The following is a 115,343-nucleotide window of genomic DNA, read 5'->3' as shown; positions in this document are numbered from 1 at the left end:
CGTGGCTCGCGGAACCTCATGTTCGCCGGCGCCGGGCTCGTGGTCCTCGGTGTCATCGGGACGATCGTGACCGTTGCCCGCTCCGCCGGAAAACGACGAAGAGCAGCCGCAATCCCACCAGCGCACTGACCACCAGCAGGTTGTAGCCGAACATCTGGTGCAGCGTGACCCCGTCCAGAACCTCCGGGCCGGTCGCGCTGCCCAGCAGCAGCACGGCCATCAGCCCGGTGGCCACCCCGACGAACGCCAGCAGGATTTCGTGCACCAGGCCGGTGACCACGTCGCGGTCGCGTTCGTCGGAGAACAGCCGGACGTTGACCGAAAGCCTGCCTTGCTCCAGCGCGTTGCCGATCCGGTCGACGCGGCGCGGCAGCCGTCGCAGCACGGGCAGGAGCGCCATCAATTCGTTGGTGGCCGTGGACCGTAGCGACTCCGGCCGCAACCCGGCACCCACCTGCTCGGCGGCGTAGGCGCGGGATTCGACGACGATGTTGAAGCCCGGCGCCAGCGCGGCCAGCGTTCCCTCCAAAGTGGCCAGTGCACGGAACACCGCCGCGATCGGCGGGGGCACGCTGAGCCGGAAGTCGGCGATCACCCGGAACAGGTCGGTGAACATGTCGAGATCGGGTGCCTGCCCGTGGTTGAAATGCTTGGCCACCAGGGAACCCAGTGCCCGCTCGAGGCGACGCTCGTCGATCTCGTCCGGCTGGTCGACGATCTCCAGCAGGCCGTCGCGCAACGCGGCCGGGTCGCCGCGGTCGAGGGCGAGGATGAGGTTCTGCAGCCCGCCGCGCAGGCCGGAGTCGAGCCGTCCGACGGAGCCGAAGTCGAGCAGGCCGAGCCTGCCGTCGGTGAGCAGCAGGACGTTGCCGGGATGCGGGTCGGCGTGGAAGACGCCGCTGCCCATCACCTGGCCGAGCACGCATCGCAGCATGGAGCGAGCGAGGCCGGCCCGTTCCTCGGCCGGGACCTGCTCCCGCGCGGCGGCGAGCGGTTTGCCCTCGAGGCGTCGCATCACCAGTACCCGCTCGGTGGACAGTTCTTTGTGGACGGTCGGCAGGGCGACCTCGGTGCCGGAGTAGGCCGCCGCGACCGCTTCGATGTTCCTGGCTTCGGTCCGGAAATCGAGTTCCTCGACGAGTGCGCCGGCGAATCCTTCGGCGAGGTCGACGACGCCGAGCGACCGCGCCCATTCCGCGCGCTGGTCCAGCGCGGCCGCGACGCGGCGGACGATGTCGAGGTCCCGGTCGACCAGTGCCTGCACGCCGGGGCGCTGCACCTTGACGACCACTTCCTGCCCGTCACGCAGCTTCGCCCGGTAGACCTGCGCGATCGACGCGGCCGCGATCGGTTCCGGGTCGAATTCGGCGAAGATCTCGTCGGGGTTTCCACCCAGCTCCTCGCGCAGCACCGTCGCGACCTCGTCGGCGTCGGCGAAGGCGACCTGGTCCTGGAGTTTGCTGAGCTCGTCGACGAACACCGGCGGGAGTAGATCGGACCGCGTCGAGAGCAGCTGGCCGAGTTTCACGAACGTCACGCCGCCCTCCTCCAGGGCGCGGCGCAGCGATCGCGCCAGTTTGGCGTGCCGGACCTGGGCGAGGCCGGGTTCGCGACGGCCGGTGAGGTACCGGCCGAGACCGTGCTTGATCGCGATCCGGGTGATCTGCGAGTAGCGCCGCGTCCGGGCCACGCGGCGCCGCACCGAGCGGATCCTGCCGATCAGGCCGAGCCCCGAACCGGACGGCAGCGCGAGTTCCGCCACGAACAGGAAGATCAGCGTGGCCAGGAAAGCGCCGCCCGCCACCGGGATGACCAGTCCGGCGAACGCGCCTCCCGCGTACATCGCCTGTGGGAACGCGCTGAGGATGCCGCCCGCGACGAGCCAGCCGAAACCGGCGGCGCAGAACGCGCGGATCACGCCGATCCGCACACCCAGCACGCGGCGGGCCGCGACCACGAGCGGCCACAGCATCAGCGCGTAGACGGGCAGGGTGAGCAGGCCGAGCAGCAGGTTCATGCCGAAGAGCACATCACGCGCGGTCCGCGCTGGATTCCCGCTCCGGCGGGACGGTGCTCACCCTTGCGAGGGAGCGGACCCCGAAGTTGTAGGTGGTGGTCGCCTCCCGGGGCGCGAACAGGACGCCGAGAACGGCGATCGCCGCCGCCGCGAGGAAACCGGCGCGAAGGTCGAGGAGATCACCGAGGAGACCGATGAGCGGCGCCCCGGCGGCCTGGCCGAGTGCCAGCGCCAGGAAGGCCACGCCGACCCCGAACGCGGGCGCCGTCGGGTAGGCCCTGGTGCCCCAGAGGATCAGGACGCCGGTCAGTCCGATGTAGACGGCTCCGAAGACCGCGGCCGCGATGACGAGCGCGGGTAGCGAACGGGTGGCGAGGGCGAAGAGCGCGGTGGCGGCCGCGAACAGGAGCATCCCCGCGGACCAGGCACGCCGCAGTCCCGCTCGCGAGGTCAGTTCGGCGGTGAACGCGCCAGCCAGGCCGACCGCGCCGAGCACGATCCACACCACCGTCGACGCGGTCTCGTCGAGCCCGCCGGCGCTCACGGCGATGTCTCGACCGAACGTCCAGATCGCGGCGCTGGCCAGGCCGAGCGTCGCTGCGGCGGGCAGCAGCCGCCCGGTGGCGGGCGGGAACAGGGGCACCGGCAGCCCGCGTGCGCGGTCCTCCTTCACCGGCGGCACGACCCGGGCGATCCACAAGGTCACCAGCGCCGAGGCCGCGGCGAAGGCCCACCAGGCCATCCGCCAGTCACCGATGGCGAGCAGGGAGACCGGGCCGGAGATCAGGACGCCGAGCCCGGTCCCGGCGTTCACCACGGACTGGGCGCGGTCACGGCGGGTGGCCCGTACGACGCGGGAGACCGCGTCGGCGAGGGAAGGGGAGGCCAGGCCGGTGCTGGCGCCGGCGAGGACGACACCGAGGGCGAGCACGCCGGCGTTCGGCGCGGACGCGATCAAGGCGGTTCCCGCGGTGGCCGCCGTCCCGGCGGCGAGCGCGCCCGCCCGCGCGCCCCAGCGGGTGGTGATGGCGGTCGAGGCGACGACGGCGAGGCAGTACGCGACGTAACTTCCCGCCGCGATGGCGCCGAGAGCGCCGCCGCCGAGGTCGAACTCCGTCCGGAGGGTCGGCGCGAAGAGGCCGTACGCGTACCTCGCGAGTCCGTAGGAGACCGCGATCAGCGACAAGCCGGCCGCGGTGAGGGTCAGCTCGCGTTTGTACGAAGAAACCATCAGCTCTCCTTCAGGTGTATACCGATCGGTATAGTTCACGAGTGTTCCCGCTTTTCGTGCTCAGGTCAACCGATCGGTATACTCGGAGCCATGCTGACCCCAGCCGGCGAGCGTGTCCTGAGTGCCGCGAGTGAGCTCTTCTACCGAGAGGGCCTCAACGCGGTGGGTGTCGCGGCGGTGGCCGAAGCCGCCGGCGTCACGAAGAAGACCCTGTACGCGTGCTTCGGGTCGAAGACCGAGCTCACCGTCGCGTACTTGCGGCGTCGTCACGACGTCTGGTGGGCGTACCTCGAAGAGCGGCTGGCCGAAGCCGATCGTCCTCGGGCGCTGGTGGTCTTCGACGCCTACATCGAGCACCCGCGGCTCGGGAGTGACCGGGGTTGCGCGTTCCTCAACGCGGCCGCCGAACTGGCCGCGGGGCATCCCGGTCTCGACGTGATCCGGCGGCACAAGGCGGCGGTCCGGGCCAAATTCGCCGAACTCCTCCGCGAGGACGCCCCCGGCGCGGCCGATCCGGAACGGCTCGCGGAACAGCTCTTCCTCCTGCTCGAAGGCGCCGTCGCGCACACCGGCATCGACGGGGACGCGCACCGCGTCACGCTCGCGAGGGAGATCGCGGAGATACTCGTGAGGGATACGCACGAAGCCGGCACGCGCTAGAAAGAGCGCATGCGACTTTTCGGCCCGCTCGTCGACCGGGCGACCTACCGCCGATGGGTGTACTTCATCCTCGGCGGCGCGCTGAGCGTGCCGTACATCCTCTTCGCCGCCATCGTGGTGCCGTCGCTGCTTCCCCTCGTCGTGACGGTGGAACGCGGCCTCGTCATCGCGATGATCACCGTCGTCCTGGTGATGGTCGCGTCGTCGTTCATCCCCGCGGTCCGGGTGCTGGAAGGCGCGGCCGTGCGGGAACTCCTGGACGATCCCGTCCCCGGCGTGACGTTCGGGCCCGCGTCGAGCTGGCCCGTCCGGCTGCGGTCGACCGCGATGTTCCTGCTGCACGTGAGCACCGGCTGCGTCGTCAGCCTGGTGAGCCTGGTCGTCCCGGTCGCGTTCGGATTCACGATCGCGGCCCCGTTCACCGGCCGGATCGCACTGTCCACCGAGGACCCGATCGAGGTGCCGAGGGGCTGGGCGAGCGCGTGGATCCCCCTGGCGTTCCTGCTCGGCGTCGTCGTGCTCGCCTACGTCGTGTGGGGAGCGGGCGCGGTGCTGACCCGCTGCGCCAAGAGCCTGCTGGGGATCTCGGCCGCGGAGCGGATCGCCCAGCTGGAGAAGCGCACCGAACAACTCGCCGAACGCAACCGGCTCGCGCGCGAACTGCACGACTCGGTCGGGCACGCGCTGAGTGTCGTGACCATCCAGGCCGGGGCCGCGCGCCGGACACTGCGGTCGGATCCCGATTTCACCGAGCAGGCGCTCACCGCCATCGAGGACTCAGCCCGCGCCGCGCTGGACGACCTCGACCACGTGCTCGGGCTGCTGCGTGACGAGGCGTCGTCGCGGACGCCGCAGTCGGGGCTGGCGGAGCTGCCGGCGCTGGTCGAAGCGACCCGGCTGGCGGGCGCCGAGGTGGCGGCGGAGGTGCGGGGTGAACCGGCCTCGGTGCCGCCGGTCGTCTCCCGTGAGGCGTACCGGATCCTGCAGGAATGCCTGACGAACGCGCTGCGGCACGCCGGTAAGGTTCCGGTGACGGTCCTCGTCGACGCCGGAACGGAGCTGTTGCGCTTGCGGGTGTCGAACCCGCTCGGCGCCGCGGAGCCGTCGCGCGACGGGGGCGGCCGGGGGCTGCGGGGAATGACGGAACGGGTGGAAGTGCTCGGGGGCACGATCACCGCGGGCCGGGCGGACGGATTCTGGAAGGTCGAGGTGGCGGTGCCATGGGGGAAACGGCGATGAGCATCAGGGTGCTGCTGGTCGACGACGAACAGCTCATCCGGGCGGGGCTGCGGGCGATCGTCGCCTCCGAACCCGACCTGGAGGTCGTTGGCGAAGCGTCCGACGGCGCCGAGGTGCCGGGGCTGGTCTCGCGGTTCCGGCCCGACGTCGTGCTGATGGACGTCCGGATGCCCTCGGTCGACGGGATCCGCGCGACCACGCATCTGATGTCCACTATGGACAATCCGCCGAAGGTGATCGTGGTGACCACCTTCGAGAACGACGACTACGTGTACGACGCCCTGCTCGCCGGAGCGAGCGGCTTCCTGCTGAAGCGCGCCCGGCCCGAGGAGATCGTCGCGGCGATCCGGACGGTGGCGGCGGGGGAGTCGCTGCTGTTCCCGGCCGCGATCCGGCGGCTGGCCGCGCAGCAGGCGAACCGGGGCCCGCAGGACGGTCTCGCCGGCGCCGGGCTCACCGAACGCGAAAGCGAGGTGCTGCGGCTGATGGCGGGCGGGCTGTCCAATGTGGAGATCGCGGGCGAGCTGTACCTCGGTGTGCAGACGGTCAAGACGCACGTCGGGAACGTGCTCGCGAAGCTCGGCGCGCGGGACCGGACGCAAGCCGTGATCAAGGCCTACGACACCGGATTCGTCACGCCGGCGGGCTGAACGCGATAGGGTTCCGGAGTGGACACCAACGTCAATCGCCGTCGCCTGCTGGGGCTGGGCACGGTCGCCGCCGCGGGCGCGGTGCTCGGGTCGGCGCAAATCGCTCAGGCCGCCGAAGAGTCCGAATCAGACACTCCCGCCGCCGACGCTTCGGCTGCCGCGCGCCGGATTTCCGCGGTGTACGCCAGGGAAACCGCGAAGGCGGGCGGCACCTGGTCGTCCTACGTCAGCGTCGCGGATTCCGCCGGAAACCTGGTGCCCGCCGTGTCCGAGCGGGCGGACGAGGTCGTCGAGGCGTACAGCGTCAACAAGATCGCCGTCGCCACCGCGGTGCTCGACAAGATCGACCGCGGGCTGCTCACCCTGGACCAGCGCGTCGACGTCACGGCCGACATCGTCATCAAGGACACCGACGGCATCTTCGCCCTCGACGGCGCGTACCCGAGTTCGGTGACGCTCGGGCACGCGATGGCCGCGCTGCTGACGCTGTCCGACAACACGGCCGTCCGCCTGTGCGGGCTGGTCTGCCCCGCCGCCGAGCTCAACGAGATCCTGCGCGGCAAGGGATTCGTGCACACCCAGGTCGTTCCCGTGGCGAACCCGAACCGCTTCTTCCTCGGCAGGACGACGCCGGCCGAAACGCATACGCTGCTGCGGAAACTGGTCGGCGGGACGCTGCTTTCGGCGAAGTCCACCGAGTACCTGCTGAACATCCTGCGTTCGCTGAGCGCGTTCACCGACGGCGTGCGGCTCGGGCTGACCTCGGCCGAGCGGCTGCGGGTCGCCACGAAGGCGGGCTGGTTCAACGACGGCCGCAACGAGGCCGGGGTGATGTTCAGCGCGGACGGCAAGCCGGTCCTGACCTATTCGCTGTTCGCCTCCGGCGAGTTCGCGGGCGATCCGGCGGTGAACAAGGACGACTACGCCGCGACGCATCCGGCGTTGAAGGCGCGGGCGAAGCTCGGGAAGACGATGTTCCGTTCGGTCGAGAAGCTGACGGCGGCCACCGCCCGCACCTACGCGACCGCTCCGTATCGGGCGACCAACGGCGGCTGAAGGGGGCGGGGTCGGTGCTCATGTCGCGAAAGCCACTTTCGGGACATCAGACGTCGCGAAAGTGGCTTTCGCGACGTGCTGTGCCGGCACCGAGGCGACGTCGCATCACGATCGACCTCTGGAGCCACCCGCCGACGTTGCGAAAGCCACTTTCACAACGTTGAAGGTTGCGAAAGTGGCTTTCGCAACACGCCTTATCCCTCAACAGGCCACCATGAGTTCAGTTACTCCAGGGCGGCGAGGATCAGCGCGGCCATCGCGGCCGGATCCCCGTTTTCCGGGCGCAGCACCAGATCCGGGCTCTCCGGCTGCTCGTAGGGAGCGTCGACCCCGGTGAACCCGCTGATCTCGCCCGCCCTCGCCTTCGCGTACATCCCCTTGGGGTCGCGGTCTTCGCAGACTTCGAGCGGGGTGTCGACGAAGACTTCGAGGAACGGCAGCCCGGCCGCCTCGTGCGCGGCGCGGGCGAGTTCGCGGTCGGCCCGGTACGGGCTGATCAGGGAGACCACCGACACCACCCCGGCGTCGGCGAACAGCTTCGCGACCTCGGCGACGCGTCGGACGTTCTCGGCCCGGTCGGCGGGGCTGAAGCCGAGGTTCCCGTTCAGCCCGTGCCGGAGGTTGTCGCCGTCCAGCAGGTACGCGGGCCTGCCGGACGCGACCAGCCGCCGCTCCAGTTCCACGGCCACGCTCGACTTGCCCGACGCGGAAAGCCCGGTGAGCCAGACGGTGAGCCCGCGGGTCGCCCGTTCCGCCCTGCTGACCGCCGCGGTGTGCCAGACGACGTTCGACGCGGTCACGCTCGGGCCGGTGATCATCCCCGCCGCGACCGTCGCCCCGGAATGCTCGTCGATGAGGAGGAAGCCGCCGGTGGAGCGGTTGCGGCGGTAGGAATCGAACAGCAGCGGTTGCCGGGCGCGCAGCCGGATCCGGCCGATTTCGTTGAGGGACAACGACTTCGCGGTCTCGTCACGGTGCAGGGTGGTGACGTCGAGCCGGTAGTCCAGCTCGCGGATCTCGGCCTTGGTCTCCCTGGTGGTGTGCCGCACGAGGAAGGTGTTGCCCGCTTTCAAAGCGCCTTGTTCGGAGAACCAGCACACCATCGCGTCGACGTCCCGGCTGGTGTGGGGCCGGTTGCCCGGGCGGCAGATCAGGTCACCGCGGCCGAGGTCGAGGTCGTCTTCGAGTTCGATCGTGACGGCCTGCGAGGCGAAGGCTTCGCTGACCGTGGTGCCACCCGGGCCCCAGATCGCGCGCACCGTCGTGGTGAAGCCGGACGGCAGTACGGCGACCTCGTCGCCGGGTTTGAACACCCCACCCGCGACGGTGCCCGCATAGCCGCGGAAGTCGCGGCTGTGCTCGCGGATCACGTACTGCACGGGGAATCGCGCGTCGATGAGGTTGCGATCCGAGGCGACGTGCACCTGTTCGAGGTGGTGCAGCAGGGAAGTCCCTTCGTACCAAGGCATACTGGCACCGCGGTGCACGACGTTGTCACCGTGCAGCGCCGACATGGGCACGAAGGTGAGGTCGTGCACCTGGAGTTTCATGGCGAAGCGGCGGAACTCCTCGCGGATCTCCTCGAAGCGCTCCCGCGACCAGCCGACCAGGTCCATCTTGTTAACGCACAGCACCAGATGCGGGATCCCCAGCAGGCTGGCCAGGAACGCGTGCCGGCGCGACTGTTCGAGCACGCCTTTGCGGGCGTCGATCAGGATCAGCGCCAGATCCGCGGTGGACGCCCCGGTGACCATGTTCCGGGTGTACTGCACGTGTCCCGGTGTGTCGGCGATGATGAACTTCCGCCGGGGCGTGGCGAAGTAGCGGTGGGCGACGTCGATGGTGATGCCTTGTTCGCGTTCCGCGCGGAGACCGTCGGTCAGCAGCGCGAGGTTCGGGTACGCCTCGCCGCGGTCGCGGCCGGCACGTTCGATGGCTTCGAGCTGGTCGGTGAACACCGTCTTCGAGTCGAACAGCAGACGGCCGATCAGGGTCGACTTCCCGTCGTCGACACTGCCCGCGGTCGCGAGGCGGACCAGCGAAGCGCTCATCAGAAGTAGCCTTCCTTCTTCCGGTCTTCCATACCCGCCTCGGAGATCCGGTCGTCGGCGCGGGTGGCGCCGCGTTCGGTGAGCCTGCTGACCGCCACCTCGGCGACCACCTCACCCGGCGACGTCGCCGTCGACTCGACACAGCCGGTGCAGGTCGCGTCGCCGACGGTCCGGAAGCGAACCGTTGCCTCGTAAGGACTTTCGCCTTCGTTCAGGGCGAGGAACCGGGTGCGCGCGAGCAGCATGCCGTCCCGCTGGACGACCGCACGCCGGTGCGAGTAGTAGATCGACGGCAGGTCGACGTCCTCGGCTTCGATGTACTTCCAGATGTCGAGTTCGGTCCAGTTCGACAGCGGGAAGACGCGGATGTGCTCGCCCTTGCGGTGCCTGCCGTTGTAGAGGTCCCAGAGCTCCGGCCGCTGATTGCGCGGGTCCCATTGGCCGAACTCGTCGCGGAAGCTGAACACGCGCTCCTTCGCGCGGGCCTTCTCCTCGTCGCGCCGCGCTCCGCCGAACACGGCGTCGAAGGAATGCTCGCGGATGCCGCGGAGCAGGGCGGCGGTCTGGAGACGGTTGCGGCCGGCCTTCGGGTCTTCGACGACCCGGCCCGCGTCGATGTCGTCCTGGACGCTGGAGACGACGAGCCGGAGCCCGTACGCGTCGACGGTGCGATCACGGAACTCGATGACCTCGTCGAAATTGTGCCCGGTGTCGACGTGCATCACCGGGAACGGCGGCGGCGACGGCCAGAACGCCTTGGCCGCCACGTGGAGCATCACCATCGAGTCCTTGCCGCCGGAGAACAGCAGGACCGGCCGTTCGAAGGTCGCCGCGACCTCGCGGAAGATGTGCACGGCTTCGGCTTCCAATGCTTCGAGGTGGGTGAGCTCGTATGCCGGGGACGCCATCGTGACCTCCGTGGTTCGAGATCAGAAAAGTAGAACAAGTTCTTGTGCTTGGTCAAGGGCTGGGGGACGCTGTCGGCATGGACCTGGTCGCACTCGAAGAGATCCGTCGCCTCAAAGCCCGCTACCTCCGCTGCCTCGACCTCAAGCTGTGGGACGAGATAGCCGAGACCCTGACCGCCGACGCGCACGCGCGTTATGGCACGCCGTCGTACGGCAAACCGCTGACCTTCGAAAGCCGTGAAGCGATCGTCGAGTTCTTTCGGAACGCGGTCGGCCCCGGCGTCACGACGGTGCACTTCGCCGGGCAGCCGGAGATCGACGTCGACGGCGACACCGCGACGGGCAGCTGGCTGATGCGGGACAAGGTGATCGTGCCCGAGCACCGGGTGGTGATCGAGGGCGCGGCGTACTACGAGGACACCTACCGGCGGGTGGACGGCGTGTGGCTGACCGCCTCGACCCAGTACGACCGGCTGTACGAAACGATGATGTCGATGGACGACGTGCCGAGCCTGAAGCTCACCGCGAACCGGTGGGCTTCCTGACGTGCAAACCCGGAACATGCGTGATTGAAGCCGTAACTCGCGTGTCTGAAGCCGTAACTCGCGTGTCTGGGGCCGGAAGACAGTGCCGATCCCGGCTCGGGTGTGTTACGCCTCCAAGCACGCGTGTTACGCCTCCGATCACGCGTGTCTCGTGCCTGAACACGTGGTCTGCGCATTTGGTCCTCTGGATGCGGTAGTTGCACGCGCAAGGACCGCATTCAGAGGACTAAACGCGGGGGTGGCGGCCGCCGGATTCGGCGGTGACGGCGTCGGCGGTGGCGACCAGCGCCGCGCCCCGCCGCGCGATCTCCGCGCCGGTGATCGGTTCGCCGACCGAAAGCGTGAGCACGAGCTCTTGCCGACCCGAAGCGTCGAACGTCGGCGCGGCGAGCAGGCTCACCGCGTGCTTGCGACGCGGCTCCAGATCGGCCCCGAGGTAGACGCGCTCGCCGAGGCTCGACACGAGCTCTCCCACCAGGCCCCGCACCTCCGGCGGGAGTTCCTCCGCGCCGACGCCCGCCATGAGCGCGTAGAGCCGACGGCCCGCGGAAGTCAGGCTCTCGACCAGGTAACCGTGCTCCCGGCATTCGGCGACGACGCGGCGAAGGTGTGCTTCGTCCAGTCGCACCGGAACCGCCGGCGGTTTGGCGAGCCACGCGTCGAACGCCGCGTCGGAATCCCACAGCACGTACATCAGGCCCACCGGCGGCGCGAACGGGTAGGTCTCGCCCAGTTTGATCCGGCCGGGGCCGGCGCTCTGCAGCATCAGGATCCGGTCGCCGACCACGGCCGACGCCGTGCACGTGGCGCCGTATCGCCTGCTCAGCTCCTCCAGATGACGGCGCGCGACCTCGCTCGCGCCGAAGCCTTCGCTGGCGACGCGGCCGGCGGCGACCATCGCCGGGCCGAGCCGGTACGTGACCGGCTGAGGGTCCCGGACCAGGTAGCCGCCCGCCGTCAGTTCGGTGACGATGCCGAGACAGGTCGGTTTGGCCAGGTCCAGCTCGCGGGCGAGTTCCGAGAGGCCGAAGCGACGGCCTGGGTGCGCGGCGAAGAAGTCGAGCAGCCGCACGACTCGCTCGGTGGGCGGTGAGCGCCGGGTCATTGACCCATCCTTAGAACGCGTTCTAGTCTGATGGCACGAAGAACGTACCAAGCCGGTACGTATTTGTACCAGTATGGGGAGTCGCCGGTGCTCACTCAACCGTTCGCGGACGCGATCGTCGAAGCCGAGAAGATCATCGCGGAGGCGCCGCACATCCGGACCGAACAGGATCTGGTCGAGGGATACGACTACCTCGCCGGCAGCATCCGCGCGTCCCTGCAGATGGCGTGGGCCTACGAACGGGACTATCCGTTCTTCACCCAGTCCACCGGGCCGTACACGAAGATGGGCCTCGACAACCCGGACACGCTGTACTTCAACGCGAACATCCGCGAGGACCGCGAATACGTCGTCACCGGGACGCGGGGGAGCACGGCCGACGTCAGTTTCCAGGTCCTCAACGGCGACTACTCGCCCGTCGAGGTGCCGGACAGCCTCGCCGCCTTCGACGACCGCGAGATCGAGATCGCCGAGGACGGCTCGTTCGAACTCCGCTTCGGACCGGCGAAACCCGACCCCGGACCCAACTATTTCGTGCTCGGCCCTGGTTCGTCGATGCTCGTGGTGCGTGAGGTCTACAGCGACTGGGCCACCGAACGCCGCGGCACGATCCAGATCCAGTGCGCCGACACCGCGGGTGGCGCGCCCGCGCCACTCACCCGTGACGGGCTGGCCAAACGCTACGGCGTGACCGGCAAGATCCTGCTGAGCAGGCTCCGCACCTTCCTCGCCTTCCCGAAGTGGTTCTACCTGAACCTGCCGGTGAACACGATGACCGAGCCGCGGCCAACGCCGGGCGGCCTGACCACGCAGTACTCGTCGGCCGGGCACTACGAACTCGGCGACGAAGAGGTCATGATCGTGACGGTGCCGCGTTCGGACGCGCCGTATCAGGGCATCCAGCTCGGCAGCGTCTGGTATCTCTCGCTGGACTACATCAACCATCAGACGAGCCTCACCGCCGACCAGGCGCGGGTCGACCCGGACGGCAAGATCCGCTTCGTGATCAGCGAACGCGACCCGGGCCTGGCGAACTGGCTCGAACGTACCGGACACGACCGCGGCTACGTCCAGATCCGGTGGCAGCGCCTGTCCCGCGCGTTGGAGAAGGCCGACGGGCCCGAGGTCGAGGTGGTGAAGTTCGGCGAACTCGCCGACCGGTTGCCCTTCTACGACGACGCGCGCGTGACCCCACAAGAGTGGGCGGACCGGATCTCGGCCCGTCAGCAGGCCGTCGCGGCGAGGATGCTGGGATGACGGATCTCTTGCGGGACAAGGTGATCGTGGTCTCCGGCGTCGGGCCGGGGCTCGGCCGGTCGATCGCCGTCCGCTGTGCCGCCGCGGGCGCGGACGTCGTCCTCGCCGCCCGTACCGAATCCCGGCTCGCCGAAGTCGCCAAGGAGGTCGACGCGCTCGGCCGCCGCGCGGTCACCGTGCCCACCGACATCACCGACGACGTTTCGGCGGCGAACCTCGCCGAGGCCGCGGTGAAGGCGTTCGGCCGGGTGGACGCCTTGGTGAACAACGCTTTCGCCATCCCGCCGATCATGGATCTCGCCGACGTCGACCTCGCCGACGTGCGGGCCGGCTTCGAGACCAACGTGCTCGCCGCACTGCGGCTCACGCGCCTGTTCACGCCCGCGCTCGCCGAGAGCGGCGGTTCGGTGGTGATGATCAATTCGGCCGTACTGCGGCATTCCCGGCGGACGTTCGGCGCGTACAAGATGGCGAAGGCGAGCCTGCTCGCGCTCGCACAGAGCCTCGCGTCGGAACTCGGGCCGCGCGGTATCCGGGTCAATTCCGTGGCGCCGGGTTACATCTGGGCGGATTCGCTGAAGTGGTACTTCGCTTATCTGGCCAAGGAACGCGGGGTGCCGCCGGAGCAGGTGTACGCCGAGACGGCGGAGACGATCGACCTGCGCCGCCTGCCGGAACCGGACGAGATCGCCGACACCGTCGTGTTCCTGGCCTCCTCGCTCGCCCGGTGTGTCACCGGTCAGTGTCTCGACGTCAACGCCGGCGAATACCACCACTGAGAGGGAGAACATGCTGCCAGGGCGGGAAAACGTCGGCACCGTGGAGGATCTGCACGCGTCGGCGGCGAAACTCACCGGGTTGGACGACTTCGGCGGCGAGGATCATCTCGAAGGTCTCCGCGTGCTGCTGGATTCGTACGCCGGCGAGGCGGGGCTGACCCCGTACGGCAACAAGATCCATCGCGCGTTCCTGCGCGGCGCCCTGGTGGCGAGGTCGTTGAGCGAGGCCTCGTGGAAGCAGAATCCGGAATACGCCCAGGTTCCCATCGAGCGGCCGATCTTCGTCACCGGCCTGCCGCGCACGGGGACCACGGCACTACACCGGCTGCTCACCGAGGACCCGGCGCACCAGGGGCTGGAAGTCTGGCTGACCGAAGTGCCGCAACCGCGTCCGCCACGCGAGACCTGGGCGCAGAACCCGGTCTTCCAAGGGATCCAGGCGGGTTACGAGAAACACCACGTCGAACATCCCGAGTTCATGGGCCTGCACCACATGTCCGCCGACCAGGTCGAGGAATGCTGGCAGCTCCTGCGGCAGTCGCTGAAATCGGTGTCCTACGAATGCCTCGCGCACGTGCCCTCCTACTCGCGCTGGCTGGACGGCCAGAGCTGGACCGACGCCTATCACCGGCACCGGCGCAACCTGCAGCTCATCGGCCTGCCGGACGCCGGGCGCCGCTGGGTGCTGAAGAACCCGAGCCATCTCTTCGCGCTCGACGCGCTGCTGGAGGTCTATCCGGACGCGCTGATCGTCCAGACCCATCGCGCGCCGAGCACGATCGTCGCGTCGGTGTGCAGCCTGAACGAGCAGGCTTCGGCGGGCTGGTCCGACGTCTTCCGCGGCGACGTGATCGGCCGCAGCCAGCTGGACCTCTGGGCGCGCGGTGCGGAAAAGTCTTTGGAGGCAAGGAAACGTCACGATCCGGCGCAGTTCTGCGATGTCCGGTACGAGGATTTCGTCGCCGACCCGATCGGCACGGTCGAAGGCGTCTACCGGCATTTCGGGCTGCCGATGAGCGACGCCGCCCGGGACGCGATGACCGTGGTGCACGCCGAAAGCCGGTCCGGGGAACGGAAACCCGTGCACCGGTATGACCTCGCGGACTTCGGGCTCACCGCCGGCGAGGTCGACGAACGCTTCTCGGCATACCGCGCCGCCTACGACCTCTGACTGCGGTCCTTGCACGCGCGACTACCGCATTCAGAGGACGAAATGCGGGAGGTCAGAAGCCCGCGGCCGCGCGTTGCGAGGGGAGACCGCGCGTCGTGATCCCGCGCAGGACCTCGACGCGGTCCGAGCCCGGCCGCCCGAGTACCCAGCTCGACCCCGGGACCTCCTTGGCGCGTTTCTTCAGTGGAGCCAAGAGCCGCGAAGCGTCCTTGTAGGACCGGATCGCGCCGTGCCCGCACACCAGGGTCGCCAGTGAAACCGTCACCGGCAGCCCGTCGGCCGACCACGCCGTGTCCAGCAGCGCGGCGGCGACCGTGCCGATCTCGTCGACGTCGCAGGCGATCAGGAAGTCGTCCCCGCCGACGTGGCTGACGCGCATCCGGCGCAGCCGGGCCTCCAGATCGGTGAGGGTCCGGCCGAGCGCGCGGATCAGGTCGTCGCCCGCGGCGAACCCGGCGGTGTCGTTCACCGTCTTGAACGAGTCGACGTCGAGCCAGGCCGCGACGAACGGCTCCCGCGCGTTGATCCGGCGGTCGACATCCCTGGCGACGGCGTCGCTGCCGGGCAGGCGGGTCAGCGGGCTCAGCGAGACCGCCTCCTCGACCTTCGCCTCCGCGACCCCGCGGACGACCTCGTTCACCAGCACCACGCCGACACACCGGCCGCGGTCGTCGACCACCACGACGTCGTCGCCGGTCCGGCCCCAGTCCGCGTCGGTGACCAGTTCGAGGAATTCGAGCGCGCTCGCGTCGGCGTGGATCGTGTGCGGCCGGTCGGCGAGCCGCGACGCCGGCCGCTTGGCGTGCAGGGCGTGTCCGTACAACCCGGTGACCGCGACCAGGAACCGCGTCCGGTCGATCGACCACTGTGGACGGTGCCGGTCGTCGATGCCGACGATGCCGCTCGGCCCGTCGGCGGCGGCCAGCACCTCGCGTACGTCGTCGCAGGTCGCGTCCTCCGGCAGCGTGGTCGCGGGCCGGAGGAAGTCGCCGACACGGCGGGCACGGGCGGTGCCGGGGATGAACGGTCCTGGCGCGTCCGGCGCGGGCAGCGGCGCGTGGTCGCCGTCCGGCGGGGCGAGCAGGTTGCCCTGCGCGATCCGCACGCCGAGCCGCCGCGCGGACTCCAGCTGCTCGGTGGTTTCGAGCCCGGTCGCGACCAGGCGGTTGTCCGTGCGGGACGCGAAGTGCAGTACCGCCTCGACCACCGCGACGGCGGCCGGGTCGTGCGGCAGGCCGCGCAGCACACTGCGGTCCAGTTTCACCAGGTCGACGGGCGCCGAAGCGAGCAGCGTGAGCGGGAGGTCGCCGCGGCCGAGGCCGTCGAGCGCGAGCCGGAACCCGACTTCGGTCAGCCGTCGCATGCCGGTGAGCAGCAGGTCGGCGGGGATCTGCGTGAACGGCGGCCCGATCTCCAGCACGACGTCCCTGGTCCGGCGGCCCGCCAGGCTGAGCGCGTCGGTCAGCGGGTCGAACTGCGACGGCGGCGCCGCCACGGTCCGTGCGGACAGGTTCAGGTGCAGGGGGAGGGCGGCCTGCGGTTCGCGCAGCTGCCGGACGGCCTCGGCGGCGAGGCCGACGTCGACCTCGGCCAGCCTGCCGCTGCGCCGGGCGTCGGCGAGCAGTTCGTGGGCGGTGCCGCGGCCTGGCCGTGCCAATGCTTCGAACGCGACGACGCCACCGGTGTGCAGGCTGTACAACGGCTGGTAAGCGAAGCGGACAGCGATCTGCAACGTCACAAGCGAATGTTCGCGGGTGGCGGCACGAAACGAAATACGTGTCAACTGATGTTCATCGTGAAGGCACCTGGGTTACCTAGAACGGCGTAATGCACGCCACCCGATCAGGTGTTTTCTTACTGGCCATGGTGACAACCGGAAAAGCGCCGACATCGCTTCGGCGGTACCCGAAGCATCTTCGCGGCCGCTGGTGAATGCCCGCTGGAGCGCGATGGGCAACGTGAAGAACCGATCGAAGAACACCGGAACCAGTTCGGGCGGCATCCCGCACAACGCGCGCAGGCCATGCCGTCGCAATCCGTGCACGGCGCGTGCCGAAGACGGCCACAGCGCGCGGTGCGCGGCCGACGACGCCGCGGCGGGGCCTCGATCCCAAGCCAGGGCCACGGCGTCGGCCACTGGAACCGCGAGCCGGATCGACGTCGCGACGCTGTACCCGGTCGCCGGATGCACCAGCGCGCCGGCGGCCCCGAACGGCACGGTCCGGCCGCGGTGGGGCGCCGGCACGTCGAGCACGATCCGCACGCGCTCCTCGCGCCCGCGCGACGTCAGCCCGGCCGCCCTCAGACGGGCTCGCAGCCGCGCCGCCAGGACGTCGAGCGGCAGGCCCGGCCTGCGGGCCAGCGAGGTCTCCTCGACCAGGACGGTGCCGTCGCCGAGCGGCAGGACATACAGGAATCCGGACTCGGTCTCCCGCCAGTCCATGAACACGGCGGTATCGGGGCCGTCGACCAGGCGCAGCGCGTCCTCGGCCGGGAGGACGGCGCCGAACGCCGTCTGTTCGTATCGGTCGCGTCGCGGCCGGACACCGGACGCGTCGACGTACAGGCCGGTCGCGAGAGTTCGTCCGTCCTCGAGACGCACCGACGAACCTCGCTCGCCGTGGTCCACGCCGGACACCGTCCCGGCGACGACGTCGTAGCCACCGTCGAGCCACCGGCGCAGGCCGTCGTTGTCCAGCACCAGGTAGCGCCGCTCCAGGACATGCCGCCTGGTCCCGAAGGCGAGCGTGGTCGAAGGCGCGCACGCGACGGCGCTCCCGGGCAGCGCGGGCAGTTCGTCGGCGAACAACCCGTAGGTCGCCCGCCAGCGGCGGCCAGGCGCCGGGTCGACGAGGACCGTCTCCAGGCCACGCCGGGCACAGGCACGCGCGAGCGCACGCCCCGCCGGGCCGCCGCCCGCGATCACCACGTCCGTCACCTGTGTATCTCATCACGCCGCCGCGACGGATACGGTGTCACGCATGGAACAGACGGACCCGAGGACGTGGCGGCGCGATCCGGAGAGCGAAAGCGCCGGGTTCACCGACCTCGCCACGAGCCCGTTCCGGATCGACCGGGACCGGATCGCCGCGTCGCCGTTCTTCGCCCGGCTCGGCGGGGTGACGCAGGTGGTCAGCGCCGGGGGTTCCGGCCTGCTGCACAACCGGCTCACGCACAGCCTCAAGGTCGCGCAGGTCGCGCGCGCCATCGCCGAGCGGATCAACGCGAGCAGCGATTCCGCCGAGCTCGCCGCGAAACTGGGCGGCTGCGATCCGGACGTCGCCGAGGCCGCGTCGCTCGCGCACGATCTGGGGCATCCGCCGTTCGGGCACCTCGGTGAGCAGACCCTGGACCGGATCGCCCGCCACCGCTTCGGCCTCGCCGACGGTTTCGAAGGCAACGCGCAGTCGTTCCGGATCATCACCACGACCGACGTGCGCGGCCCGTCCGCCTCCGGGCTCGACCTCACCACGGCGGTGCGCGCCGCGGTGCTGAAGTACCCGTGGGCGCGGCTGCACGTGCCCGACCCGCATCCGACGTCGATGCCCGTCCAGCCGCGCGGCGCGGCCGAGCCCGCCGACGCCCCGGGCACCGGTGCGAGCAAGTTCTCCGCCTACAGCACCGAACTCGACGACTTCACCCAGGCGCGGGCCCCGTTCGACGGCCGGATCGAACCCTGGCAGCAGACCGTCGAAGCGTCCGTGATGGACACCGCCGACGACATCGCCTACGCCATCCACGATCTCCAGGACTTCCACCGGATCGGGGTCCTGCAGCACGCGCCGGTCGCCGCCGAGTTCTCCGGCTGGGTCGATCACGCGCTGGACCTGGCCGCACTGGACGACGCGACCTTGACCGCGGAACGGCGGCTGCCCGGCCGTTCGCTGGAACGGCTGCGCCGCCGGATGCACGCCAAGGACGGCTGGATCGTCGACGACGACGCCTTCACCAGCGCCGTCGCCCGTGTCCGAGCCGAACTCGTCGACGGCCTGCTCGCCACCGGGTTCGACGGGTCCATCGAGGCCGAACAGGCCACCGCCGCCTTCTCCGCGAAATGGACCGCGCGGCTCGTCGACGGTGTCCAGGTGGTGGCTTCGCCGTCGACCCGGACGGGGCATCTCACGCTGCGTCCCGCCCAGTGGCACGAGGTGCAGGTGCTGAAATTCGTGCACCGGCGGTTCGTGCTGCTGCGCCCGGAACTCGCGCTGCACCAACGCGGACAGGCGAGCCTGGTGACCACACTGGTCGACGCGCTCGACGCGTGGCTGCTCGATCGCGACGAGTTCTACCGGCTCCCGCGACGGTTGCACGACCTGGTGGAATTGGCCCAGTCCGAATTCTCCGCGCTGGCGCGGACGTCGCCGGAACTGCTCATCGGAGCGACCGGGGAACCGGTCACCGGTGCCGACGCCGTCCGCGGTCTGGCGCGCGGGCGGGCGGTCGTCGACTTCGTGGCGTCCCTGACGGACAAGCAGGCGGTGACCCTTATGGACGGCTTGTCGGGCCGTGCGTCGCAGCCTTGGTCGGACTCCTTCGTCCTGTAGCCGCGCGATTACCCTGAACGGCCCACGGCCTGCGGCCGAATCCGGAAAATACCCATCAGACGTCACCCGAACGGCGCCTGCCGCCGGTGCGCGCCCGGTACTTAGCTTGATCGAGCCGGTGATCGCCGGCGTCGGTCAGCGTGAGTCGGGGCACGCGCCTAGGAATCGGAGGCGCACGTGCGTCCAACCCGTTCTAGCAGGAGAAGAAGAACGATCCTGACCGCGGGCACCGCTGCCCTCGTCACCGCGCTCGGCCTGGTGAGCCCGCCCGGCGCGGCGGCGGAAAGCGGATCCCCGGACGCGTTCTCGGCGAACACCGTCCGGCAGATCGAGGCGTTGCAGTCGATCAAGAAGAGCCAGAACGCCGGCGAGTCCAAAGTGGACAGCCGACTGCTGGTCGAACAGAAACTCCGCGCGCAGCGGATGTCGGCTTCCGCGGTTCCCGCACTGGGGTCTGGGGCGAATGTCTCCGCGGCCGGCACCGTACTCGTGGACATTCGGGGCCAGGTCTCGGAAGAACTCCTCAAGGGACTGCGGGAATCCGGTGCGGGGATTCGCGCGGTGTCCGAACGGTACGGCAGCGTGCGCGCCGAGGTTCCGCTGAACGCGGTCCCGGCGATCGCGGCCCGCGCCGACGTCAAGAAGGTCGAGACCGCCAACGAGGCGTTCACCGCCCGCCAGCTCGCCGAACCCGCCGTCGCGGGCAAGCGCGAGAGCAAGGAAGAAAAGGCCGCCCGGATCGCGGACGAGCTGAAGAAGGCCGTCGACGCCAAGGGACAGCCGGGGATCGCCGCCGGACCGGTCAACAGCGAGGGCGACCGCGCGCACAACGCCGACACCGCGCGCCAGCAGTTCGGCGTCACCGGCGTCGGCACGAAGATCTGCGCGCTGTCCGATGGTATCGACTCGCTCGCGACCTCGCAGGCACGCGGCGAACTCCCGGCGGGCGTCGACGTGATCCCCGGCCAGGAAGGCGACGGCGACGAGGGCACCGCGATGCTCGAGATCATCCACGATCTCGCGCCGAACGCGTCGCTCGGTTTCGCCAGCGCGTTCAACTCCGACGCCAGTTTCGCCGACAACATCCGCAAACTGCGGTTCGACGCGGGCTGCGACGTCATCGTCGACGACGTCCTGTACTTCAAGGAATCGCCGTTCCAGGACTGGATCATCGCCCAGGCCGTGAACGACGTGACCGCCGACGGCGCGCTGTACTTCTCCTCGGCCGGTAACGAGGGCAACGTCACCGACGGCACTTCCGGCCACTGGGAAGGCGACTTCGTCGACTCCGGCAAGAGCGTCGGCAAATACGCCGGTACCGCGCACAACTTCGCCGGTGCCGACGGCAACCAGATCTTCCAGCCGCTCTCGAACGCGTCGGGCCGGGTGCCGGTCACATTGTTCTGGTCCGACCCGCTGGGCGCCTCGAACAACGACTACGACCTGTACCTGCTGAACGCGGCGGGCAACGTCGTCGACTTCAGCCAGGACGTCCAGAGCGGCACTCAGGACGCCTACGAGCGGGTGGACACCACCGGCGTCGCCGGGCTGCGCCTGGCCATCGTCAAGTTCTCCGGTGAAGGCCGCTACCTTTCGCTGTCCGCGCTGCGCGGCCGGTTCTCCGACTCGGCCGACGGCCTCAAGGCCTACACCAGCCCCGGCGTGACCGTCGGGCACTCGGCCGCGCGGGACGCGTTCAGCGTCGCGGCGGCACCGGCGGCCAAGGCGTTCCCCCGTGCCCTCGAACCGGGCGACCCGGCCAACCCGGCCGGTCCGTTCCCCGGTGCCTTCGGCGCGGCCACGAAGGTCGAACGGTTCACTTCGGACGGTCCGCGGCGGATGTTCTACCAGGCCGACGGCACGCCGATCACCCCGGGGAACGTGTCCTCGACCGGTGGTGAGGTCCGCGCGAAGCCGGACATCACCGCGGCTGACGGCGTCTCCACCAGCGTCACCGGCTTCACCACGTTCTACGGCACGTCGGCCGCCGCGCCGCACGCCGCCGCGATCGCGGGCCTGGTGCTCTCGGGCAACCCGGGGCTGCCCCCGGCCGACGTGCGCGAGGCGCTGATCAACACCGCCGTCGACATCCTCGCCCCCGGCCGGGACAACTCCAGCGGCGCCGGCGTCATCCTCGCCGACAAGGTGCTCGCCTACACGGGTGCCAGCCCGCAGCCGCTCGCGTCCGCTGGCCAGCCGACGGTCACCCCGGCCGACGGCGGCTCCGCGCTCGACCCGGGCGACACCGCCAAGGTCACCCTTCCGGTCACCAACCGCGGCGACGGCACCGCGACGTCCACCAGCGTCGTGCTCTCCAGCCCGACCCCCGGGGTCACGGTAGCGCCGCGGTCGAAGTCGTACGGCACGATCAGCCCCGGACAGACCGGCGTGAACGACTTCACCATCACCGTTCCCGCCACGCAGGAACTCGGGGTGCCGGTGGTGCTGAACGCGCGCGTGACCTTCGCGGGTTCGTACTCGCCGACGACGTCCACGTTCTCGCTGCCGGTCGGCACCCCGTCGCCGGTTTCGCGGGACTTCGCCTACACCGGTGACGCCGTGGCGATCCCGGACAGCGACCCGACCGGCGTGACCGTGCCGATCACGGTGAGCGGGGTCGGGCGCGCGTCGAAGCTGACGTTCTCGGTGGACGGCGCGACCTGCAACGCGGACCAGACCTCGACGACGGTGGGCATCAACCACTCGTACGTCGGTGACCTGGTCGGCACGCTGACCTCGCCCTCGGGCGCGAAGGCGACCGTGTTCCAGCGCAGCGGCGGCTCGGGCAACAACCTGTGCCAGGTCGTCTTCGCCGACAGCGCGGCCGCCGCGTTCAGTTCGGTGAGCGCGGCGAACGCGCCGTTCACCGGCACCTACAAGCCGGCGCAGGCGCTCGGCGGCCTGGCCGGTGCGGCGGCCGACGGCACGTGGAAGTTCACCGCGGTGGACGTCGCCGGTGGCGACACCGGGTCGATCCGCGCGATCTCCTTGCACATCAACGGTTTCGTTCAGCCCGGCGTGGCGGAGCGGCCCGCGGGTGTCGGGAAATCGGTGGGGCGTGGGCCGGTGAAGCCGGTGTAGTCCTCTTGTTCGTGAAGGTCCCCTTCCCTCGACTGAGCCGGCGGAAGGGGACCTTTTCGCGTGGTGGCTGGTGTCGCGAAAGCCACTTTCGCAACCTTCAACGTTGCGAAAGTGGCTTTCGCAACGCCTGCACGCGTCCGCCGTTGCCGCGAAACGGCGACAGCCGCACGGGCAGGGGCTTCTGGTTTGCCAGGCGGGTCGGGTGGTGTCGCGAAAGCCACTTTCGCGACGTCTGGTGTCCCGAAAGTGGCTTTCGCGACACCGCCGATCGGGAGCGTCGCGCTTACTCGCCCCAGCCGTGGCGCGCGTTGCGAAAGCCACTTTCGCAACCCTCAACGTTGCGAAAGTGGCTTTCGCAACACGGCCGCAGCCGGAGCGTCGCCGCGAAACGGCAACGTCCGACCCCTGCTGATCCGCGCCGAGCCCCGTACGTTGGACCCATGGCGAGGGAGCGGCAGGTGGCAGGCGGGGGGCGGGCGGTCGAGATCGCGCCGGATCGCCTCGAAGGCTGGTACGCCCGTTTCGCCGTCCGCAACGATGGCGTCCGCGAGACCGAGCTGAGCCCCCGCACCGTCACCGTCGTCGCGGGCAACGGCGTGGTGGCCGTCGCGACCGTCCCTTTCGGACCGCTGAACGCCGAAGGAACCGTGCCGGGTCTCGCCGTCGGCCCGCTCATCGACCACGCGCTGATCTCGCGGAGGATCGCGCTCCTGCTGGTGCGCCGCGGCGGGCACAGCGTCGGGATCGCGCGCGGGGGAGTGGTCGTCCAGTCCAGGACGGACCGCCATCTCGTCCAGGGCCGTTCCGCGGCGGGCGGCTGGTCTCAGCAACGGTTCGCGCGGAGGCGGGAAGGGCAGGCGCGCTCGGCGCTTCGTTCCGCCGCGGACGACGCCTTCGAGGTGCTCGTCCCGCAACTGTCCGAAGTGGACGCGGTCGTACTCGGTGGTGACCGCCGCGCCCTGGAATCCCTGCGCGAGGACAAGCGTCTCGCGTCGTTGTTCCAGCGTGCCGAGGCCCGCGTCCTCGACATCGCCGAACCGCGCCGCACGGTGCTCGAAGACGCGGCGGAGCGGGCTGTCGCGGTCGAAATCACCCTCTCCGGGCCGTGACGTCGCGCACGGTCGGATAAAACCGTTCGACACCGGCCCGTACACTGATCGCGTGGACATCCTCTTGGAGTGAGCTCCTCGTCTGCCCGACGGCAGACGAGTCGAAGCTGTCCGCTCATCCACCTTTTACCGGGAGTTCCCGTGATCACGGCCTCTGGCCTGCAGCTGCGCGCCGGCTCGCGCATTCTGCTCGACGACACCAACGTCCGCATCCAGCAGGGCGACCGCATCGGCCTGGTCGGCCGCAACGGCGCCGGCAAGACCACCTCGCTCAAGGTGCTGGCGGGGGAGGGTGAGCCGTACGCGGGCGAGGTCCGCCGCAGCGGCGAGCTCGGCTACCTCCCGCAGGACCCGCGCGAGGGCGATCTGTCCGTCACCGCGAAGGACCGCGTGCTCTCCGCGCGTGGCCTCGACACCTTGCTGCGCAACATGGAAAAGGCGCAGACCGCGATGTCGGAGCTGGCGGACGAGAAGGAACGCGACAAGGCGGTCAACCGCTACAGCCGTCTCGAAGAGCGCTTCGCCTCTCTCGGTGGGTACGCCGCCGAGAGCGAGGCCGCGCGGATCTGCTCCAACCTCGGCCTTGCCGACAGGGTGCTCGAGCAGACGCTGCAGACGCTCTCGGGTGGTCAGCGCCGCCGTGTCGAGCTGGCCCGGATCCTGTTCGCCGCCGCCGAGGCGGGCGCCGGCGGGAAATCCGAGACGATCCTGCTGCTCGACGAGCCCACCAACCACCTCGACGCCGACTCCATCAACTGGCTTCGCGGTTTCCTGAAGCAGCACGACGGCGGTCTCGTGGTCATCAGCCACGACGTCGAACTGCTCGCGGACGTCGTCAACAAGGTGTGGTTCCTCGACGCGACCCGAGGCGAGCTCGACCTCTACAACATGGGCTGGCAGCGCTACCTCGACGCGCGCGCCACCGACGAGAAGCGGCGCCGCCGCGAGCGCGCGAACGCCGAGAAGAAGGCGTCCGCGCTGCAGCAGCAGGCCGCCAAACTGGGCGCCAAGGCGACGAAGGCCGTGGCCGCCAAGAACATGGCCCGCCGTGCCGAGCAGATGCTCTCCGCGCTCGACGAGACCCGGCAGGCCGACAAGGTCGCCCGGATCAAGTTCCCCGAGCCCGCCCCGTGCGGCCGGACACCGCTCACCGCGGAGGGGCTGTCGAAGTCCTACGGCTCGCTCGAGATCTTCACCGGAGTCGACCTCGCCATCGACCGCGGGTCGAAGGTCGTCGTGCTCGGATTGAACGGTGCCGGAAAGACCACATTGCTCCGGCTGCTCGGCGGAATGGAAACTCCGGATACCGGCGAGACCATTCCAGGTCACGGATTGCGTCTGGGCTATTACGCACAGGAACATGAAACTCTCGACCATGACGCGTCCGTGTGGGAAAATATCCGTCACCTCGCGCCGGACACCGGCGCGCAGGAGTTGCGGAACCTTCTCGGCTCGTTCCTGTTCACCGGCGAGCAGCTCGATCAGCCCGCCGGCACGCTCTCCGGCGGCGAGAAGACGCGGCTCGCGCTCGCGGGGCTGGTGTCCAGCGCTGCCAACGTTTTGCTGCTCGACGAGCCGACGAACAACCTGGACCCGGCCAGCCGCGCCCAGGTCCTGGACGCCTTGCGCAGCTTCGCCGGAGCCGTCGTCCTGGTCACGCACGACCCGGGCGCCGTCGAGGCGCTGGAGCCGGAACGCGTGATCCTCCTGCCGGACGGCACCGAGGACCATTGGTCGGCGGATTATCTGGAACTTGTCCAGCTTGCGTGAGGCCTGCGTCCGTTCGGGTGCTTGATCGATGCCATCCGGCCACTGAAATGGCCCAATGTGATCGCGGTTTCAGCAGTTTTGCGCTCGTCGTCTGGCATTCCGGCGCTCAGTGTTCGATCATTGCGGCGACAGGGGCCGTTATGTGGCCCAGAACACTCTCGGCGGGAAGGCGATCGACGTGGCTGATCTCAAGAAAGGCGCGCGGATCACCGGCAACACGCGTGACAAGCTGGCCGCTGACCTGAAGAAGAAATACGAGAAGGGCTCGAGCATCCGCGCTCTCGCGGAGTCCACGGGTCGCTCGTACGGGTTCGTGCACCGGGTCCTCTCGGAGTCCGGCGTCCAGCTGCGCGGCCGTGGCGGTGCCACCAGGGTCAAGAAGAAGTAGTCACGAGGAAGTAGCGGACTGCTGCGCGGGGGGCGCAGTTCCCTTTCCAGGGACCGCTGTTTCACGGGTTTCCGCGGCCAGGAACACCAGCCTGGCACCGAGCAGGACCAGCGGATACACCAGGTAGCCGTACCTCGTCGCCGGAGTGAGCATGATCAGCGCGACGAGCCCGACAGCCATGCGCAGCAGCGCGTCCGAGCCGGTCGAGGGCGGACGGCGCAGCAACCAGACCAGGATCGCGACGGCGGCGATCCCGAGCAGGACGAAGGAAACCGCCGTGCCCACCGGGCCGAGCGAGGCGATGAGGTGGCCGGGCAACGGGCTCGCCGCCGGTGACTTGATCACGCCGATTCCCATCGGGAACCGGAAGACGTGCTCGGCGAACGCCTTGGGGTCGACCAGGTAGACGGGCACGTGCAGGACGAGGGTCGTCACCACGAGTGCCGCGGCGAATCCGCCGAGTGCGCGAGGGCCACGGCGCGTGATCAACAGGACACCCAGCACCACGATCGCGGGCGCGACGATGAGTTTCGCGCTGACCACCAAGGCCAGCACCAGACCCGACAGGATCGCGCGTCCGGTCGCGGCCAGTGCGAAGGACAGCACCAGCAGCCCGACGATGGCCAGATCCGGGCCGGCGACCGCCCAGGTCAGCGCCGTCAGCGGGCAGGCGAGCGCGAGTTGCGCGGCGCTGACCGGGATTTTCGGCCATTTCAGCAGCCGCAGCGTCAGCAGCACGCACGCGACGGCCGCCAGCGCGAACATCCAGCGCGCGTCGGTGAGGGCGTCCGCGACCGGTCCGCCGCCGAAGAGGGCGCGCGGCAGGCCGAAGACGGTCATCACCGGACCGTATGGCGTGTAATCGTTTACTTCCACCGCGCGACCGAGTGCGGTGACGTCGACGTACGGGGTTCCGTTCTCCAGAAGGAGTTTCGCCGACCGCTCGATCACCCAGACCTCGGGCTGCGCGGCCCAGGAGTTCGGCGTGACGAGCCAGTCCACTCCGGTCAGACGGCGAATGACGAGCATTCCCAACGGAAGGATCATGGCGAACAGGCCGATGGCGCCAATACCGATCCACCGCGAACCGAGCGCGCCGGACAGCGGCTTGCCGCGCCGGGCGGCGATCGCCAGCCAGCCGGTGTGGACCACGGCGAGGCCGTAACCCGCTACAGCGAAGTTCGCCCACACGCGATAGCCGTAGAACTCCGCGACGGCCGTGTTCACGACGGCGAAGATCAGGCATCCCGTGTAGAAGACCAGGTCGATGGTCAGTCGTCGCCGGTCTGGGTCGGTGGTCACCGGCTCAGGCTACCGACGCGGCGGCATCCGCCGGAAAGAGGACGCGGAAACCGGGAAGCATCCGGTGTGTTCCGGTGTTGGTCATGCGTATATCCGGGAAAACCCTCGACTATTATCGAGGTTCTGGGGGCAAAGAGAGGGTTCTCATGGACAACACCTGGTCGCTGATGAACTCGGCGATGAAGTCGGCCGACGTTCCGAAGGGGCTGCACAAGGGCACGCTGCGCCGGGTCGCGCGGTTCGCCAGGCCGCACTGGCGGAGGCTGCTGATATTCCTGGCGCTCACCGTCGTCTCGGCGGTGCTGGCGGTCAGCACCCCGGTGCTGGCAGGGAAGGTGGTCGACGCGATCGTCGGCGGGCACGACGTCTCGCTCGTGGTGTGGCTCGCCGTCGTGATCGCCGTGCTGGCGCTGATCGACGCCGGGCTCGGGCTGGCCGAACGGGCGCAGTCGTCGAGGATCGGCGAGGGGATCATCCTCGACCTGCGGCTCGCGGTGTACCGCCACGTGCAGCGGATGCCGGTCGCCTTCTTCACGCGCACCCGCACCGGCGCGCTGGTGAGCAGGCTCAACAACGACGTCATCGGCGCGCAGCGGACGTTCACCGCGACACTGTCCGGTTTGGTCACCAACGTGATCCAGCTCGTACTGTCGCTCGTGGTCATGGTGACGCTGTCGTGGCAGGTCACCCTGCTGGCGCTGGTGCTGCTGCCGGTGTTCATCCTGCCGACGCGGCGCCTCGGGCGGCGGATGGCCGAGCTGCAGCGGGAGGCCGGCGGGCTCAACGCGTCGATGACCACGCAGATGACCGAACGGTTCTCCGCGCCGGGCGCGACGCTGGTCAAGCTGTTCGGCGACCCGGAGCGCGAGACCGGCGAGTTCGGGGCGCGGGCCGGACGCGTGCGCGACATCGGCGTGCGCACGGCGATGCTGACGCGCTGGTTCCTCACCAGCCTGACCACGGTTTCCGCGCTCGCGCAGGCGCTTGTCTACGGTTTGGGCGGCTATCTCGCGCTGACCGGGGCACTCGCACCCGGCACCGTCGTGGCGCTCGCGTTGCTGCTGACGAGGCTGTACTCGCCGCTCACCGCGCTGGCGAACGTCCGGGTGGACGTGATGACCGCGCTGGTGTCGTTCGAGCGGGTCTTCGAGGTGCTCGACCTCAAGCCGATGATCGAAGAGAAGCCGGAGCCGCGCCGCGTTCCCGAAGGCCCGGTCTCGGTGGAGTTCTCCGGCGTCCGGTTCGGCTACCCGGCGGCGGACCGGTACTCGCTGGCGTCGCTGGAGGACGTGTCCACTTTGGATCACCGGGGTGGCGAGGAGGTGCTGCACGGCATCAGCTTCCGCGCGGAACCCGGGCAGATGGTGGCGCTGGTCGGTTCGTCCGGCGCGGGCAAGTCGACGATCGCCTCGCTGCTGCCGCGTCTCTACGACGTCGACGCCGGGTCGGTCAAACTGTCCGATGTGGACGTTCGCGACCTGAGTTTCGCGTCGCTGCGGGAAACCGTCGGTGTGGTGACCCAGGACGGGCACCTCTTCCACGACACGATCCGCGCGAACCTCGAGTACGCGCGGCCCGGCGTCACCGACGCCGAGATCTGGGCGGCGCTGGAGAAGGCACGGCTGGCCGACTTGCTCCGGGAACTACCGGACGGGCTGGAGACCGTGGTGGGGGAGCGGGGTTACCGGCTCTCCGGCGGGGAGCGGCAGCGGCTGACCATCGCCCGGCTGCTGCTGGCGCAGCCAAGGGTCGTCGTCCTCGACGAGGCGACCGCGCATCTGGACTCGCAGTCCGAGGCGGCCGTGGGCGAGGCGCTGACCGACGCGCTCGACGGGCGGACCGCGCTGGTCATCGCGCACCGGTTGTCGACGGTCCGGGCGGCCGACCAGATCCTGGTCATCGAGCACGGGGGGATCGTCGAGCGGGGGACGCACGAAGAGCTTCTCGCGCGCGAAGGGCGCTACGCGGCGCTGTACCTGACGCAGTTCTCGGAGGAACCCGCGGCAGCGTGACCCTCGGGTCGGTCGTGAGTGGCGGTTCGGGTGGGGTGGTGAAGGAGGCCTTCACCACCTTCAGCCACCACAGCAGGTACAGCGTCGCGCGTGAAGGACCCCTTCCCTTGACTCAGCCGAGGAAACTCGACCTTCACACCTTGCCTCCCAGTACATGAAGGCCCCCTTCCTTGCGCCAGGCGCAATGAAGGGGGCCTTCATGTACTTCAGGCGCGCACGGGCGCCGGTGCCGAGCCCATTTAGGACCGCAGGGCGGCGAAGGTCGCGTTCACCAGCGCCATCTTCCGCGGATCGTCCCGCATCAGCGGACCCATCCGGTTCATCGTGTAGCCGAAGGCGATCCCGCTTTCGGGATCCGCGCCACCGGACGAGCCGCCGAACCCGTCGTGCCCGAAGGCGCGCGGGTTCGGTCCGAAACCGCGTTCCTCGCTGCCGAGGTAGAAGCCCAGCGCCCATTCGTTGCCCAGCCCCCCGACGAGGTCGGCCTCGCGGCCCTGTCCTTCGCGGGCGGTCGCGAGCGCTCCGGCCGAAAGCAGCCGGCCCGAGGCGAGTGCTCCGTAGATGGTCGCGATGGCCCTGGCGGTGCCGTGCCCGTTCAGGGCGGGCAGGATCGCGCGCCGCCACTCGGGTTTGTTGGCGTCGCGGCCTTGCACGCGCGGGTTCGCCAGCGCCGCGAGGGCGACCGGGCCGGCGTTGGCGAACGCCTGCGTCAGCGCGGTTGTCATCTCGTCGCTGAGCACGGGTTCGACGAGGGTGGAGCAGCGCGCCAGATCGGCTTCGGAGTCCAGGCCGATCCGGAAATCCGCGTCCAGGGGGCCGGCGATGTGCCGGGCGAAGTACGCGCGGACGTCCTGCCCGCTCACCCGGCGGATCACCTCGCCGACGAGGAACCCGAACGACAACGCGTGATAGCCGCTGGCGGTGCCCGGCTCGAAGAGCGGTGCCTGGGCGGCGAGCAGCCCGGTGATGTGGTCCCAGTCGTACAGTTCCTTCACCGTCACCGGCCGCTCGAGACCGATCCCGGTCACCCCCGAGCGGTGCGAAAGCAGCCAGCGCACCGGGATCTCCCGTTTGCCCGCCGCCGCGAACTCCGGCCAGTACTTCGCGACCGGCGCGTCGAGGTCGAGCAGCCCGGCGTCGGCGAGGTGGTGCGCGCAGAGCGCGGTCATGCCCTTGGTGGTCGACCAGACGTTGGTGAGCGTGTCGGCCCGCCAGGGGGTCGTGCGGTCCGGATCGGCCCAGCCCGCCCAGAGGTCGACCACGGTCTCGCCGTGCCGGGTCACCGAGAACGCGGCGCCGATTTCGTCGCGTCGGGCGAAGTTCTCCTCGAAGGCGGCGCGGACGGGTTCGAAGCCCGCCGCGCACTCGCCGTGGATCTCGGTCATGGCACGGACCTCCTGCGGACACCGACCGGTCGGTATGTGACCGTAGAAGTCCCGCGCGGACGAGTCAAGGAAACTCGTCCGCGCGGTGGAGCTTCATGCGCCAGGTTCGCGGTCTTCGCGCCCAGGCGGTCCCTGACTGCACCTGGATCACGAAGTCCATCGAACAGGCTTGTGAAACACGCGCTAGCGGAGAGCCGGAACCCGGGCGCCGTACTTGGCGAGCAGCGCGGCGTTGGCCTCGTCGCCACCGTCCACGTTGGAACTGCGCCACAGCGGGATGTCGACGCCCTGCGCCGCACCGAGATCGACGACCTCGGCGAGCACGAGGTTCCACAGGAACGCGTTGATCACCGTGGACAGCGGCGCGGTCCGCGGCGCGTCCGCCGGGTAGCTCGCGTCCCCGGGACGGACGTGGGAGTCGAGCACGATGCTCGCCTCTTCGATGAGCGTCGTGGCCGCGCGTTTGGGCGCCGCGGCCACCGACGCGGCCGAACTCACGGCGATGACCGACGCCCCGCGCTTGCGGGCGCCGGCGGCCAGTTCGACCGGATACGGGTTGACCCCCGACGTCGAGAACACCACCAGCAGGTCGTCCGGGCCCGGCGCGCGCTCGGCCAGCACCTCTTCGGCCAGCCCGGAGCGGCGTTCGGTCTTGGTGCTGTGCTGCGCGCCGTGCAGGGGCAGCAGTTCGGGGTGGTAGACCGGGTACACGCAGGCGAGCCCGCCCGCCCGGTAGAAGGTCTCGGCGACCGCGGCCAGTGAATGCCCGGCCCCGGCGGTGAACACCAGGGCGTCCGCCCGGATGACCCCCAGGATCAGCTCCGCCGACTTCCGGATCTGCTCCGCGTTACTCCGTTCGGCCTCCGCGAGCCGTTCGGCGACGCCTGCACAACGTTCGGTGGTGCTCACCACATCCGCCCTTCCGTCTGGAGATCAGCGACGAATGTATCGCGTGGACCAATGGCCGAAGTGGAATACATCGGGTCATGATCGAGGTTGACCCGATCACTGCGGCCGGGGTTTCGGAGACTGGAGGGTCCAGGGTGAGCGAGGCTGATCCCGCGGTGCGGACTTGGCGGGCACGCGGCCGGGTGAACGGCGTGGTGCTGGTCCTGCACGGCGGCGCGGAGCACAGTCATGCCCGCGTGGCGCCGTGGCGGCTGGCGTACCAGCGGATGGTGCCGCTGGCGAAGGACGTCCACCGGGCGGGCCGGACGCACGGGGTCGAGGTGCGCCTCCTGCGCAACCGGATCTACGGCTGGAACGACCACGGCACCGACGCGCTCGCCGACGCGCGCTGGGCGCTGGAACGCGTCCGCGAAGACCATCCGGGCGTTCCGGTGATCCTCGTCGGCCATTCGATGGGCGGACGGGTCGCGCTGCGCGTCGCCGACGATCCGGCCGTCATCGGCGTCTGCGCGCTGGCACCGTGGACACCACCGGGTGAACCCATCGACGCCGTCGGCGGCCGTGCCGTGCTCATCGCGCACGGGACCAAGGACCGGATGACCGATCCCGTGGCGTCACACGCTTTCGCGGAGCGCGCCGAAAAGGTGACATCGCGGTCCGCGCGATTTGAAATAGGCGGCGAAGGGCACGCGATGCTACGAAGGTCTCGCGTCTGGAACCGGCTCGTTCGGGCTTTCACCCTGGAGCTGATCGAAGCAGGGGGAACCGACGAAACGCTGAGCGGCGCCTGGGGGCGGCCGAGCTCGGAACGGCTGCGGATCCCGGTCTAGACCGGGCGGGAGGGAGTTCTCATGTCCACGTCGAGCGTCGATCGGACGGCCGGTTCGTCCGGCCCGCCCACCCCTGACGAAAACCGGTGGCCGGGGCTGGCCACCCCGCCGCATTCCCCTTTCCGGGCGCGGATCGCCGAACAGTTGTTCCGGCACGCGGTGCGCCCGCTGAACGTCCGCGTGCGCATGCCCGACGGTTCGCAGCTCGGCGCGGGCGGGCCGGACGCGCCCGAGATGCGGCTCAACCGCCCCGCCGCCTTCTTCCACCGCCTCGGCGTGGACGCGAAGATCGGCTTCGGCGAGGCCTATATGGTCGGCGACTGGACGAGCGACGCGCTCGCCGAGGTGCTGACCCCGTTCGCGGAACGGATGGCGACGCTCATCCCGCCGCTGCTGCAACGGTTCCGCCGGTTCGTCGACCGCGGCCACCCCGCGGGCGAGGAGAACACCGTCGAGGGCGCGCGGGCGAACATCCATCGCCACTACGACCTGTCCAACGACCTGTTCGGCGCGTTCCTGGACCCGTCGATGATGTACTCGTCGGCGTTGTTCGGCCCGGACGACGACCTCACCGCCGCCCAGCACCGCAAGATCGACAGCGTCCTCGACTACGCCGGGGTCCGCGAAGGCAGCACCGTGCTCGAGATCGGCACCGGCTGGGGCGAACTCTCGATCCGGGCGGCCGCGCGCGGGGCCACGGTCACGTCACTGACCATTTCCGAGGAGCAGGCGAAGCTGGCGACCGAGCGCATCGCGGCGGCGGGCTTCGCCGACCGCGTCGACGTCCGGCTGTGCGACTACCGCGACTCGACCGGCGAGTACGACGCCGTGGTCAGCGTCGAGATGATCGAGGCCGTCGGCGAGTCCTACTGGCCCGCGTTCTTCGAGACCATCGGGAAGCGGCTGAAGCCGGGTGGCAGGTTCGGGCTCCAGGCCATCACCATGGACCACGAACGCATGCTCGCCGCGGCCCGGTCCTACACCTGGGTGCACAAGTACATCTTCCCCGGCGGGCTCATCCCGTCGACCACGTCGATCGAACAGGGTGTGCTGGCGCACACCCGGCTGAAACTGCACGGCGTGCGCGAGTTCGGCCAGGACTACGCCCGGACGTTGCGGGTGTGGCGCGAGAAGTTCACCCAGCGGTGGGACGAAATCACCGAACTGGGCTTCGACGACGTCTTCAAGCGGATGTGGGAGTTCTATCTGGCGTACTCCGAAGCGGGGTTCCGTTCGGGGTACCTCAAGGTCCACCAGTTCGGATTCGCCGAAAACGGACGGTGAGCTCCACCCAACCGATGCGGGGTGCCGGACGTCCTTCACCTAGGGTCTGCGGTTGACTGGGCCCTACACGCGAGATCGGGACGGGTGATTCGGCATGACGTATGGAGGCGACGACCGAGGGCGACGGATGCCGCCGCCGCAGCGGCCGCCGTCCGGCCGCCCCCGGCGGCATCAGCCCGCGCAGATGATGCCGCTGCCGGGCCGGGGGAGCAGCCCGTACGACGAGCGGACCAGGCCCATGGGGCACGGCGGCCAGGAGCGGCCCGCCGGCCCGCCCCCGCGCCGTCCAGGCCCGCCGCAGCCCCCTCCGGGGCGCCCGACGGACGACGCGCGCCCGCCGCGGCGGCGTAAGCGCTGGGGCTTCGGCAAGGTGCTGCTCACCCTGCTGACCGTGTTCGTGGTGTTCCTCGCCGGCGTGTGGGTGTACCTGGAGTTCTCCATCAACCGCGTCGACGCGCTGGCCGACTACTCCGGCCGCCCCGTCGCGGCCGAAGGCACCAACTGGCTGATCGTGGGCTCCGACAGCCGGGACGGGCTGACCCCCGAGGAGCAGGAAAAGCTCGTCACCGGGGACAGCAAGGCCGCCGGTGGCGGCAAGCGGACCGACACCATCATGATCGCGCACATCCCGTCCAACAGCGTCAAACCGACGCTGCTGAGCCTCCCGCGCGACTCGCAGGTGACCATCCCAGGGCACGGGAAGAACAAGATCAACTCGGCGTTCTCGATCGGCGGCCCGACGCTGCTCGCGCAGACCGTCGAAGGCGCCACCGGCCTGCGCATCGACCACTACGCCGAGATCGGTTTCGGCGGCTTCGCGAAGATCGTCGACGCGATCGGCGGGGTCCACATGTGCGTGGACAAGCCGATGGAGGACACCCTCACCAAGATCAAGATCCCCGCGGGCTGCCAGGACCTCCAGGGGCCGCAGGCGCTCGGGTTCGTCCGCATGCGGCACAGCGAGGCCACCCCGCGTTCCGACCTCGACCGCGTGGCCAACCAGCGGAAGTTCATCGGCGCGATGGTCAGCGAGATCGGCAGCCCCGGCACCCTGCTCAACCCGTTCTCGCTGTTCCCGCTGCTGTCGACGGCGCCGGACGCGCTGACGATGGATTCGGGCGACCACGTGCACAACCTGGTGGGGCTGGCGCTGGCGATGCGCGGGATCTCCTCGGGCGGCGTCGTCACCACGACGGTGCCGGTGACCAGCGGTTCGGCGGAGAACTGGGACAAGACGAAGTCGAAGCTGCTGTTCGACGCGCTGAAGAACGACACGGAGATCCCGGACAGCGCGATCCTGACCTGATCCGATGGAGGCCTCCGAAAACCGGAGGCGCCCGGCACGAAGGCGAGTCACCATGGGCGGATGGAAACGCCCGCCGAGACCCTCGCCGACGAAGCCGTCACCCTGCGCCGCTGGCAGCCGGAGCAGCTCGAAACCCTCGCCGCCGTCGCGGGGGATTCGGCCGCGCACCTCGGCGCGTGGATGATCTGGGCCGCCTACGGGTACGGCCGTCGCGAAGCCGCCGACTTCCTGGAGAACACCGCGAAGAACTGGGCCGAGGGCAAGACCTACGACTTCGCGATCCTCGCCGGGGAAGACCTCGTCGGCGGCGCCGGCATGATCACGCATCCGGACCGGATCGAGATCGGCTACTGGCTCGGCAGGCACCACACCGGCCGCGGCTACGCGACCAGGGCCGCGCGGCTCCTGACCGCCGAGGCCTTCCGGCTCGGCGCGCCGGAGGTCGAGATCCGGCACGACGAGAAGAACCTCGCGAGCGGTGCCGTGCCCGCGCGGCTGGGGTTCACGATGACCGGCGACGAGGCCGCCGAACCGCCGCTCGCTCCCGCCTGCGCGGGCGTCAACCGGATCTGGCGGCTTAAGCGCGTTTAGCCTTGCGCTCCCGCAGGGCCGCGAGGGCCTTGTCGGCGTGCACGGTGAACTTCAGCTCGCTCTTGATCACTTCGAGCACCTTGCGGTCGGTGTCGATGACGAAGGTGTGCCGTTTGGCGTGCAGCGGGCTGAACTTGCGCCAGACACCGAACTGTTTCGCCACCACACCGTCCACATCGGACAGCAGGGGATAGTCGAAACCGTGTTTGGCCGAGAACTCCTGCTGTTTGGCGACGGCGTCCGGGCTGATGCCGACGCGGTGCGCGCCCACCTCGGCGAATTCCGCGGCCAGGTCGCGGAAGTGGCAGCTCTCCGCGGTGCAGCCGCTCGTCATCGCGGCGGGGTAGAAGAACAGCACTACCGGGCCGGACGAGAGGAAGTCCGACAGCGTGCGCTGTTCGCCCTTGTCGTCGGGCAGGGTGAAGTCCGGGGCGATGTCACCTTGGTCCATGGACCGATCCTGTCACGTCAGTGGGCGGAGGTGAGGTCTGCCCGGGGAAGTGACCGGGCGCGAGCCCGCCCTGCCGACGTCGATCGCGGTCGCGGGTTCACCGGAGAACACAGCTCAGTGGGCGTGCCGTTCGATGAGCTCGTCGACCTCGTCCCCGGTCGCGGAATCCGCCACGAACGAACCACGCGCCGCGAGCACGCCGTACCGCCGCAGCCGTTCGGCCTGTTCGTGACTGTGGACGCCTTCCGCGCCGATACGCAGCTTCAGCTCCTTGGCCCTGGCGACCAGCTGGCACAGGTGGCGCACGTCGGCCTCGTCCTCGCCGTCGGCCAGCGCGTCGACGACCGCGCCGGACAGGATCACGTGGCGAACCGGCAGGCCGTGCCGCGGGATCAGCTCCAGATCGTCCGAACCGGAGATGGTCAGCACCAGCTGGGCGCCCAGATCGGCCAGTACGGCGAAGGAGTCGAGCACCTCGCCGCCTTCGTCGAGGATGGATTCGCGGTCCGTGCACAGCCGCAGCGCCTGGGCAGGCAGGTTGTGCCGGTCGAGCTGTTCCTTGACCAGCAGCACCAGATCGGGCTCGATGGCCAGCCGGTTCGGCAGCCGCACGCAGACGTCGGGCGCGGCTTCGCCGAACCTGTTCCGCCATCGCGCGGTGGCGGCGAGCGATTCGGCCAGCAGCCACCGGCCGAGCGGGATGGTCATCCCGGTGATCTGCGCGAGCGGATAGAACTCGTCCGAGTCCAGTTCGCCCTTCTCCGGGTGGCTCCAGCGCAATCCGGCGTTGACCGCGGCCAGCTGGTCGGGATTCGCGAGCTTCACCGTCGGCTGGTAGATCAGCGAGAACTCGCCGTTCTCCAGCGCGCCGGCGATGACCGCGCCGAGCTGGTAGCGGCTCCGGTCACGCGCGTCGAGTTCCGGATCGAACAGCATCCACTGCGCCTTGCCCGCCTCCTTGGCGCGGTGCAGGGCGATTTCCGCGGCGCGAAGCAGGTCTTCGGGACCGCCTTCGGCGACCGGGCGCACGACGATGCCCGCACTCGCGCTGACCCCGATCCCGTGCCCGCCGAGGTAGATCGGCTCGACCAGTTCTTCCAAGGCCTGCTCGACCAAGGCGATCACCTGCGGCGAGGTGAAGTCGCCGCGCAGCAGGACGGCGAACCCGTCTCCGGACAGCCGGGCGACCGATCCCTCGTACCGGCCAGAGAAGACCGCCTTGAGCTTCTTCGCGACTCCGCGCAGTACCTGGTCGCCGACGCCGGCCCCGAGACCGTCGTTGATCACCTTGAAGCCGTCGACGTCGAGGTAGACGAGCGCGACCTAATCGCCGCCGGACCCGGCAAGCGCGGTTTCGAGGGCGTTGCCGAAGGCGGTGGCGTTGGGCAGGCCGGTCAGCGGGTCGTGCACGTTCTGGTGCAGCAGCCGTTCCTGCAGCAGGTGGATCTCGTTGGCGTCGGCGACCATCAGCACCGGATAGGCCGAACCGGGCCGGTCACCCGGGAGGTCGGTCAGGGTCACGTCGACCCAGAGCGAGCCCTCCTCGCTGTGCTTCACCAGCAGGCGTTCCTGCTGCGTCGGCTGACCGTGCGTCATGAGCTGTGCGAGCGCGTTCCGCAGGCGGGCGACGTCGTGGTCGGCCGAGCCGAGATCGGGAATCTCCCGGCCGCGCAGCGCCGTGGGACGGCAGCCGAGGAGACGGCCGAGCGCGGCGTTCGCCTCCACGATCACGCCGTTGGCGTCGGCGAGGGCGATCCCGATGGGAGAAGCGGAATAGAGCTTGGAGAAGCGCAGCACGGCGGGCTGATGGTCGGGCTCGACCAGGACGGCGTCCTTGGCGACACCGAGCAGCAGTTGTTCGAGTTGCTCCTTGGGAAGCGATACTCCTTTAGTGTCAGCGAGCGTCTCGGCCCATCTCCGAGCGACGTCCACCAACCCTGGCGCGGAACCAGGTTCGGGCACACTTCACCTCTTAATGCGCGGTCGATGGCCAGCTCAGACCGGGTGTCCGAGCCCATGGGCCCACACTAGGTATGAGCCGGCCGGGTGTAGTGCCACGGCATCATGCGCGATCCGGGGTGTCTACCGGCTGAAAGGGTGATCGCTGCTACACGAGTGGTGACCGGAAGTTACCAAGAGTACTCGATAGTGGTGTGGCCTCATCGAGACCGCAGGCGGATCGGCAGGCCGTCCGCCGGAACCGGCAGGGACACGTAATCCCAGCGTGCGGTGTAGTCCTCCGGCACCGACCAGCGATACGCCCGCAGCATCTCGTGCAGCAGCGCCTTCACCTCGAACGTCCCGAAATGCAGGCCGATGCACTTGTGCGCGCCGCCGCCGAACGGCATCCACGCGTAGCGGTGCGACTTGTCCTCACGGCGTGCCTCGCCGAAGCGGTCCGGGTCGAAACGCATCGGGTCGGTCCAGTGCTCGGGCGAGAAATGGTTGACGGTGGGGGAAACCCCGACGAGTGTCCCTTCGGGAATGAAATGCCCGAGGACCTCGGTGTCCTTCACGGTCTTCCTGGTGAGGGAAGGAACCGGAGCCACCAGCCGCAGGGATTCCTTGATCACCAGGTCCAGCGTCGTCAACGTCTCCAGCACCTCGATGTCCGGCACGTCGTCGCCGAGCGAGAGGGACTCCTGACGCGCGCGTTCCTGCCACTCGGGGTTCTTGGCGAGGTGGTAGACGGCGGCGGCGCTGGTGATCGTCGACGTGTCGTGCGCGGCCATCATCAGGAAGATCATGTGGTTGACGACGTCGGAGTCGGTGAAGCGGTCACCGTCTTCGGTGGTGGCGTGGCACAGCGCGGTGAAGAGGTCGTCGCCGTCGCCCGCCCGTTTCGCGGGCAGGTTCGCCGAGAAGTAGCGTTCGAGGACCTTGCGGCCGTGCAGGCCCGCCGCCCAGCGGCCGCCGGGAACGGGAAAGCGCACGATGGCCGTGCCGGCGCGCACGGAGTTCACGAACGCGCGGTTGATCGAGGCCGCGTCGTCGCCGGACCGCATGCCCATGAACACACGCGTCGCGACGTCGAGCGTGAGTTGCTTGAGGGACCAGTAGATCCGCGGGTTCGGCCGGTCCGCCCACGCGGCGACGCCCTCGCGCAGGGCCGGTCCCATCTGGTCGACGTAGCCGGTGAGCCGCTGCCGGGTGAACGCCGCCTGCATGATCCGGCGGTGCAGGTGGTGCTCGCCGAAGTCGAGCAGCATCAGGCCGCGGTCGAAGAACTGCTCGATGAAGAACTTCCAGCCCTCCTGGGAGAAGGCCTTGTCCTTGTTCACCAACGCGATCTGCGTCGCCTCCGGGCCCGTGAGCGCGACGATGCGGCGGCCGAACGCGCCCATCCACGAGACGGGGCCGTAGGTCTCGTAGCGTTTCAGGCCGAACTCGATGCCGAAACGCATGAAGTCCAGCGCGTGGCCGATGACCGGCGGGCCCTCGTCGCCGAGGACGGGTTTGAGGCCGGGAGGAGCGGGCGCGAGTTCGCGGACCGGCCACGTCGCGCCGAGCCAGCGCTGGTCGACCGAACGTGGCAGGGGGATCGAGGTGAGCGGCGGGACCCGCTCGCGCAGCGCCCCGGTGACCTTTTCGACAGCGTTCGCCATGGGTGACCATCTCCCCGCTGAGATCGGTTACCGCTCCACCATCGCACCCTTGTTGACGTCCTGACAATACCTCGATGGAAGTTCCGTGAAGGCCTCCTTCACTACCTCGAGGGTCGGGAAGGAGGCCTTCACGGACCGGTCAGGCCAGTTCGGCGCGGACCGTGCGGGCGGCCGCGACGAGGTTCCGCAGGGCCGGCTCGACCTCGGCGTAGCCGCGGGTCTTCAGGCCGCAGTCCGGGTTGACCCAGATCCGCTCGGCGGGCACGGCGCCGACCGCGGTCCGCAGCAGCCCGCTGACCTCGTCGACGCCGGGGACTCGCGGCGAGTGGATGTCGTAGACGCCCGGCCCGACGCCGCGGCCGAAGCCCGCCGCGCCGAGGTCGGTGACGACCTCCATCTTCGACCGCGCGGCCTCGATGCTGGTGACGTCGGCGTCGAGCGCGTCGATCGCCTTGACCACGTCGCCGAATTCCGAGTAGCACATATGCGTGTGGATCTGCGTCGCGTCGTCGATCCCGGACGTCGCGAGGCGGAACGACGAAACGGCCCACGCGAAGTACGCCTCATGCGCCGCGGCGCGCAGGGGGAGCAGTTCCCGCAGGGCAGGCTCATCCACCTGGATGACGCGGATGCCCGCTGCCTGGAGGTCGTGCACCTCGTCGCGGATGGCCAGCGCCACCTGGCGGGCGGTCTCGCCCAGCGGCTGGTCGTCGCGGACGAACGACCACGCCAGGATCGTCACCGGACCGGTCAGCATGCCCTTGACGGGTTTGTCGGTCAGGCTCTGCGCGTAGCGCGCCCACTCGACGGTCATCGGCTCGGGACGCGAGACGTCGCCGTACAGGATCGGCGGCCGCACGCAGCGCGAACCGTAGGACTGCACCCAGCCGAAGTCGGTGGCCGCGAAGCCCGCCAGCCGCTCGGCGAAGTACTGCACCATGTCGTTGCGCTCGGGCTCGCCATGCACCAGCACGTCCAGGCCGAGGTCTTCCTGCAGCCGGATGACGCGCCGGATCTCGGCCTTCATCGCGGCCTCGTAGCCCGCGTCGTCCAGCGAACCCGCCTTGTGCGCCGCCCGCGCTTTGCGGACCTCGGTGGTCTGCGGGAACGAGCCGATCGTGGTGCTCGGCAACGGCGGCAGATCCAGCGCGGCCTGCTGCGCCGCCGCGCGCCGGGCGTAGGGGGAGCGGACGGTGTCCTCCGGCCGCAGCGCCTCCAGCCGGGCGCGCACCCCGGAGTCGGCCAGATCGGCCGCCGCCGCGCGATCCGCGGCCGCGGCACGGGCGGTGGAGAGGTCGACCCCCTCTTCCTTCAGTGCGCGCCCGAGCAGGACGACCTCGTCGACCTTCTGCTTGGCGAAGGCGAGCCAGCCCTTGAGACGCGGGTGGAGCCCGTCCTCCCGCTCGACGTCGTAGGGCACGTGCAGCAGTGAGCACGACGTCGACACGCTGACCGACCGCGCGGTGCCCAGCAGGGTCGCCGCCCGGCTGAGAGCGCGGGCCGGATCCGTGCGCCACACGTTGCGTCCGTCCACGACACCGGCGAGAACCTCCTTGTCCCGCAAGGCGGGCTCGGCGGCGACAGCGTCCACAAAGGACTCATCGGTGACGAGGTCGACGGCGATCGCGTCGATCGGGGAACGGGCGAGCACGCCCAAGCCGCGACCGAGACCGCCGAAGTACCCGGCGACCAGGATCTTGGGCCGCGCGGTCTCCTTCGCGAGCCGGTGATAGGCGCGGATGAGCGCGTTGAGCTCCCGCTCGGTGCGGTCGGCCGCGAAGGCGGGCTCGTCGAACTGGACCCACTCGACGCCTTCGTCGTGCAGACGGCGCAGCAGCTCGACGTAGCCGTCGAGGAGGTCGTCGAGCAGGTCCAGCGGGCGGAAGCCCTCCGGAGCGGCCTCCGACGGCTTCGCGAGCAGCAGGAACGTCACCGGACCCACCAGCACCGGCCGGGTCTCGACGCCGACCGCGCGGGCCTCGCGGTATTCGTCGAGCGGTTTGGTGCCGGCGAGCGAGAACGTCGTGTCCGGGCCGAGTTCGGGGACGATGTAGTGGTAGTTCGTGTCGAACCACTTCGTCATCTCCATCGCCGGCGCGTCCTGCACCCCGCGTGCGGCGGCGAAGTAGGTGTCGAGCGGCGAGAGGCCGAGCGTGGTGAAGCGCTTCGGTAGCGCTCCGAACAGCTCGGCGGTGTCGAGCACTTGGTCGTAGTGGGAGAAGGTGTTGCAGGGGAAGGAATCCAGTCCCGCGGCCTTGAGTTCCCGCCAGGTCCGGGTGCGCAGCGCGCGGCCGGTGGCCAGCAGTTCGGCCTCGTCGATCTTGCCCGCCCAGTAGCGTTCGAGTGAACGCTTGAGTTCCCGGTCCGGTCCGATCCGGGGGTAGCCCAGCACTGTCGTGCCGATTTCGGTCACAGCTCTCTCCTCGCGAGCTTGTCGTGAGAGCCCGGAGCGCGCGCAGGAGTGACCGCCGTTCGGTCGCGCCCATCCCACGAGGCCCGGACTCACGCACGCCGTCGGCGCGCGTACCACGGGCAGGTCTTCGGACTCGTGGGCGACTCGCTCGCGCCTACCGGCCGTCGCTTCCCGGGACGCCATGCCCAGTGCTTTACCGTGTCTCGCACGGTGACGGCTTTCGTTCCCACATACCGCTGCGGGGCAGTCCCGGATTCGCACCGGGTTCCCTGTTACCTCGACCGGCCGGGGAGGCCGGGCGAACCAGTAGCACCCTGGAGCGTACCGAGGCGCGCCAGTGGCCCGCTGGACATGTGACGAACCGGACGCCACGCGTGACCAGACGGACGACACGCGTGATTGAACGACGAACTCGCGTGATCGGGGGCGTAACTCGGGTGATTGAGGGCGTAACTCGGGTGATTGAGGGCGTAACTCGCGTGTTTGGAAACGGAACACGCCGGGCGGAGGCCGCCCGGCGTGTCGTCCGTCTGATCACGTGAGTTCGCCGCTCAATCACGTGAGTTACGTGTCTGATCACGCGAGTTACGTGTCTGATCACGTGAGTTACGTGTTCGAGCGCGCGAGTTGCGTGTGGGGGGTCAGTCCCAGTCGAGGGCGCCGCCCGACTGGTACTCGATGACGCGGGTCTCGAAGAAGTTCTTCTCCTTCTTGAGGTCCATCGCCTCCGACATCCACGGGAACGGGTTCTCGGTCTCGCCGAAGATCGGCGCGAGACCGATCTGCTGCGCCCGCCGGTCGGTGATGAAGTGCATGTACTGCTCGATCAGCTCGGCCGAGAGCCCGAGCATGCCGCGCGGCATGGTGTCGCGGGCGTAGGCGACCTCGAGCTCGCACGCCTCGGTCAGCATGGTGCGGACCTCGGCCTGGAACTCCTCGGTCCACAGGTGCGGGTTCTCGATCTTGATCTGGTTGATGCAGTCGATGCCGAAGTTCAGGTGGATCGACTCGTCGCGCAGGATGTACTGGTACTGCTCGGCGATGCCGACCATCTTGTTCCGGCGGCCGAGCGAGAGGATCTGCGCGAAGCCGGTGTAGAACCACATGCCCTCGAAGATCACGTAGAACGCGACGAGGTCGCGCAGGAAGGCCTGGTCGGCTTCCGGCGTGCCGGTCTCGAAGTCCGGGTTCTCCAGGTTCTGCGTGTACTTCAGCGCCCACGCGTCCTTGTCCGAGATGGACGGGACCTCGCGGTACATGTTGAACAGCTCGCCCTCGACCAGGCCGAGGCTTTCGCAGATGTACTGGAAGGTGTGCGTGTGCACGGCCTCCTCGAACGCCTGGCGCAGCAGGTACTGGCGGCATTCGGGGTTGGTGATCTGCCGGTACACCGCGAGCACGATGTTGTTGGCCACCAGCGATTCCGCGGTGGCGAAGAAGCCGAGGTTGCGCTTGAGCATGGTGCGCTCGTCCTCGGTGAGGCCGTCGGGCGACTTCCACAGCGCGATGTCGGCCTGCATGGCGACCTCGGTCGGCATCCAGTGGTTGTTGCAGCCGGCGAGGTACTTCTCCCACGCCCAGGTGTACTTCATCGGCAGCAGCTGGTTGACGTCGGCGCGGGCGTTGATCATCCGCTTGTCGTCGACGTTGATGCGGGCGGCGCCGACTTCGATCTCACCGAGGCCGGTGGCGTCGGCGGAGGCGTCAAAGGTGGTCATAAAGGCTCACTTCACGTGTGGGTCGGGTGGGTCGTGAGTGGCGATTCGGGTTAGAACACGAATCGCCACTCACGACGGGCGGTCACTGGCAGGCTTCGCAGTCGGGGTCGTCGATCCGGCAGGCGGCGCCGTCGGTGGCGACGAAGTCGACGTCCGAGACCTGCGGCATCTCCTTCGGCTCCGGCTTGGCGGCCGGGGCGGTCACCGGGACGGCCGGGACCGCGGCGGCGGGCGACGGCGAGACCGCGGCGGAAGCCGACGGGGCGGGCGAAGCGGCGGGAGCCGGGGCCGGGGCGGCAGGCTTGGGTGCCGAAGGTGCGGCCGGGGCCGGGGTGGCCGAGACCGCGTTCAGCTTGCCGTCGGTGCCGCGCAGGGTGCTCTTCTCCACGTGCGTCGCGGACCGCGCCCGCAGGTAGTACGTGGTCTTGAGGCCCTTGTGCCAGGCGTAGCGGTACAGCTCGTCGAGCTTGCGGCCGCTGGGCGCCGCGATGTACAGGTTCAGCGACTGCGCCTGGTCGATCCACTTCTGGCGCCGCGAACCGGCGTCCACCAGCCACTTGGACTCGATCTCGAACGCGGTCGCGTACAGCGCCTTCAGGTCGTCCGGCACGCGGTCGATCTGGCCGAGGCTGCCGTCGAAGTACTTCAGGTCCGACACCATGACCTCGTCCCACAGCCCGCGCTCCTTGAGCGAGCGGACCAGGTGCGGGTTCACCACGGTGAAGTCACCGGACATGTTCGACTTGACGAACAGGTTCTGGAACAGCGGCTCGATCGACTGCCCGACCCCGCAGATGTTGGAGATCGTCGCGGTCGGCGCGATCGCCATCACGTTGGAGTTGCGCATACCGACGGTCTTGACCCGCTCGCGCAGCGGCGCCCAGTCCAAAGTGGACGAGGTGTCGACGTCGAGCGCGTCGCCCTGTCGCGCGTCGATCAGGAGCTGCATCGAGTCGATCGGCAGGATTCCCTTGCTCCACAAGGAACCCTCGAACGTCTGGTACTGGCCGCGCTCCTCGGCGAGGTCGGTCGAGGCCGAGATCGCGTAGTAGCTGATGTGCTCCATGCTGGTGTCCGCGAACTGGACGGCCTCGTCCGAGGACAGCGGGACACCGATCTCGAACAGCGCGTCCTGGAAGCCCATCAGGCCCAGCCCGATCGGGCGGTGGCGCAGGTTGGAGCGGCGCGCCTCCGGGATCGTGTAGAAGTTGATGTCGATCACGTTGTCGAGCATGCGGACGGCCGTGCGCACGGTCTTCTCGAGGCGCTTCGTGTCGAGGCCCTCGGGGGTGACGTGCTTGAGCAGGTTCACCGAGCCGAGGTTGCAGACCGCGACCTCGTCGGTGGTGGTGTTCAGCGTGATCTCGGTGCACAGGTTGGACGAGTGCACGACACCCACGTGCTGCTGCGGCGAACGCAGGTTGCACGGGTCCTTGAAGGTGATCCACGGGTGGCCGGTCTCGAACAGCATGGTCAGCATGCGGCGCCACAGGTCGACGGCGCGGACCTTGCGGAACACCTTCAGCTCGCCACGTTCGGCGGCGGCCTCGTACTCGCGGTAGCGCTCGGCGAACGCGTTGCCGTAGAGGTCGTGCAGGTCCGGGGTCTCGTTCGGCGAGAACAGCGTCCACTGCGCGTCGGCCTCGACGCGGCGCAGGAACTCGTCCGGCACCCAGTTCGCGGTGTTCATGTCGTGCGTGCGACGACGGTCGTCACCGGTGTTCTTGCGCAGGTCGAGGAATTCCTCGATGTCCACGTGCCAGGTCTCGAGGTACGCGCAGGCCGCGCCCTTGCGCTTGCCGCCCTGGTTCACCGCGACCGCGGTGTCGTTGGCGATCTTGAGGAACGGCACGACACCCTGCGACTGGCCGTTGGTGCCCTTGATGTGCGCGCCGAGGCCGCGGACCGGGGTCCAGTCGTTGCCGAGGCCGCCCGAGTACTTCGCCAGCAGCGCGTTGTTCTTGTACGCCTGGAAGATCGAGTCCAGGTCGTCGTCGACGGTGGTCAGGAAGCAGGACGACAGCTGCGGGCGCGTGGTGCCCGAGTTGAACAGCGTCGGGGTGGACGCCATGAAGTGGAACGTCGAGAGCAGCTCATAAAATTCGATCGCACGAGCTTCCCGGTCATCCTCGCGGATCGCCAGGCCCATCGCGACGCGCATGAAGAACGCCTGCGGCAGCTCGAAACGGACGCCGTCGTGGTGCTGGAAGTACCGGTCGTACAGGGTCTGCAGGCCGAGGAAGCCGAAGTCGAGGTCACGCTCGGCGCGGATGGCCGCGGTGATCTTGTCCAGGTCGAAGGTCTGCAGTTCGGGGTTGACCAGCTCCAGCTCGATGGCGCGCTTGAGGTAGTCGCGGAAGTACTGCGGGTACCGCGCGGTCATCTCGTCCTGGCTGGCCTGCTGCGGCACGCCCGCGAGGTAGCTGAGCGCCTCGCCGCGGAGCTTGTCCGCGAGCAGCCGGGCACTGACGTAGGAGTAGTTCGGCTCCTGCTCGACGAGCACGCGCGCGGCCATGATCTGGGCGAGGGCGAGTTCGTCGGCGCTGATGCCGTCGTAGACGTTGCGCTTGGTCTCGGCCAGCACCGGCTCGGCCGAAACGTCTTCGAGACCGGCGACGGCCTCGCCGACGACGTGCGAGACGCGGGCCCAGTCGAGCGGGCGGAGCGAGCCGTCGGCGGCCTTGACGCTGATGGCGACGTCGGACGAAGCGGGCTTCTCGGCCTCACGGGCCTTCGCACGCTCGTCGCGGTACAGGACGTACGCGCGGGCGACCTTGTGGTGCTCGCCGCGCATCAGCGCGAGCTCGACGATGTCCTGGATCTGCTCGATGTGCAGCGCGGTCTCGGGACCGGCGTGGCGGAGCAAGGTGGTCTCGATCTGCTCGGTCAATTCCTTGACCAGGTGGTGGATCCGCGACGAGGCGGCCGCGTCACCGCCCTCGACGGCGAGGAAGGCCTTGGTCACGGCGACCGAGATCTTGTTCGCGTCGAAGGGGGACACGCTGCCGTCCCGCCGGATGACTCGCACGGTCGCGGGCGTGGTGTCCGGGGACGAGGGCGGCCGCTGACCGGTATCGACTGACATGCGTCACTCCAAAAAGGGCGCGTTGAAGCACCACAAGGCCTCACAAGGCCGTGCGCTGCACGTTCACAAAGCTGTCCGGCAACCGCTCCCGAGCGGTCTCCCCGTCGCTGGGCGGTACCGGTTCCCAGAGACTACATGTAGGGGTCGGAGGCTGCACGTGCCCCAATGGGTGGCGTGTCGTCGGCTCACCCTGGCGGGTTAGACGATCACGCTGAGCGGCTGGTCAGCCGCCGAAGACGATCTTGAAATCGTGCAGGCAGGCGCTCAGCGCGGGCCGCTGACCGGCGAGGAAGCCGAACGGGCCGGACTCGTTGATCCGCCAGTCCGCGGCCGCCGGGCGCGGACGCGCCGTCGCCCGGACGGGGCTCCTTTTGAGACGGCCGTCCAGCATCTGGACGACGTCGAAGGCCGCCGGCATCCGCACCGGGAGACTCGGGCGGGGCGTGAAGGCCGCCGTCGCGATCCAGTCTTCGTGGGTGGCCGCCGAGGCCGTGAAGGTCCGCCCGTGCGTGAAATCGAGCGCGGCGAGATCCTTGGGGATGCCCCACAGCGCCCGCCCGCCGGCGAGCGAGACCTCGCTGTCGACCCAGATGTCGGTGATGGAGCTGGAGAGGCGTTCGCCGCGGACCGCGACGGTCGCCAGCAGCTCGTGATACCGAAGCTGTCCGGGCTCCTGGTAGTCGATCCACGCGGTGAACACCTGGGCGCGGCCGCCCAGCGCGATCGGCTCGACGCCGCCGGGCAGTTCCGGGAGTTCGCTCACCGGGACACGCCAGACCGACAGGTACGCCTGACCCGCCAGGTTCCAGGGCTCGGGGGGATAGGCGGTCACGAGTTCCGCCACGGCAGGTAAGCGGGCTGGTCGGTGTCGACGCGCATGGAGAACTCCGGTGGTCGTTTCTGCAGGAAGGACATGACCCCTTCGACCGCGTCCGGGCTGGAGCCCAGACCGCCGATCAGCCGGGAGTCCAGTTCGTGCACGGGGAACGGCGACTCCGCGCTCGCCATCCGGTACAGCAGCTGCCGGGTCACGGCGACCGACACCGGCGACGTGGTCGTGGCGATCTCGGTGGCGAGTTCGCGGGCCTTGCCGAGCACTTCTTCGGGCTCGTGGACACTGTGGACCAGCCCGGCGGCTTTCGCTTCTTCGGCGCCGAAGACGCGTCCGCTGATCATCCAGTCGAGTGCCGTGCCCATCCCGACGAGCCGCGGCAGGAACCACGCGGACGCGCCTTCGGGGTAGATCCCGCGGCGGACGAACACGAAGCCGAACCGGGAGTCCGTGGACGCGAGCCGGTAGTCGCAGGACAGCGTGATCGTGATGCCGCCGCCGACGGCCGCGCCCCGCAGGGCCGCGATCACCGGCTTGTTCATCGTGAAGATCCGTTTCGAGCAGCGTCCGGCCGGCTCCTGCCACGCCGCGTCCGGGCCGGACTCGGGGTCGAAGTCGAAACCGCCCTGCGAGAGGTCGGCGCCCACCGAGAAATCCTTGCCGTTGCCGGTCAGGATCACCACGCGGACGTCCTCGTCGCGGTCGGCCCGGTCCATCGCGTCGCCGAGTTCGTCGGCCATGCGGATGGTGTAGCCGTTGCGGGCCTCGGGCCGGTTGAGCGTGACCGTCGCGATGCGGTCGGCGACCTCGTAGGTGATTTCGGCGTACGCGCTCATGACGTGAAAGTAAGGCTACGTTGACAAGGTGTCAATAAGACGTCATTCGACGTCGTCCAGATGGTCCGCGTAGTACTCGACCGCCCGCCGGTATCGCCGGACCCCGTCGTCCGCGCTGGTCTCCGCCAGGACCTTCAGCAGGGTTCCCGCCGCCTCGCGCGCCTCGCCGACATTGTAGAGCGCCATCGCGAGGAACGTCCTGAGCGCCGCGTCGTCCGGGAACTCGCCGAGGCCGCGCCGCAACGTCGCGAGCGACTCGTCGTACCGGCCGAGGACGCGATAGGTGCTGCCGAGCCCGACGAACACGCCGTGTCTGTCCTCTGTGGACAGACCCTCGCCGGCGAGCGCCTGTTCGTAGAACGGGGCCGCTTCGGCTTCCAGCCCGGCCGAATCGTGCGCCCACGCGGTTTGATAGGCCATCACGGCGTCCCGTGGATTCTCCCCGGCCAATTCGATCAACCGCCGGCGTGCCTCGTCGGTGCCCTGCTCCCGCAGCCGGATCGCCTCGTTCACGCGGCGGCGCCGTCGAAGGGCGGGTAGGTCTCGCCGCCGACCCGTTCGGCCACGGCGATGTAGTCGGCCAGCGCGTCGCGCGACCGGTTCAGCTTGGCCAGCTGCTCGTCCAGGCGGCCGAGCCGCTCGCGCATCGCGGCCAGCAGCTCGGGGCAGCCGATCAGCTCGGGTTCCTCGCCGATCGCGCAGGGGAGCAGGTACGCGATGTCCTCGGACGACAGGCCGGCGGCGAGCAGATGGCGGATCTGCTTCACCCGCAGCAAAGCCGTCTCGTCGTACTCGCGATAGCCGTTCGGACCGCGGCTCGCCTCCAGGAGGCCTTGGGCTTCGTAGTAGCGCAACTGGTGGGCGTTGACGCCCGTCCGGTGACTCAGTTCACCGATCTTCATCGCTTTCCCCACTTGACCTTCATACCGGTATCAACGTTGACGATCGTGCCATGACAGACAACGAGAACACCCCGATTTCCGTCGTCGGCCTCGGTCTCATGGGCACCGCGCTCGCTCGCGCGTTCCTGAAGGCCGGGCATCCCACGACCGTGTGGAACCGCACCGCCGCCAAGGCGGACTCCCTGGTGGCCGAAGGCGCGCGGCTCGCGCCGACGATCGGCGACGCGCTCGGCCCGGGCGGCGTGACGGTCCTGTGCCTCACCGACTATTCCGCCGTGCGCGAACTGCTCGGCGACGCCGGGCTGGCGGGCACGACACTGGTCAACCTCACCTCGGGTGACTCCGCTCAGGCACGGGAAACCTCCGCCTGGGCCGAAAAACGGGGCGCCCGGTACGTGGACGGCGCGATCATGGCCATTCCGTCGGCGATCGGGACCGCCGAGGCGGTGATCCTGCTGAGCGGGCCGCGGCCGGACTTCGAGATCGGCGCGCTCGGCACGATCAGCTACCTCGGCGAGGACCCCGGGCTGGCTTCCCTGTACGACGTCGCCGGTCTGACGATGATGTGGAGTGTCCTGAACGCGTGGCTCCAGGGCACCGCGATGCTCAAGACGGCCGGTGTCGATGCCGCGACGTACGCACCCTTCGCGCAGCAGATCGCCGCGGGGGTGGCGGACTGGCTGCCCGGCTACGCGGAACAGATCGACAAGGGCTCCTTCCCGGCGGAGGTGTCGGCGCTGGAGACCGACGCGCGGGCGATGGCGCACATGGTCGAGGAGAGCGAGGCGCTGGGCGTGAACGCCGAACTGCCGAAGCTGATCAAGGCGATGGCCGACCGCGCGATCGCCGCGGGGCACGGCGGGGAGCAGTACCCGGTGCTGATCCGGGAATTCGAGCGGGCGGGGGAGTGAGGCGTGCCTTGAGTGCTTCCGGGTCACGCGTGCCGGCTGTCTGATCACGCGTGCCGTCCGGTTCGGTTCCGTGGGGTGGGGCGAAGGCGGTGTGTTGCGAAAGCCACTTTCGCAACGTCAGTGGTCTGCCGAGGTGGTTTGGACGCGTGCCGCGAAAGCCACTTTCGAGACGTGTGATGTCCCGAAAGTGGCTTTCGCGACATGAGCGCCGACGAGACCGCGAGCGGAGTGCCCGCCCGCCGGGCCTCGTTCGCCTTGCCCCCGTGGAAAGAACCGGAAGCTTCACGTGATTGGGCGGACGGCGGGTGTGATCAGGCGGACGACACGCGTGATTGGACGGACGTCACGGCTGTGACGCGGGCAACATACTGACCAGCTGAACATTTTGGTCAGTATGTTCGGAAGTATGACCGAGAGCGAAGCGGGACGGGTACTCGTCGTCGGAATGGGTGTCAGCGGGATCGCGACGGCGGCGCGGTTGCGCAAGGCCGGCTGGCGGCCGGTGCTGATCGAGAAGGCGCCGGAAAGGCGGTCCGGCGGGTACTTCGTCGCGCTGTTCGGCGCCGGGCAGACGGCCGCGCGAAGGCTCGGCATGGTCGGCGCCATCCACGACCGGGCCTCACTGGCGCAGGGCCTCGACCTCGCCCGTGACGGTTCGAGCCGTCCGGGGATGTCGTACGCCGACCTGCCCGGCAAGCCCTGGATGATGCTGCGGAGTGACGTCGAGAAGGCCGCCTTCGCCGTTCTCCCCGACGATGTGGAGATCCGGTACTCGACCGTCCCCACCGCCATCGAGCAGGACGCCGACGGTGTCGACGTCACCTTGCTCGACACCGCTTCGAACACCGCGACGACCGAACGCTTCGACCTCGTCGTCGGCGCGGACGGGCTGCGATCCACGGTGCGGTCGCTGGTGTTCGGGCCGCACGAGAAGTACTTGCGGCGGATGGGCTACATGGTCGCGGCCTTCCAGTACACCGGTACGCCCGACGGTCTCGCCCCCGGACAGGGCGCCACGCTGCTCGAACCGGACCGCTCGATGTGGGTCTTCGCGTTCTCCGACCACGACCCGACGATCATGCTGACCTATCGCACCGACGACGTCGACGCCGAATTCACCCGGCCACCCGCGGAACGCGTGCGCGCGGCGTTCGGCCCGCGGCCGCTCGGAAAGGTGCTCGGTGACGTCGTCGGCGCGCTGGAGTCCGCCGAAGACGTTCTGTTCGACTCCGTCGAGCAGGTGCGCCTGGACCGGTGGCATCAGGGACGCGTCGTCCTGATGGGTGACGCCGCCTGGTGCGTCACGCTCTACGCCGGCATGGGTGTCTCGTCCGGGCTCACCGGAGCCGACCTGCTCGGCGGCATGCTGGAACGGCACCCCGGTGACCTCGGCACCGCCCTCTCCGCATGGGAACGAGCACTGCGGCCGTACGTCGACCACTATCAGGACGGCGCGTTCGCCGACCGGAAGATCTTCGTCGTGGACAACCGGGCGCAGCTTCTGCTCCGGCGCGCGGTGCCGGTGCTGAGCCGCTTCAAGCTCGGCAAACGCCTGACCGACCGGATCATGCGGCTCGACGAGATCGCGCTGTACAAGAATGCGGATATCGTCGGCGCGATACCGGAGAGGACCACTGTTGGCGGAACTGCCTGAACACGGCTCGCCCAAGGCGGCGCGCATTCTGGCGGCGGCGGGCGAACTGCTCCTGAGCCGGGGCAGCAAGGGTGTCACCATCGCGGAGGTCGCCACCAAGGCCCACGTCGGCAAGGGCACCGTCTACCTGTACTGGAAGACCAAGGAAGACCTGCTGCTCGGCCTGATCAGCCGCGATTTCATCGCGCTCGCCGACGAGGTCGTCGCGGCGGTCACCGCGGACCCCGAGCTGGCCCGGCCGTCGCGGCTCGGCCCGAACATGCTGGAGGTCGCGGCCCGGCATCCGTACGTCAACGCGCTGCAGACCGGCGACGACGTCCTGCTCGGTGTCCTCGCCGACGACCCCCGGTCGGCGACCCTGCTCGAAACGCTGGGGGCGGGCGCGTTCCTGCACCACATCCTGCCCATCTGGCGGCGGCACGACCTCGCCAGGGACGACTGGGACGTGGCCGATCAGGCCTTCGCGTTGCAGGCCCTCCTCGCGGGTTTCCTGACGTCGGCCCCTTCTCTCCGGGGCAGGCTGCCGGTCGACGATCCCGCGCGAGTGTTCGCCGCGTCGATCACCGCGCTCCTCGGCCCCGAGCGGGCCACGCCGGAGCAGGTGAAGCTGGCGGCGGAAGAGGGCATCCGCTCGCTGGAGGGCGGACGTTCCGTCGCGCTGGGCATCATTTCCGGCTGACCGCGGGACAGCTTCTGCCGTTAAAACAATCAGGCGTGCTTGATTTTTCCGTCGCCGGGTGCCAGCCTGAGGGGGACGCGAGGAGGCGGGCATGGCTGACCTTGGCGTGATCCTTGGGGATCTCGCGGCGGAATCGCAGGCCATCGACGACGTGGTGGCGGAGCTGCCCGCGTCGGACTGGGCGAGGAAGACCCCGGCCGAAGGCTGGACGATCGCCCATCAGATCGCTCATCTGGCCTGGACGGACAAGAAGGCGCTGATCGCGGCGCGCGGATCCGAGGCCGAGTGGCAGGCCGAGATCGAAGGGCTCCTCGCGACGGGCGAGTCCTACGTCGACGACGGCGCGGCAGAGGGCGCGAAGACGCCGCCCCGCGACCTGCTGGCGGAGTGGCGCGCCGGCCGCGCGGAACTCGCCGACGCGCTCGCGGCGGTGCCCGACGGGCAGAAGATCCCTTGGTACGGCCCGCCGATGAGCGCCGCGTCGATGGTGACGGCGCGCCTGATGGAGACCTGGGCGCACGGTCAGGACATCTACGACGCGCTCGGCATCGAACGGGAGAACACGGCCAGGATCTGGCATATCGCCCGGTTCGGGACCCGCACCCGCGACTTCGCCTACAAACTCAACTCTCTCGCGCCGCCCACCGAAGAGTTCCGCGTCGAGCTGACCGCGCCCGACGGCACCACCTGGGCGTTCGGACCCGAGGACGCCCCGCAGCGGCTCACCGGGAGCGCGGTCGACTTCTGTCTCGTGATCACCCAGCGCCGTCACCCCGCCGACACCGACCTGGTCGCCACGGGCAAGGACGTCGAGGAATGGCTCGGGATCGCGCAGGCCTTCGCCGGGCCTCCCGGCGCCGGACGGAAGCCGGGGCAGTTCGCGTGACCCCGGCCCCGATCAGGATCGGCAACGCGTCCGGGTTCTACGGCGACCGGTTCTCCGCGGTCCACGAGATGCTCACCGGCGGCCCGCTCGACGTGCTGACCGGCGACTACCTGGCCGAGCTGACCATGCTCATCCTCGGCCGGGACCGGATGAAGGACCCGAACCGCGGCTACGCCAAGACCTTCCTGCGCCAGATGGAACAGAATCTCGCGCTGGCCAAGGAAAAGGGTGTCAAGATCGTCGCCAACGCCGGTGGGCTCAACCCCGCCGGGCTCGCGGACGCGCTCCGCGAACTCGCCGCGAAACTCGGCGTCGACATAGCGATCGCGCACGTCGAGGGCGACGACCTCATCCAGCGCGCGGAAGAGCTGGGCTTCGGCAAGACCTTGACCGCGAACGCCTATCTCGGCGCGTGGGGGATCGCGGAATGCCTGAACGCGGGCGCCGACATCGTGGTGACCGGGCGTGTCACCGACGCCTCGGTGATCGTCGGCCCGGCCGCCGCGCACTTCGGCTGGGCCCGCGACGACTACGACGCGCTGGCGGGCGCGGTCGCGGCCGGGCACGTGATCGAATGCGGCACACAGGCCACCGGCGGAAACTACGCCTTCTTCACCGAGCACGAGATCGGCGTCCCGGGGTTCCCGATCGCCGAGATCTCCGCCGATGGCTCCAGCGTGATCACCAAACACCCCGGCACCGGCGGTGTGGTGAACACCGGAACCGTTACGGCGCAACTGCTCTACGAGATCACCGGCGCCCGGTACGCCGGGCCGGACGTCACGGCGCGGTTCGACACGCTGACGCTCGCCGAGGACGGCCCGGACCGCGTCCGGATCAGTGGAGTCACCGGGGAACCGCCGCCTCCGACCCTGAAGGTCTGCCTCAACGGGCTCGGCGGTTTCCGCAACGAGACGACGTTCGTCCTCACCGGACTGGACATCGAGGCGAAAGCCGCACTGGTCAAGGAACAACTCGAAGGCGCGCTCAAGGCCAAGCCGCCGGCGGACGTCCAGTGGACCTTGGCCCGCACCGATCATCCCGACGCCGAGACCGAGCAGCAGGCGAGCGCGCTGCTGCACGTCGCGGTGAAGGACGCCGATCCGGAGGTCGCGGGGCGCGCGTTCAGCGGTGCGGCGATCGAACTGGCGCTGGCGAGCTACCCGGGCTTCCACGTCACCGCGCCGCCCGCGGCCGCCTCGCCCTACGGCGTGTACCGGCCCGCCTTCGTCGGCGCGCACGAGGTGCCGCACGTGGCCGTCCTGCCGGACGGAACACGCCGTGACATCGCGCCCGCCGCCGAAACGCTGCCACTGTCCGATGTGGACGAAGACCGGCTACCCGCGCCGTTCACTCAGGCGAAGGTCCGCCGCGCGCCGCTCGGCAGGGTGGCCGGCGCCCGCAGCGGTGACAAGGGCGGCAACGCGAACGTCGGTGTCTGGGCGCGCTCCGACGAGGCGTGGCGCTGGCTCGCGCACCGGCTCACCGTCACCGAGTTCAAACTGCTGCTCCCGGAGACCGCGGACCTCGAGGTCCGGCGGCACCTCCTGCCGAACCTGCGGGCGATCAACTTCGTCGTCGAGGGAATCCTCGGCGAGGGTGTCGCGTCGCAGGCGCGGTTCGACCCGCAGGCGAAGGCGCTCGGGGAATGGCTGCGCTCCCGCGAGATCGACATCCCGGAGGCCCTCCTGTGACCGACCCCTTCTCCACGCCGGAACGCGCCGAACTGCGCAAGACCGTGCGGCGGTTCGCCGAAACCGAGATCCTTCCCCACCTCGAAGACTGGGAACGTGTGGGCGAACTGCCCCGAGACCTGCACCGCAAGGCCGGGGAGCTCGGGCTGCTCGGTGTCGGCTTCCCCGAAGAGGTCGGCGGCGGAGGCGGCGACTACCTCGACGCGGTGGTCATCGCCGAGGAACTGCACTACGCGGGCGGTTCCGGCGGGCTGTTCGCCTCGCTGTTCACCTGTGGCATCGCCGTCCCGCATATCGCGGCGGCCGGCGATCCGGTGCAGATCGAACGCTGGGTCCGGCCGACGCTGGAAGGCCACAAGATCGGCTCGCTCGCGGTCACCGAACCCGACGGCGGCTCCGACGTCGCCGGGATCCGCACCACCGCGGTGCGCGAGGGCGACGAGTACGTCATCAACGGCGCCAAGACCTTCATCACCTCGGGTTGCCGCGCCGACTTCGTGACCACCGTGGTCCGCACCGGTGAGGCGGGCGCCCACGGGATCTCGCTCATCGTCGTCGAACGCGGCACGCCGGGATTCACCGTCTCCCGCAAGCTGGAGAAGATGGGCTGGCTGTGCTCGGACACCGCCGAGCTGTCCTATGTGGACGTCCGCGTGCCCGCCGAAAACCTGATCGGCGCCGAGAACAGCGGATTCGCTCAGGTCGCCACGCAGTTCGTCACCGAGCGGGTCTCGCTGGCCGTGCAGGGCTACGCGCACGCTCAGCGGGCGCTCGACCTGACGCTGGACTGGTGCCGCCTGCGCGAGACCTTCGGCCGTCCGCTGATCTCCCGCCAGCTGGTGCAGCACAAACTCACCGAGATGGCCCGCAAGATCGACGTGGCCCGCACCTACACCCGGCAGGTCGCCCAGCGGCACGTCGCGGGAGAAGAGGTCATCGCCGAAGCCTGTTTCGCGAAGAACACCGCCGTCGAGACCGCCGAATGGGTGGTCAACGAGGCCGTGCAGCTGCACGGCGGACTCGGCTACATGCGGGAGTCCGAAGTGGAGCGTCACTACCGTGACGTGCGCATCCTCGGCATCGGCGGCGGGACCAACGAGATCCTCACCGGCTTGGCCGCGAAGCGATTGGGATACACCGCATGAGCACGATCAGGTCCACTGTGGACACGCGGAGCGAAGAGTTCGCCGCCAACCGCGAGTCCATGCTCGGCAAACTCGCCGAGATCGACGGCGAGCACGCCAAGGCGATCGCGGGCGGCGGCGAGAAGTACGTCGCCCGCCACCGCAAACGCGGCAAGCTGCTGGCCCGTGAGCGCATCGAGCTCCTCCTCGACGAGGACTCGCCGTTCTTGGAGCTGTCGCCGCTGGCGGCCTGGGGTTCGGACTACCAGGTCGGCGCCAGCGTGATCACCGGCATCGGCGTCGTCGAAGGCGTCGAATGCATGATCTCCGCGAGCGACCCGACGGTCAAAGGCGGGGCGAGCAACCCGTGGACGGCCAAGAAGAGCTACCGCGCCGCGGACATCGCCGCGCAGAACCGCCTGCCGGTGATCAACCTCGTCGAGTCCGGCGGGGCGGATCTGCCGACGCAGAAGGAGATCTTCATCCCCGGCGGCCGGATCTTCCGCGACCTCACGCGGTCTTCGGCGGCGAAGGTGCCCACGATCGCGCTGGTGTTCGGCAACTCGACCGCGGGCGGCGCGTACCTGCCCGGCATGTCGGACTACGTCGTGATGGTCAAAGAGCGGGCGAAGGTGTTCCTCGGCGGCCCGCCGCTGGTCAAGATGGCGACCGGCGAGGAGTCCGACGACGAATCGCTCGGCGGCGCCGAGATGCACGCCCGCACCTCGGGGCTCGCCGACTACCTCGCGGCGGACGAAGAGGACGCGATCCGGCTCGGCCGCAGCATCGTCAAACGGCTCAACTGGACCAAACAAGGCCCGACGCCCAAGCCGGATTACGCGGAACCGTTGTACTCCGCCGAAGACCTGCTCGGCATCGTGCCCACCGATCTCAAGGTGCCGTTCGATCCGCGCGAGGTGATCGCCAGGGTCGCCGACGGTTCGGACTTCGACGAGTTCAAACCCTTGTACGGCAGCAGCCTCGCCACCGGCTGGGCGAGTATCCACGGCTACCCGGTCGGCATCCTCGCCAACGCGCAGGGCGTGCTGTTCGGCGAGGAATCCCAAAAGGCCGCGCAGTTCATCCAGCTGGCCAACCAGATCGACACGCCGCTGGTCTTCCTGCACAACACCACCGGCTACATGGTCGGCAAGGAATACGAGCAGAGCGGCATCATCAAACACGGCGCGATGATGATCAACGCCGTATCGAACTCGAAGGTGCCGCATCTGTCGGTGCTCATGGGCGCCTCGTACGGCGCCGGGCACTACGGAATGTGCGGCCGTGCCTACGATCCCCGGTTCCTCTTCGCCTGGCCCAGCGCGAAATCCGCGGTGATGGGGCCGCAGCAGCTGGCGGGCGTGCTGTCCATCGTGGCCCGTGCCGCCGCCGCGTCGCGCGGGCAGGAGTACAACGAGGAGCACGACGCCGCCATGCGCGCCATGGTGGAGGGCCAGATCGAGGCCGAGTCGATGCCGATGTTCCTCTCCGGGATGCTCTACGACGACGGGATCATCGATCCCCGCGACACCCGCACGGTGCTCGGGCTCAGCCTGTCCGTGATCCACAATGGACCAGTGAAGGGCGCCGAGGGCTTCGGCGTCTTCAGGATGTGAGCGGCATGATCGAGAAACTTCTGGTCGCCAACCGCGGTGAGATCGCCCGCCGCGTGTTCCGCACCTGCCGCGACGCCGGGATCGGCACGGTCGCGGTGTTCTCCGACGCGGACGCCGACGCGCCGCACACCGCCGAGGCGGACGTCGCCGTCCGCCTGCCGGGCAACGCGCCCGCCGACACGTACCTGCGTGCCGAACTGCTGATCAAGGCCGCCGTCGAGACCGGCGCCGACGCGATCCACCCCGGCTACGGTTTCCTGTCCGAGAACGCCGCGTTCGCCCGTGCCGTGATCGACGCCGGGCTGACCTGGGTCGGCCCGCCGCCGGAAGCCATCGAGAGCATGGGCTCCAAGGTCGAGTCCAAGCGGATGATGGCCGAAGCCGGTGTCCCCATCCTGTCCGAACTGGACCCGGCCGAGGTCACCGAGGCCGACCTTCCCTTGCTGGTCAAGGCGTCCGCCGGAGGTGGCGGACGCGGGATGCGCGTGGTGCGCACGCTCGGCGAACTCGCGGAAGCCGTCGAAGGCGCGAGCGCTGAGGCCGCGTCGGCGTTCGGCGACCCGACCGTGTTCTGCGAGCGGTACCTGGAGACCGGCCGTCACATCGAGGTCCAGGTGCTCGCCGACACCCACGGCACGGTGTGGGCGGTGGGGGAGCGCGAATGTTCGATCCAGCGCCGTCACCAGAAGGTCGTCGAGGAAGCGCCGTCGCCGTTCGTCGACGAAGCCATGCGGGAGGCGCTGTTCGACGCCGCGCGCAAGGCCGCGCAGGCGATCGACTACGTCGGCGCCGGGACGGTCGAGTTCCTCGCCGGTCCGGACGGGCGGTTCTACTTCCTGGAGATGAACACCCGGCTCCAGGTGGAACATCCGGTCACCGAGGCCACGACCGGGCTCGACCTCGTTTCGCTGCAGTTGCGGATCGCGGAGGGCGAGCACCTCCCGATCGACGAGCCGGAGACGCGCGGTCACGCGATCGAGGTCCGGCTCTACGCCGAGGACCCGGCCGCGGGCTGGCAGCCGCAGAGTGGGACCTTGCACCGGTTCGAGCTTCCCGCGGCACAGCGGGAATTCGAGGTCGGTCCGGGTGTCCGGCTGGACTCCGGGTTCGTCAGCGGACAGACCGTCGGCGTGCACTACGACCCGATGCTCGCCAAGGTCATCGCCTACGCCCCGGATCGCCGGAGCGCGGCACGGGCACTGGCCGGGGCGTTGGCCGGTGCGGAGATCCACGGCGTGGTGACCAACCGCGACCTGCTGGTGAACGTGTTGCGCCATGAGGCTTTCCTCGCCGGAGAGACCGACACGGCGTTCTTCGACCGGCATGGACTCGAAACCCTGTCCCGTCCACTGGCCACTGTGGACACTGTACGGATTTCCGCGCTGGCCGCCGCTTTGGCGGGCGCGGCCGCGAACCGTTCGGAAGCGCGGGTGCAGAGCCAGCTGCCGAGCGGCTGGCGCAACGTGCGCTCGCAAGGGCAGCGCAAACGTTTTCGTCATGGCGACGACGAGATCGAGGTCGGCTACAGCCTCGGCCGGGACGGTCTGCGCGCCGACGGTTTCGAGGGTGTCGAACTGGTTTCCGCCGAAAGCGGCGCCGTCGTCCTGGAAGTCTCCGGGGTGCGGCGCAAGTTCACCGTCGCCCGATACGGCGACACGGTGTACGTCGATTCGCCGGAAGGCGCCGTCGAACTGGGCGTGGTGCCGAGGTACACCGATCCCGACGCGGCGCTCGCCGCCGGATCGCTGGTGGCGCCGATGCCGGGCACGGTGGTCCGGCTCGCGGTCGAGGCGGGCGACACCGTCAAGACCGGCGATCCGTTGCTGTGGCTCGAAGCGATGAAGATGGAACACCGGATCGCGGCACCGGCCGACGGCGTCGTGACGGAACTCCCGGTGGTGGTCGGACAACAGGTCGAAGTGGGCACGATCCTCGCGGTGGTAGGAGAGAACGAATGAACGCGATGAACTTCACCGAGCCCGAGGAGCGCGTCGCGCTGCGGGCCGCGGTCGCCGAACTCGGCAAGAAGTACGGGCACGAGTACTACGCGAAACAGGCCCGTGCCGGGCTCAAGACCGACGAGCTGTGGGCCGAGGCCGGACGGCTCGGCTACCTCGGCGTGAACCTGCCCGAGGAATACGGCGGCGGGGGAGCGGGGATCGCGGATCTCGCCGCGGTGCTCGAAGAACTGGCCGCGGCGGGCTGCCCGCTGCTGCTCATGGTCGTCTCGCCGGCGATCTGCGGCACGGTCATCTCGCGGTTCGGCACCGAGGAGCAGAAGAAGCGCTGGCTGCCCGGGATCGCCGACGGCAGCGGCCGGATGGTCTTCGCGATCACCGAACCGGACGCCGGGTCGAACTCGCACAAGATCACCACCACCGCGAAACGCGACGCCGACGGCTGGGTCCTCAGCGGACGGAAGGTCTACATCTCCGGTGTCGACGAGGCGGACGCCGTCCTGGTCGTCGGCCGCACCGAGGACGCGAAGACCGGCAAGCTCAAGCCCGCGCTGTTCACCGTCCCGACCGACACGCCCGGCTTCGAGTACAAGCAGATCGACATGGACATCGTCTCGCCGGAGAAGCAGTTCGGCCTGTTCCTCGACGACGTCCACCTGCCCGCCGACGCGCTGGTCGGCGAGGAGGACGCGGCGATCGCGCAGCTGTTCGCCGGGCTCAACCCCGAACGCATCATGGGCGCGTCGTTCTCGCTCGGCATCGCGCGCTACGCGCTGGGCAAGGCCGTCGGCTACGCCAACGAGCGCAAGGTGTGGGGCGCGCCGATCGGCACCCACCAGGGCCTCGCGCATCCACTGGCCGAGATCAAGATCGAACTGGAACTGGCCAAGCTCATGACGCAGAAGGCCGCGTCGCTCTACGACTCCGGCGACGACTTCGGCGCGGGCGAGTCGGCGAACATGGCGAAGTACGCCGCCGCCGAGGTCGCCATCCGCGCGGTCGACCAGGCCGTGCAGACCCACGGCGGCAACGGGCTCGCCAGCGAATACGGGCTGGGCACGCTGGTCACGGCCGTCCGGCTGGGCCGGATCGCGCCGGTGAGCCGTGAGATGGTGCTCAACTTCGTCGGCCAGCACAGCCTCGGCCTGCCCCGCTCCTACTGAGAGGCCAGCCCCATGAGCACTCTCCACGGCAAGACGATCATCGTCTCCGGCGGCAGCCGCGGGATCGGCGAGGCGATCGCGGTCCGCGCCGCCCGCGACGGAGCGAACATCGCCCTGCTCGCGAAGACCGCCGAGCCGCATCCGAAGCTGCCCGGCACGCTCTACACCGCCGCCAAGGCGATCGAGGACGCCGGCGGGCAGGCGTTGCCGATCGTCGGCGACGTCCGGGACGACACGTCGGTCGAGGCCGCGATCGCGCGGACCGCGGAGCAGTTCGGCGGGATCGACATCGTGCTCAACAACGCCAGCGCGATCGACCTGACCCCGACCGAAGCGGTCAGCATGAAGCGTTACGACCTGATGCAGGACGTCAACGCGCGTGGGTCGTTCCTGCTGTCGAAACTCGCCATCCCGTACCTGAAGCTCGCGGAGAACCCGCATATCCTCACACTGTCGCCGCCGATCAGCCTCGACGAGAAGTGGTTCCAGGCCGGGCATCTCGCCTACAGCATCGCGAAGTACTCGATGAGCCTGGTGACCGTCGGGCTCGCCGCGGAACTGCGGCGGTACGGGATCGCGGCGAACTCGCTGTGGCCGCGGACGACGATCGACACCGCGGCGATCCGCAACGTCGTCGGCGCGGAACTGGCGGCCAAGTCGCGGACGCCGGAGATCATGGCGGACGCGGCGCACGCGATCCTCACCAAACCGAGCCGCGAAGCGTCCGGGCATTTCTACATCGACGACGAGGTGCTCGCCGCCGAAGGGGTCACGGACTTCTCGAAGTACCGCATCGGCGAGCGGGAGGAAGACCTGCAGCTCGATTTCTGGGTCGAGAGCCGCACCCCGTGATTCGCGAACCACAGCAGGAGCGCAGCCGCACGACCCGGCGGCGGCTGGTCGAGGCCGCCGTCGAGACGATCGGGGAGCTGGGCTGGAACGGGACCACCGTCGCGCTGATCGCCGAACGCGCCGGGGTCTCGCGCGGTGCCGCCCAGCACCACTTCCCGACCAGGGAGGATCTGGTCGCGGCCGCGGTCGAGCATGTCGGTGAGATCCAGATCGTGGAACTGCGTGCCCGCGCGGCGGAGCTGCCGTCGGGGCGGTCTCGGATCGAGCGGGCCGTCGACATGGTGCTCAACCTCTACAGCGGGCCGCTGTTCCGTGCCGCGCTCCACCTGTGGGTCGCGGCGTCGACCGACGAGTCGCTGCGCGCGACCCTGGTACCGCTGGAGGCGCGGGTCGGGCGGGAAGCGCACCGGGTGACCGTCGAGCTGCTCGGCGTCGACGAGTCCCACAAGGGCGTTCGCGAGCTGGTCCAGGCCACTCTCGATCTTGCCCGCGGCCTGGGGCTGGCGAACCTGCTGACCGACGACACGAAGCGGCGCAAGCAGATCGTTGCCCAGTGGGCACGGGTACTGGAGCCGCCCCTGGCGTCGGCGAAGATCTCACGGAACCAAGAAGTCACCGACAACGTCTGAGATCTTGTTAACACTGATGGAGCAGCGATCGATAACACGGTGTGAGTGCTGCTGATTCAGGTGGCTGATCGAGAGAGGTCCAGTCCGGTGTCCGGTTCAGAGGTCGAACTGTCCCATCGCGCGATGGCGATGCTGCGAGCGGTCGCGGCGCGCCGTGCCCAGATGTCGTGCAGCTGCGAGCCGGATCTCTTCATCGACGGGTTCGCCTGCTGCGATCAGATGACCGCGCACGCGCTGGCCCGCGGCGGGTACATCCGCCCCGGCGAGTCCACCGGTCCCGCCGCGGTCACCGGCCGGGTGCCCGCCGAGCTGACCGAGGCGGGCGAAGCCGCCATCGCGGTCACCGCGGCCGCCTGACCCTTCACCGCATCGTCTGTCCGCAGTGGACGACGACCGTTTACAACCACCTCCCGCCTTCCTAGGATCCTCCCCGGGATGAGGCCGTCGCCGTCGAGCGGCGGACCGGGTAGGGAGGTGCCGATGGCACGCACGGCTCGCCATGACGGCGGCGGGGACGCCCTGAGCGAGTTGATGCGCAAAGCCGGCGCGGCACCCCGCCGCCGGGGTCCGCGCGGGCCGAAGCACCGGGCCCCGGACGCGGCTTCCGGGAGCGGGAGGATCCGGCGGATCTCTGCGCTGTCGGCGGGCGGTGTCTTCGTCGGCGGACTGCTGGCCGTGCTGCTCACTCCCGGCGAACAGGCCGCGGTCGTCCCGGGGATCCCGCTCCCGCCGCCGTCGCTGACCATCGCTCCGCAGGCCGTCGAGGTCCCGGACGACGCGGCGGCTTCGCCCGTCCCGTCGGGACCTTCGGGCGGCAGTGTCGCCCCTCCGCCGCCGATGACCGCGTCGATGCACGGCTCGGAGACACCGTCCCCGACACCCACGCCGCCCGCGCCGCCGGAGGAACGGCCGGATCCGCGCGCCGGTCACCACGAGTGGTACTACGACTGGAATCACGGCGGATATCCCGGTGGTGGCCGGTGGCCGCAGTGGGGCCGATAGCGCCGATCGGGTGATCGGCGGCGTCGCACATCGTCGAACAAGAATCACGATTCACTCCTGATCTCGTCCGTTCGTGTCTGGTGTCCTTTTTCCGGTGTCCCGCCCTCGGCCGCGTACCTACGATGGTCCGCACTTTCCATTCCATCCGGGGCAGGCTAGGGGCTGAACAGGAAAAATGAATGTGGACGGACATTCTCCCGCGGTGCAGCTCGCCCGGAGAATGCTGCTCAACCGCGAGACGGGGAATCCGTCCCGCCCGCAGCCGGTGACGCTGCTGCTCGGGCCCGTCGGTTCGGGCAAGACCACGGCGCTGGAAGCGATCCGCCGTGACCTCGGCTGGGGTGTCGTGCACGCCGGATTCGATTTCGGGCAAGGCGGCCGGGCGGGCACGATCGACGTGCTCACGAAACTGGCCTATACGTTGTCGGGGAAATGGCGAAATCGGCCGAAACCGCAGTTCGTTCGATTCACGATCGCGTTGATCGCAGTCCAGGCCGAGCTTTCCGGTCGAAATCGCGACGAAGACCTCGCGCAACTGAAGTCGCTGCTCGGCAGTCTCGACCGGGTCATCTGGACGTCGGCCATGGACAGCACGCTCGACACGCTGACCGAGACGGCGAAGGCGACCGGACTCGTCGAGCCCCCGTACGCGGATTTGTTCCGGCAGACGTTCCCGCATCTTGTCCGGAACATCCGGCCGAGGCTTGGCAAGGCGCTGCGGTCGCTGGCGGACTTCCCCCACGCCGAGGGGAGATCCCCGTTCGACGCGCTGCTCGAACTCAACCGCCTCGCGCACGGCAGCGCCCGCGACGCCAAGGCGGTCACCGAATGGCTGATGGCGGCGTTCCTCGGCGACGTCCGGGAGAACCATCCGCGGATGGCGAAGCCGGAGGAGAAGAGCCCGTGCACCTGTGACATCTCGCCGCAGCGCAGGCATTGGCACAACTGGGTGGTGGTGCTCGACGACGTCGACCACGCCGGCGGGACCGAGTTCCTCGCCGACCTGATCGCCGCGCGGGAACGGTACGCCGTCCAGCATCCGAACGACCGCGAGGCCCACGACGCGCTGCTGGTCATCGCCACCAGCGGGCGGTGGCACGACGACTGGGGGACCGCCTGGCTGGCGCCGTGGAAACCCGCGTCCGGCGCTCCGCCCGCCGTCCGGCCGATCGTGGACTGCGAGGAGGCTTCGTACGACGACTGGGCGAATCCGGGCAACGGCGCGCTCGACTCGCCCTACTACCCGGTCCGGATCTCCCCGCAGTCGATCGGGCGGATCGCGCGGATCCTCGATTCCGGCGCGCGGACGCCGAAGGTCACGCTCGCGCACCGCGCGACCGGTGGGCTGCCGTCGGCGGTCGAGCAGCTCGCGGGGCGGTTGCGGGCCACCGACGCGCGCGAAGGCGGCCGTGACCTGCTCACCACCGATCCCCGTGGCGAACAGGATCCCTGCTACCGCAGGCTGACCGAGCTCGCCTTGACCGAACACCTCGACGACGTCCACGTCGACGACTTCGTGACCGCGGCCCCGTTCGCGACCGCGCCCTGGCTGATCCCGGACGCCGCGCAGAGCCGGATCGACCAGCCGCACGTCGGGCGGATCCTGACCGAACTGCGCACCTCGTTGTGGGTGACGGCGAAGAACTCGCCCGGTTCGACGACCGACCAAGCGGCGCTGCATCCGTGGATCGCCGCGAACCTGGTGTCCGCGCTGGCCCGGCGGGGTGACGGCGACGGGCCGACCTACACCGACCAGTTCAAGGCCCTGCGCGACGATCCCGACACCGCGCAGGATCCGGTGCGCCTGGCCTACTGCAACCTCGCGCTGGGCGACATCGGCGAGGTGGTCACCTTCTTCGAACGCGAGTTCAACCGGATCCCGCACGCGGAGTGGATCGCCAAACTCGAGCTGGTCCTGAACGCGCCGGACGATCTGCCGCCCGAACGGGATCACGCGGAGCTGTACGAAGAACTCGTCAACCTGGACAACGCCCGCCGCCCGAACGACCGGTCCGAGATCCGGAACAACGTCGCCCGGCTCATCGCGGCGGGCTGGCTGACCGCCAACCCCTTCGCCGTCCGCGGGCAGGACCAGCACCAGGTGATCGCGAACGCCTTCGCCGCGCTGGCCACCACCTCGCATCAGCCCGACGTCGGCGCGCTCGTGTCGGCCAAGGAAGCCGCCCGTCGCGGCGAATTCCCCTGACCCGGAACGGAACCCTGTGATGTCCTGGCTCGATTCGCTGAGAACACGCATGTCCGCGGCCCGTGACGGCGCGGCCTCGGGTCCGCCGGTCCGGCCCCGAGGCTGGGCACGCCGTCATCGGGTGCTGCTGATCGTGGCAGTGGTCGTGCTGCTGGCCGCCGTGCCGGCGCTGACCAGACCGTGGGAGGTCTGCGGCGCCGGACTGCGGGCGGTGGACGCGGACGAGGAGTCGGTCGGCTCGTCGCACGTCTGCGTCGGGCTGAACCTCGACTCCGGCCCGATGCGGGAAGACGACCCGCTCGACCCGCTGGAGAAGCTCATCAAGAGCCGCAACGAGCTGGCGGGGGACAACTTCAAGACCATCGTGGTGCTGGAGAACCTCGCGCCCGATCCGAAGGTCGACAGCCAGCCGTTCCCGTTCGTGCGGCGGGAGGTCCAGGGCGCGATCACCGCCGCGTGGCCGAAGAACGGGCCGCCGGGGATCAAGCTCCTGCTGGCCAACTACGGGAGCAACGCCGACCACTGGCGCGTCGTCGCCGAGGAGATCGTCGCCGCGGCCGCCGCCCAGCGCATCGTGGCGGTCACCGACGTCGGCACCAGCTCGGAGAACAGCCGGGCACTCGTGGCCGAACTGTCCCGGCACGGGATCGCCACGATCGGCGCGACCGTCACCGCGGACAACATGAACACCGACCCGCAGGGCGTGCGGATCGACAACTTCTTCCGCGTCGGCCCGACCAACACCGACGAGGCCCGCGCCGCGGCCGGATACATCGCCGCGCACGGTTTCCGGCGCGTGATGATGATCCAAGGGGTCAGCAAGGAGGACACCTACGCGACCACCCTGGCCGAGGCGTTCCAGAACTCGTCGAAGGTGCCGGTCGTCTTCACGAAGACCTACGACGTCAAACCGCTCGCCGACACTTCGCGCGAGGCGTACCTGCGCGGGCTGTTCAGCAGATGGCACAACGACATCTGCGGCGCGAAACCCGATCTGATCTACTTCGCCGGCCGCGGGCTCGACCTCGGCGCCCTCGTGGCGGCGCTGGCGGGCGACGGTGCCTGCGAGGGGCTCGACACGGTGACCGTGATGACCGGGGACGACGCGAGCACGCTCGCCGGGAAACCCTTGGAACTGAACAAGGACATCAGTGTCCGGCTCCGCTACACGGCGCTCGCGTATCCCGACCAGTGGGACATGTTCACCGCCGATCCGGCGTATCCCACGTACAAGAAGAACTACGACAACTTCGTCGCGGAATTCACCGGTACCCACGGTTTTCCCAAGGCGGAACTGTGGGACGGCGCCGCGATGATCGAACACGACGCGGTCGCGGCGGCCGTCGAAGCGGCCGTGCAGAACGTTTCGGCGGATCCGGTCTCGGTGTCGAACGTGTTGCGCAGCATCGACTGCAACTCCCCGGTGCCCGGTGCGACCGGCTTCATCGCGTTCGACCAGGCGACGGGGAACCAGCTCGACAAGGCGTTGCCGATCCTGTCGATCGATCCGGACGGTTCGGTGCATCCGGTCGATCTGGTGTGGTCGCGCGGGCGGCCGCTGAACACGGCGCCGGACTGCGGGGGCTGAGGGGTGGCCCGGGCCGGGAGGTTGCGAAAGCCACTTTCGCAACCTTCGACGTTGCGAAAGTGGCTTTCGCAACGTTGGCGCGGGTGTGTGCGGCCGGCCGGTCGTGACGGGGGCCCGGGCGTCGTCGAGGCATGTCGCGAAAGCCACTTTCGCGACGTCTGATGTCTCGAAAGTGGCTTTCGCGACATGGTCACCGGGCCCGAGGTGCCGAAGCTGTGAAGGCCTCCTTCCCTACGCTCAAGGTAGGGAAGGAGGCCTTCACGGACTGACACCGGTGGGGAACGGAAGTCAGCCGGTGTAACCCGCCACGATCTTGGTGTAGTCGTACTTGCCTTGGGCGATTCCCGCGCAGTTGTTGCAATCGCGGTTCACCGCCCAGAACGACAGCCGCGCGAGATGTTTGCTCGCCGCGTAGTCGCGGATCGCGCGGAAGTCGGCGACGCTGACGGTTTCGCCCGCCACGTCGGTCTTCCCGTTCATCGACGAAAGCCCGCTGCGCCGGTAGGCCGCGTCGTCGCTCAGGCCGAAAGCGGACTTCACGACGTTCTTCAGCCCGTCCACGGCACTGCGGGTCTTGCCCGCCATGTCACCGCCGCTGGAGAAGTCGAACGGCATGACCGACCACGCGTCGACCCCCGCGCCGAGCTCCTTCGACCGGTTGATCAGCCGCTTGCCGTGCGCGTTGGGTCCACCCACCTCGGTCGGGATGGTGATGACCACGCGGAGGCCGGGATTCTTCTGTTTCGTGATCTTGACGGCGTTCAGGATCCGGTCCTGGACGGTGTAGTTCTCGAACTCGTCGGTGTTCTCCACATCGAGGTCGATCGCCTTGAGTTTGTAGGCGTCGATGACCTTCTGGTATGCGCCGGCGAGCGCCGCGGGAGTGGAGCATTTCGGGCCGAGCTTCGTGCCCGACCAGCCGCCGAACGACGGGATGACGTCGCCGCCCTTGGCGCGGATGTTGTTGATCATCGTGGCGTCGGAGCCGGTGAGGGAACGGTTGCCGTCCCATTTCGGGTTGCAGCCGCCGTCGGAGAGGATGAACGCGAGCGTGAAGGCCTTCACGCCGGTGGCGTTCATCGCGGCGATCGGATCCGTCTGTCCCGACCACTGGTACAGATAGGGCGAGGCGAGCACCGGGTCCGGGGCCGCCGAGGCGACGGGGGCGAGGCCGGCGGCCGTGGCGAGAGCGGCGCCGACGGTGGTGGCCAGTGTCGCCCAGCGTCGTAAGGATTTCATCGGTCCTCCAACTGGTACGCGCGCGGCGAGGCGCGCAGGTGTGGAGCACCTCCGTCTTGACGCGGCGTATCAACCTGGAGTGTGCGCTATCCCACGGTGGACTAGACCAATGAGGACTGTCAAGAATTCACCGGAACACCCACCGGAAACGACCGACCTTAGTAGGGGGGTCATGACCCGGAAAGCGGATCGACACCACCACGATTACCGGCTAGTTTGCCGAAATGGTGGGGGACTCCCTGATGGCGACCGGAAGCCGCGACCGGAGAGACCGGCTCGCCGCGCCGCGGCGGATACTGGGGTCCTGGAGCCTGTGGGAACTACCCAGGCGAGGCCTGATCGGGTATCTGCTCCTCGTCGACTTCGCCGCCATCGCCGCCACCACCTACCTTTTCGTCCTGCGACCGCCCGCGCCGTCGTCGTTTCTTCCGTTTTCCGCGCTGCTGACCGGAATGATCCTCAGTTCGGAGCTTTCGCGCCCCGTCGAGCGGTCCCGCGCCGACACCCGGCTCGGCGCCGGACTGGACGCGGCGTGGATTTTCGCGGGTGCGCTCCTCCTGCCGCCCGCACTGGCCGCGGTGCTCGTCGTCGTCTCGGCGGCATACCGCTGGTTCCGGATCCGGCGCGGTATCCCGCACCGGCAGGTGTTCGCGGCGTCCGCGACGATGCTTTCGGCGCTCGGCGCCTCGATCATCCCGGTACTGCTGGGTGCGCCGCCGTTCCTCGGCGCGCCAAGGGATTTCGAAAGTTTCGCCCTGGTTTTCGCGACCGGGCTGGTCTTCCTGTCCGTCGACGCGGCCTTGGCCGCCCCGGCGGCCGAATTCGGGGCGGAACCGTCGGGATTCGCCTTCGACGCGGCGATGGTCGCGTTCGGACTGTTGCTCGCGTGGTCGGCGGCGGACTGGCCGTTCGTCACCGTGGTACTCGCGGGCGCGCTCGTGGTACTTCACCGGGCCGGGACGATGCGTGCCCTGCGCGGGCACGCGGGCACGGACTCCGGCACGGGACTGCTCACCGCGTCGTCCTGGTTGGACGGTGCCCGCACCCAGTTCGAGCTGCTGCGCGGCCGTGGCGCCGAGCTTTCGCTGCTGATGCTCGACCTCGACCATTTCGCCCGGCTCAACGACCGGCACGGCAGGCACGTCGGGGACGACGTCCTGCGGGCCGTGGCGGACACCTTGCGCGCCGAGGTCCGTGCCGCGGACCTGGTCGGCCGGTTCGGCGGTGAGGAGTTCGTGGTCCTGCTGCCCGGCACGAGCCGGTTCGACGCGCACGCGATCGCCGAGCGCATCCGGCTACGGATCTCGTCGACGTTCGTCTCACTGGGTGGGACGTTCGCGGGGACGACCGTCTCGATCGGAGTGTCGTCGCATCCGGACTGCGGTGAGACGCTCGACCGGCTCGTCGGCGCGGCGGATCAGGCGTTGCGCGCGGCGAAGGGGGCCGGGCGCAACCGGACCGTCGCCTTCGAGACCGAAACCTAGCCTTCGGCCGGGACGCCGATGTCCTCGAACCACAGGTCCGGGTGATCCCGGATGAACTCGGTCATCAGCGCGGTGCACGCCGGGTCGTCGAGCAGGGTGATCTCGACGCCGTGCTCCTCGAGCCAGCCGTGCCCGCCTTCGAACGTGCTGGCCTCGCCGATGACGACCCGGCCGATGCCGAACTGGCGCACCAGCCCGCTGCAGTACCAGCAGGGGGACAGCGTGGTGACCATGATCGTGTCCCGGTAGTGCGGCCGCCTGCCCGCGTTCCGGAAGGCGGAGGTCTCGGCGTGCATCGACGGGTCGCCGTCCTGGACCCGGCGGTTGTGGCCGCGGCCGAGCAGGACGCCGGTGGTGTCGAAGAGGGCGGCGCCGATCGGCACCCCGCCCTCGGCCTTGCCGAGTTCGGCCTCTTCACGGGCGACGGACAGCAGCTGCGCGGGATCGATCACGCGGTTCAGCTTAGGGCTCGTGAGTGGTGAGCGATAAGGCGAAGGCGACGCGTCGCGAAAGCCACTTTCGCGACGTCTGACGTCCTGAAAGTGGCTTTCGCGACAGGCGCGCCGCATCCGGCCCCGTGACCGTCCAGCCGGCGCGCGCCAATGCGGACCGGACCTGTCCTGAATATCTGCGAGACTCCTCCCATGAAGCGAGCGAACCGATGACCACGGGCACGTCGGCACGGCTGCTGAGGCTCCTCTCCCTGCTGCAGGCGCGGCGCGACTGGCCGGGCGCCGACCTCGCCGACCGGCTGCAGGTGGACGTCCGCACGGTCCGGCGCGACATCGAGCGGCTGCGCGAACTGGGCTACCCGGTGCACGCCACCCCCGGCGTCGCGGGCGGCTACCGGCTCGGCGCGGGGGCCGCGTTGCCGCCGCTGCTGCTGGACGACGACGAGGCCGTCGCGGTCGCCGTCGGGCTCCGCACGGCCGCGAACGGGACGGTCTCGGGGATCGAGGAGACCTCGGTGCGTGCGCTCACCAAGCTGGAGCAGGTGCTGCCCGCGCGGCTGCGGCACCGGATCACCGCGCTGAACACCGCGATGATCCCGCTGGGCGGCGTCGTCCCGGTCATCGACGCGGCGGCGCTGACGGTCATCGCGTCCGCGTGCCGCGACCATCAGCGGCTCCGGTTCGGCTACCGCAGCCACCATGGCGACGTCAGCGAGCGCTACATCGAGCCGTTGCGCCTGGTGCACACCGGACGCCGCTGGTACCTGGTCGCGTTCGACCTCGACCGTGACGACTGGCGGACCTTCCGCGTCGACCGGATCGACGGCGTCCCGGACACGAGTTTCCGGTTCACGCCGAGGGAACCGCCCGCCGAGGACCTCGCGGCGTACGTCTCCCGCGGGATCACGTCTTCGCCGTATCCGCACCAGATGGTGCTGCGGGTCAGCGCCTCGGCGGAGGCGCTCGCCGAATACGTGTCCCCGACCGCCGGGACGATCGAGGCCATCGACGAGCACACCTGCCGGGTCCGGGTCGGTTCCAACGACCTGTCCGTGATGCCGTACTACCTCGCCCACTGGGACGTCGACTTCGTCGTGGAGGAGGCGCCGGACGAGGTCAAGGAGCGGCTACGGCTGGTCGCCGACCGCTTCGCGCGCGCGGTCGTCTGAGTCCGAAGTGGACCGTGCGCGTTTGGCCAGCAGGCCGATCGAGCCGAGCGAGATCAGGGCCAGCACGATGATGTAGAGCGAGACCGACATCGACGTCCCGGTGGATTCCAGCAGCAGCACCATGATGAACGGCGCGAGCCCGCCGCCGACCACCGCGCTGATCTGGTAGCCGAGCGAGGCGCCGGTGTAGCGCATCTCGGCGGTGAAGAGCTCGGCGAACAACGCCGCCTGCGGGCCGTACATGATGCCGAGGAACAGCGACCCGACGAACGAGGCGACCACGAACAGCGGCAGCGAGGCCGTGTCGATGAGCAGGAACATCGGGATCGCCCAGAGCGCGACGCCCGCCGCGCCGAAGGTGTAGATCTTGAGCCTGCCGATCCGGTCGGACAGTTTCGCCGACAGCGGGATGATCGCGAGCTGCAGCGTGCTGATCAGCAGGGTCGCGACGAGCACCGTGGTCCGCGACATCCCGAGATGGCGGGTGGCGTAGTCCAGGACGCCGTTCAGCAGGATGTAGAAGGTGGCGGTGTTGACCATGAACGAGCCGCCCGCCAGCAGCACCGTGCCCTTGTGGTGGCGCAGGACGTCACGCAGCGGCGACTTGGCGCGGCCGCGTTCCTCGGCGGCGAGTTTCGCTTCGGCGCGGCGGTATTCGGGCGTCTCGTCGATCTTGACGTGCATGTACCAGGCCAGCCCGAGCACGAGGACGCCCACCAGGAACGGGATCCGCCACGCCCACACGAGGAAGTCCGACGGCGGTGCGAGCTGGGCGGCGATGAGGAACACCGTGTTCGCCAGTACCACCCCGATCGGGACGCCGAGCTGGACGAGGCTGCCGTAGAGACCGCGTTTGCCGGGCGGCGCGTATTCGGTGGCGAGCAGCATCGCGCCACCCCACTGGGCGCCGACGGCGACCCCCTGCACGAGCCGGAGCAGCACCAGGAGGATCGGCGCGGCGATGCCGATCGAGTCGTAGGTCGGCAGCAGGCCGATCAGCGTGGTCGCCGCGCCCATCAGCGCGATCGCCAGCACCAGCACGGGTTTCCGGCCACGTTTGTCACCGAGGCTGCCCGCGATGATCCCGCCGAGCGGCCGGGCGAGGAAGCCGACCGCGAAGGTCGCGAACGAGGCGAGGACGCCGGCCGCCGCGTTGCTGGTGGGGAAGAAGGTCTTCCCGAAGACCAGGGCGGCGGCGATCCCGAAGACGAAGTAGTCGTACCACTCGACCGAGGAGGCGAGTGCCGCCGCGGTCGCGGCCCTCCTGCGCTGGGAGACGGTGATCGTCGGTTCGGCGGCGGTTTCCGGGGCGTTCGGTGCGGTGTCGGCCATCTGGATGCCCTTCGCTCGGCGCTGCTGCGGCGATGCAGTCCGGGCAAGTTAACAACCGCTTAGTATGTGGTCAACGTCTCAACGGGTAATTCTAGATACCGACCGGTTGGTATGTCACTCTGGTGGCGGTATCGCCGACGCAGGCCGATCTGTACTGGTCAGGAGAGTTTCGTGCCGAGCATGCGCAGCACCAGCTCGCTGTACTCCTGGCCGAGCTTCTTGGGGGTCTGGCGCGTCCGCTCGCTGTACCAGCGCGAGACGTCGACACCGAGGGAGAGCACGGCGCGGGCGGCGGTGTGCGGGTCGCCGACGGTGAACACGCCCGTGCCGACGCCTTCGGTGATGACCTCGCGCACGACCTGCTCGATGCGGCGGCGCAGTTTCGCGACGATCTCGAACTCCTCGTCGGGCAGCGCGTGCAGTTCGTACTGCACCACGCGGGCCACGGTGTGCCTCCGCGCGTGCCACGCCACGAAATCCTCGACCAGCAGCCGGATCCGCTCGACCGGGTCGGTCTCCCGCGCCACGACGCTCTCGACCAGCGAGAGCGTCTGCTCGTGGCCGTACTTCGAGATCGCGAAGAGCAGCGCGGCCTTGGACGGGAAGTGCACGTACAGCGCCGCCGGGCTCATGCCCGCCGCCGAGGCGATGTCCCGGGTGGTGGTCGCGTGATAGCCACGCCGCGCGAAGGATTCGACCCCGGCCAGCATCAGCCGCCGTGCCGTCTCCGGCTGGACGTCGGGCCACAGTTCGGCCGACAGCGACATGGTCATCCGCAGATCCTCCCAGACGCTCGTTCCGGATGGCGGGCTTGACACCGTCTCCGGACCTTTCCATTGTAAGTGAGCGCTCGCTTAGTTATTGCGTCGCCAGTGAACACAGAGGAGATCGAAGAGTGAACTCGTTCAAGGATCGCGTCGCGATCGTCACCGGCGCCAGCCGGGGTATCGGCCTCGGGATCGCCAAGGACCTGGTCGAGCGCGGTGCGAAGGTGTGCATCACCGCGCGCAAGCCGGAGCCGCTGGCCGAGGCCGTGGCCGAACTGGGCGGCGAGGCCGTCGCCATCGCCGTCCCCGGCAAGGCCGACGACGAGGCGCACCAGGACGAGGCCGTCGCCAAGACCATCGAGACCTTCGGCCGCCTCGACATGCTGGTCAACAACACCGGGATCAATCCGGTGTTCGGGCCGACCCTGGACATCGACCCCGGGGCCGCCGCGAAGATCTTCGCCGTCAACGTGCTCGCGCCGCTTTCGTGGACGCGCCGGGCGAGGGACGCGTGGATGGGGGAGCACGGCGGCGCGGTGGTGAACGTCGCCTCCATCGCCGGGCTCGGCGCGTCGCCCGGGATCGGCATGTACGGCGTCAGCAAGGCCGCGCTGATCCGGCTCACCAAGGAACTCGGCTTCGAACTGGGGCCGAAGATCCGCGTGAACGCCGTCGCGCCGGCCGTGGTCAAGACCAAGTTCGCGACCGCGCTGTACGAAGGCCGCGAAGAAGAGGTCTCCGAGTCGTACCCGATGAAGCGCCTCGGCGTTCCGGCGGACATCGCGGGCGCCGTGGCGTTCCTGCTCTCGGAAGAAGCGGGCTGGATCACCGGGCAGACGGTGGTCCTCGACGGCGGCGTCACGCTGGCGGGTGGCCTGTGACCGCGTCGTTCACCGGTTCCGGGGTCGTCGTCACCGGTGGGGGCGGCGGGATCGGGGCCGTCCTCGCCCGCCGGTTCGCCGCGGAGGGCGCCCGGGTCGTCGTCGGCGACCTCAACGGGGACGCCGCGGCCGAGGTCGCCGAGGAGATCGGCGGGACCGCCGTCGCCGGGGACGCCGCGAGCGAGGCGGGCGTCGCGTCCCTGATCGAGGCGGCGCGCGAAACCCTCGGCGAGATCGACGTCTTCTGCGCCAATGCCGGGATCGCGCCGATGGGCGGCGTGGACGCGCCGGAGGAGGACTGGGCGCGGATCTGGGACGTCAACGTCATGGCGCACGTGCGCGCGGCGCGGCTGCTCCTGCCGCCGTGGCTGGAGCGCGGCCGCGGGCATTTCATCTCGACGGTGTCGGCGGCCGGCTTGCTGACCAGCCTCGGTTCGGCGTCCTACTCGGTGACCAAACACGGCGCGCTCGCCTTCGCCGAATGGCTTTCGGCGACCTATCGGCACCGCGGGCTCACCGTGCAGGCCATCTGCCCGCAGGGCGTGCGGACGGCGATGCTGGAGAACACCGGCCCGGCGGGCGAGCTGCTGATGGGCGCGTCGGCGATCCAGCCGGAGCAGGTCGCGGACGCGCTGTTCGAGGCCATCGCCGAGGAGCGGTTCCTGGTGCTGCCGCACCCCGAGGTCGCGGACTACTACGCCGCGCGGGCCACGCAGACCGACCGATGGCTCGGCGGGATGAACAAGCTGCAGCGCAAGGTGGAGCAGGTCGTCGGGGAATGACCGGCGCCGGCTCGCCTTGGTGCCTGGTCGTGGCGTGTCGCGAAAGCCACTTTCGCGACGTGTGATGTCCCGAAAGTGGCTTTCGCGACACGGTGGCCGGGGGTTCGCGCAGGTTCGGATGGCGGCACGCGGGGCTTCGCGTGACCGGTGGGGCAGGACCGCCGTGATCGGAGACGTGACTCGCGTGATCAGCGGCGTAACTCGCGTGATCAGGGGCGTAACTCGCGTGATCGGAGGCGTAACTCGGCCCGGGGCGGTTGATCTTCGTCGGCGGATCGGCCACTGTGGGCAAGGGGTCTTGCTCGCGGTAAGGAAAACTCGATGAACAAACGCTTCGTGCTCCGTGGTGCCGTGCTCGCCGCCACCCTCGCCGGGTCGGTGCTGACCGCGGGATCGGCGATGGCGAGCACCGCGGAACCGTGCGCGGCCGGGGCGTCGGGTGACGCCGCGGCGGCTTCCTGCACGCCGTACCGCAAGGTGAGTGAAGGCTGGAGCAGCAAAACCGCCTGCAACCGCGCCGGCAACGAGGGCGCGCAGGCGGGCCGCTGGACCGGCTGGAACTGCAACCAGGCGCTGCGCGGCTGGGAGCTGTGGGTGCGCACGTGCACCGCGCTGGCCGCCGAGAAGGACGCGGTGACCACGCGCGAAACCGTCTGATCCGCCGGCGGAGCCGCCCCGGGTGCCTGGCCGCCCGGGGCGGCTCTGTCTACAATGGACAAACACGGTTCCGGTCGATCGATCGTTTCCATTGCTAAAGACCATTCGGTCGATCGACAGGCGAAGTCGACCGTGTGCCGATCACCGGGTCACCCGCTTCGGGAATCGGATCGATGCCACCTTAAATCAATGTTAAGGATCGGCGGATTCGGTGCTATCGTGGCGGAGCGAAAACGCGAGAGTTTCTTCACGTGGAATTCGCTTCGCCTCCCGTATGGCGCGAGGTTCGGTCACCGAACCGGCCGCTGAGCTGAGGATTCTCCTGCTGGGGCCCCGATACCGAACCTTCGGTGCGGCCCGTCCGCACGGTGGGTTCGGTGGCCACGAACTGCTCCTGAATTCGTTGACCCCGTCGATCGCCCCTTCGTATTGTTTGCCGAGTCTTGGGCAGGGACGGCTTTGGTGGACACATTCAGCTCAGGCAGAAGGGGGCTTTCCATGGCCGGCATCCGAACGATTTCCCCGATCGGCACGCGCGCTTTCGACGCGGGTCGCACCGTACGACCCGGAACCATCAGCGAATTCGTGGAAGTCGCCGACATGCCGCTCGCGGCGCTCAGCGCCGGGTTGCGGCTCGGCAGCGGCAACGCCGCGTTCTTTCGCCTGCTGGGCCGCCGCCCCGCCGACGTGCTCGGCGAATCGTTCCCCGAGCTCGTCACCAGTGGTCCGGACCATTTACGCGACCGGCTGAACCGGGTCGCCGAAGGCTGGGAACAACGGTTCCGCGGCAGTGTCACCGGGCTCGGTTCCAGTGGCGCCGACCGGCTGACCATCGTGGCGGGCCGGATGCGGGCGCCGGGAACGGCGATCCTGCTGACCATGCTCCCGGAGACGGCGCCCCCCGCCGCCCGCGCCGAGCAGCTGGGCTCGGTCACCGACATCGAGGCGAAGATCCTCCAGGGGATCGCCAGCGGCCTGTCGAGTCTGGAGATGGCCGACAAGTACTACCTGAGCCGTCAGGGCATCGACTACCACGTCGCCCGCCTGCAGCGGAAGTTCAAGGCGCGCAACCGGGTCGAACTGGTTTCGCGGGCCTTCGCGACCGGCCTGCTCGACTCGACGGCCTGGCCGCCGCGGGTGCCGGAGTCCCGGCGCGCGAGCTGATCACCGGCAACTGACGCGCGGGTGGCCATCGCGTGACGTGCTCGTGCGATCACGGTGCGGTCCCAGTGAACGGCCACTTCGCTTGCACGTATTTCGGCAGAATTCGTAATGACCTTGTCGGCGATTTCGCTCGTTTGAGCGGTCGGAAGCCGCTCGAGCTGACCGCCTGGTCGCCGAGTGGCCACTCCGACGGTGTCGCTGGTTCACGCCTAGTTTCCTTCTGTCGTGACTTCTGTCGGTCTTGATCGACCCGGGTCCGCGCTGCGGCCCGTGTCGCTTCGCGCTCGGAATTCCGTCGTCGGGAAGCGCCTTGCTCATATGAGCGCCCGCAGTCCTCGTAGTGAGGGATAACCCTTATCGAGGTTGCACGCTCTATTCGGTAAGACGATCACACGATGAGATGGAAGCACGTAAGCGATTGTTCGCTCTGTGTGACGGCAATGGCCCCGATGGGACGACAGGGAGGCGGGAGATGAAGGACGCCAACAGACCCGGACGCGCGCTGGCCGGACGGGACGACGAGCTCCGTTGGCTCGCCGCCCGGCTGAGCCCCGGCGCGCCCGGCGAGGGCTCCGTCATCGTCGTGCGCGGGCAAGCGGGTATCGGCAAGTCCAGTCTGCTGGACACCGCCCTGGCGGCTCTCACGGACACCGTCGTCTGCCGGGGCACCGGTGATCCGGGTGACGGGGCCGCCGCCTCTCGGCAACTGCTCGCGGATCTGCGCCGCGCGGGCGCGCGCGTGCCGGATCCGGATGACTTCGCCGCCTGGTACGAGGCTTTCGCCGGATGGGCGGCCGGACGGCCCGGGATCGTGTTCGCCGTCGACGACGTTCACTGGTGCGACGAACCGGCCGTGCGCTGGCTGAGCCTGCTCGCCCGGCACTCCACCCGGCTGCCGGTGCGGATGATCCTGGCCCGGTCGGCCGCCGACGGACCGGACGGCGCGGCGGAACACCTGGCGGACCTCGAATCCTGGTACGGCACCGAGGTGCTCGACCTCGGCCCGCTGCCCGCCGAGGCGGTCGCCTCGCTCGCGCGCGAGGCCGTCGGCTCGGAGCCGGGCGAGCCGTTCGTGCGGCACTGTGTCGAGCAGTCCGGCGGGAATCCGTTGCTGCTGCGGGAGATGCTCGACGAACTGGGCAAGGTCGCGTCCGGGATCGCCCCGGTGGCCGGATCCGCGGCGGGGGCGGCGCTGATCCGCTCCCTGTTCGCCGGTGTCCCCGACTACGCCAGGGCGGTCGCCACCGCCATCGCGGTACTCGGCGGGCAGGACCTGTCGCTGGTCGCCCGGCTGGCCAAGGTGCCCGCCCGCACCGCCGGAACCGCCGTCGAGCTCCTCCGGAGCAGGCACATCCTTGCCGCCGAAGGACTTTCCTTCCGGCATGACCCGGTGCGGGAAGGGCTGCTCGACGCGCTCGAACCCGCCGAACTCGGCCGGTGGCGGCGGACCGCGGCGATCCTGCTGAGCGACGCGGCGGGATCGCCGGAGGAGGTGGCGGAACACCTGCTCGAACTAGCCGAACTCGACACGTGGATGGTCGATCTGCTGCGCGACGCCGCGACCTGCGCTTGCGACCGGGGCGCGCCCTGGGACGCGCTGCGCTATCTCAGGCCCGCCGCGGCCGCCAGGCCGTCTGACGCCGGACTGGCCGTCCAGCTCGCGGAGACGGTCGCGCTGCTGGAACCGGACAGCGGATTCGACCTCCTGCGCCGCGCGCTCGAACTGCAACAGGATCCCGTGGACCAGGCCAGGGCCGCGGTGAAACTGGGCCGCGCGGCGCTCGTCGCCCGTCGTTGCGGGACCGCCGTCACCGTGCTGGACCGGGTCCTGACCGTGCTCGGCGGCGAGATGGACCAGCAACTGCGCGGTCAGCTCGAAGGGCTGTTGTGCCTGGTGGGCATCGAAGACCGGGACAGCCTGGCGAAGCTCGACACCCGGATCCAGCCGCGGTCGGCGGACACGGTCGTCGACGCCAGGCATCTGGCCGTCTGTGCCGTCGTCGCCGCGCTCGACGGCACCCGGCCGCGCGAAGCCGCCGAATGGGCGATGCGTGCGATCCGCGGCTACACCCCGACCACCGACGACTCGGCCGTCAGCTCCGCCGTGCTGGCGCTGCTGCTCGCGGACGAGATCGACGTCGCGAGGGACGAACTGACCAGGGCCATCGAGCTCGTACCGGCCCAGCGCAGCGAATACCTCGCGTTCCGCGGTCTGCTCGGGCACTGGTGCGGTGATCTCGCCACCGCGGCGGCCGACGCCGGGCAGGCCTACGCGCTCAGCCGCCGAGCCGAAGGCCGGACCGGCGGTGTCGTCCCGCGGATCGCGTACGCGACCGTCGCGGCGCAGCAGGGCGAGACCGCGAAGGCGATGAAGTTGTTGCGGGAAGCGGATTCCCCGCAATTGTGGGAGCACACGGTGATGCGCCCGTGGTTCCAGCTCGTCGACGCGCGGGTGCATTGGGCGGCGGGGGACCGCGAGACGGCGCTGAAGCTCTTCAACCGCTGCGGTGAGAGCCTCGCCGATGTCGGCATCGCCAACCCGCTGCTGGCGCCGTGGTGGTTCGAGGGCGCCTGCATGCTGGCCGACGAAGGACGTTTCGAGGAGGCCGCGGACCTCGCGGCCGAAGGAACCGGGCCGGCACTGCGCTGGGGCACCCCGAGAGCGGTCGGGATGGCCCGGCTCGCGACCGCGGTCGCCACCCGCGGCCCCGGCCGGATCGCGCTGATCGAAGAGGCGGCGGGAATCCTGGCGGGCTCACCCGCCCGGCTGGAGGAGGCGCTGGCGGAGTATCACCTCGGCCGCGCCCTCGTCGAAGCGGGCGACAGCGTCGCCGCGCGCACCCGGTTGCGTCGCTGCGCCGAGCTGAGCCTGCGGACGGGGGACCGGTTCCTGCTCCGCCGCGCCCAGCGCACCGCCGCCGACGCGGGCATCCCGAGCGAGCTGTCCCCGTTCGCCTCGCTGAGCCCCGCCGAACGGCATATCGCCCGGCTCGCCGGACGCGGGGTCAGCAACCGGGTCATCGCGGAACGGCTCTTCGTCACCGTCCGGACCATCGAGACGCATCTGACGAGCGTGTACCGGAAGCTGCGGATCAGCGGGCGGCCCGAACTGGCCGTGGTGCTGGGCGAGACCGACGAGCGGCAGGCCGTCCTCGAAGGTGTCCGGTGAGCGCCGTCCGGCGGCTCGAAGCCGACGGTGCGGACGAACTCGTCGAACGCGAGACCGAACTGCGTCTGCTCACCCGCCTGATCGGGGATCTCGAACACGGCCACGGAGGATCCGCGGCGGTACTCGGCCCGGCGGGCAGCGGGCGCACGGCACTGCTGGACCAGGTCGCGTCCCTCGCCGCCGAGCGGGGACTGCAGGTGTTCACCGCGCGGGGCTCGGCCACCGAGGCGCAGCTGCCGTACGGGCTCCTTTCCCAGTTGCTGGCACCGATCCCGGAGCTCGCGGACGTCCCGTGGCTGCACGCCGCGCTCTCGGACGGCACCGACGTGCAGGTCCTGCACGAACTGCTCTGCCAGCGGCTGCTGGAGTCGGCCCGGCGCTGCCCGGTCCTGCTGGTCGTCGACGACCTGATCCTGGCCGACGAGCAGTCCGAGGCCTGGCTGGCCGCCTTGCAGCGGCGCCGGGGCAACGACCCCGTGCTGCTCATCGCCGCGCATTCCGGCCCGCAGGACGCCGACGAGGCGGATCCCTTGTCCCTCGGCGGTCTTCCCTGGGAGAACCGGCATGTGGTGCGGTTGCGGCCGTTGAGCGAGGCGGCGGTCCGGCGGCTGGTGCACGCCGTCCCCGCGCCGCGGCCGCCGGTGGCCGAGGTCTACGCGGCGACGCGGGGGAATCCCGCCCTGCTCGCGGAAGTGCTCGCCAGGTCGTCCGCCGGTCCGGAGATCACCGCCGTCACCGCGGACGTGCGCCGCGACACCGTGCTCGACCTGCTCGCCCGGCTGCCGTCCGATCTCGCCGCGCTGGTGCGGACGATCGCCGCGATCGGCACCCTCGACGAGGCGTACCTGCGGCCCCTCGCCGGGCCGCTCGGGATGCCGCTGGGCCGGGCGCTGCGGGTGCTGGCGGACGCCGGCCTGATCGGGACCGATCCCGCCGAGCCGATGAACCCGCAGGTGGCCACCTGGGTGCTGGCCGAGACCGGAGCGGACGAGCGGGCGGGCACGCGCCGCCGGGCCGCCGAACTCGGGCATCGCCGGGCCGCCCCGGAGGAGGACGTCGCCGGGCTGCTGCTCGGCTCGCAACCGGTCGGCGAGGCCTGGGCTCTGGAGACGCTGCACGCCGCGGCGTTGCGCCGTCGCGAAGCCGGGGATCACGCCGAAGCGGCGCGCTACTACCGGAGGGCGCTGGCCGAACCGGCGCCGCCGGGGATGTCGGCACGGCTGCGCCTGGAACTCGAGACCGTCGAGGCGTCGTCGTGCCCGTTCACCGGCGGGCTGCGACTGGCGAGGGCGACCAGGGTCTCCGGGGACGACACCGTCCGAACGCGACTGTCCGCTGTGGACTTGATGATGCAGCGAGGCGCCACGGAAGACGCCCTGCGTGAACTGGCTCTGCTGAGCGAGGCCGCTGTCGACGACCGGGACCGCGCGGATCTGACCGCGTTGTACTGGCTGGCCGACGGGAGTGGGGCGGGCGCCGTCCATCTCGGCATCCCCGCGCTGCCGGATCTCGACCCGGCGGCGCTGACCCCCGCGCAGGCGGCCGCCGCGTCGTGGCTGACCACGATCGCCTGCCGCGACGGCAAAGCCGCCCGACGGCTGGCCCGGCGCGCGGCGGATCCGTCCCGCGAACCCATCACCCTCTACTCGCCGCGGCTGGCGCTGGCCATCACCTTCACCCAGACCGACGACGTCCTGGAAGCGCTTTCGGTCTACGAGGAGATGATCGCGGACGCGAGCGCCGCCGGGGCGGGCGTGCCGGTGGCGCTCGGGCTCACCGGCAAGGCCTGGGTGCATCTGCAGCGTGGTCGTGTTCAGGCCGCCGAGGACGCGCTCGCCGAAGCCGCCGCTTCCGGTCCACCGGACGGCTGGCCGTCGACGGTCGCCACGTCGCTGCGCACCATCGAGATCGCGGCGGCCCTCACCCGCGGGAACCTCGACGCCGCCCAGCGCGCCGTCGACGCCGCGGGCGACGGCGGGCCGCTGTATTCCGCGCCCTATCTGCTCTTCATGCGCGGGCTGCTGGAACTGGACCTGAAACGCCACCGCCGGGCGCTGGGCCTGTTCCAGGAATGCGGCAGGCGGATGAACGCGGCGGGCTGGCTGAACCCCGGCCTGGTGCCGTGGCGTTCGCATGTCGCCATCGCGGCGCAGGCACTCGGCGACGAGCACACCGCGGCCGCGATGATCAGCGAGGAATGGCGGCTGGCGCAGAACTGGGGCACGCGTACCGCGATCGGGCGGACCCATCTGGGCGCGGGCGTCGCGGTCCGGTCCGAGGACGCGGTGTTCCGGCTGACCCAGGCGGTCAACGCGCTCCAGCAGTCGCCCGCCAGGGTGCTCTACGTCGAGGCAGTACTGCTGCTCGCGGCCGCCCAGCTCAACCGCGGCCAGACCAGCGGCGTGCCGCGGCTGTTGCGGGAAGCCGAACGGCTGGCCGGCGCGTACCAGCTCGCGTGGGCGACGTCGCGGATCGCGGACCTCGGGAAACGGCTGTCCGACCGGCCGCGGCGGTCCTACCGCACGGCCTCCCGGCGCTGGCGGGCGCTCTCGCCCGCGGCGACCGACCTCGTCCGCCGCGTGCTCGCGAACGCCTCCAACGCCGAACTGGCGGAGGAACTGGGCGTGAGCAAACGCGCCGTCGAGCTGCGGCTCACCGCGATCTACCGGCAGCTCGAGGTGACCGGGCGGGCCGAGTTGCGGGAGCTGTTCGACGCGCTGGACAAGGAGCTCTGAGCCGCCGTGATGATCGAGCGAGCGGATCAGCTGGCCGCGATCGCCGGGGCGGTCGCCGAAGCCCGTGCCGGGGCGGGCGAGTTCGTCGTCGTCCGCGGTGGGCTGGGGGCGGGACGATCCGCCCTGCTGCACGCGGCGGGGGAGGAAGCCGCCGCGCGGGGAGTGCGCGTGGTCCGGGCGGCGGCGACGCCGCTGGAGCGAGGAGTCGCCCACGGTGTGGTCTGGCTGCTGCTGGAACCGTTGCTGGAGGCGGGCCGTCGCGGGGAACTGCTCACCGCGGTCCGGGCCGACAGCGAGTTCCCCGCCGACCCGCCCGACCCGCGCCGCGCCCATCTCGTGCTGCACGAGCTGCTGGAGTTGTTCACCGAAATGGTGCGCGACACCGGCCCGGTGGCCCTGCTCGTGGACGATCTCCAATGGGCGGACGCGGCGTCGGCGCGCTGGCTCGCCTATCTGGCCAAGCGGATGAGCAGGCTGCGGGTCCTCGTCGTCGCGACCCTGCTGGAGGGCGACGACTCCGCCGACGACATCGTGGTCAAGGACATCGCCCGCACCGCGGCACGCACGATCCACGCCACCCCGCTCTCGGCCGCCGGCGTCCGGGCCTACCTGACCGCCCGCTGCGGAGCCGAACCCGCCCCCGAGTTCGCGGACGCCTGTCTCGCCCGCACCGGTGGTTCGCCGATGTTGCTGGACGCGCTGGTCAACACGATGCTCGGGCACGGGTTGCGCCCGGTCGCCTCGGCCGCGGCCGAACTCGCCGCGTTGCGCCCCTCGCCCGCGGCGGCCCGGCTGACCCGCTGCCTGCGCGCCCAGCCGGACGACGTCCGCGCGGTGGCCAAGGCGATGGCCGCGCTCGGCGAGGAGACCGAGGCCGGCGTCCTCGCCGAACTCGCGGGACTCGATTCCCCGGACTTCGACGCGGCGCTGCGCGCGTTGCGGAGGTTGGGCATCGTCGAGACCCCCGCCGACGGGCTGCTGCGGTTCGCCGGCGGGATGGCGGGCGACCTCGTCGCCGACCAGCTGAGCGCCGAGGAACAGGACAGCCTGCACCTGCGTGCCGCGAACGTCCTGTACCGCAACGGAAGGCCGGTCGAGCAGATCGGGCGGCAGTTGCTCGCCACGGTCGCCGAACCCGAACCGTGGGCCGCGGACGTGCTGCGGACCGCGGCCAGTGCCGCGCTGGCGAACTCGTCGCCCCGCACGGCCGCCCAGTACCTGCGGCACGCGCTGGCGCATCCGGGCGCCGATCGCGCGGAACTGCTCGTCGATCTCGCCGCCGTCGAACGCGGCTACGACCTGCCCGCCGCCCACCGGCATCTGCATCAGGCACTCGGCCTGATGCGGGATCCGGTCGATCGCGCCTTCGCGCTCGGCCTGCTCCCGGTGGTGGCCGGGCTCCGGTTCGCCGCGGACGTCCGCCGTCTCCGGCAGGTGCTCGTGGAGCTGCGGGAGGTCCCCGGCCCGGCCGCGGCCGAAGCGGCGTTGCGCATGGAAGCCCGGCTTCGCTACCTCGAACGAGGAGTGCCCGGCGCGGGCGACGCGGCGGCGGACCGGCTGGCCGAGCTCGGTCCAGAGCCCGCCCAGGGGTCTTCGGCCCAGCGGGAACTGGTCGCGGTCCTGCTTTACCTGATGACCGTCGCGGGCGCCGCGCCCCGTGAGTCCATTGTGGACCTCGCCAGGCAGGTGCTGGCGCGGGAACCCGGTTCACCGGACCAGATGTACACCACGTTCCCGCTCACCGTGCTGGTGCTGGCCGCGGCGGATTCGCTCGACGGAGTGGACTCCTGGCTCGCGGCGGCGTGCGGCCCCGCCGCCGACCCCGACCTCCCGACGCTGGTCGCCTGGGCGGGCCAGGCGCTGGTGGCCTCGGCCACGGGACTGCTCGGCGTCGCCCGCGACCGCGCGCAGGCGGTGCTCGCGTCGGCGGGTCCCAGCCGGGTCGGGATCACCATGACGGCGATGCGCGTGCTGGCCGAAATCGCGATGGAACAACGAGATCCGGCGCTCGCCCGGCTGCTCGTCGACAACCTGGAGGCCGACCACGACCCCTGGCTGCGGTCGCTGGCCTACGGCACCTTGGCGCTGACGGAGGCCAATCACACCGCGGCCGCCGAATACTTCCTCGACTGCGTGCATCAGCTGGAGCGGTTCGGGAACCGGGTGCTGCTGCCGCTGCGCGGCCAGATCGCGCTGCTGCTCGCGGCGACGGACGATCCGAAGCGGGCCGAAGCCGTCGCGCAGGGCGAGGTCGAGCGGGCCTTGTCGTGGGGTGCGCCGTCGTCGATCGGACGCGCGCTGCGGATCCGCGCGACCCTGCTCGATCGCGACGAGGACGCCGTCCCGGTGCTGCGCGAGGCCGCGGAAGTCCTGGCAGGATCGGGAGATCGGCTCGAACTCGCCCGCACTTTGGTGTTGCTCGGCGAACGGGGCACCGGGCCCGACGCCCGCGAACGACTGCTGGAGGGCCGGAGCCTCGCGGCCGGATGCGGCGCGAGCTGGCTGACCGGCTCCGGGGAGCCGCCGGATCAGGCGGACGGCCTGCTGACCGCGACCGAGCAGCGCGTGGTGGAGCTGGCGGTGTCCGGGCGCCGCAACCGCGACATCGCGGAACTGCTGGAGGTCACGGTGCGCGCGGTGGAGAAGCACCTCACCAGCTCGTATCGCAAGCTGGGCATCACCGGCCGCGCCCAGCTGGCCGCGGCGATGCGCGGCCACCGGGCGGGGTGAATCCGGTCAGGATCCGGCGGGCGCCGCCGTGCCGAGGCGGCCCTGCAGCCACGCGGCGGCCAGCTCCACCCGGGAATGGCTGCCGGTGCGCTCGAACAGCGACGTCAACCGGGCCTCGACACGTTTCTCGCTGACCTGCAACGCCGCCGCGATCTGCCGGTTCGTGTGGCCGCTCGCGATCAGGCCGACTATGTGGCGCTCCAAGGGATCCAGCGCCGCCCGGTCGGTCCGGTCCGCCTGCTCCGGCGAGAAGGCGATGCGATGCCGTTCGAGCAGCGTCGAAACGGACGCCAGCTCGGCGACCGCGCCGAGCCGCTCCAGCGTCCGGTGCGCTTCCAGCAGGGACGGCGCCGGGACCGGGCTCACCTCACCGAAGGCCGTGCACGCCTCGGCGATGCGGAACACGTCGCCGGACTGCCGCGCCAGTTTCACCCCCGCGCGCACCGATTCCATGTCCCCGCGCACGAGCCCGCCGCACACCAGGGCCGCCTCCTGGACCGACGCGGTCGGGCATCGGGTCGCGAGGTTCTCCAATTCGGCCAGTAGACGGGCCACGGCCTCGGTGTCACCCTGGCGCCGAGCGCCGTACAGGAGCCGCGCGAGGAGCCGTTCCATCCCCGCGCGCACGCCGCGTTCGCGGCAGTCGAGGTAATCCCGCCAGCCGCGCTCCACCGCCTCGTCGTGCTGTCCTCCCGTTTGGCGCAGGCGGCAGCGGACCCAGGCGGCACCGGCGTCGGCGGACGTCCGGAAAGGCAAGCGGCGCAACCAATCCGCCGCTCGGTCCGGCTGGTCGCGCTGGGCGCAGATCTCCGCGGCGAACACACTCGCGAACCGGTGGCGACGGGGTGGGTCCCACCACAGGCGGTCTCCTTCGAGCCGCCGCGCCAGCGACAACGCAGTGTCCCACTCGCCCTCGCGGTAGGCCTGCCGGACGGCGTGCCAGTCGCTCGAGAACCCGCTCGAAGGTGGCTGGTAGCGGCCGCGCAGCAGGACCTTCAGCACGCTGACCGTGTCGAGGACCTCGGCGGCCTCGGCGACGTCCTCGTGCGGCGGCATTTCCGTCGACACCAGCCATTCTTCGGCGGGCCTGCCACCGTCACCGGGCAAGGAGCCGAGCAGGATCCCGGCGCCGAGGGCGAACAGGCTGTCGTCCTCGGCGCCGCCTGCCCGCGCGAGCGCCCGGACCGCCTCGGCGGCCACCGGCCGGTCGGCCCGGTTGACCGCGTCCAGCAGGCGGCGGCAGTCGTGAGCCGCGTCGAGGGCGCGGGCGACTTCGGCGGCCAGCGGCCGGACTACGTCGAGTTCGGCGAGCCGCTGTTCATGGGCGAGGGCGCCCAGCCAGCACAGCAGCGTGGTGGCGGACGGCTCGGCGCCGGTGAGCCGCGGTGCGACGACGGTGGCGAGGTCGTCGGCCAGCGCACCGTATTCACCGGCAGCGAGGCTGTCCGCGAGCAGCGCGCTGAGTGTTTCGGGGAAGCGGGTGTCGGCCGGAGCGAGCAGCCGCAGCGCCGCCCTCCGGTAGCGGCGGGCGGTCGGCAGGTCGGCTTTCGCCGCCGCTTCGAGCAGCAGGCCCGCGGCCTCGGGATCCGGCGGTGACGGCGGAAGCTCGGCGAGATGCGGGGCGATCTCCTCGGAGCGCCGCTCCCGGACGATCCGCCGGTGCAGCACCGTGCGCCAGCGCGGCCCGTGCTCCAGCCGGAGCCTTTCGGCCAGCGCGGGGACGACGAACTCGATCGCGCCGCCGGACCCGGTGCGGAGGATCCCGGCCCGGACCAGATCGTCGAGGGCCTCTCCCGCGGTGGACGGTGGCAGCGCGGCCGCGGAAGCCAGCCAGGGCAGCCTTTCGAGGGTGGGGGCGCTTTGCTCGCTCAGCACCGCGACGATGGCGGCCAGTCGCCGGGCGCGCGGCCCGAGCCGCCGCAGCCGGAGCGTCTCGGGATGTCCGCCGGGCAGCAAGATCGGCGTTCCCGCGCCGACGAGGCAGACGTGCTCGTCGATGACCGACAGCCTGCCGGTGGCGCGCAGCCCCGCGACCGTCGCGCCGACCGTGCCGGGGTTGCCGAACAGCGGCCCGAGCGCGGCGCGGACCGTCGTGACGAGCGCGGGATCGCTCGCGATCCGCCCGGCGCGGGTCGTCCAGCCGGGCAGCAGCGCCGTCGTCTCCTCGGCGGTCAGCGGCCGGAGACCGATCGTGCCGTCGGCGACGGCGAACACCTTGCCGACCGGGCCGTCCCGCCTGCTCCGGCCGGTCACGGAGACGACGGTGATCGTCCCGGTGGCGCGGGCGCCCTCGGCGACCAGGGTGAGCACGGTGGCGAGATCCGGCGGCAGCAGGTCGAAGTCGTCGAACTGCAGCACGACGCGGCCGTGCGGGGCGAGCGTGGCGAGGACGGTGACCAGATCGTGGGCCGTCGTCTGCGGCCCGGCGCCGGAACCCGACTCGAGCCGGGTCCGCAACCAGGCGACCGCGCTGAGCATGCTGACCAGTTCGGGGCGGGCGAGGGCGGTGATCAGCTCGACCAGCTGGGTCGTCAGCCGGAGGAGGACGGTCTCTGGTTCGGGACCGGCGGGCACGGCCAGCACGGCGGAGCCGGAGCGGCGGCCGCGCTGGGCGAGGCCGGAGAGGACGGTGCTGCGGCCACTGCCCGGCGGCCCGTGCACCACCCAGATCGCGCCGGGCCCGGTGAGCACCCGGTCCAACGCGGCCTGCGCGTCCTCCGGTCCGGCGCTCGTGACGGCCGTCGCTCCCATTTCCCTCCTCGGCCGGCGCGGGACCACGGCGCGGCCGGGCGACGGTCGTTCCGAGCATGGCGCAAGGAGGACCGTGCGGTCGGGAGGTCAGGCGGCCGGGGCACCTTCGGCCAGCATAGTTGCCCCGGCGGACCACGGTCAGGTCGTTCGTCGTACGGGGCGGCAAGCCATACGGTCACGCCCGGCCAAGTCCGTGAAGGACCCCTTCATGTACCTAGGCGCAAGTATGGGGGCCTTCACGTACTTCGACGCCGGACCTGCGCGACGCTCGCCAAGTCAGGGCAGCGCGGTCGGGGCGGGTTGTGGGGGCGGCACATCGGTCTCGATCACCTTCGGCACGCCCCGCAGGCTCCGCAGCGCCACCAGCGCGAGGATCGTCATGACCGCCGCGCTGCCCAGCATGCTCGTCCGGATGCCGCCGACGAACGATTCCTCGGCCGCCGTCCGGACGGCCGTCGCCACCGGTTCGGGCAGGCCGGTCGCGACCGCCGCGGTGGCGCTGAACGATTCCCGCACCTGCGCGGCCAGATCGGGTGGCACACCGGCGGGCAGGGTCAGTTCGGCGTGGTAGACCGCCGACAGCACGCTGCCGACCACCGCGATCCCGAGTGAGCCGCCGAGTTCGTAGGCGGTGGCGGAGATCGCCGACGCGGCGCCGGCCCGGTCCCGGGGGACGGTGCCGAGGATCGTGTCGCCGGTGACGGTCAGCGTGAGCCCGGCGCCCGCGCCGAACGCCACCTGCGCGGCCAGCACCAGCAGGTACGACGAGTCCGTGCTGATCGCGCCGAACAACCCGAAGCCGATCGACGCCAGCGCCAGCCCGCCCGAGACCGTCGGCGCCCGGCCGAACCGGCGCACCGCCTTGGCCGCCACGACACCGCCCGCGACGAGCGCGGCGACGGCGCCGGGCACGAACGCCAGCCCGGAGCGCAGCGGGCTCCAGCCCAGCACGAGCTGGAAGTACTGGCTGGAGATGAGCGCGAACGCCGACATCGTGAACACCGACACCAGATTCGAGCCGACCGAGGCCGAGAAACCGCGCCGCCGGAACAGATCGAGGTCGATCAGCGGCTGCTCCAGCCGTCGCTGGCGCCGGGCGAACCACAGCAGCGACGCGCCTCCCAGAGCGAAGGCGCCGAGCACTTCCGGGTACCAGAGCCCGACGTAGAACGCGCCCTTCAACGCGTACACCACGGCGACCAGCCCGACGATGGACAGCAGGACACTGGGCAGGTCGAGCCGCAGCCTGCCGCTGGACCGGGATTCCGGTACGACGCGGGCGGCGCCGAGGATCAGCAGCGCCACCGGGATGTTGACGAGGAAGACCGAACCCCACCAGAAGTGTTCCAGCAGGACCCCGCCGACGATGGGGCCGATGGCGAAGCCCGCGGCCGAAACCCCGGCGGTGACCCCGACCGCGGCGGTCCGCGCCCGCTGCGTGGTGAAGACCGCGCGCAGCAAGGAAGTCGTCGAAGGCAACACGGCGGCGCCCGCGATCCCCAGCAGCGCGCGGGCCGCGATGAGCAGTTCGGCGCTCGGGGCGTAGGCCGCCACCAGCGAGCCCAGCGCGAACGCGGTGACGCCGATGAGCAGCACCCGGCGCCTGCCGAACCGGTCGCCGAAATTGCCCATGGTCACCAGCAGGCCGCCCATGGCGAACCCGTAGACGTCGGCGATCCACAGCAGTTCCTCTGCCGACGCGCCGAGCTGCGTGGTCAGCGCGGGGACCGCCAGATGCAGCACGGTCATGTCGATCGCGACCATCAGCTGCGCCAGGCAGGACACCATGATCGTCGCGATGTCGCGGACCTTGGTGCTCATGCGGCCACCGCCTCTCGCAGGCGGGCTCGCCGTCTCGGCTTCAGGGTGTCCCGGAGGTCGGCGCGCAGCAGGGTGAACGCCGACGTCAGCCCGGGCAGCCGGTGCAGCAGGTGGTCCGGGCCGGCGACGAGGACCCGGCCGACGCCGAGCGTGGCGAACCGGTGGACCAGCCCCGGCAGCCGGACCGCGTTGACCGTCGACTCCAGCAGGAGCGACGCCGCCTCGTCGCCGGTCCGGACCGGCTCACCGTCCTGATCGGACACGATCGGCAGCTCCGGATCCGCGAAACGGAAGCCGCCGAAGACCTCTTCCGCCAGCCGGTCGCGCAGTCCGCCGAGCATCCGCGCGTGCGCCGCGGGGCGCATGGTGGTGAGCGCGTAACCGCCGGCGGCCCGGACCCGCCGGACGAATTCGTCCAAATCGGACTCGCGCAGGGTCACCAGGTGGACCTCGTCGTCGAACCGGCCGGAGAGTTCGTGGCCGATCCCGTCGAGGATCCCGCCCAGCGCCGCTTCCGGCGTGCGCACGATGAACTGGCTGACGAGATCCTGGTGCGCCGTCTCGAAGTACTCCCGTTCTCGCCGGGCGACGGCGTCGACGAGGCGGACGAGATCCGCCACGGGAAGTGCGCCCGCGCGGACCACGGCGGCGCGTTCGCCGAAGCTGGCGCCGCCGACCGCGACCGGCACCAGCCCGTGCTCCCGCTCGGCGCGTTCGGCCAGCGCCAGCGACGCGAGCACGAACGCGATCTGGGTGTGCTCGTTGTACTCCTCGTCCGTTCTGGCGAGCGGATCCAGCAGGGAGCGGCCGAGCGCCTGCTCCGCCACGCCGAGCAGGCGCTGGGCCAGGGGATCGATGACGAGGAAGCGGCCCAGTTCGCGGGCACGGGCCGGGCCCATGCCGGGGAACAGGACGGCATCGGTGGAACTTTCCACTGCGCACACCCGGTTTCGTGGTGGGGATCAGAGTTGTTCGGCGGCGGCGAATTGCTCCAGCCGCTTCCGGTCCGGTTTCCCGTTGCGGTTCAACGGGAACTGATCGGTGACGAGGACGCGGTTCGGCTGCTCGGCGGGCGGCAGCACACCGCAGATCCGGTCGCGCCAGTACCGCGAGTCCCGCCGCGCGTCGTCCTCGACGACGAAGACCAGGCTCGACCCGCGCCGCTGGTCGGGCAGCGCGACGATCTTCGCGGAGCAGCCTTCGCCTGCCAGCCGGTGCTCGATCACCTCGGGATGCAGGGTGTGCCCGTTGCGGTGCACCGCCCGTTTGCGCCCGACGACGAACAGGTTCCCGTCCGCGTCGAGACGGCCGAGGTCGCCGGTCGCGTACCAGCCGCGGTCGACGGGGATCACCTGCCCGCCGGCGTCGAGGTAGCCCTCCATGAGGTCGGGGTCGAGGACGAACAGTTCGCCGATCTCGCCGGGCGGCAGCACGGTGCCGTCGTCGGCGCGGACCTCCAGGGCCAGCCCTTCGACGATCTGCCCGCAGCCGCGCGGGTTCCCGATGTTGGCGAAGGCGACGTTGCCCATCTCGGTGCTGCCGTAGCTGTCGAGCAGCGGCATGCCGAACAGCTCTTCGGCCTGGTCCACGACGCCGGGTTCGAGCGGCGCGGCGCCGCTGCACAGCATGCGCACCCGGGAGAATTCCTCTTTGAGCGCCGGGCGTTTGCCGATGATGTTGAACAGGCTGCGATACGTGGACGGCGTCGCGTCGACGACCGTCGCCCCGGCGCGTCCGGCCAGGCGCAGCGCGCGGTCGGGGCGGCGGTAGGGCGCGATCACCAGCGAGCAGTCCCGCAGCCACGCGATCATCACCATCGAAAGGCCGTACTGATGGTTGAACGGCAGCAGCGGCAGGAGGACGTCGTCCGCTACGTGGCCGACCAGATCGGCGTTGCGTTCGAGGTTCTTCAGGAACCGCGCGCCGTTCTTCGCGACGCCCTTGGGGACGCCGGTCGAACCGGACGACCACATCACGAGACTGTCGGGCAGCTTTTCCCAGACGTCGAAACGCAACTGGACGTCCGTCGGGGCCCGATCGGCGGCCGCGACCATGATCTCGTAGGTGTAGGCCGACGGAGCGTCCGGCGGCATCGGCGCGTCGTCGTCGATGACGGCCAGCACGACACCGGAACCGGCGATCGTCTCGGCGGTGCGGTCGGCGTGCTCCATGTGGTCGACGAGCACCACCGACGCGCCGACGTGCATCAGCGCGACGAGGATCGTCAGATAGGCCAGCGTGTTGTCGGCCTTGAGCAGGACACGGTCACCGGAGCCGACGCCGCGGTCCCGCAGCACCTCGGCGACGCGGAGGGCCTGCTGTTCGAAGGCCGCGCCGCCGGTGACCGCGTCGGGGGAATAGATCTTCGCGAACATGGGGAAGTCCTTTCCGCTGTCAATCCAGGCTCACCGGGGCGATTTCGTCGAACACGTCGCCGGGACCGGGGTTGTCCGGGTGGGTGCCGCCGCCAAGGTGCTCGACGACGCCCCATACGGCGTTCAGCGCGGTGGTGACCGCGCTCTCGGAGAAACCGGCGATCCACGCGACGTCGTCGCCGGCGAGGAAGAAGCCGCGGTGGTGCTCGGCGGCGTCACGCTGCATGAACTGGGTGAACAGGCGCCGCTGGTAGCGGTAGCTGCCGGGAAGACAGGATTTGAAGGCGCCCTTGAAATGCGGCTGCGTCTCCCAGGTGATCGCGATCGGCGGGCCGATCATGTGCGAACGGATGTCGACGCCCGGATAGATCTTGGCCAGCGCGGAGAGCATCACGTCGAGCCGCTCGTCCGGGCTCAGCGACGCGACCTTGAGCGAGTCGTCGTTCCAGGTGTAGGAGAGCAGCATCGTGCCGGGTTCGTCGGGGCCGTTGTCGATCAGGTAGACCCCGCGCGGGATGCGGTCGGTGAGCGTCGTGCTCATCACGTCGCGGCCGGTCGCCGGGTCCTGGTCGAGCCAGAACGGGCGGTCGGTGATGACGAACAGTTTCGACGCGCCCATGTAGTGGGTGCGCTCCAGCGCGGTCCAGACCGGCTGCGGCAGCAGGGCGTCGTCGCTCTTCATCCCCGAGAGCAGGTTCCAGTTCTGCGCGGCGAAGATCGCCGCCGGGTACGTGCGCACGTCGCGGTCCGCGTCCTCGATGGTGAACCCGCGGCCGGTGCGGTCGATCCGCACCACCGCCGGGCGCGGTTCGCCGCCGTGCAGGCTTTTCAGCGACGTGCCGGACGGCCAGTATTCGAGGTCGGCGGGTTCGTCCGCCCACAGCCCGAGCGGCAGTTGCTGGCAGCCGCCTAGGATCCGGTGGTGCTCGTCGCTGGTGTCGGTGCAGATCACGCGCAGGATTTCGAGCGCGGAGTTGGGGAAGTCGGTGTCCCAGCCGCCGCAGCCGAAGCCGACCTGGCCGAAGATCTCGCGGTGCTCGAAGGACGAGAACAGCGGCGACGAGGTCAGGAAGCCGTAGAACGACACGTTGTCGAACTTGGTGACCAGGTGGTTCCACAAATCCTTGATGGTCGAGATGTCCCGGCGCCGGATGGCGTCCTCCATCAGCGACATGTCCGCCTGCTCCTGGAGCGTCTTCGTCCAGGCGTCGTTGACCTCGCGGTACACCGGCGGCAGGTCGGCGGACGTGCGCGCCCAGTGGTTCTCGCCGTGCAGGTTGATCACCGTGCTCGGTGACGCGGGGGAGAGCGGGTTGGGGAACGGCGTCGTCTCCAGGCCCACCTTGTCGATGTAGTGGAAGAGCGCCCCGGCGGACGGCGGGAAGCGCATCGCGCCCAGTTCGGCGACGGCGTCCGGGTAGCCGGGCAGGCTCACCGAACGCATCCGGCCGCCGAGCTGTTCGGCCTCGTAGATCACCGGTTTGAGGCCGAGCTTCATCAGCTCGTATGCGGCCACCATCCCGGACAGGCCGCCGCCGATCACCGCGACCTCGGTGCCGTGCGCCTGGCGTGGCACGCGGCCGAGCCCGGCGGGATGGCGGAGCCAGTCGTCGTAGGCGAACGGGAAATCCGGGCACAGCATGCTCGCCGGCGGCGCCGCCTCGGCGCGGGGGCCGGGCAGGATGCGTTCTTCGACGGGAGACAGGGTCATCGGCGTTACCTCCGGCACTAGTTCTGGCGTCGCGCGGACGACCGCGGGCCGGCACGGCGGACGCCGGCGTTCTCGTGCGGCTACGGGTCTCGGCGCTGAAATCCGGTTCGCCGAAAGCCACGTTAACGATTCCGTCCCGGCGCGCCGGATACCTTTTCCACCGCTTGCCCACGGCACGGAAACCGAGCAGGGGAGCGGCCGGTTACCCGGCGGTGGAACAGTTCCGCCCCGTCCGCGACGGCCGCTGTGGCTAGCTGGACCGCGACTTCCCTGTGCCGGGCGACCCGAGGTGGCGAGTGCGCGCATGACCGAGCTGGATTCCCTGCGACGGCTGGAAAGCAGGCCGCGCGCCGAGCGGCGCCGCATACTGCTGGGCCTGGTGCGCCGGGCGACGTCGGCGGTGCTGGACGGGCCGCTCCCGCCCGGCCGGACCTTCGCCGATCTCGGATTCGATTCCCTGCTGGCGGTGAAGCTGCACGCGTGGCTGACCGCCGAGACCGGGCTCGAACTGCCGGTGACGCTGGCCTACGACCATCCCGGACCCGAATCGCTGGCGGACTTCCTCGACGAGTGTCTCTTCGGAGCCGGGTCCGAGGACGAAGCGGAAGCAGGCGCGGCCACCGGCGAACCGATCGTGATCGTCGGCATCGGCTGCCGGTTCCCCGGCGGCGCGGATTCACCCGAGGGCCTGTGGTCCATTGTGGACGAAGGGCGGGACGTGGTCACGGAATTCCCCCGTGACCGCGGCTGGGACGTCGACGGTCTCTACGACCCGCGCCCGGGCACCCCGGGCAAGACCTACGTGCGCCACGGCGGTTTCCTGCCCGGCGCGGCCGAATTCGACGCCGGCTTCTTCGGGATCTCGCCGCGCGAGGCGCTGGCGATGGACCCGCAGCAACGGCTGGTCCTGGAGACGGCGTGGGAGGCGTTGGAACGAGCCGGGATCGACGCCGGAACCCTGACGGGCAGCCGGACCGGGGTGTTCGTCGGTGCCGAGCCGCAGGAATACGGCACCCGCCTGGCCGACGCGCCCGAGGGCCTCGACGGGCTCCTGCTCACCGGCAGCGCGCCGAGCGTCGTCTCCGGAAGGATCGCGTACACCCTCGGCCTGCAGGGGCCGGCGTTGACCGTCGACACCGCCTGCTCCGGCTCGCTGGTCGCGCTGCATCTCGCGGTCCGCGCGCTGCGGAACGGCGAATGCGGCCTCGCGCTCGCCGGTGGGGTCGCCGTGCTCGGCACCCCCGGCCCGTTCGTGGCCTTCTCGAACCAGCGCGGCCTCGCGCCGGATGGGCGCTGCAAACCGTTCTCGGCCGCGGCGGACGGGACCGCGTGGGCCGAAGGCGCCGGGATGTTCGTCCTGGAAAGGCTTTCCGACGCCGAGCGCCACGGACATCCGGTGCTCGCGGTGATCCGGGGGAGCGCGGTCAACTCCGACGGCGCCTCGAACGGGCTCACCGCGCCGAACGGCCCGTCCCAGCAGCGGGTGATCCGCGCCGCGCTGGCCGACGCCGGGATCGGAGCGTCCACTGTGGACGCCGTCGAGGCGCACGGCACGGGGACCACCCTCGGCGACCCGATCGAGGCGCAGGCGCTGCTCGCGACCTACGGCCGGGACCGGGAAACGCCGTTGTGGCTGGGTTCGGTGAAGGCCAACATCGGGCACACGCAGGCGGCCGCGGGCGCGGCCGGGGTGATCAAGATGATCATGGCGCTGCGCCACGGCCGCTTGCCGCGCACCCTGCACGGCGCCGATCCGACCCCGGCGGTCGACTGGTCCGCCGGCGCGGTCTCGCTGCTGGCCGAGCCGGTCGCCTGGCCCCGTGGCGAGGAACCGCGCCGGGCCGCGGTGTCGTCGTTCGGCATCTCCGGCACAAATGCCCACTTGATCCTGGAGGAACCGGCACCCGCGGTGCCCGGCGAGCCAACGCCCGCACCGCATTCGCCGGTCGCCATCGCGTTCTCGGCCGCCGATCCGGTCGCGTTGCGCGCCCGCGCGGCCCAGCTCGCCGCTGTCGACGCGGATCCGGCGGACCTCGCCTTCTCGCTCGCCAAGACCCGCGCGACGCTGGCCGAGCGTGCCTTCGTTCTGGCGCCGGACGCCGCGGGCCTGGCGGAAGCACTGACCGCGTACGACGAACGGGTGCTCCGCGGCGGTCCGCTCCAGGAGCCCGCCGAACTCGCGTACCTGTTCACCGGGCAGGGTGCCCAGCGGATCGCGATGGGCCGTGAGCTTTACGACGCCTACGACGTTTATGCCGAGACCTTCGACGAGGTCTGCGCGCACACCGACCTGCAGCTCGACCCCCCGCTGCGGGACGTGGTGTTCGGCGAGGCCGACCCTGCGTTGCTCGACCGCACCGACTACGCGCAGCCCGCGTTGTTCGCCGTCGAGGTCGCCCTGTTCCGGCTGCTGGAGTCCTGGGGCGTCGCCCCCGCCTACCTGTGCGGGCATTCGGTGGGGGAGTTCGCGGCCGCGCACGTCGCCGGTGTGCTGTCGCTGTCCGACGCGGCGATGCTGGTGACGGCCCGCGGAAGGCTCATGCGCGAGCTGCCAGAAGGCGGCGCGATGGTGTCCCTGCGTGCCTCCGAGGAAACCGCTCGCGGGTTGCTGGCCGGGCTCGGGGAACGCGCCGGGGTCGCAGCGGTCAACGGTGCGGACGCGGTCGTGCTGTCCGGTGCCCGCGACGCGCTGGAGAAGGCGATCGGCGGCTTCGATGGCAAGGTCAAGTGGCTCAACGTCAGCCACGCGTTCCACTCCCCGTTGATGCGCGACATGCTCGACGACTTCGCCCGGATCGCGCGGCTCGCCGACTACCACCCCGCGAACCTGCCGATCGTCTCGACGGTCACCGGCGAGATCGGCGGGCACGACTCGGCCGGGTACTGGATCCGCCACGTCGAAGCGACCGTCCGCTTCGCCGACGCGCTGGGTGTGTTGCGGGACAACGGTTGCGGCACCTACCTCGAACTGGGACCGGACGGCGTACTCTCGGCGCTGGTCGACGACGGTGTCGCGCGTCCGCTGCTCCGCCGCGACCGGCCCGAGGTCCCCGAACTCCTGACCGCGCTGGGCACCGCCCACGTCCGCGGCGTGGACGTCGACTTCGCGGCGCTCGCTCCGGGCGGGCGCCGGATCGACCTCCCGACCTACCCGTTCCAGCGGTCGAAGTACTGGCTCACCCCCGGCCCGGGCGGGGACGCGCGCGGCCTCGGCCTGCGTCGCGCCGAGCATCCGCTTCTCGGGGCGGTGGTCGCGGTGCCCGGCGGCGACACCGTGTTCACCGCGCGGCTCTCGACGACCGATCAGCCCTGGCTGGACGGCCACCGGGTCGGCGACGACATCCTCTTCCCCGGCACCGGTTTCCTCGAACTCGCCTTGCACGCCGGTGCCGAAACGGGTTGCGGGCGCGTGGAGGAACTGACCCTGGGCGCCCCGCTCGTGCTCTCGGCCGCGGCCGAGGTGCAGGTGGTGGTGGCCGCCCCGGACGACGACGGCCGCCGCGCGGTCACCGTCCATTCGCGACCGGAACACGGCGAGGACTGGACGCGGCACGCGAACGGCACCCTCGTTCCCGAGACCGATGCCGTCCCCGCGACCGTGGAGTGGCCACCGCCGGGAGAAGCCCGGTCCCTGGAAGGCTTCTACGACGAGCTACCCGGCTTCGGTTACGAAGGCGTGTTCCGCGGTCTGCGGTCGGTGTGGGTCGACGGCGACGATGTCCACGCCGAGGTCTCGCTTCCCACGGACGAGGACGGCGGCTTCGGTATCCACCCGGCGCTCCTGGACGCCGGGCTGCACGCGATGTTCTTCCGCGAGTCGGCGGAATCCGCCGGTGGGCTGCCGTTCTCCTGGTCGGACGTCCACCTGCGGGCGAGCGGCGCGACCGCGCTGCGGCTGCGGATCACGTTCCACGGGGCGGACACCGTGTCGCTGGTCGCCGTCGACCCCTCGGGCTCCGAGGTGCTGAGCGTCGGCTCGCTGGTCGTCCGCCGTCCGGTCGCGCGCGGCCGGGAACTCCCCGGTGGACTGTTCACTGTGGACTGGACGCCGATCGCGGTCGCCGAACCGGTGGCGTGCACGGCGTATCCGGAGATCGTGCCCGGCAAGCCCGCGGTGCTGTCGGTGCTCCCGGAGGGCGACCCTGTCGGCTCGGCGCACGAGCTCGGCGCCCAGGTCCTGGCAGTGATCCAGGACTGGGTGACGCGGGAAGAGTCCACTTTGGTCGTCCACACGCGACACGCCGCGGGGCCGGACGCCACCGATCCGGCGGCCGCGTCGATCTGGGGCCTGGTGCGCAGTGCCCAGGCCGAGCACCATGGCCGGTTCGTCCTCGTCGACGGCGAGGCCGAAGACGTGCCGATGGCCGTGGCGACCGGGGAACCGCAGGTCGCCGTGCGCGACGGCGTCCCGCTCGTGCCGCGGATAGCCGAGGCAAGCGCGGGAGTCCTGCTGCCGCCCGACGGGCCTTGGCGGCTGGGCAAGTCCGGTGAGGGCACGGTCGACGACCTCGTCCTGGAGGCGGCCGGCGAGCCGGACCTCGGGCCGGACGACGTGCGCATCGCCGTCCGTGCGGCGGGGCTGAACTTCCGTGACGTGCTGAACGTCCTGGGCATGTACCCGGGCGAGGCCGGGCCGCTGGGCTGCGAGATCGCCGGGACCGTGCTCGCGACCGGCGCCGCGGTGACCGACCTGGCGCCAGGCGACCGCGTGATGGGCATGGTGCACGGCGCGATCGGCCCGGTCGCCGTCGGCGAACGCCCGTTCCTGACCCGGGTCCCGGACGCCTGGACCGACGAGCAGGCCGCGACCGTGCCGCTCGTCTTCCTGACCGCCTATTACGCGCTGGTCGACCTGGCCGGGCTCAAGGCGGGCGAGTCGATCCTGATCCATTCGGCCGCGGGCGGGGTCGGGATGGCCGCGACCCAGCTCGCCCGCCATCTGGGCGCCGAGGTGTTCGGCACCGCCAGCGAGGGCAAGCAGCACGTCCTGCGCGCGGCCGGGCTGGCTCCGGACCACATCGCCTCCTCACGCACCCTCGACTTCGCCGAAGCCTTCCGGACCGCGACCGGCGGACGCGGGGTCGACGTCGTCCTCAACTCCCTCGCGGGCGAGTTCGTCGACGCCTCCCTCGCCGTGACCGCGGCCGGCGGCCGGTTCCTCGAAATGGGCAAGACCGACGTCCGCGAACCGCAGGACGTCGCCTACCGCGCCTTCGACCTGATCGAAGCGGGCCGGACCCGCACCGCCGAGATCTGGGCCGAGCTGATCACCCTGTTCGGCCAGGGCGCGCTCACCCCGCTGCCGGTGCGGACCTGGGACGTCCGGCACGCGCCCGACGCGTTCCGGTTCGTCAGCCAGGCCAGGCATATCGGCAAGGTAGCGCTCACCGTCCCGCGAGCGCTCGATCCCGACCGGACGGTGCTGGTCACCGGCGGCACCGGCGGCCTCGGCGCGCTCGTCGCGCGGCATCTCGTGGCCGCGCACGGGGTCCGCAAGCTGCTGCTCACCAGCCGCCGCGGCCCGGACGCGCCGGGCGCGGGAGAACTTGCCGCCGAGCTCACCGTCCTGGGTGCCGAAGTCCGCGTCGTGGCCTGTGACGTCGCCGATCGGGACGCGCTCTCCGCCCTGCTGGACGGGGTCGAGCTGACCGGCGTCGTGCACACCGCGGGTGTCCTCGACGACGGCGTGCTGACCGGCCTGACCCAGGAGAGGCTCGCGAAAGTGTTGCGCCCCAAGGTGGACGCGGCGTGGCACCTGCACGAACTCACCCTCGGCCACGACCTCGCGCTCTTCGCGCTCTACTCGTCGGTGTCCGGGACCGTCGGCTCGGCGGGGCAGGCCTCCTACGCCGCCGCGAACACGTTCCTGGACGCCTTGGCGGCCTACCGCGGGACCCGGGGCTTGCCCGCCGTCTCGCTCGCCTGGGGACTCTGGAGGGAGGGGATGGGCAGCGGGCTCGCCGAGAACGACGTCGACCGCATGGCCCGCGAAGGCCTGCCGCCGCTGACCGCGGAGTCCGGGCTGGCCCTGTTCGACGCCGCCCTCGACGGCGGGTTCACCACCGTCCTGCCGATCGAACTCGACCGTGCCGCGCTGCGCGCCCACGCCAGGACCACCGAGGTGGCGCCTGTGCTGCGCGGTCTCGCGAAGGTCACCACCCGCCGCGCGGCGGCGCCCGCGGCCACGGGCGGCGCCGGGCTCGGCGAGCGGCTCACGGCACTGCCCGATGACGAACGCACGGCTCTCCTGATCGACCTCGTGCGGCACAACGCCGCCGCCGTCCTCGGGCACGAGGCGGGCGGCATGATCGATCCGGCACGCGCGTTCAAGGACCTCGGCTTCGATTCGCTGACGTCGGTGGAACTGCGCAACCGGATCAACACCGTCACCGGCTTGCGGCTGTCGGCCACGGCGGTGTTCGACCATCCGACCGTCGCCGCGCTCGCCGGGCACCTGCTTGCCGAACTGGCCCCGCCGTCGCTCAGCGCGGCCGACGCGGTGCTCACCGAACTCGACCGGCTCGAAGAACGCCTGGCCGCCGTCGACGACGACGGCCGGACCGCGGTCGCCGGACGGCTGCGAGCCCTGCTCGACGGCATCACCACGCCGGGGAGCGACGTCGGCGGACGGCTGGAGGACGCGACCGCGGACGAGGTCGTCGACTTCCTGGCCACCGAACTGGGGATTTCGTGATGGCGGACAAGAAGGCCGTCGCCAAGGTGCTGGCCGACATCGAGCGGCTGAGCGAACGCCTCGGCGAACTGGATCCCGAAGACCGCAAGAAGGTCGCCAAGCCGCTGAAGAAGCTGCTGCTGGCCTACGCGGCGGGCGACAAGGACGACGAATTCGACGACCTGCTGTTCGACGCCGCTGTCGACAAGGTCTTCGGCTTCCTCACCGACGAGATCTTCTGACCGTGTCGGCGGAGCTGCAGATGTATCCGGAAGAGCGACTGAACGCGTGAACCCGCGCTGGCCGAAGGCCCCCGCTATCGCGGTGACAGGGCGTCCTGAGATGGATGACCAGGCAGCGTCCTGCCGACGTCGATCGCGGACGCGGGTTCACCGACAGACACCGACCACCGAGCGAGGGTGTGATGGCGGACCAAGAGAAGCTTCTCGACCTGCTGAAGCGGGTGACCGGGGACCTGCACCGGACCCGGGAACGGCTGCGTGACGCCGAGGACGGACGGCACGAGCCGATCGCGATCGTCGGCATGGCCTGCCGGTTCCCCGGCGGGGCCGACACGCCGGCCGCGCTGTGGGACCTGGTCGAGAGCGGCCGCGAGGGCATCGGCGAGTTCCCGGCCGACCGCGGCTGGGACACCTCCGGCCTGTTCGACGACGACCCGGAGAAGCGCGGGACCACCTATGTGCGGACCGGCGGTTTCCTGCCCGGCGCCGCCGGATTCGACGCCGAGTTCTTCGGGATCTCGCCGCGTGAGGCGCTGGCCATGGAACCGCAGCAGCGGCTGCTGCTGGAGGTCGGCTGGGAGGCCGTCGAACGCGCCGGCCTCGACCCGGCCGCGCTGCGCGGCAGCCCCACCGGCGTCTACGTCGGCGTTTCCGCGCAGGAGTACGGTCCGCGGCTGCACAACCCGGGCGACACGGTGGACGGCTACCTGCTGACCGGCACCACCTGCAGTGTCCACTCCGGACGGATCGCCTATCAGCTCGGCCTGGAGGGCCCGGCGGTCTCGATCGACACGGCGTGTTCGTCGTCGCTGGTCGCCGTGCACGCGGCGGTGCGCGGCCTGCGCGCGGGAGAGTGCACCCTCGCCCTCGCCGGTGGCGTCAACCTGATGGCCTCGCCGGGGATCTTCGTCGACTTCGCGCGGCAGCGCGGCCTGGCACCGGACGGGCGCTGCAAATCGTTCTCCGACGACGCCGACGGCACCGCCTGGGCCGAAGGCGTCGGGATGCTCGTGCTGGAGAAGCTGTCCGACGCCCAGCGCAACGGACACCGGATCCTCGCCGTGGTAAGGGGTTCCGCGGTGAATTCCGACGGCGCGTCGAACGGCCTCACCGCGCCCAACGGTCCGTCGCAGCAGCGCGTGATCCGCGCCGCGCTCGCCGACGCACGACTGTCCACTTCGGACGTCGACGCCGTCGAGGCGCACGGCACGGGCACGAGGCTGGGCGACCCGATCGAGGCCGAAGCGCTGATGGCCACGTACGGCCGCGACCGTGACCGGCCGCTGTTCCTCGGCTCGGTCAAGTCGAACTTCGGGCACGCGCAGGCCGCGGCCGGGGTCGCCGGGATCATCAAGATGGTCGAGGCGATGCGTCACGGGGTCCTGCCGCCGACCCTGAACGTCGGCACGCCCAGCCGCGAGGTCGACTGGACGGCCGGGCCGGTCTCGCTGCTGACCGAACGCACGCCGTGGCCCGAGACCGGGCGTCCCCGTGCGGCGGCGGTGTCGTCGTTCGGGATCAGCGGGACGAACGCGCACGTCGTGCTGGAGCAGGCCCCGCCGGAGGAACCCGCCGCCGTGCGCCCCGCGCCCGCCGTGGTGCCGCTGCTGCTGTCAGCGGCCACGGAACCGGCGCTGGCCGCGCAGGCGTCCCGACTGCTTTCCGTGGCCGGGACCGCGGAGCCCCTCGACGTCGCGTATTCCCTGACGACCAGGGCGGCGCTGCCGTACCGGGCCGTCGTCACGGGCACGGACTGGGAAACCCTGTCCGCCGGGCTGGCCGATGTCACCGCCACCCGGGTGACCGAGGGCGGGCTCGCGTTCCTGTTCACCGGGCAGGGTTCGCAACGCCTCGGGATGGGTTCCGGGCTGTACGAGGCGTTCCCGGCGTTCGCGGCGGCCTACGACGAAGTTTGTGCGCTGCTGCCCGAGTTCGGGGATTTGGGCCGAACGGAGTTCGCGCAGCCGGCGATCTTCGCGTTGGAAGTGGCGTTATTCCGCCTTGTGGAGTCGTGGGGTGTGCGGCCGGATTATCTGGCGGGGCATTCGATCGGTGAGATCGCGGCCGCTCACGTCGCCGGAGTGCTGTCCTTGACCGACGCGGCGAAACTCGTCGTGGCGCGGGGCCGGTTGATGCAAGCCCTGCCCGCCGGTGGCGTGATGGTGGCGGTGCAGGCGTCCGAGGAGGAACTCGGCGAGTTGCCCGAGGGAGTCTCGCTGGCCGCGGTGAACGGTCCGTCGTCGGTGGTGCTGTCGGGCGCCGAGGAAGCGACTCTCACCTTCGTAGAACGGTTCAGCGACCGGAAGACCAAACGGCTGGACGTGTCGCACGCGTTCCACTCGGTGCTGATGGAACCGATGCTGGACGACTTCGCCGAGGTGGTGCGAGGCCTGGAGTTCTCGGCGCCGCGGATCCCGATCGTGTCCACCGTGGCGGAGAACGCGGATCTGACGGACCCGGCGTACTGGGTCGCGCATGTCCGCGAGACCGTGCGGTTCGCCGGCGCGGCCGAGCGCCTGACCGCCGCCGGGGTCACGAAGTTCTTCGAGCTCGGGCCGGACGCCGTGCTCAGCGCGTTCGTCGACGGCGGAGTGCCCGCGCTGCGCCGCGGCCACGACGAACCCGGGCAACTGGTCTCCGCGCTCGGCACGCTGCACGCGCGTGGTGTCGCCGTCGACTGGGCCGCCTACCTCGGCGGCGGGCGGTTCATCGACCTGCCGACGTACGCCTTCCAGCACGAGCACTTCTGGCTCGGCCAGGAAAGCGACGCCGACGTCACCGCCGCCGGGCTCGCCGCCGCCGATCATCCGCTGCTCGGCGCCGCCGTGTCCGTCGCCGCCGACGACGGCGTCCTGCTCACGGGACGCCTCTCGCTCGACCGGCATCCGTGGCTGGCCGACCATGTCGTCGCCGGCCGGGTGCTCGTTCCCGGTACCGCGTTCGCCGAACTCGCCGTCCGCGCGGGCGACGAGGTGGGCTGCGCGGGCGTGGAAGAGCTGATCCTGCGGGAACCGCTGGTCCTCGAACCCGGCACCGCGCCGGAGGTCCAGGTCGTCGCGGGCGCCGCCGACGAGCACGGCCGCCGTCCGGTGTCGATCCATTCACGGCTTCCGGAGCGGCCGTGGGTCACCCACGCGACGGGCTTCCTCGGCACTCCGCCAGTGTCCACTATGGACATGGTGTGGCCGCCGGAGAACGCCGAAGCGCTCGGACTCGAAGACGCCTACGATCGGCTGGCCGCCGCCGGGCTCGCGTACGGGCCGATGTTCCGCGGCCTGCGCAAGGTCTGGCGCCGCGGCACGGAGATCTTCGCCGAGGTCGCCCTTCCTGAGCCCGAGCAGGCGGCGAAGTTCGGTCTGCACCCGGCACTGCTCGACGCCGCGCTCCAGGCCACCGCCGTGCCCGGCGAGGACCAGGGTTCGGTGCCGTTCGCCTGGCGAGACGTCGTGCTCCACGCGCGGGGCGCGACCGAACTGCGCGTACACGCCCGGCCGGTCGCCGACGGCTTCGCGTTCGACCTCGCCGACGGCACGGGCGCGCCGGTCGCTGCCGTGGGCGGGCTCAGCGTCCGCGCCGTCACGGCCACGACTTCCGTGCGGGACGGCCTCTATCGTGTCGAGGAGGTGCCGCTTCTCGCCGGTTCCTCGGACACCACGGCGGCGGCGGTCCTGGAAGCCGGTTCGCTCGACGCCACTCTGCGCGGATTGCAGGACTTCCTGGCCACCGACGAGCCCGGCCCGCTGGTGGTGCTGACCTCTCGGGAAGGCGCGGCCGAAGGGCTGGTCCGTGCCGCGCAGGCCGAGCATCCCGGCCGGATCGTCCTGGTCCGCGGTACTCACGCCGACATCGAGGCCGCACTGGCCACCGGCGAACCCGAAGTGCACGCCGACGCCGGAAGCCTGTGCGCGCCGCGCCTGGCCAGGGCGGGCTCCGGTGAGTCCACACTGGACACTTCCGGCACGGTCCTGATCACCGGTGGCACCGGTGGGCTCGGCGCCCGCCTCGCCCGGCATCTGGTCGCCGCGCACGGTGTCCGGCATCTGCTGCTGGTCAGCCGTCGTGGTGCGGACGCGCCGGATGCCCGGGAACTCGCCGACGAACTCGGGGCCCGGATCGAGGCCTGCGACGTCTCCGATCGTGAGCAGCTCCGTGATCTGCTGGACCGGGCCGAGCCGCCGGTCACCGGTGTGGTCCACGCGGCGGGTGTCCTCGACGACGGTGTCGTCACGTCGCTCACCCCGGAGCGGGTCGACGCCGTGTACCGGGCCAAAGCCACCGCCGCGCAACTGCTGGACGAACTTACCGGCGACCTCGACTTCTTCGTGCTGTTCTCCTCGATCGCCGGTGTGTTCGGCTCACCGGGGCAGGGCGCGTACTCGGCGGCGAACGCCGAGCTGGACGCCCTCGCCCGGCGGCGCCGCGCCGCCGGAAAGCCCGCGCAGTCACTCGCGTGGGGTCTGTGGCGAGACGGGATGGGTGCTTCGCTGAGCGGCACCGATCGGGACCGGATCGGCAGGGACGGCTTCGGCGCCCTCGAACCGGACGAAGGACTCGCGCTGTTCGACGCCGCCGTGGCCGACGGCGGCGCCGTCCTCGTCCCGGTGCGGCTCGACCTCGCCGCCGTGCGCACCGCCGGTGTCCCGCCGCTGCTGCGCGGGCTGGTCCGCGTCCGGACCCGTCGCGAAGCCGCCCGCCGCACCGACACCGGGCTGGCGGGACGGCTCGCCGGGCTGTCCGAAAGCGACCGGGAAGCCCTGCTGATCGACCTGGTCCGGGCACGCGTCGCGGCGGTTCTCGGCCGGGCGGGTGCGGACACCGTGGAGCCGTCGCGGCCGTTCACCGAACTGGGCTTCGACTCCCTGACCGCCGTCGAACTGCGCAACGAACTCACCGCGGAAACCGGGTTGCGGCTGCCCGCGACGCTCGTCTTCGACCATCCGAGCCCGGCGGCGGTGGCCACGTTCCTCGGCGCCGAACTGCTCGGCGCCCCGGAACCGGCGCGTCCGGCGGTGACCCGGCGCGGCGCCGCCGACGAGCCGATCGCGATCGTCGCGATGAGCTGCCGGTATCCCGGCGGCGTCCGGTCACCCGAGGAGCTGTGGGACCTCGTGGCCGCGGGTACCGACGCGATCTCGCCGTTCCCCGGCGGACGCGGCTGGGACGTCGACGGTATCTACGACCCCGAACCCGGCCTGCCCGGCAAGACCTACACCCGCCACGGCGGCTTCCTCCACGACGCGGGCGAGTTCGATCCCGAGTTCTTCGGCATCTCGCCGCGGGAAGCCCTGGCGATGGACCCGCAGCAACGCCTGCTGCTGGAGATCAGCTGGGAAGCGCTCGAACGCGCCCGGCTCGACCCGGCGTCGCTGAAGGGCAGCGCCACCGGGGTGTTCGCCGGGATCATGTACTACGACTACGCCGCGAAACTGGCCAGCGTGCCCGACAGCGTCGCCGGATTCCTGGGCACCGGGACCTCGGCGAGCGTCCTGTCCGGGCGGATCGCGTACACGCTCGGGCTGGAAGGCCCGGCGGTGTCGGTCGACACGGCGTGCTCGTCGTCGCTGGTCGCGCTGCATCTGGCCGCGCGGTCGCTGCGTTCGGGGGAGTGCGACATGGCGCTCGCCGGCGGGGTCACCGTGATGGCGACGCCGGAGACGTTCCTCGACTTCTCGCGCCAGCGAGGGCTTTCGCCGGACGGGCGCTGCAAGTCGTTCTCGGCCGGCGCCGACGGCACCGGCTGGTCGGAAGGCGCCGGGGTGCTCGTGCTGGAGCGGCTTTCGGACGCCCGGCGCAACGGGCATCCGGTGCTGGCCGTGGTGCGCGGTTCCGCGGTCAACCAGGACGGCGCGTCCAACGGTCTCACCGCTCCGAATGGACCTTCGCAGCAGCGTGTGATCCGTGCGGCGCTCGCCGACGCCGGTCTGTCCACTTCGGACATCGATGCGGTCGAGGCGCACGGGACGGGCACGCGGCTGGGCGACCCGATCGAGGCACAGGCGCTCATCGCGACCTACGGCGCCGAGCGGGACGAACCGTTGTGGTTCGGTTCGGTCAAGTCGAACCTCGGGCATACGCAGGCCGCCGCCGGGGTCGCCGGGATCATCAAGATGGTCGAGGCGATGCGCCGGGGTGTGCTGCCCAGGACGTTGCACGCGGCGGAACCTTCGGAGGAGATCGAATGGGACGCCGGCGCCGTGGACCTGCTCCATGAATCGAGGCCGTGGCCGGAGGTGAGGCGACCGCGCCGGGCCGGGGTGTCGTCGTTCGGGATCAGCGGGACGAACGCGCACGTCGTCCTGGAGCAGGTCCCGGCCGAAACGCCGGTCGAGCCCGCCTCGCACGGCGTCGTACCGTGGGTGCTGTCGGCCAAGACCGATCAGGCCGTCGCCGACCAGGCCCGCGCTCTACTGTCCCTTGTGGACACAGCGGATCCACGTGACGTGGCGTACTCCCTGGCCACGACGCGGACCGCGCACGAGCGCCGGGCCGCGGTCGTCGGCGCGGACGCGGAGAGTCTGCGTGCCGGGCTCGAAGCCATCGCGGCCGGTGGCGGGATCACCGGTCGCGCGTCGCGGGGCAAGCTGGCGTTCCTGTTCACCGGGCAGGGTTCGCAGCGACCGGGGATGGGTGCCTCGCTGTACGAGGCGTTCCCGGTGTTCGCGGCGGCGTATGACGAGGTCTGTGCGCTGTTGCCCGAGACCGGGGATCTGTCGCGGACGGAGTTCGCGCAGCCCGCGATCTTCGCCCTGGAAGTGGCGTTGTTCCGGCTTGTGGAGTCGTGGGGTGTGCGGCCGGATTACTTGGCGGGACACTCGATCGGCGAGATCGCTGCGGCCCATGTCGCGGGTGTGCTGTCGTTGGAGGACGCGGCGAAACTGGTCGTGGCTCGTGGCCGCTTGATGCAGGCCTTGCCGTCGGGCGGGGTGATGGTCGCGGTGCAGGCGTCCGAGGACGAGATCGGCGAGTTGCCGGAGGGCGTGTCGCTGGGGGCGGTCAACGGTCCGTCGTCGGTGGTGCTTTCGGGCGCTGAAGAGCCGACGCTCGCCGTCGTGGCCCGGTTCGGCGATCGGAAGACGAAGCGGCTGGACGTGTCGCACGCGTTCCATTCGGTGCTGATGGAGCCGATGCTGGACGACTTCGCCGAGGTGGTGCGGGAGCTGACGTTCTCGGCGCCGCGGATTCCGATGGTGTCGGACGTGACCGACCCGGCGTACTGGGTCGCGCACGTCCGGGAGACCGTCCGGTTCGGTGCGGCGGTCGAGCAGCTCCGCGCCGACGGTGTCACGAAGTTCCTCGAAGTCGGCCCCGATGCGGTGCTTTCGCCGCTCACCGAAGGCATTCCCCTGCTGCGCAAGGGACGAGACGAAGCCGTGACGGTGATGACCGCGCTCGCCACCTTGCACGTCCAAGGAGTCCGGGTCGGCTGGGACGCCGTGCTGCCCGGTGCCCGCGCGGTCGACCTGCCGACCTATCCGTTCCAGCGCAAGCACTTCTGGCTCGAACCGGCGCCGGTCGGAGATCTCACCTCGGCCGGGCTGGACTCGCCGGGGCATCCGCTGCTCGCCGCCGGACTCTCCCTCGCCGAGAGCGACGGCACCGTCCTCACCGGACGGATCTCGCTCGCGACCCACCCCTGGCTCGCCGGGCACACGGTGCACGACACCGTCCTGCTGCCGGGCGCGGCGCTCGCCGAACTCGCCGTCCGAGCCGGTGACGAGGCCGGGCGGCCGCGGCTGGCCGAACTGACCCTGCACGCCCCGGTGATGATCCCCGAGAGCGGGCCGATCGAACTCCAGGTCGCGGTCAGTGCCGCGGCGGCGGTGACCATCCACTCGCGGATACCCGGCGAGGACTGGGCACTCAACGCGCTCGGCCTGCTGGCCGAGGCCGAGCCGCCCGCGAAGGGATTCGTCTGGCCGGACGGGCTCGAACCCATCGACCTCGGCTCCTTCTACGACGACCTCGCCGACCGCGGATTCGTCTACGGTCCGCTCTTCCAGGGCCTGCGCGCGGCCTGGCGGCACGGTGAGGACCGCTACGCCGAGATCTCGCTGCCCGAGGACGCCCGCGAGGACGCGGCCCGGTTCGGGATCCACCCGGCGTTGTTCGACGCCGCCCTGCACGGCATGTTCCTCGGCGAGGGTGAGGAATCCGGGGCGCTGCCGTTCAGCTGGAGCGACGTCAGCCTGCACGCGACCGGCGCCACGACGGTCCGAGCGCGGCTGCGGTTCCTCGCGCCCGGGGAAGTCGCGGTCGACCTGACCGACCTCGCCGGGGCGCCGGTGCTGTCGGTCGGCTCGCTGGTCGTCCGCGCGGTCACCGGTGAGCAGATGCGGGCGGGGGAAGACCGGTCGCTGTTCCGCGTCGAGCACGTCGCGGCCGAGCCGTCGTCCGCGGCGCCGGTGCCGTGGGTGCGATGGGACGAAGTGACCGAGCCGGTTCCGCCGGTCGTCGTCCTGCCGGTGCCGCAGGCGGGGATCCACGCTGTCCTCGAAGTCCTGCAACGGTTCCTGACCGAGCCGCGGTTCTCCGGCTCGCGGCTGGTCGTGGTCACCGGCGACAGTCTCGACGACGCGGCCGCGGCGGGTCTGGTGCGGTCCGCGCAGGCGGAGAACCCCGGCCGGTTCGTCATCCTCGACGGCGAAGTGTCCGATGTGGACACCGCGCTGGCCACCGGCGAACCCCGCGTCCGGGTGCGGGACGGCCGCGCCGAGGTACCGCGGCTGGTCCGGGCCGAGCCCGGTCCGAAGCCGGATTGGGAGCCCGCGGGTACGGTGCTGATCACCGGCGGCACCGGTGGGGTCGGGGCGAAACTGGCCGAACGGCTCGTCACCGAACACGGCGTCGAACGGCTGGTGCTCACCAGCCGGCGCGGCCTCGCCGTTCCCGGCGCCCAAGAACTGGCCGCCCGGCTGGGCGAGCTGGGCGCCGAGGTGCGCGTCGAAGCGTGCGACGTCGCCGATCGGGACGCGGTCGCCGCCCTGCTGGACGGCATCCCCGGCCTGTCCGGCGTCGTGCACGCGGCGGGGGTGCTCGACGACGGCGTCGTCACCGCGCTGACCCCGGAACGTCTGGACCGCGTCCTCGGCCCGAAGGCAGACGGGGCCCGTCACCTGCACGAACTGACCCTCGACCGGCCGCTGACCGAGTTCGTGCTGGTCTCGTCGGTGTCCGGCGTGCTCGGCGGGCCGGGACAGGGCAACTACGCCGCGGCCAACGCCTACCTCGACGCGCTGGCCGAGCGGCGGCACGCCGATGGCCTGCCCGCGCGGTCGCTCGCGTACGGGATGTGGGCCGCCGAAGGGATGGGTGGGGTCCTCGACCAGGCGCTGATCGACCGGATGCGGCGCGACGGTTTCGGGGCGCTCACGCCGGAAGAAGGTGCGGCGCTGTTCGATGTCGCGCCCGGACCGGTGGCCGTACCGGTCAAACTCGACCTGGCCGGGCTGCGGGACCAGGCCCGGGCGGGCGTGCTGCCCGCGCTGCTCACCGGGCTCGTCCGGCTTCCGGTGCGGCGGGCGGTTTCCCCCGAGTCCGTCGCTCTCACGCCGGACGCGGTGGAGGACCTGGTCCGGACGCAGACCGCGCAGGTGCTCGGCTTCGCCACGGCGGACGAGGTCGATCCCGACCACGCGTTCACCGACCTGGGCTTCGACTCGCTGACGTCGGTCGATCTGCGCAACCGGCTCGCGGCCGCGGCGGGACGGCAACTGGGGGCGACGGTGGTGTTCGACCACCCGACCCCCTCGGCGCTCGCGGCACACCTCCGGAGCCTGCTGTTCCCGGAAGTCGAAGTGCCCGACGAGGCGCGGCTGCGACGGGCGCTGGCGGGCGCGCCGGTGGAGCGGTTCCGGGAGCTGGGGGTGCTGGAGGCTCTGGTGAAACTGGCCGAGGAACTGCCTGCCGCCGAGTCCTCGGTGCCCGACGAGTCGATCGACGAGCTGGACGTGGGGGATCTGATCAGCCGGGCGATGTCGACCGCCGAGCAGGGCTGAAGGACGCTTTCCCCGCGTCGGATGCCGTGAAGGGCGCTTTCACGCATCGGATGCGGGGAAGAGCCCTTCAGCCCCATCTTGGCCGACGACGCGCGGTTCCCCGGTCCGTGAAGGCCTCCTTACCTACTTTGAGGGTAGGGAAGGAGGCCTTCACGGACGGGACCCCAGCGCACAGGTTGCGAAAGCCACTTTCGCAACCTTCAACGTTGCGAAAGTGGCTTTCGCAACACGAAGCCGCCCGAGCCGCCCGAGCCACCCGAGCCGCGCGAAGCCGCCCGAGCCGCGCGAAGCCGCCCGAGCCGCGCGGACCCCCCGCGAAGCCGCCCGAGTACATGAAGGCCCCCTTCATTGCGCCTAGCGCAGTGAAGGGGGCCTTCACGTACCAAGTGGGCCCCCGGTTACCGGGCAATGGGGCCGGGGTGGCGAACAGCGCCGGGGACGAGCGGCGCCCGCGCCCAGGATGAGGCCATGCCCGAGCTGCGTCCGTCTCGTCCGGTCCGGAGAATCTGATGGCGACACCCGAAGAACTGGTGACCGCGCTGCGGGAGTCGGTCAAGGAGAACAGCAGGCTGGCCGCGCGCAACCGCGAACTCGCCGACGCGGCGAGGGAACCGGTCGCGATCATCGGCATGGGATGCCGCTACCCGGGCGGGGTCGACTCGCCCGCGGCGTTGTGGGATCTGGTGGCCGACGGCCGCGACGCGGTCTCGAGGTTCCCCGCCGACCGCGGCTGGAACCTCGCCGAGCTGTTCCACCCCGATCCCGACCACCCCGGCACGTCGTACGCGCGTGAAGGGGGATTCCTCCACGAGGCCGCCGAATTCGATCCCGAGTTCTTCGGTATCTCGCCGCGCGAAGCGCTCGCGATGGATCCGCAGCAACGGCTTCTGCTCCAGATCAGCTGGGAGGCGATCGAGCGCGCCGGGCTCGACGCGTCTGCGTTGAAGGGCAGCGCGACGGGCGTGTTCGCCGGGATCATGTACCACGACTATGGAGCAGGCGTTTCCGAGCTGCCCGAAGGAGTCGAGGGTTTCCTCGGCACCGGCACCGCCGGCAGCGTGCTTTCCGGCCGTGTCGCCTACACGTTCGGCTTCGAGGGCCCGGCCGTGTCGGTCGACACCGCTTGCTCGTCGTCGCTCGTGGCCGTGCATCTGGCCGCGCAGGCGTTGCGGGCGGGGGAGTGTTCGCTCGCGCTGGCGGGCGGCGCGACGGTGATGGCGGTCCCGGACACGTTCGTCGAGTTCTCCCGCCAGCGCGGGTTGGCCCCGGACGGACGCTGCAAGTCGTTCGGCGCGGGCGCCGACGGAACCGGCTGGGGTGAGGGCGCCGGCGTGCTGCTGCTGGAGAAGCTTTCCGATGCCGTCCACAATGGACACCGGGTGCTGGCCGTCGTGCAGGGCTCCGCGGTCAACTCCGACGGCGCGTCCAACGGGCTCACCGCGCCCAATGGGCCGTCACAGCAACGCGTGATCCGCGCCGCGCTGGCGAGTGCCGGACTGTCCACTTCGGACATAGACGTCGTCGAGGCGCACGGCACGGGCACGAAGCTCGGCGACCCCATCGAGGCGGACACCCTGCTCGCCACGTACGGCCGCGACCGGAAAACCCCGCTGTGGCTCGGCTCCGTCAAGTCCAACATCGGGCACACGCAGGCCGCCGCCGGGGTCGCCGGGATCATCAAGATGGTCGAGGCGCTGCGCCGCGGCGAGCTGCCGCGCACGCTGCACGCCGACGAGCCGTCCCCGCACGTCGCCTGGGATTCCGGTGCGGTCGAACTGCTCACCGAGCACCGGCCCTGGCCCGAGACCGGCCGCCCGCGCGCGGCGGCGGTGTCGTCGTTCGGGATCAGCGGCACCAACTCGCACGTCATCCTCCGCCAGGCCCCCGACCAGCCGCGGGCCGGCAACGCGGCCGCGCGAGCCCGGGTCCCGTGGGTGCTGTCCGCACGCACCGAGGCCGCGCTGCCCGAGCTGGCGGACCGGTTGCTGCAGACCGGCGGTCACCCCACCGACATCGCCTGGTCACTGGCCACCGGCCGGGCGCCGCTGCCGTATCGCGCGGTCGTCACCGGTGCCGACGAGGACGAACTCCGCGCCGGCCTCGGCGCCCTGGCCCGCGGTGAGGCCGCGCCCGGCGTCGTCACCGGCCGGACGGGAAGCGGCAAGCTGGCCTTCCTCTGCACCGGGCAGGGCTCGCAGCGGCTCGCGATGGGCGCCGGGCTCGCCGCCGCCTTCCCCGTTTTCGCCGGGACCTTCGAGCGCGTGGCGGACCGGCTCGACGCGCACACCGGCTTCAAGCTCGCCGAAGTCCTCGCTTCCGAAGACCAGAGCAGGATCGACCGGACCGACGTCGCGCAGCCCGCGTTGTTCGCCTTCGAGGTCGCGATGGCCGAGCTCGTGCGGTCCTGGGGCGTGGAGCCGGACTTCCTGCTCGGGCACTCGATCGGCGAGCTCGCCGCGGCGTACCTCGCCGGGGTGTGGTCGCTCGACGACGCCGCCCGCCTGGTCGCCGCCCGTGGCAGGCTCATGCAGGCACAGCCCGAGGGCGGCGCGATGGTCGCGTTGCAGGCCACCGAAACGGAACTCGACCTGCCCGACGGCGTGAGCATCGCCGCGATCAACGGGCCTTCGTCCCTGGTTCTCTCCGGTGAAGAGGCAGCGGTCGCCGCGGTGATCGAGACCTTCCCCGGCCGGCGCTCCAAGCGGCTTTCGGTCAGCCACGCCTTCCACTCCGCGATGATGGACGGGATGCTCGGCGACTTCCGCGAAGTCGCCGAGAGCGTGACGTACGCCGAGCCGCGGATCCCGATCATCGCCGGTGACGTCCGCGATCCGGAGTACTGGGTGCGGCAGGTGCGCGAACCCGTCCGGTTCGCCGACGGCGTCGCGAGCCTGCACGCGCGCGGTGTCCGGCGCTTCGTCGAGATCGGGCCGGACGCCTCCCTGACCGCGCTCGGCGCCGACTGCGTCAGCGACGGTGTCTTCATCGCCACGCAACGGAAAGATCGTGATGAGGCCGCCGCCGCGGACCTGGCACGGGGAAGGCTCTTCACCGCCGGGGTGCGGCTCGACTGGGCCCGGATCTTCGACGGCACCGGCGCCACCCGTGTCGACTTGCCGACGTATCCCTTCCGGCGGGACCGCTTCTGGCTCGCCGCCGCGCAGACCGCACCCCCGGCCCGGCGGTACGAAGTCGTCTGGCGCCCGATGGAGCCGGTGGCGTCGCAGGAGTCCTGGACCGTCTATGCGGCCGAACCCGGCGCGTGGGCGGAAGCCGCCGCGAAGGCGCTCGACGCGCCCCTGGTGACGGAAGTCCCGGAGACCGGCCCGATCCTGGCGTTCCCGGTGGACGGGGCCGCACTCGCCGCTCTCCTGCGGGACACCCCGGCGAAGGTGTGGTGTGCCACCAGTGATCCCGGCGTCGCCGCGGTCGCGCGGGTCGCGGCGATCGAGCAGCCCCGCCGCTGGGGTGGCTGCGTGACCTTGCCCGAGCAGCCGGACCAAGCCGCTCGCCTCCGCGACGTGCTCGGCGGTCCCGAAGAGGAGGTCGCGATCCGCGCCGACGGGATCTTCGCCCGCCGGTTCGTCCCCGCCGCCCCCGCGTCCGGTGCGCCGTGGACGACCTCCGGAACCGCGCTGATCACCGGCGGCACCGGGGCCTTGGGCGCGCTCGTGGCCGAACGGCTGATCCGCGCCGGGACGGAACACGTCGTGCTTCTCTCCCGCCGTGGTGAGGACGCGCCTGGCGCGGCGGAACTGCGCGAACGGCTGGAGGGTCTCGGCGCGCGCGTCGGCATCCACGCGTGCGACGCCGCCGACCGGGACGCACTGTCCACAGTGGTCAGTGGTCTGACCGACCTCCGCGTGGTCGTGCACACCGCCGGCGTCCTCGACGACGCGATGCTCGACGACGCGACGCCCGAACGCTTCGAGGCCGTCGCCCGGCCGAAGGTGACCGCCGCGCGGCACCTGCGGGAACTCACGGAGGACCTCGACGCGCTGGTGCTGTTCTCGTCCGTCGCCGGGGTGCTCGGCAACGGCGGGCAGGCCGCCTACGCCGCCGCGAACGCGGAACTCGACGCGCTCGCGACCCGATGGCGGGCAGAAGGTGTCAAGGCGGTGTCGATCGCCTGGGGCCCGTGGGCCGAGGGTGGCATGGCCGAGGCGGTCGACGACGCCGTCCGCCGCAAGGGCCTGCGCCCGATGACCCCCGAGTCCGCGGCGGATGAGT

General features: G+C 70.5%; 74 protein-coding genes, 2 pseudogenes and 1 riboswitch (2 of these 77 cut by a window edge). Of the genes and pseudogenes, 47 read left to right on the top strand and 29 right to left on the bottom strand.

All coding sequences use genetic code 11. The features are described 5' to 3' along the window. Window positions 1-129, top strand: partial view of a signal peptidase I gene (lepB, locus tag NQK81_RS07985; RefSeq protein WP_257487705.1) — the final stretch only. Its footprint begins 672 nt before the window's first position; the window shows 129 of its 801 coding nt (coding positions 673-801); the start codon falls outside the window, past its left edge; the stop codon is at window positions 127-129. Here lepB and NQK81_RS07980 read toward each other — a convergent pair. Both NQK81_RS07980 and NQK81_RS07975 read right to left on the bottom strand, forming a co-directional pair. After that, window positions 53-2,017: an ABC1 kinase family protein gene (locus NQK81_RS07980; protein WP_257487704.1), complete on the bottom strand. Its 1,965-nt coding sequence runs from the start codon at window positions 2,015-2,017 to the stop codon at window positions 53-55. The two genes, lepB and NQK81_RS07980, sit on opposite strands and share 77 nt — an antisense overlap. A 13-nt stretch (window positions 2,018-2,030) precedes the next feature. Beyond that, a complete protein-coding gene (locus NQK81_RS07975) occupies window positions 2,031-3,248 on the bottom strand; it encodes an MFS transporter (protein ID WP_257487703.1) in 1,218 nt (405 codons plus the stop codon). Between the two features lie 90 nt (window positions 3,249-3,338). Here NQK81_RS07975 and NQK81_RS07970 point away from each other — a divergent pair, with 90 nt between their 5' ends. From NQK81_RS07970 to NQK81_RS07955, 4 genes are read left to right on the top strand one after another with little or no spacing between them, the layout of a single operon-like run. After that, window positions 3,339-3,908, top strand: coding sequence for a TetR/AcrR family transcriptional regulator (locus NQK81_RS07970; RefSeq protein ID WP_257487702.1), 570 nt, complete (start codon window positions 3,339-3,341; stop codon window positions 3,906-3,908). Window positions 3,909-3,917: 9 nt separating this feature from the next. Then, window positions 3,918-5,147: a sensor histidine kinase gene (locus tag NQK81_RS07965; protein WP_126731812.1), complete on the top strand. Its 1,230-nt coding sequence runs from the start codon at window positions 3,918-3,920 to the stop codon at window positions 5,145-5,147. Further along, window positions 5,144-5,797, top strand: a complete 654-nt coding sequence (locus NQK81_RS07960) for a response regulator (RefSeq protein WP_126731814.1) — start codon at window positions 5,144-5,146, stop codon at window positions 5,795-5,797. The genes NQK81_RS07965 and NQK81_RS07960 overlap by 4 nt, the downstream gene beginning before the upstream one ends. 18 nt (window positions 5,798-5,815) lie before the next feature. After that, entirely contained in the window at window positions 5,816-6,853 is a 1,038-nt protein-coding gene (locus NQK81_RS07955) for a serine hydrolase (protein WP_257487701.1), read from the top strand. 224 nt (window positions 6,854-7,077) lie between these two features. Here the strand turns inward: NQK81_RS07955 and cysC are convergent, their stop codons facing one another. Both cysC and cysD read right to left on the bottom strand, forming a co-directional pair. Continuing rightward, on the bottom strand, window positions 7,078-8,904 hold the full coding sequence (cysC, locus tag NQK81_RS07950; RefSeq protein WP_257487700.1) for an adenylyl-sulfate kinase: 1,827 nt from the start codon (window positions 8,902-8,904) through the stop codon (window positions 7,078-7,080). Next, the gene (cysD, locus tag NQK81_RS07945) at window positions 8,904-9,812 is read right to left on the bottom strand and encodes a sulfate adenylyltransferase subunit CysD (protein ID WP_257487699.1); all 909 of its coding nucleotides are present in this window, start codon (window positions 9,810-9,812) and stop codon (window positions 8,904-8,906) included. Before cysD ends, cysC begins: the two co-directional genes overlap by 1 nt. A 77-nt stretch (window positions 9,813-9,889) precedes the next feature. On the opposite strand from cysD, the gene NQK81_RS07940 reads away from it, so the two are divergent. After that, complete coding sequence (locus NQK81_RS07940) at window positions 9,890-10,357, top strand: nuclear transport factor 2 family protein (protein ID WP_257487698.1); 468 nt, start codon at window positions 9,890-9,892, stop codon at window positions 10,355-10,357. Window positions 10,358-10,583: 226 nt separating this feature from the next. Here the strand turns inward: NQK81_RS07940 and NQK81_RS07935 are convergent, their stop codons facing one another. Then, a complete protein-coding gene (locus NQK81_RS07935) occupies window positions 10,584-11,462 on the bottom strand; it encodes an IclR family transcriptional regulator (RefSeq protein ID WP_257487697.1) in 879 nt (292 codons plus the stop codon). An 87-nt stretch (window positions 11,463-11,549) separates the two neighbouring features. Between NQK81_RS07935 and NQK81_RS07930 the strand changes: the two genes are divergently transcribed. From NQK81_RS07930 to NQK81_RS07920, 3 genes are read left to right on the top strand one after another with little or no spacing between them, the layout of a single operon-like run. Beyond that, window positions 11,550-12,719: a hypothetical protein gene (locus NQK81_RS07930; RefSeq protein WP_257487696.1), complete on the top strand. Its 1,170-nt coding sequence runs from the start codon at window positions 11,550-11,552 to the stop codon at window positions 12,717-12,719. After that, window positions 12,716-13,498, top strand: coding sequence for an SDR family oxidoreductase (locus tag NQK81_RS07925; protein WP_257487695.1), 783 nt, complete (start codon window positions 12,716-12,718; stop codon window positions 13,496-13,498). The genes NQK81_RS07930 and NQK81_RS07925 overlap by 4 nt, the downstream gene beginning before the upstream one ends. Window positions 13,499-13,508: 10 nt before the next feature. Continuing rightward, entirely contained in the window at window positions 13,509-14,669 is a 1,161-nt protein-coding gene (locus tag NQK81_RS07920) for a sulfotransferase family protein (protein WP_257487694.1), read from the top strand. A gap of 52 nt (window positions 14,670-14,721) precedes the next feature. Here the strand turns inward: NQK81_RS07920 and NQK81_RS07915 are convergent, their stop codons facing one another. Together NQK81_RS07915 and NQK81_RS07910 are read right to left on the bottom strand one after the other, a co-directional pair. Further along, complete coding sequence (locus NQK81_RS07915; RefSeq protein WP_257487693.1) at window positions 14,722-16,407, bottom strand: GGDEF domain-containing protein; 1,686 nt, start codon at window positions 16,405-16,407, stop codon at window positions 14,722-14,724. Window positions 16,408-16,479: 72 nt separating this feature from the next. Then, a complete protein-coding gene (locus tag NQK81_RS07910; protein WP_257487692.1) occupies window positions 16,480-17,607 on the bottom strand; it encodes a lycopene cyclase family protein in 1,128 nt (375 codons plus the stop codon). 43 nt (window positions 17,608-17,650) lie between these two features. Between NQK81_RS07910 and NQK81_RS07905 the strand changes: the two genes are divergently transcribed. The 5 genes from NQK81_RS07905 (at window position 17,651) to NQK81_RS07885 (ending at window position 25,561) form a co-directional block, all read left to right on the top strand. After that, window positions 17,651-19,213 carry a deoxyguanosinetriphosphate triphosphohydrolase family protein gene (locus NQK81_RS07905; protein ID WP_126731831.1) on the top strand — a complete coding sequence of 521 codons (1,563 nt, stop codon included), beginning with the start codon at window positions 17,651-17,653 and terminating at the stop codon, window positions 19,211-19,213. 213 nt (window positions 19,214-19,426) lie between these two features. After that, window positions 19,427-22,294 carry a S8 family serine peptidase gene (locus NQK81_RS07900; RefSeq protein WP_257489719.1) on the top strand — a complete coding sequence of 956 codons (2,868 nt, stop codon included), beginning with the start codon at window positions 19,427-19,429 and terminating at the stop codon, window positions 22,292-22,294. A 440-nt stretch (window positions 22,295-22,734) separates the two neighbouring features. Next, a complete protein-coding gene (locus NQK81_RS07895; RefSeq protein WP_257487691.1) occupies window positions 22,735-23,403 on the top strand; it encodes an acVLRF1 family peptidyl-tRNA hydrolase in 669 nt (222 codons plus the stop codon). A gap of 141 nt (window positions 23,404-23,544) precedes the next feature. Then, window positions 23,545-25,173: an ABC-F family ATP-binding cassette domain-containing protein gene (locus NQK81_RS07890; protein WP_034311834.1), complete on the top strand. Its 1,629-nt coding sequence runs from the start codon at window positions 23,545-23,547 to the stop codon at window positions 25,171-25,173. Between the two features lie 178 nt (window positions 25,174-25,351). After that, window positions 25,352-25,561, top strand: a complete 210-nt coding sequence (locus tag NQK81_RS07885) for a helix-turn-helix domain-containing protein (RefSeq protein WP_003071237.1) — start codon at window positions 25,352-25,354, stop codon at window positions 25,559-25,561. On the opposite strand, the gene NQK81_RS07880 is transcribed toward NQK81_RS07885, so the two are convergent. Further along, window positions 25,562-26,863 carry a glycosyltransferase 87 family protein gene (locus NQK81_RS07880; protein ID WP_257487690.1) on the bottom strand — a complete coding sequence of 434 codons (1,302 nt, stop codon included), beginning with the start codon at window positions 26,861-26,863 and terminating at the stop codon, window positions 25,562-25,564. A 146-nt stretch (window positions 26,864-27,009) separates the two neighbouring features. Between NQK81_RS07880 and NQK81_RS07875 the strand changes: the two genes are divergently transcribed. Then, window positions 27,010-28,875: an ABC transporter ATP-binding protein gene (locus tag NQK81_RS07875; protein WP_257487689.1), complete on the top strand. Its 1,866-nt coding sequence runs from the start codon at window positions 27,010-27,012 to the stop codon at window positions 28,873-28,875. 239 nt (window positions 28,876-29,114) lie between these two features. Here NQK81_RS07875 and NQK81_RS07870 read toward each other — a convergent pair whose 3' ends face one another. Then, window positions 29,115-30,260 carry a serine hydrolase domain-containing protein gene (locus tag NQK81_RS07870; protein WP_257487688.1) on the bottom strand — a complete coding sequence of 382 codons (1,146 nt, stop codon included), beginning with the start codon at window positions 30,258-30,260 and terminating at the stop codon, window positions 29,115-29,117. A gap of 183 nt (window positions 30,261-30,443) precedes the next feature. Next, a complete protein-coding gene (locus NQK81_RS07865; protein ID WP_126731841.1) occupies window positions 30,444-31,172 on the bottom strand; it encodes an SIS domain-containing protein in 729 nt (242 codons plus the stop codon). A 131-nt stretch (window positions 31,173-31,303) separates the two neighbouring features. Here NQK81_RS07865 and NQK81_RS07860 point away from each other — a divergent pair, with 131 nt between their 5' ends. From NQK81_RS07860 to NQK81_RS07845, 4 genes are all read left to right on the top strand, one after another. After that, on the top strand, window positions 31,304-31,999 hold the full coding sequence (locus tag NQK81_RS07860) for an alpha/beta hydrolase (RefSeq protein WP_257487687.1): 696 nt from the start codon (window positions 31,304-31,306) through the stop codon (window positions 31,997-31,999). A 21-nt stretch (window positions 32,000-32,020) separates the two neighbouring features. Further along, entirely contained in the window at window positions 32,021-33,283 is a 1,263-nt protein-coding gene (locus NQK81_RS07855) for an SAM-dependent methyltransferase (protein ID WP_257487686.1), read from the top strand. A 94-nt stretch (window positions 33,284-33,377) separates the two neighbouring features. Next, window positions 33,378-34,589 (top strand): LCP family protein, encoded by a 1,212-nt coding sequence (locus NQK81_RS07850; protein WP_257487685.1) that lies wholly within the window; start codon window positions 33,378-33,380, stop codon window positions 34,587-34,589. A 60-nt stretch (window positions 34,590-34,649) separates the two neighbouring features. Continuing rightward, entirely contained in the window at window positions 34,650-35,180 is a 531-nt protein-coding gene (locus NQK81_RS07845; protein WP_257487684.1) for a GNAT family N-acetyltransferase, read from the top strand. On the opposite strand, the gene NQK81_RS07840 is transcribed toward NQK81_RS07845, so the two are convergent. From NQK81_RS07840 to NQK81_RS07795, 10 genes and pseudogenes are all read right to left on the bottom strand, one after another. Then, window positions 35,167-35,631, bottom strand: a complete 465-nt coding sequence (locus NQK81_RS07840) for a peroxiredoxin (protein WP_257487683.1) — start codon at window positions 35,629-35,631, stop codon at window positions 35,167-35,169. The two genes, NQK81_RS07845 and NQK81_RS07840, sit on opposite strands and share 14 nt — an antisense overlap. A gap of 114 nt (window positions 35,632-35,745) precedes the next feature. Further along, a pseudogene (locus tag NQK81_RS07835) lies at window positions 35,746-37,563 on the bottom strand (putative bifunctional diguanylate cyclase/phosphodiesterase). 227 nt (window positions 37,564-37,790) lie between these two features. Beyond that, on the bottom strand, window positions 37,791-39,236 hold the full coding sequence (locus NQK81_RS07830; protein ID WP_257487682.1) for a cytochrome P450: 1,446 nt from the start codon (window positions 39,234-39,236) through the stop codon (window positions 37,791-37,793). Window positions 39,237-39,375: 139 nt separating this feature from the next. Next, window positions 39,376-41,649, bottom strand: a complete 2,274-nt coding sequence (gene metE, locus NQK81_RS07825) for a 5-methyltetrahydropteroyltriglutamate--homocysteine S-methyltransferase (RefSeq protein WP_257487681.1) — start codon at window positions 41,647-41,649, stop codon at window positions 39,376-39,378. A 101-nt stretch (window positions 41,650-41,750) separates the two neighbouring features. Next, window positions 41,751-41,972: riboswitch (cobalamin riboswitch) on the bottom strand. A gap of 318 nt (window positions 41,973-42,290) precedes the next feature. After that, window positions 42,291-43,367, bottom strand: coding sequence for a ribonucleotide-diphosphate reductase subunit beta (locus tag NQK81_RS07820; protein WP_126731854.1), 1,077 nt, complete (start codon window positions 43,365-43,367; stop codon window positions 42,291-42,293). An 82-nt stretch (window positions 43,368-43,449) separates the two neighbouring features. Beyond that, complete coding sequence (locus NQK81_RS07815; RefSeq protein WP_257487680.1) at window positions 43,450-46,452, bottom strand: ribonucleoside-diphosphate reductase subunit alpha; 3,003 nt, start codon at window positions 46,450-46,452, stop codon at window positions 43,450-43,452. 223 nt (window positions 46,453-46,675) lie between these two features. Continuing rightward, window positions 46,676-47,284, bottom strand: coding sequence for an acetoacetate decarboxylase family protein (locus NQK81_RS07810; protein ID WP_257487679.1), 609 nt, complete (start codon window positions 47,282-47,284; stop codon window positions 46,676-46,678). Continuing rightward, window positions 47,281-48,120: an enoyl-CoA hydratase-related protein gene (locus tag NQK81_RS07805; RefSeq protein ID WP_126731858.1), complete on the bottom strand. Its 840-nt coding sequence runs from the start codon at window positions 48,118-48,120 to the stop codon at window positions 47,281-47,283. The genes NQK81_RS07810 and NQK81_RS07805 overlap by 4 nt, the downstream gene beginning before the upstream one ends. A gap of 42 nt (window positions 48,121-48,162) precedes the next feature. Continuing rightward, window positions 48,163-48,633 carry a tetratricopeptide repeat protein gene (locus NQK81_RS07800; RefSeq protein ID WP_257487678.1) on the bottom strand — a complete coding sequence of 157 codons (471 nt, stop codon included), beginning with the start codon at window positions 48,631-48,633 and terminating at the stop codon, window positions 48,163-48,165. Next, complete coding sequence (locus tag NQK81_RS07795) at window positions 48,630-49,022, bottom strand: MerR family transcriptional regulator (RefSeq protein ID WP_126731861.1); 393 nt, start codon at window positions 49,020-49,022, stop codon at window positions 48,630-48,632. The genes NQK81_RS07800 and NQK81_RS07795 overlap by 4 nt, the downstream gene beginning before the upstream one ends. A gap of 50 nt (window positions 49,023-49,072) precedes the next feature. Between NQK81_RS07795 and NQK81_RS07790 the strand changes: the two genes are divergently transcribed. From NQK81_RS07790 to NQK81_RS07720, 15 genes are all read left to right on the top strand, one after another. Next, entirely contained in the window at window positions 49,073-49,933 is an 861-nt protein-coding gene (locus NQK81_RS07790) for an NAD(P)-dependent oxidoreductase (RefSeq protein ID WP_257487677.1), read from the top strand. A gap of 406 nt (window positions 49,934-50,339) precedes the next feature. Then, on the top strand, window positions 50,340-51,587 hold the full coding sequence (locus tag NQK81_RS07785; protein ID WP_257487676.1) for an FAD-dependent monooxygenase: 1,248 nt from the start codon (window positions 50,340-50,342) through the stop codon (window positions 51,585-51,587). Next, on the top strand, window positions 51,571-52,266 hold the full coding sequence (locus tag NQK81_RS07780; protein ID WP_257487675.1) for a TetR/AcrR family transcriptional regulator: 696 nt from the start codon (window positions 51,571-51,573) through the stop codon (window positions 52,264-52,266). The genes NQK81_RS07785 and NQK81_RS07780 overlap by 17 nt, the downstream gene beginning before the upstream one ends. 91 nt (window positions 52,267-52,357) lie before the next feature. After that, window positions 52,358-53,152 (top strand): TIGR03084 family metal-binding protein, encoded by a 795-nt coding sequence (locus tag NQK81_RS07775; protein WP_257487674.1) that lies wholly within the window; start codon window positions 52,358-52,360, stop codon window positions 53,150-53,152. A gap of 68 nt (window positions 53,153-53,220) precedes the next feature. Continuing rightward, complete coding sequence (locus NQK81_RS07770; protein ID WP_443092896.1) at window positions 53,221-54,846, top strand: acyclic terpene utilization AtuA family protein; 1,626 nt, start codon at window positions 53,221-53,223, stop codon at window positions 54,844-54,846. Further along, window positions 54,843-55,991, top strand: a complete 1,149-nt coding sequence (locus tag NQK81_RS07765; protein WP_257487672.1) for an acyl-CoA dehydrogenase family protein — start codon at window positions 54,843-54,845, stop codon at window positions 55,989-55,991. Before NQK81_RS07770 ends, NQK81_RS07765 begins: the two co-directional genes overlap by 4 nt. Beyond that, window positions 55,988-57,586, top strand: a complete 1,599-nt coding sequence (locus tag NQK81_RS07760) for an acyl-CoA carboxylase subunit beta (protein ID WP_257487671.1) — start codon at window positions 55,988-55,990, stop codon at window positions 57,584-57,586. The genes NQK81_RS07765 and NQK81_RS07760 overlap by 4 nt, the downstream gene beginning before the upstream one ends. A gap of 5 nt (window positions 57,587-57,591) precedes the next feature. Next, window positions 57,592-59,544, top strand: coding sequence for an ATP-binding protein (locus NQK81_RS07755; protein ID WP_257487670.1), 1,953 nt, complete (start codon window positions 57,592-57,594; stop codon window positions 59,542-59,544). Continuing rightward, complete coding sequence (locus NQK81_RS07750) at window positions 59,541-60,707, top strand: acyl-CoA dehydrogenase family protein (RefSeq protein ID WP_126731871.1); 1,167 nt, start codon at window positions 59,541-59,543, stop codon at window positions 60,705-60,707. Before NQK81_RS07755 ends, NQK81_RS07750 begins: the two co-directional genes overlap by 4 nt. 12 nt (window positions 60,708-60,719) lie before the next feature. Further along, entirely contained in the window at window positions 60,720-61,559 is an 840-nt protein-coding gene (locus NQK81_RS07745) for an SDR family oxidoreductase (protein ID WP_257487669.1), read from the top strand. After that, complete coding sequence (locus tag NQK81_RS07740) at window positions 61,556-62,188, top strand: TetR/AcrR family transcriptional regulator (RefSeq protein WP_126731874.1); 633 nt, start codon at window positions 61,556-61,558, stop codon at window positions 62,186-62,188. Before NQK81_RS07745 ends, NQK81_RS07740 begins: the two co-directional genes overlap by 4 nt. Window positions 62,189-62,275: 87 nt before the next feature. After that, window positions 62,276-62,545, top strand: a complete 270-nt coding sequence (locus tag NQK81_RS07735) for a hypothetical protein (protein WP_126731876.1) — start codon at window positions 62,276-62,278, stop codon at window positions 62,543-62,545. Window positions 62,546-62,668: 123 nt separating this feature from the next. Further along, a complete protein-coding gene (locus tag NQK81_RS07730; protein ID WP_257487668.1) occupies window positions 62,669-63,190 on the top strand; it encodes a hypothetical protein in 522 nt (173 codons plus the stop codon). 181 nt (window positions 63,191-63,371) lie between these two features. Further along, window positions 63,372-65,396 carry a hypothetical protein gene (locus NQK81_RS07725; RefSeq protein ID WP_257487667.1) on the top strand — a complete coding sequence of 675 codons (2,025 nt, stop codon included), beginning with the start codon at window positions 63,372-63,374 and terminating at the stop codon, window positions 65,394-65,396. A 19-nt stretch (window positions 65,397-65,415) separates the two neighbouring features. After that, window positions 65,416-66,984: a type 1 periplasmic-binding domain-containing protein gene (locus NQK81_RS07720; RefSeq protein ID WP_257487666.1), complete on the top strand. Its 1,569-nt coding sequence runs from the start codon at window positions 65,416-65,418 to the stop codon at window positions 66,982-66,984. Between the two features lie 288 nt (window positions 66,985-67,272). Here NQK81_RS07720 and NQK81_RS07715 read toward each other — a convergent pair whose 3' ends face one another. Further along, on the bottom strand, window positions 67,273-68,223 hold the full coding sequence (locus NQK81_RS07715; RefSeq protein WP_257487665.1) for a chitinase: 951 nt from the start codon (window positions 68,221-68,223) through the stop codon (window positions 67,273-67,275). A gap of 224 nt (window positions 68,224-68,447) precedes the next feature. Here NQK81_RS07715 and NQK81_RS07710 point away from each other — a divergent pair, with 224 nt between their 5' ends. Further along, window positions 68,448-69,707 (top strand): GGDEF domain-containing protein, encoded by a 1,260-nt coding sequence (locus NQK81_RS07710; protein WP_257487664.1) that lies wholly within the window; start codon window positions 68,448-68,450, stop codon window positions 69,705-69,707. On the opposite strand, the gene NQK81_RS07705 is transcribed toward NQK81_RS07710, so the two are convergent. Continuing rightward, entirely contained in the window at window positions 69,704-70,168 is a 465-nt protein-coding gene (locus NQK81_RS07705) for a nucleoside deaminase (RefSeq protein WP_257489718.1), read from the bottom strand. The two genes, NQK81_RS07710 and NQK81_RS07705, sit on opposite strands and share 4 nt — an antisense overlap. A 200-nt stretch (window positions 70,169-70,368) precedes the next feature. Here NQK81_RS07705 and NQK81_RS07700 point away from each other — a divergent pair, with 200 nt between their 5' ends. Beyond that, window positions 70,369-71,328: a helix-turn-helix transcriptional regulator gene (locus NQK81_RS07700; RefSeq protein ID WP_257487663.1), complete on the top strand. Its 960-nt coding sequence runs from the start codon at window positions 70,369-70,371 to the stop codon at window positions 71,326-71,328. Here NQK81_RS07700 and NQK81_RS07695 read toward each other — a convergent pair. Next, window positions 71,287-72,660: an MFS transporter gene (locus NQK81_RS07695; protein ID WP_126731884.1), complete on the bottom strand. Its 1,374-nt coding sequence runs from the start codon at window positions 72,658-72,660 to the stop codon at window positions 71,287-71,289. The genes NQK81_RS07700 and NQK81_RS07695 overlap by 42 nt on opposite strands. Window positions 72,661-72,818: 158 nt before the next feature. Continuing rightward, the gene (locus NQK81_RS07690) at window positions 72,819-73,433 is read right to left on the bottom strand and encodes a TetR/AcrR family transcriptional regulator (protein WP_126731886.1); all 615 of its coding nucleotides are present in this window, start codon (window positions 73,431-73,433) and stop codon (window positions 72,819-72,821) included. Window positions 73,434-73,555: 122 nt separating this feature from the next. On the opposite strand from NQK81_RS07690, the gene NQK81_RS07685 reads away from it, so the two are divergent. The 7 genes from NQK81_RS07685 to NQK81_RS07655 all read left to right on the top strand — a co-directional run bounded on the left by NQK81_RS07685 (window position 73,556) and on the right by NQK81_RS07655 (window position 85,545). Next, a complete protein-coding gene (locus tag NQK81_RS07685) occupies window positions 73,556-74,308 on the top strand; it encodes an SDR family oxidoreductase (protein WP_126731887.1) in 753 nt (250 codons plus the stop codon). Further along, on the top strand, window positions 74,305-75,090 hold the full coding sequence (locus NQK81_RS07680; protein ID WP_126731889.1) for an SDR family oxidoreductase: 786 nt from the start codon (window positions 74,305-74,307) through the stop codon (window positions 75,088-75,090). The genes NQK81_RS07685 and NQK81_RS07680 overlap by 4 nt, the downstream gene beginning before the upstream one ends. A gap of 321 nt (window positions 75,091-75,411) precedes the next feature. Beyond that, window positions 75,412-75,747 (top strand): hypothetical protein, encoded by a 336-nt coding sequence (locus tag NQK81_RS07675; RefSeq protein ID WP_257487662.1) that lies wholly within the window; start codon window positions 75,412-75,414, stop codon window positions 75,745-75,747. A 498-nt stretch (window positions 75,748-76,245) separates the two neighbouring features. After that, the gene (locus NQK81_RS07670; RefSeq protein WP_257487661.1) at window positions 76,246-76,911 is read left to right on the top strand and encodes a LuxR C-terminal-related transcriptional regulator; all 666 of its coding nucleotides are present in this window, start codon (window positions 76,246-76,248) and stop codon (window positions 76,909-76,911) included. Window positions 76,912-77,383: 472 nt separating this feature from the next. Next, window positions 77,384-80,080: an AAA family ATPase gene (locus tag NQK81_RS07665; RefSeq protein ID WP_257487660.1), complete on the top strand. Its 2,697-nt coding sequence runs from the start codon at window positions 77,384-77,386 to the stop codon at window positions 80,078-80,080. Beyond that, window positions 80,077-82,815, top strand: a complete 2,739-nt coding sequence (locus NQK81_RS07660) for an AAA family ATPase (protein ID WP_257487659.1) — start codon at window positions 80,077-80,079, stop codon at window positions 82,813-82,815. Before NQK81_RS07665 ends, NQK81_RS07660 begins: the two co-directional genes overlap by 4 nt. 9 nt (window positions 82,816-82,824) lie before the next feature. Beyond that, complete coding sequence (locus NQK81_RS07655) at window positions 82,825-85,545, top strand: AAA family ATPase (RefSeq protein ID WP_257489717.1); 2,721 nt, start codon at window positions 82,825-82,827, stop codon at window positions 85,543-85,545. Between the two features lie 6 nt (window positions 85,546-85,551). Here NQK81_RS07655 and NQK81_RS07650 read toward each other — a convergent pair whose 3' ends face one another. From NQK81_RS07650 to NQK81_RS07630, 5 genes are all read right to left on the bottom strand, one after another. Then, window positions 85,552-88,296: an AAA family ATPase gene (locus NQK81_RS07650; RefSeq protein WP_257487658.1), complete on the bottom strand. Its 2,745-nt coding sequence runs from the start codon at window positions 88,294-88,296 to the stop codon at window positions 85,552-85,554. A 276-nt stretch (window positions 88,297-88,572) separates the two neighbouring features. Continuing rightward, window positions 88,573-90,117, bottom strand: a complete 1,545-nt coding sequence (locus tag NQK81_RS07645) for an MFS transporter (RefSeq protein WP_257487657.1) — start codon at window positions 90,115-90,117, stop codon at window positions 88,573-88,575. Beyond that, window positions 90,114-91,052, bottom strand: a complete 939-nt coding sequence (locus NQK81_RS07640) for an ACP S-malonyltransferase (RefSeq protein ID WP_257487656.1) — start codon at window positions 91,050-91,052, stop codon at window positions 90,114-90,116. The genes NQK81_RS07645 and NQK81_RS07640 overlap by 4 nt, the downstream gene beginning before the upstream one ends. 27 nt (window positions 91,053-91,079) lie before the next feature. Beyond that, on the bottom strand, window positions 91,080-92,492 hold the full coding sequence (locus NQK81_RS07635; RefSeq protein WP_257487655.1) for a class I adenylate-forming enzyme family protein: 1,413 nt from the start codon (window positions 92,490-92,492) through the stop codon (window positions 91,080-91,082). Between the two features lie 19 nt (window positions 92,493-92,511). Then, complete coding sequence (locus tag NQK81_RS07630; protein WP_126735792.1) at window positions 92,512-94,203, bottom strand: flavin monoamine oxidase family protein; 1,692 nt, start codon at window positions 94,201-94,203, stop codon at window positions 92,512-92,514. A gap of 304 nt (window positions 94,204-94,507) precedes the next feature. Between NQK81_RS07630 and NQK81_RS07625 the strand changes: the two genes are divergently transcribed. The 4 genes and pseudogenes from NQK81_RS07625 to NQK81_RS07610 form a co-directional block, all read left to right on the top strand. Then, window positions 94,508-100,897: a type I polyketide synthase gene (locus NQK81_RS07625; RefSeq protein WP_257487654.1), complete on the top strand. Its 6,390-nt coding sequence runs from the start codon at window positions 94,508-94,510 to the stop codon at window positions 100,895-100,897. Further along, on the top strand, window positions 100,897-101,118 hold the full coding sequence (locus tag NQK81_RS07620; RefSeq protein WP_126735794.1) for a hypothetical protein: 222 nt from the start codon (window positions 100,897-100,899) through the stop codon (window positions 101,116-101,118). Before NQK81_RS07625 ends, NQK81_RS07620 begins: the two co-directional genes overlap by 1 nt. 182 nt (window positions 101,119-101,300) lie before the next feature. After that, window positions 101,301-111,113, top strand: coding sequence for a type I polyketide synthase (locus NQK81_RS07615; RefSeq protein WP_257487653.1), 9,813 nt, complete (start codon window positions 101,301-101,303; stop codon window positions 111,111-111,113). A 509-nt stretch (window positions 111,114-111,622) separates the two neighbouring features. Continuing rightward, a pseudogene (locus tag NQK81_RS07610) lies at window positions 111,623-115,343 on the top strand (type I polyketide synthase) (its annotated part continues 614 nt past the right edge of the window); the annotation flags it as partial.

Source organism: Amycolatopsis roodepoortensis (assembly GCF_024628825.1).
In the GTDB taxonomy this organism is placed as follows: domain Bacteria; phylum Actinomycetota; class Actinomycetes; order Mycobacteriales; family Pseudonocardiaceae; genus Amycolatopsis; species Amycolatopsis roodepoortensis.
This window is presented reverse-complemented; position numbering and strand designations above follow the sequence as displayed.

Bases quoted from the DNA above. Each gene is read 5' to 3' on its own strand.
- NQK81_RS07760 (WP_257487671.1), top strand. From the start codon at position 55,988: ATGAGCACGATCAGGTCCACTGTGGACACGCGGAGCGAAGAGTTCGCC.
- NQK81_RS07770 (WP_443092896.1), top strand. From the start codon at position 53,221: ATGCTCACCGGCGGCCCGCTCGACGTGCTGACCGGCGACTACCTGGCC.
- NQK81_RS07615 (WP_257487653.1), top strand. From the start codon at position 101,301: ATGGCGGACCAAGAGAAGCTTCTCGACCTGCTGAAGCGGGTGACCGGG.
- NQK81_RS07895 (WP_257487691.1), top strand. From the start codon at position 22,735: ATGGCGAGGGAGCGGCAGGTGGCAGGCGGGGGGCGGGCGGTCGAGATC.
- NQK81_RS07630 (WP_126735792.1), bottom strand. From the start codon at position 94,203: ATGACCCTGTCTCCCGTCGAAGAACGCATCCTGCCCGGCCCCCGCGCC.
- NQK81_RS07790 (WP_257487677.1), top strand. From the start codon at position 49,073: ATGACAGACAACGAGAACACCCCGATTTCCGTCGTCGGCCTCGGTCTC.
- NQK81_RS07905 (WP_126731831.1), top strand. From the start codon at position 17,651: ATGGAACAGACGGACCCGAGGACGTGGCGGCGCGATCCGGAGAGCGAA.
- NQK81_RS07940 (WP_257487698.1), top strand. From the start codon at position 9,890: ATGGACCTGGTCGCACTCGAAGAGATCCGTCGCCTCAAAGCCCGCTAC.
- NQK81_RS07785 (WP_257487676.1), top strand. From the start codon at position 50,340: ATGACCGAGAGCGAAGCGGGACGGGTACTCGTCGTCGGAATGGGTGTC.
- NQK81_RS07655 (WP_257489717.1), top strand. From the start codon at position 82,825: ATGATCGAGCGAGCGGATCAGCTGGCCGCGATCGCCGGGGCGGTCGCC.
- NQK81_RS07690 (WP_126731886.1), bottom strand. From the start codon at position 73,433: ATGACCATGTCGCTGTCGGCCGAACTGTGGCCCGACGTCCAGCCGGAG.
- NQK81_RS07875 (WP_257487689.1), top strand. From the start codon at position 27,010: ATGGACAACACCTGGTCGCTGATGAACTCGGCGATGAAGTCGGCCGAC.
- NQK81_RS07855 (WP_257487686.1), top strand. From the start codon at position 32,021: ATGTCCACGTCGAGCGTCGATCGGACGGCCGGTTCGTCCGGCCCGCCC.
- NQK81_RS07645 (WP_257487657.1), bottom strand. From the start codon at position 90,117: ATGAGCACCAAGGTCCGCGACATCGCGACGATCATGGTGTCCTGCCTG.
- NQK81_RS07720 (WP_257487666.1), top strand. From the start codon at position 65,416: ATGTCCTGGCTCGATTCGCTGAGAACACGCATGTCCGCGGCCCGTGAC.
- NQK81_RS07620 (WP_126735794.1), top strand. From the start codon at position 100,897: ATGGCGGACAAGAAGGCCGTCGCCAAGGTGCTGGCCGACATCGAGCGG.
- NQK81_RS07820 (WP_126731854.1), bottom strand. From the start codon at position 43,367: ATGACCACCTTTGACGCCTCCGCCGACGCCACCGGCCTCGGTGAGATC.
- NQK81_RS07675 (WP_257487662.1), top strand. From the start codon at position 75,412: ATGAACAAACGCTTCGTGCTCCGTGGTGCCGTGCTCGCCGCCACCCTC.
- NQK81_RS07650 (WP_257487658.1), bottom strand. From the start codon at position 88,296: ATGGGAGCGACGGCCGTCACGAGCGCCGGACCGGAGGACGCGCAGGCC.
- NQK81_RS07670 (WP_257487661.1), top strand. From the start codon at position 76,246: ATGGCCGGCATCCGAACGATTTCCCCGATCGGCACGCGCGCTTTCGAC.
- cysD (WP_257487699.1), bottom strand. From the start codon at position 9,812: ATGGCGTCCCCGGCATACGAGCTCACCCACCTCGAAGCATTGGAAGCC.
- NQK81_RS07850 (WP_257487685.1), top strand. From the start codon at position 33,378: ATGACGTATGGAGGCGACGACCGAGGGCGACGGATGCCGCCGCCGCAG.
- NQK81_RS07925 (WP_257487695.1), top strand. From the start codon at position 12,716: ATGACGGATCTCTTGCGGGACAAGGTGATCGTGGTCTCCGGCGTCGGG.
- NQK81_RS07755 (WP_257487670.1), top strand. From the start codon at position 57,592: ATGATCGAGAAACTTCTGGTCGCCAACCGCGGTGAGATCGCCCGCCGC.
- NQK81_RS07920 (WP_257487694.1), top strand. From the start codon at position 13,509: ATGCTGCCAGGGCGGGAAAACGTCGGCACCGTGGAGGATCTGCACGCG.
- NQK81_RS07665 (WP_257487660.1), top strand. From the start codon at position 77,384: ATGAAGGACGCCAACAGACCCGGACGCGCGCTGGCCGGACGGGACGAC.
- NQK81_RS07625 (WP_257487654.1), top strand. From the start codon at position 94,508: ATGACCGAGCTGGATTCCCTGCGACGGCTGGAAAGCAGGCCGCGCGCC.
- NQK81_RS07695 (WP_126731884.1), bottom strand. From the start codon at position 72,660: ATGGCCGACACCGCACCGAACGCCCCGGAAACCGCCGCCGAACCGACG.
- NQK81_RS07775 (WP_257487674.1), top strand. From the start codon at position 52,358: ATGGCTGACCTTGGCGTGATCCTTGGGGATCTCGCGGCGGAATCGCAG.
- NQK81_RS07830 (WP_257487682.1), bottom strand. From the start codon at position 39,236: ATGGCGAACGCTGTCGAAAAGGTCACCGGGGCGCTGCGCGAGCGGGTC.
- NQK81_RS07715 (WP_257487665.1), bottom strand. From the start codon at position 68,223: ATGAAATCCTTACGACGCTGGGCGACACTGGCCACCACCGTCGGCGCC.
- NQK81_RS07980 (WP_257487704.1), bottom strand. From the start codon at position 2,017: ATGAACCTGCTGCTCGGCCTGCTCACCCTGCCCGTCTACGCGCTGATG.
- NQK81_RS07730 (WP_257487668.1), top strand. From the start codon at position 62,669: ATGGCACGCACGGCTCGCCATGACGGCGGCGGGGACGCCCTGAGCGAG.
- NQK81_RS07870 (WP_257487688.1), bottom strand. From the start codon at position 30,260: ATGACCGAGATCCACGGCGAGTGCGCGGCGGGCTTCGAACCCGTCCGC.
- NQK81_RS07635 (WP_257487655.1), bottom strand. From the start codon at position 92,492: ATGTTCGCGAAGATCTATTCCCCCGACGCGGTCACCGGCGGCGCGGCC.
- NQK81_RS07970 (WP_257487702.1), top strand. From the start codon at position 3,339: ATGCTGACCCCAGCCGGCGAGCGTGTCCTGAGTGCCGCGAGTGAGCTC.
- cysC (WP_257487700.1), bottom strand. From the start codon at position 8,904: ATGAGCGCTTCGCTGGTCCGCCTCGCGACCGCGGGCAGTGTCGACGAC.
- NQK81_RS07815 (WP_257487680.1), bottom strand. From the start codon at position 46,452: ATGTCAGTCGATACCGGTCAGCGGCCGCCCTCGTCCCCGGACACCACG.
- NQK81_RS07750 (WP_126731871.1), top strand. From the start codon at position 59,541: ATGAACGCGATGAACTTCACCGAGCCCGAGGAGCGCGTCGCGCTGCGG.
- NQK81_RS07700 (WP_257487663.1), top strand. From the start codon at position 70,369: ATGACCACGGGCACGTCGGCACGGCTGCTGAGGCTCCTCTCCCTGCTG.
- NQK81_RS07840 (WP_257487683.1), bottom strand. From the start codon at position 35,631: ATGGACCAAGGTGACATCGCCCCGGACTTCACCCTGCCCGACGACAAG.
- NQK81_RS07795 (WP_126731861.1), bottom strand. From the start codon at position 49,022: ATGAAGATCGGTGAACTGAGTCACCGGACGGGCGTCAACGCCCACCAG.
- NQK81_RS07935 (WP_257487697.1), bottom strand. From the start codon at position 11,462: ATGACCCGGCGCTCACCGCCCACCGAGCGAGTCGTGCGGCTGCTCGAC.
- NQK81_RS07960 (WP_126731814.1), top strand. From the start codon at position 5,144: ATGAGCATCAGGGTGCTGCTGGTCGACGACGAACAGCTCATCCGGGCG.
- NQK81_RS07845 (WP_257487684.1), top strand. From the start codon at position 34,650: ATGGAAACGCCCGCCGAGACCCTCGCCGACGAAGCCGTCACCCTGCGC.
- NQK81_RS07975 (WP_257487703.1), bottom strand. From the start codon at position 3,248: ATGGTTTCTTCGTACAAACGCGAGCTGACCCTCACCGCGGCCGGCTTG.
- NQK81_RS07965 (WP_126731812.1), top strand. From the start codon at position 3,918: ATGCGACTTTTCGGCCCGCTCGTCGACCGGGCGACCTACCGCCGATGG.
- NQK81_RS07745 (WP_257487669.1), top strand. From the start codon at position 60,720: ATGAGCACTCTCCACGGCAAGACGATCATCGTCTCCGGCGGCAGCCGC.
- NQK81_RS07805 (WP_126731858.1), bottom strand. From the start codon at position 48,120: ATGAGCGCGTACGCCGAAATCACCTACGAGGTCGCCGACCGCATCGCG.
- NQK81_RS07710 (WP_257487664.1), top strand. From the start codon at position 68,448: ATGGTGGGGGACTCCCTGATGGCGACCGGAAGCCGCGACCGGAGAGAC.